The 115,343-nt window shown below is 44.2% G+C and carries 90 protein-coding genes, 3 tRNA genes and 2 pseudogenes (1 of these 95 running past the window's edge); 38 read left to right on the top strand and 57 right to left on the bottom strand.

The features are described from left to right. The 3 genes from QL919_RS04490 to QL919_RS04480 form a co-directional block, all read left to right on the top strand. Positions 1–1,108 carry the 3' portion of a thiolase family protein gene (locus QL919_RS04490; RefSeq protein WP_290188381.1) on the top strand. It extends 74 nt beyond the left edge of the window, so only the last 1,108 of its 1,182 coding nucleotides appear in the window; its start codon lies beyond the left edge, outside the window; the stop codon is at positions 1,106–1,108. Positions 1,109–1,601: 493 nt separating this feature from the next. Continuing rightward, positions 1,602–2,450, top strand: a complete 849-nt coding sequence (locus QL919_RS04485; protein ID WP_290188380.1) for a PRC and DUF2382 domain-containing protein — start codon at positions 1,602–1,604, stop codon at positions 2,448–2,450. A gap of 367 nt (positions 2,451–2,817) precedes the next feature. Then, positions 2,818–3,426 carry a DUF2382 domain-containing protein gene (locus tag QL919_RS04480; protein ID WP_290188379.1) on the top strand — a complete coding sequence of 203 codons (609 nt, stop codon included), beginning with the start codon at positions 2,818–2,820 and terminating at the stop codon, positions 3,424–3,426. Positions 3,427–3,716: 290 nt separating this feature from the next. Here the strand turns inward: QL919_RS04480 and QL919_RS04475 are convergent, their stop codons facing one another. Together QL919_RS04475 and secA are read right to left on the bottom strand one after the other, a co-directional pair. Continuing rightward, the gene (locus QL919_RS04475) at positions 3,717–4,250 is read right to left on the bottom strand and encodes a hypothetical protein (protein ID WP_290188378.1); all 534 of its coding nucleotides are present in this window, start codon (positions 4,248–4,250) and stop codon (positions 3,717–3,719) included. A 226-nt stretch (positions 4,251–4,476) separates the two neighbouring features. Beyond that, positions 4,477–7,284 (bottom strand): preprotein translocase subunit SecA, encoded by a 2,808-nt coding sequence (gene secA, locus QL919_RS04470; protein WP_290188377.1) that lies wholly within the window; start codon positions 7,282–7,284, stop codon positions 4,477–4,479. Between the two features lie 390 nt (positions 7,285–7,674). Here secA and mutS point away from each other — a divergent pair, with 390 nt between their 5' ends. Both mutS and fdxA read left to right on the top strand, forming a co-directional pair. Beyond that, positions 7,675–10,803 (top strand): DNA mismatch repair protein MutS, encoded by a 3,129-nt coding sequence (gene mutS, locus QL919_RS04465; protein WP_290188376.1) that lies wholly within the window; start codon positions 7,675–7,677, stop codon positions 10,801–10,803. 113 nt (positions 10,804–10,916) lie between these two features. Beyond that, on the top strand, positions 10,917–11,240 hold the full coding sequence (gene fdxA / locus QL919_RS04460; RefSeq protein ID WP_290188375.1) for a ferredoxin FdxA: 324 nt from the start codon (positions 10,917–10,919) through the stop codon (positions 11,238–11,240). Between the two features lie 122 nt (positions 11,241–11,362). Here fdxA and QL919_RS04455 read toward each other — a convergent pair whose 3' ends face one another. The 24 genes from QL919_RS04455 to QL919_RS04340 all read right to left on the bottom strand — a co-directional run bounded on the left by QL919_RS04455 (position 11,363) and on the right by QL919_RS04340 (position 37,443). Then, on the bottom strand, positions 11,363–11,875 hold the full coding sequence (locus QL919_RS04455; protein ID WP_290188374.1) for a pilin: 513 nt from the start codon (positions 11,873–11,875) through the stop codon (positions 11,363–11,365). Between the two features lie 140 nt (positions 11,876–12,015). Then, complete coding sequence (locus QL919_RS04450) at positions 12,016–12,189, bottom strand: hypothetical protein (protein ID WP_290188373.1); 174 nt, start codon at positions 12,187–12,189, stop codon at positions 12,016–12,018. Positions 12,190–12,242: 53 nt separating this feature from the next. Further along, complete coding sequence (gene tfpZ, locus QL919_RS04445; protein WP_290188372.1) at positions 12,243–12,983, bottom strand: TfpX/TfpZ family type IV pilin accessory protein; 741 nt, start codon at positions 12,981–12,983, stop codon at positions 12,243–12,245. Between the two features lie 148 nt (positions 12,984–13,131). Further along, entirely contained in the window at positions 13,132–13,698 is a 567-nt protein-coding gene (locus QL919_RS04440) for a prepilin-type N-terminal cleavage/methylation domain-containing protein (RefSeq protein ID WP_290188371.1), read from the bottom strand. 309 nt (positions 13,699–14,007) lie between these two features. Further along, positions 14,008–14,460 (bottom strand): type IV pilin protein, encoded by a 453-nt coding sequence (locus QL919_RS04435; RefSeq protein ID WP_290188370.1) that lies wholly within the window; start codon positions 14,458–14,460, stop codon positions 14,008–14,010. After that, positions 14,460–15,005, bottom strand: coding sequence for a prepilin-type N-terminal cleavage/methylation domain-containing protein (locus QL919_RS04430; RefSeq protein ID WP_290188369.1), 546 nt, complete (start codon positions 15,003–15,005; stop codon positions 14,460–14,462). Before QL919_RS04430 ends, QL919_RS04435 begins: the two co-directional genes overlap by 1 nt. A gap of 12 nt (positions 15,006–15,017) precedes the next feature. Further along, positions 15,018–18,920, bottom strand: a complete 3,903-nt coding sequence (locus QL919_RS04425; RefSeq protein WP_290188368.1) for a pilus assembly protein PilY — start codon at positions 18,918–18,920, stop codon at positions 15,018–15,020. A gap of 42 nt (positions 18,921–18,962) precedes the next feature. Continuing rightward, the gene (locus tag QL919_RS04420) at positions 18,963–19,766 is read right to left on the bottom strand and encodes a PilX N-terminal domain-containing pilus assembly protein (protein WP_290188367.1); all 804 of its coding nucleotides are present in this window, start codon (positions 19,764–19,766) and stop codon (positions 18,963–18,965) included. 70 nt (positions 19,767–19,836) lie between these two features. Continuing rightward, positions 19,837–20,835 (bottom strand): PilW family protein, encoded by a 999-nt coding sequence (locus tag QL919_RS04415; protein WP_290188366.1) that lies wholly within the window; start codon positions 20,833–20,835, stop codon positions 19,837–19,839. Next, positions 20,835–21,401 carry a type IV pilus modification protein PilV gene (gene pilV / locus QL919_RS04410; RefSeq protein ID WP_290188365.1) on the bottom strand — a complete coding sequence of 189 codons (567 nt, stop codon included), beginning with the start codon at positions 21,399–21,401 and terminating at the stop codon, positions 20,835–20,837. Before pilV ends, QL919_RS04415 begins: the two co-directional genes overlap by 1 nt. Beyond that, complete coding sequence (locus QL919_RS04405; protein ID WP_290188364.1) at positions 21,401–21,931, bottom strand: GspH/FimT family pseudopilin; 531 nt, start codon at positions 21,929–21,931, stop codon at positions 21,401–21,403. Before QL919_RS04405 ends, pilV begins: the two co-directional genes overlap by 1 nt. Before the next feature lie 411 nt (positions 21,932–22,342). Next, positions 22,343–23,131, bottom strand: a complete 789-nt coding sequence (locus QL919_RS04400) for a ComF family protein (protein WP_290188363.1) — start codon at positions 23,129–23,131, stop codon at positions 22,343–22,345. A 41-nt stretch (positions 23,132–23,172) separates the two neighbouring features. Beyond that, positions 23,173–24,645 (bottom strand): phospholipase A, encoded by a 1,473-nt coding sequence (locus tag QL919_RS04395; RefSeq protein ID WP_290188362.1) that lies wholly within the window; start codon positions 24,643–24,645, stop codon positions 23,173–23,175. A 516-nt stretch (positions 24,646–25,161) separates the two neighbouring features. Continuing rightward, positions 25,162–27,384: a protein-disulfide reductase DsbD domain-containing protein gene (locus QL919_RS04390; protein WP_290188361.1), complete on the bottom strand. Its 2,223-nt coding sequence runs from the start codon at positions 27,382–27,384 to the stop codon at positions 25,162–25,164. Between the two features lie 120 nt (positions 27,385–27,504). Further along, entirely contained in the window at positions 27,505–28,062 is a 558-nt protein-coding gene (locus QL919_RS04385) for a protein-disulfide reductase DsbD N-terminal domain-containing protein (RefSeq protein WP_290188360.1), read from the bottom strand. 418 nt (positions 28,063–28,480) lie between these two features. Continuing rightward, positions 28,481–29,014, bottom strand: a complete 534-nt coding sequence (gspG, locus tag QL919_RS04380; protein ID WP_290188359.1) for a type II secretion system major pseudopilin GspG — start codon at positions 29,012–29,014, stop codon at positions 28,481–28,483. Positions 29,015–29,651: 637 nt separating this feature from the next. Continuing rightward, positions 29,652–30,854 (bottom strand): type II secretion system inner membrane protein GspF, encoded by a 1,203-nt coding sequence (gene gspF / locus QL919_RS04375; RefSeq protein WP_290188358.1) that lies wholly within the window; start codon positions 30,852–30,854, stop codon positions 29,652–29,654. A gap of 81 nt (positions 30,855–30,935) precedes the next feature. Further along, positions 30,936–32,048 (bottom strand): hypothetical protein, encoded by a 1,113-nt coding sequence (locus QL919_RS04370; RefSeq protein ID WP_290188357.1) that lies wholly within the window; start codon positions 32,046–32,048, stop codon positions 30,936–30,938. 346 nt (positions 32,049–32,394) lie between these two features. Beyond that, positions 32,395–33,330: an AraC family transcriptional regulator gene (locus QL919_RS04365; RefSeq protein WP_290188356.1), complete on the bottom strand. Its 936-nt coding sequence runs from the start codon at positions 33,328–33,330 to the stop codon at positions 32,395–32,397. Positions 33,331–33,756: 426 nt separating this feature from the next. After that, a tRNA-His gene (locus QL919_RS04360) sits at positions 33,757–33,832 on the bottom strand. Positions 33,833–33,873: 41 nt separating this feature from the next. Beyond that, positions 33,874–33,950: transfer RNA gene (locus QL919_RS04355), tRNA-Arg, on the bottom strand. A gap of 95 nt (positions 33,951–34,045) precedes the next feature. Further along, positions 34,046–34,122 (bottom strand) — tRNA-Pro (locus tag QL919_RS04350). 237 nt (positions 34,123–34,359) lie between these two features. Beyond that, positions 34,360–35,955: a hypothetical protein gene (locus QL919_RS04345; protein WP_290188355.1), complete on the bottom strand. Its 1,596-nt coding sequence runs from the start codon at positions 35,953–35,955 to the stop codon at positions 34,360–34,362. Between the two features lie 18 nt (positions 35,956–35,973). Next, on the bottom strand, positions 35,974–37,443 hold the full coding sequence (locus tag QL919_RS04340; RefSeq protein ID WP_290188354.1) for an AAA family ATPase: 1,470 nt from the start codon (positions 37,441–37,443) through the stop codon (positions 35,974–35,976). A gap of 369 nt (positions 37,444–37,812) precedes the next feature. On the opposite strand from QL919_RS04340, the gene QL919_RS04335 reads away from it, so the two are divergent. Both QL919_RS04335 and QL919_RS04330 read left to right on the top strand, forming a co-directional pair. Beyond that, entirely contained in the window at positions 37,813–38,511 is a 699-nt protein-coding gene (locus QL919_RS04335) for a DUF4442 domain-containing protein (RefSeq protein WP_290188353.1), read from the top strand. Positions 38,512–38,659: 148 nt separating this feature from the next. Continuing rightward, positions 38,660–39,154 (top strand): RidA family protein, encoded by a 495-nt coding sequence (locus QL919_RS04330; protein WP_290188352.1) that lies wholly within the window; start codon positions 38,660–38,662, stop codon positions 39,152–39,154. A gap of 154 nt (positions 39,155–39,308) precedes the next feature. On the opposite strand, the gene gspE is transcribed toward QL919_RS04330, so the two are convergent. Continuing rightward, positions 39,309–40,868 (bottom strand): type II secretion system ATPase GspE, encoded by a 1,560-nt coding sequence (gspE, locus tag QL919_RS04325; RefSeq protein WP_290188351.1) that lies wholly within the window; start codon positions 40,866–40,868, stop codon positions 39,309–39,311. Between the two features lie 543 nt (positions 40,869–41,411). Here gspE and QL919_RS04320 point away from each other — a divergent pair. Together QL919_RS04320 and QL919_RS04315 are read left to right on the top strand one after the other, a co-directional pair. Further along, positions 41,412–42,236 (top strand): thiazole synthase, encoded by an 825-nt coding sequence (locus tag QL919_RS04320; protein WP_290188350.1) that lies wholly within the window; start codon positions 41,412–41,414, stop codon positions 42,234–42,236. A 305-nt stretch (positions 42,237–42,541) separates the two neighbouring features. Continuing rightward, positions 42,542–44,017: a wax ester/triacylglycerol synthase family O-acyltransferase gene (locus QL919_RS04315; RefSeq protein WP_290188349.1), complete on the top strand. Its 1,476-nt coding sequence runs from the start codon at positions 42,542–42,544 to the stop codon at positions 44,015–44,017. A 55-nt stretch (positions 44,018–44,072) separates the two neighbouring features. On the opposite strand, the gene QL919_RS04310 is transcribed toward QL919_RS04315, so the two are convergent. Further along, positions 44,073–44,900 carry an inositol monophosphatase family protein gene (locus tag QL919_RS04310; protein WP_290188348.1) on the bottom strand — a complete coding sequence of 276 codons (828 nt, stop codon included), beginning with the start codon at positions 44,898–44,900 and terminating at the stop codon, positions 44,073–44,075. Between the two features lie 362 nt (positions 44,901–45,262). After that, positions 45,263–47,326: a 1-deoxy-D-xylulose-5-phosphate synthase gene (gene dxs, locus QL919_RS04305; RefSeq protein WP_290188347.1), complete on the bottom strand. Its 2,064-nt coding sequence runs from the start codon at positions 47,324–47,326 to the stop codon at positions 45,263–45,265. 642 nt (positions 47,327–47,968) lie between these two features. Here dxs and ribA point away from each other — a divergent pair. From ribA to QL919_RS04290, 3 genes are all read left to right on the top strand, one after another. After that, positions 47,969–48,661 (top strand): GTP cyclohydrolase II, encoded by a 693-nt coding sequence (gene ribA / locus QL919_RS04300; protein ID WP_290188346.1) that lies wholly within the window; start codon positions 47,969–47,971, stop codon positions 48,659–48,661. Positions 48,662–48,668: 7 nt separating this feature from the next. Next, complete coding sequence (gene hemF / locus QL919_RS04295; protein WP_290188345.1) at positions 48,669–49,676, top strand: oxygen-dependent coproporphyrinogen oxidase; 1,008 nt, start codon at positions 48,669–48,671, stop codon at positions 49,674–49,676. 566 nt (positions 49,677–50,242) lie between these two features. Then, positions 50,243–50,713: a cytochrome c gene (locus QL919_RS04290; RefSeq protein ID WP_290188344.1), complete on the top strand. Its 471-nt coding sequence runs from the start codon at positions 50,243–50,245 to the stop codon at positions 50,711–50,713. A gap of 135 nt (positions 50,714–50,848) precedes the next feature. Here the strand turns inward: QL919_RS04290 and QL919_RS04285 are convergent, their stop codons facing one another. The 3 genes from QL919_RS04285 to QL919_RS04275 all read right to left on the bottom strand — a co-directional run bounded on the left by QL919_RS04285 (position 50,849) and on the right by QL919_RS04275 (position 53,290). Continuing rightward, complete coding sequence (locus QL919_RS04285) at positions 50,849–51,823, bottom strand: mechanosensitive ion channel domain-containing protein (protein WP_290188343.1); 975 nt, start codon at positions 51,821–51,823, stop codon at positions 50,849–50,851. 77 nt (positions 51,824–51,900) lie between these two features. Continuing rightward, positions 51,901–52,467 (bottom strand): lactoylglutathione lyase, encoded by a 567-nt coding sequence (gloA, locus tag QL919_RS04280; RefSeq protein ID WP_290188342.1) that lies wholly within the window; start codon positions 52,465–52,467, stop codon positions 51,901–51,903. Between the two features lie 184 nt (positions 52,468–52,651). After that, positions 52,652–53,290 carry a carbonic anhydrase gene (locus QL919_RS04275; RefSeq protein ID WP_201575908.1) on the bottom strand — a complete coding sequence of 213 codons (639 nt, stop codon included), beginning with the start codon at positions 53,288–53,290 and terminating at the stop codon, positions 52,652–52,654. A gap of 513 nt (positions 53,291–53,803) precedes the next feature. On the opposite strand from QL919_RS04275, the gene potA reads away from it, so the two are divergent. The 5 genes and pseudogenes from potA to QL919_RS04250 all read left to right on the top strand — a co-directional run bounded on the left by potA (position 53,804) and on the right by QL919_RS04250 (position 59,449). After that, positions 53,804–55,060: a spermidine/putrescine ABC transporter ATP-binding protein PotA gene (potA, locus tag QL919_RS04270; protein ID WP_290188341.1), complete on the top strand. Its 1,257-nt coding sequence runs from the start codon at positions 53,804–53,806 to the stop codon at positions 55,058–55,060. After that, complete coding sequence (potB, locus tag QL919_RS04265; protein ID WP_290188340.1) at positions 55,060–55,947, top strand: spermidine/putrescine ABC transporter permease PotB; 888 nt, start codon at positions 55,060–55,062, stop codon at positions 55,945–55,947. The genes potA and potB overlap by 1 nt, the downstream gene beginning before the upstream one ends. Next, on the top strand, positions 55,947–56,774 hold the full coding sequence (gene potC / locus QL919_RS04260) for a spermidine/putrescine ABC transporter permease PotC (RefSeq protein ID WP_290188339.1): 828 nt from the start codon (positions 55,947–55,949) through the stop codon (positions 56,772–56,774). Before potB ends, potC begins: the two co-directional genes overlap by 1 nt. 107 nt (positions 56,775–56,881) lie before the next feature. After that, positions 56,882–57,772 (top strand): LysR family transcriptional regulator, encoded by an 891-nt coding sequence (locus tag QL919_RS04255; RefSeq protein ID WP_290188338.1) that lies wholly within the window; start codon positions 56,882–56,884, stop codon positions 57,770–57,772. Positions 57,773–58,177: 405 nt separating this feature from the next. Continuing rightward, positions 58,178–59,449, top strand: a pseudogene (locus tag QL919_RS04250) (IS256 family transposase). Between the two features lie 589 nt (positions 59,450–60,038). On the opposite strand, the gene QL919_RS04245 reads toward QL919_RS04250, so the two are convergent. The 4 genes from QL919_RS04245 to QL919_RS04230 all read right to left on the bottom strand — a co-directional run bounded on the left by QL919_RS04245 (position 60,039) and on the right by QL919_RS04230 (position 62,622). After that, a complete protein-coding gene (locus QL919_RS04245) occupies positions 60,039–60,410 on the bottom strand; it encodes a CrcB family protein (protein ID WP_290188337.1) in 372 nt (123 codons plus the stop codon). 32 nt (positions 60,411–60,442) lie between these two features. After that, positions 60,443–61,492 (bottom strand): tRNA (adenosine(37)-N6)-threonylcarbamoyltransferase complex transferase subunit TsaD, encoded by a 1,050-nt coding sequence (gene tsaD, locus QL919_RS04240; RefSeq protein WP_290188336.1) that lies wholly within the window; start codon positions 61,490–61,492, stop codon positions 60,443–60,445. A gap of 158 nt (positions 61,493–61,650) precedes the next feature. Next, complete coding sequence (locus QL919_RS04235; RefSeq protein WP_290188335.1) at positions 61,651–62,154, bottom strand: c-type cytochrome; 504 nt, start codon at positions 62,152–62,154, stop codon at positions 61,651–61,653. Positions 62,155–62,265: 111 nt separating this feature from the next. After that, on the bottom strand, positions 62,266–62,622 hold the full coding sequence (locus QL919_RS04230) for a hypothetical protein (RefSeq protein WP_290188334.1): 357 nt from the start codon (positions 62,620–62,622) through the stop codon (positions 62,266–62,268). Between the two features lie 420 nt (positions 62,623–63,042). On the opposite strand from QL919_RS04230, the gene rpsU reads away from it, so the two are divergent. Next, positions 63,043–63,258 carry a 30S ribosomal protein S21 gene (gene rpsU, locus QL919_RS04225; RefSeq protein ID WP_010195908.1) on the top strand — a complete coding sequence of 72 codons (216 nt, stop codon included), beginning with the start codon at positions 63,043–63,045 and terminating at the stop codon, positions 63,256–63,258. 205 nt (positions 63,259–63,463) lie between these two features. After that, a complete protein-coding gene (locus tag QL919_RS04220; RefSeq protein WP_290188333.1) occupies positions 63,464–63,913 on the top strand; it encodes a GatB/YqeY domain-containing protein in 450 nt (149 codons plus the stop codon). A gap of 112 nt (positions 63,914–64,025) precedes the next feature. Here QL919_RS04220 and QL919_RS04215 read toward each other — a convergent pair whose 3' ends face one another. After that, on the bottom strand, positions 64,026–65,678 hold the full coding sequence (locus QL919_RS04215; protein WP_290188332.1) for a M48 family metalloprotease: 1,653 nt from the start codon (positions 65,676–65,678) through the stop codon (positions 64,026–64,028). A gap of 366 nt (positions 65,679–66,044) precedes the next feature. On the opposite strand from QL919_RS04215, the gene QL919_RS04210 reads away from it, so the two are divergent. The 4 genes from QL919_RS04210 to thiS all read left to right on the top strand — a co-directional run bounded on the left by QL919_RS04210 (position 66,045) and on the right by thiS (position 68,438). Then, positions 66,045–66,500: a sulfurtransferase TusA family protein gene (locus tag QL919_RS04210; protein WP_290188331.1), complete on the top strand. Its 456-nt coding sequence runs from the start codon at positions 66,045–66,047 to the stop codon at positions 66,498–66,500. Between the two features lie 378 nt (positions 66,501–66,878). Continuing rightward, a complete protein-coding gene (rpoH, locus tag QL919_RS04205) occupies positions 66,879–67,742 on the top strand; it encodes an RNA polymerase sigma factor RpoH (protein WP_198335748.1) in 864 nt (287 codons plus the stop codon). Between the two features lie 30 nt (positions 67,743–67,772). Beyond that, entirely contained in the window at positions 67,773–68,150 is a 378-nt protein-coding gene (locus QL919_RS04200; protein ID WP_290188330.1) for a DUF423 domain-containing protein, read from the top strand. 87 nt (positions 68,151–68,237) lie between these two features. Further along, entirely contained in the window at positions 68,238–68,438 is a 201-nt protein-coding gene (thiS, locus tag QL919_RS04195) for a sulfur carrier protein ThiS (protein ID WP_290188329.1), read from the top strand. Between the two features lie 229 nt (positions 68,439–68,667). Here thiS and raiA read toward each other — a convergent pair whose 3' ends face one another. Both raiA and rpoN read right to left on the bottom strand, forming a co-directional pair. Continuing rightward, entirely contained in the window at positions 68,668–69,036 is a 369-nt protein-coding gene (gene raiA / locus QL919_RS04190; protein WP_290188328.1) for a ribosome-associated translation inhibitor RaiA, read from the bottom strand. Between the two features lie 473 nt (positions 69,037–69,509). Continuing rightward, positions 69,510–71,243 carry an RNA polymerase factor sigma-54 gene (gene rpoN / locus QL919_RS04185; protein ID WP_290188411.1) on the bottom strand — a complete coding sequence of 578 codons (1,734 nt, stop codon included), beginning with the start codon at positions 71,241–71,243 and terminating at the stop codon, positions 69,510–69,512. A 323-nt stretch (positions 71,244–71,566) separates the two neighbouring features. On the opposite strand from rpoN, the gene QL919_RS04180 reads away from it, so the two are divergent. Beyond that, the gene (locus tag QL919_RS04180; protein ID WP_290188327.1) at positions 71,567–72,478 is read left to right on the top strand and encodes a nitrilase-related carbon-nitrogen hydrolase; all 912 of its coding nucleotides are present in this window, start codon (positions 71,567–71,569) and stop codon (positions 72,476–72,478) included. Positions 72,479–72,554: 76 nt separating this feature from the next. On the opposite strand, the gene QL919_RS04175 is transcribed toward QL919_RS04180, so the two are convergent. The 4 genes from QL919_RS04175 to QL919_RS04160 all read right to left on the bottom strand — a co-directional run bounded on the left by QL919_RS04175 (position 72,555) and on the right by QL919_RS04160 (position 76,648). Then, positions 72,555–73,640, bottom strand: a complete 1,086-nt coding sequence (locus QL919_RS04175) for a tyrosine recombinase XerC (protein WP_290188326.1) — start codon at positions 73,638–73,640, stop codon at positions 72,555–72,557. 82 nt (positions 73,641–73,722) lie between these two features. Beyond that, positions 73,723–74,610 carry a diaminopimelate epimerase gene (gene dapF / locus QL919_RS04170; protein ID WP_290188325.1) on the bottom strand — a complete coding sequence of 296 codons (888 nt, stop codon included), beginning with the start codon at positions 74,608–74,610 and terminating at the stop codon, positions 73,723–73,725. Between the two features lie 225 nt (positions 74,611–74,835). Further along, positions 74,836–76,191: a diaminopimelate decarboxylase gene (gene lysA, locus QL919_RS04165; RefSeq protein WP_290188324.1), complete on the bottom strand. Its 1,356-nt coding sequence runs from the start codon at positions 76,189–76,191 to the stop codon at positions 74,836–74,838. 142 nt (positions 76,192–76,333) lie between these two features. Beyond that, a complete protein-coding gene (locus tag QL919_RS04160) occupies positions 76,334–76,648 on the bottom strand; it encodes a lipoprotein (protein ID WP_290188323.1) in 315 nt (104 codons plus the stop codon). Between the two features lie 718 nt (positions 76,649–77,366). Here QL919_RS04160 and QL919_RS04155 point away from each other — a divergent pair. The 9 genes from QL919_RS04155 to QL919_RS04115 all read left to right on the top strand — a co-directional run bounded on the left by QL919_RS04155 (position 77,367) and on the right by QL919_RS04115 (position 88,167). Beyond that, complete coding sequence (locus QL919_RS04155) at positions 77,367–78,599, top strand: acetate kinase (RefSeq protein ID WP_290188322.1); 1,233 nt, start codon at positions 77,367–77,369, stop codon at positions 78,597–78,599. Positions 78,600–78,817: 218 nt separating this feature from the next. Further along, the gene (gene pta, locus QL919_RS04150; protein WP_290188321.1) at positions 78,818–80,965 is read left to right on the top strand and encodes a phosphate acetyltransferase; all 2,148 of its coding nucleotides are present in this window, start codon (positions 78,818–78,820) and stop codon (positions 80,963–80,965) included. A 240-nt stretch (positions 80,966–81,205) separates the two neighbouring features. Further along, positions 81,206–82,111, top strand: a complete 906-nt coding sequence (locus QL919_RS04145) for a nicotinate-nicotinamide nucleotide adenylyltransferase (protein ID WP_290188320.1) — start codon at positions 81,206–81,208, stop codon at positions 82,109–82,111. Between the two features lie 143 nt (positions 82,112–82,254). Further along, positions 82,255–82,671, top strand: a complete 417-nt coding sequence (gene rsfS, locus QL919_RS04140) for a ribosome silencing factor (protein WP_290188319.1) — start codon at positions 82,255–82,257, stop codon at positions 82,669–82,671. Between the two features lie 265 nt (positions 82,672–82,936). Further along, positions 82,937–83,719 (top strand): MOSC domain-containing protein, encoded by a 783-nt coding sequence (locus QL919_RS04135; RefSeq protein WP_290188318.1) that lies wholly within the window; start codon positions 82,937–82,939, stop codon positions 83,717–83,719. A 48-nt stretch (positions 83,720–83,767) separates the two neighbouring features. Continuing rightward, positions 83,768–84,655, top strand: a complete 888-nt coding sequence (locus QL919_RS04130; RefSeq protein WP_290188317.1) for an N-acetylmuramoyl-L-alanine amidase — start codon at positions 83,768–83,770, stop codon at positions 84,653–84,655. Between the two features lie 54 nt (positions 84,656–84,709). Beyond that, the gene (locus QL919_RS04125; protein ID WP_290188316.1) at positions 84,710–85,465 is read left to right on the top strand and encodes a type 1 glutamine amidotransferase; all 756 of its coding nucleotides are present in this window, start codon (positions 84,710–84,712) and stop codon (positions 85,463–85,465) included. Between the two features lie 79 nt (positions 85,466–85,544). Continuing rightward, a complete protein-coding gene (locus QL919_RS04120) occupies positions 85,545–85,730 on the top strand; it encodes a hypothetical protein (RefSeq protein ID WP_290188315.1) in 186 nt (61 codons plus the stop codon). Positions 85,731–85,839: 109 nt separating this feature from the next. Then, entirely contained in the window at positions 85,840–88,167 is a 2,328-nt protein-coding gene (locus tag QL919_RS04115; RefSeq protein ID WP_290188314.1) for an SEC-C metal-binding domain-containing protein, read from the top strand. Positions 88,168–88,777: 610 nt separating this feature from the next. Here QL919_RS04115 and purL read toward each other — a convergent pair. Beyond that, positions 88,778–92,803: a phosphoribosylformylglycinamidine synthase gene (gene purL, locus QL919_RS04110; protein ID WP_290188313.1), complete on the bottom strand. Its 4,026-nt coding sequence runs from the start codon at positions 92,801–92,803 to the stop codon at positions 88,778–88,780. Between the two features lie 551 nt (positions 92,804–93,354). On the opposite strand from purL, the gene QL919_RS04105 reads away from it, so the two are divergent. Next, positions 93,355–93,849, top strand: a complete 495-nt coding sequence (locus QL919_RS04105) for a pyridoxamine 5'-phosphate oxidase family protein (RefSeq protein ID WP_290188312.1) — start codon at positions 93,355–93,357, stop codon at positions 93,847–93,849. 114 nt (positions 93,850–93,963) lie between these two features. Here the strand turns inward: QL919_RS04105 and pgsA are convergent, their stop codons facing one another. The 5 genes from pgsA to acs all read right to left on the bottom strand — a co-directional run bounded on the left by pgsA (position 93,964) and on the right by acs (position 100,477). After that, positions 93,964–94,644, bottom strand: coding sequence for a CDP-diacylglycerol--glycerol-3-phosphate 3-phosphatidyltransferase (gene pgsA, locus QL919_RS04100; RefSeq protein ID WP_290188311.1), 681 nt, complete (start codon positions 94,642–94,644; stop codon positions 93,964–93,966). Between the two features lie 565 nt (positions 94,645–95,209). Then, on the bottom strand, positions 95,210–95,653 hold the full coding sequence (locus QL919_RS04095) for an MgtC/SapB family protein (protein ID WP_290188310.1): 444 nt from the start codon (positions 95,651–95,653) through the stop codon (positions 95,210–95,212). A 54-nt stretch (positions 95,654–95,707) separates the two neighbouring features. Beyond that, a complete protein-coding gene (locus QL919_RS04090) occupies positions 95,708–96,940 on the bottom strand; it encodes an FAD-dependent oxidoreductase (RefSeq protein WP_290188309.1) in 1,233 nt (410 codons plus the stop codon). A 176-nt stretch (positions 96,941–97,116) separates the two neighbouring features. Continuing rightward, positions 97,117–98,265: an IS200/IS605 family element RNA-guided endonuclease TnpB gene (tnpB, locus tag QL919_RS04085; RefSeq protein WP_290188308.1), complete on the bottom strand. Its 1,149-nt coding sequence runs from the start codon at positions 98,263–98,265 to the stop codon at positions 97,117–97,119. Positions 98,266–98,515: 250 nt separating this feature from the next. Next, the gene (gene acs, locus QL919_RS04080) at positions 98,516–100,477 is read right to left on the bottom strand and encodes an acetate--CoA ligase (protein WP_290188307.1); all 1,962 of its coding nucleotides are present in this window, start codon (positions 100,475–100,477) and stop codon (positions 98,516–98,518) included. Between the two features lie 693 nt (positions 100,478–101,170). On the opposite strand from acs, the gene QL919_RS04075 reads away from it, so the two are divergent. Together QL919_RS04075 and QL919_RS04070 are read left to right on the top strand one after the other, a co-directional pair. Next, positions 101,171–102,472, top strand: coding sequence for an NAD(P)/FAD-dependent oxidoreductase (locus tag QL919_RS04075; RefSeq protein ID WP_290188306.1), 1,302 nt, complete (start codon positions 101,171–101,173; stop codon positions 102,470–102,472). Between the two features lie 445 nt (positions 102,473–102,917). Continuing rightward, complete coding sequence (locus QL919_RS04070; RefSeq protein ID WP_290188305.1) at positions 102,918–104,522, top strand: carboxypeptidase regulatory-like domain-containing protein; 1,605 nt, start codon at positions 102,918–102,920, stop codon at positions 104,520–104,522. 120 nt (positions 104,523–104,642) lie between these two features. On the opposite strand, the gene QL919_RS04065 is transcribed toward QL919_RS04070, so the two are convergent. The 3 genes from QL919_RS04065 to trpB all read right to left on the bottom strand — a co-directional run bounded on the left by QL919_RS04065 (position 104,643) and on the right by trpB (position 108,249). Further along, positions 104,643–105,752 carry an alkene reductase gene (locus tag QL919_RS04065; RefSeq protein ID WP_290188304.1) on the bottom strand — a complete coding sequence of 370 codons (1,110 nt, stop codon included), beginning with the start codon at positions 105,750–105,752 and terminating at the stop codon, positions 104,643–104,645. A 241-nt stretch (positions 105,753–105,993) separates the two neighbouring features. Beyond that, the gene (locus QL919_RS04060) at positions 105,994–106,923 is read right to left on the bottom strand and encodes a DMT family transporter (protein WP_290188303.1); all 930 of its coding nucleotides are present in this window, start codon (positions 106,921–106,923) and stop codon (positions 105,994–105,996) included. A gap of 99 nt (positions 106,924–107,022) precedes the next feature. Next, on the bottom strand, positions 107,023–108,249 hold the full coding sequence (gene trpB, locus QL919_RS04055) for a tryptophan synthase subunit beta (RefSeq protein ID WP_290188302.1): 1,227 nt from the start codon (positions 108,247–108,249) through the stop codon (positions 107,023–107,025). A gap of 311 nt (positions 108,250–108,560) precedes the next feature. On the opposite strand from trpB, the gene QL919_RS04050 reads away from it, so the two are divergent. Next, positions 108,561–110,171: a GMC oxidoreductase gene (locus QL919_RS04050; protein ID WP_290188301.1), complete on the top strand. Its 1,611-nt coding sequence runs from the start codon at positions 108,561–108,563 to the stop codon at positions 110,169–110,171. Between the two features lie 415 nt (positions 110,172–110,586). On the opposite strand, the gene QL919_RS04045 is transcribed toward QL919_RS04050, so the two are convergent. The 3 genes from QL919_RS04045 to QL919_RS04035 form a co-directional block, all read right to left on the bottom strand. After that, a complete protein-coding gene (locus QL919_RS04045; RefSeq protein WP_290188300.1) occupies positions 110,587–111,159 on the bottom strand; it encodes a transposase in 573 nt (190 codons plus the stop codon). Next, positions 111,086–111,436, bottom strand: coding sequence for an IS630 transposase-related protein (locus QL919_RS04040; RefSeq protein WP_290188299.1), 351 nt, complete (start codon positions 111,434–111,436; stop codon positions 111,086–111,088). Before QL919_RS04040 ends, QL919_RS04045 begins: the two co-directional genes overlap by 74 nt. Before the next feature lie 242 nt (positions 111,437–111,678). Beyond that, positions 111,679–112,044 (bottom strand): hypothetical protein, encoded by a 366-nt coding sequence (locus QL919_RS04035; RefSeq protein ID WP_290188298.1) that lies wholly within the window; start codon positions 112,042–112,044, stop codon positions 111,679–111,681. 224 nt (positions 112,045–112,268) lie between these two features. Here QL919_RS04035 and QL919_RS04030 point away from each other — a divergent pair, with 224 nt between their 5' ends. Beyond that, a complete protein-coding gene (locus QL919_RS04030) occupies positions 112,269–113,288 on the top strand; it encodes a lipoate--protein ligase (RefSeq protein ID WP_290188297.1) in 1,020 nt (339 codons plus the stop codon). A gap of 47 nt (positions 113,289–113,335) precedes the next feature. On the opposite strand, the gene QL919_RS04025 is transcribed toward QL919_RS04030, so the two are convergent. Both QL919_RS04025 and QL919_RS04020 read right to left on the bottom strand, forming a co-directional pair. Beyond that, positions 113,336–114,535, bottom strand: coding sequence for a serine hydrolase (locus tag QL919_RS04025; protein ID WP_290188296.1), 1,200 nt, complete (start codon positions 114,533–114,535; stop codon positions 113,336–113,338). Between the two features lie 596 nt (positions 114,536–115,131). After that, positions 115,132–115,343, bottom strand: a pseudogene (locus tag QL919_RS04020) (IS982 family transposase); the annotation flags it as partial.

Raw genomic sequence — 115,343 nt, 5'->3', positions numbered from 1 at the left:
CATGAGCGCCACTGAACTTGGTGGCGCTGCTATTAAAGCCGCTGTCGAACGCTCAGGCGTCAATGTCGATAGCATTGATGAAGTCATTATGGGTTGTATTTTGACCGCAGGCTTGGGTCAAGGTCCTGCACGTCAGGCTATGCGTAATGCAGGATTGAACGACGCAACTGACGCTGTCACTATTAACAAGCTTTGCGGCTCAGGTCTAAAAGCAGTGATGCAGGCTCATGACGGTATCAAAGCCGGTAGCTTCAACGTTGCAGTCGCAGGCGGCATGGAATCAATGACCAATGCACCTTATATCATGCCAGGCTCACGTGGCGGCTATCGTATGGGGCATAAAGAAGTCAAAGACCATATGTTCCTAGACGGTCTAGAAGATGCTGAAACTGGTAAGCTGATGGGCATGTTTGCACAAGAGATGGCTGATGAAAAAGGCTATACCCGTGAGCAAATGGATGATTTTGCTATCGAGTCATTGAACCGTGCGCTCACTGCTATCAAAGATGATCACTTCAAAGATGAGATTGAGCCAGTCACGTTTAAGACCCGTAAAGGCGAGCAAACTGTTGATACCGATGAGCAGCCAGCACTTGCAAATGCTGAGCGCATCCCTACTCTGCGTCCTGCCTTTGCAAAAGAAGGTACCATTACCGCGGCAAACGCCAGCTCAATCTCAGACGGCGCTGCTGCGGTTGTGATGATGAAAGAGTCACAAGCCAAAGCTGAGGGCTTAGGTTATCAAGCGCGCATCGTAGCGTCTGCCTCTAATTCACGTCATCCAAGCGAATTCACCATCGCGCCAATCGGTGCAATTGAAAAAGTATTGGACAATGCTGGTTGGTCGATTGCTGATGTTGACCTATGGGAAATCAACGAAGCCTTTGCGATGGTAACGATGGCTGCGATGGATGAGCTGAACATTGATCATGCTAAAGTAAACGTCGAAGGCGGCGCTTGTGCTCTCGGTCACCCAGTTGGTTGTTCAGGTGCCCGTATTTTAGTCACCCTAATCAACTCGCTAAAACGTACTGGCGGCAAAAAAGGCGTTGCAACCTTATGTATTGGTGGTGGCGAAGCCGTTGCTGTTGCCATTGAGCTTGCTTAATACTTAATTAAGGCATGCCCTCAATTAATTGTTGAACTTTGATATTAACCATTATGGTTCTAAGTTATTTGCTACTTTCTTGATATTAAAAGACCGCATCGCTCATCGTCATGCGGTCTTTTTGTGTCCACCACTTCTCAATTAGTTCACAATATTGCACTCTGTAAACTCGCGTTAACTTATACCCCCCACTATGTTATGCCACTTACAGCCTATTACACGCAATTACTTCAAGCGCACACTTTGCTACCTTGCTCATATATCTCATCGAAAATCATGATGCTACGATAATTACAAGTTGAGGTAGAGGCTACTCACATGGCTTGCTACTTATTTTTAAATTCAGGTTACTTTTTTAATTAGCTTTAAATAAAAGTTTCTTTGAACTAAGTTTCGAAAAATTCTAAAAAAACTCTTCGGGTCACTGAAGATTTTATTACATTAAAATCGTTAAAAAAAATTAATAATTAACTCATAAAAAAGGAAGATAATAATGAGCCAACTAATTCGTTTAAAAGATATCCAAGCCACTCACCGTGACCTAATTGGTGATGACTATTATGACCCAACAGGTAAAACTGCTTATGGTGTCAATGAAGAAAAAATCGGTAAAATCGATGGTGCTTTAGTGGAAGACACCACTGGTCGCATTCGTTATTTAATCGTCGACGCAGGCGGTTGGTTCAGCTCAAAAGAAGTATTGGTACCAGCAGGTTTGGCACGTATTGTCGGTGATGACGTATTCTTTGATAGCTTAACACAAGCACAAGTCGAAGCGATGGAAGTATACGACCATGACTATCAGTACAGCTATAAAGAGCAGTATGAGAAAGATCGTCAAGCATTTACTGCTGATACTATCCCTGCTGAAGAGCGCATGGAAGTTGCAGACCACGCTTATGATGCACCAAATACGTTAGAGCTATTAGAAGAGCGTCTGACCGTTAATAAAGACCGTATCGTAGCAGGTCTGGTAAAAGTCGGTAAGCATGTCGTTACAGAAGAGCGTAATGTCGATGTAGAGCTAGAAGAAGAGCACGCTAATATTCAGCGTACCAATGTAGATCGCCCAACAGATCGTCGCATCGGTGATGTAACAGGTAACGAAACTGTTGAGGTTGAGCTAGAAGCAGAACGTGCTCGCGTTGGTAAAGAAACCTATGTCACAGAAGAAGTAAACGTAGGTAAGACGACTGAGCGTCATACGGAGACCATCGTTGAGACTATTCAGCGTGAAGAGCTAGACATTGACCGTGATGGTAACGTTGTAGACCGTGAAGGCAATATCGTTGACCGTGATGGCATTACTGCAGAAGACGTACGCCGCGCTCGTGGTATGTAATACGCTGAACCATCATATCGTCTGACTGTTATTGGAACTAAATAATAATGTCATACATAATGTGATAGTGATAAGCAGCTAAGTGGTTTTACTTAGCGAATTAAGGCCAGAGCATGTCTCTGGTCTTTTTTTGCTTATTAAAGTTAGACACATTAACTGAGTACATTCGTTGATAATTGATATCTGGTTTTGTTCACATTTAATACTATTAGCAGCTAACATGATTAGCCTAGTAACTAACACTTGCAAAGATAGCTTTTAATCATTTTATAAATGATTTTTTTTATAAACCATACGTTTTAATAAGTCTTTTACGATATAGCAGTATTTTACATAATCAGCACTTTACAACTATAAGGACATAATAATGAATACCGATAATGACAACCTTCATAAAGATGGCATTCAGCAAAATAACTTAAACAACCAGCAAGCCACAGCAAACGACCAAAATACCCTACTCAACCAAAATGACGATATCGCAAATAAAAATCATAACGTTGGACACTTAGAGTTATTAGAAGAGCGTCCTGTCGTTAATAAGGAACGTCTAGATGTTGGCAAGGTAACGGTCACTAAGCATTCTCGTACCAAAATCATTGAAGTGCCTATTGAGTTGGTAGAAGAATATATTACCGTTCGCACCGAATATCATGATGCCGAGAGTCAAGACCTGCTGTCTGGCAACTATGATGAAAAGGATATCTTGCGCCACGTAGAGCCATCATTAGACAGTAAAGCAGTGGTCACCGTCAATGGTAAGCAAATTGCGGTTGGCGATGCTCCTATCGAAATCGTGTTATCTCGCCAAGTCGCTACTATCACCAAAGAAACCTATGCTATTCAAGAAATAGAAGTCAATAAAACCACGCATACGCATACCGATACTATCCAAGTAGAGCTCAAGCATGAAGAACTGGATGTCAACGAGGAAGGGTTTTTGGCGCACGAAGACCGTACTGCCCATGAAAAATAACTATGAGCAAGACTGGTAAGAGACAGTATCTAAGAAGAAAAGTACTTGGCTGATGTCGTAAACTATAGTCAAAATATCCTAAAAACGCTACGGTATTGCTGATACCAATTTTTTGTAACCTATGTCTGCGCAGGCACAGCAAGCAAGAAAAGTTGATATCAGTAGGACGTGATGTATCGATATTACTTTTCACTGACTATAAGTGAACTAATTCCTTGGACCTAGATGTAAAAAAGCAACGCTGAGATAGCGTTGCTTTTTTATAGTGCAAGATAGTTATTTCATACTGCTTATGAAGCCTTATTACATTCAAAGGTATTTACATCATTTTCATCGGTACCCGCTGTACGCATAACACCAGTATCACGCTCTTCATTAGCCACGCGCCACTGAGTAAAGCCTTCACCACCATCGATAGCTGTCGCGACTTCAAACACTTCAGGATTGCTACCCTCATTGGTTTGATTCAAGGTCACGGTACCCGTATCCGTAGCGATAACCACTTGATTGGCGTCTTCTTTATAAGTTGCTTCGATTTTTAGGGCGGGCGAGCATAGATAAGAGATTTGATTGACACCGCTGTTGACGGCAGCAACCGTGTCGTCCTCTACTTCACTTAATGATGCGTCTTCAGTATCGACGACCACATCATTAGGCTCAGCAGGTTCAGCTGACATTGGTACTGACTCTTCCGTATGAACACCGTCCTCCATCGCCGCCTCAGTGTCAGATTGTTGCTGACAGCCGCTAATCGTAAGGATGCCAGCCAATAAACTGGTCAATGCTACGGAAGTACGTAGCTGTTTTAATGATGCTAAACTCATAACACTCTCCCAAATAAATATGCTAAACACTATAGCGTGTCCATAAATTCACGCCTATGTGGAATTTGTAAGCAATCAATACAAAGGCGCCTGTCTTTAGGCTATTCCCTCTACTCAATCGACCGTAATCTACATGGGTCAAAACGCTATGACAAAAAAAGCCCCTATCTAAATAAGATAAGGGCTTTCATGTACAGCGGCTACAGCTACATCATTAGATTAATAGTTAAATCTTGCCATGACATTGTTTGTATTTGAGGCCTGAACCACAAGGACACGGTGCGTTACGGCTGATGGTCATACCAGCATACGGATTTGGTTCATCACCGATGGCTTTATTGCTACCGCTAGCCGCGCCTGCAGCCATACCAGCTACTGCAGCACCGCCAGCAAGGTTGCGGCTCTGTGCTTGCGACTGGGCAGCAGGTCTATTGACATTACTGTCTAAATTATCAACATCATCATGCTCGAACTGCATTTGCATATGAGCCGCATTTTCGCGCTGCTGAGCTTCTAGTGCTTCTAGCTCTTCTTTGGTCGGAATATGCACACGTGATAAGTCTTGTACTGTCTCAGACTTAATCGCGCCCAACATCATTTGGAACAATTCAAATGATTCACGCTTATATTCTTGCTCAGGGTTCTTTTGCGCATAACCACGTAAATGAATGCCTTTGCGTAGCTGATCCATCTGCGTCAAATGCTCTTTCCAGTGCTTATCTAGACTTTGTAGCATAAAGTGACGCTCAAGCTGAGCCGCATCTTTTTCACCCATCTGCTCACGACGAGCATGATAACGATCTAAAGCCGTTTGGATAATTTTTTCACGCAAGCCTTCTTCATCTAAGCGGCGATCTTCATCTAGCCAGTCGTTGATTGGCATCGAGATTCTAAATTCTTCCTCTAGCTCATCCTCTAGACCATCGATATTCCATTGGTCATCGATAGAGCCTGGCGGAATGAACTGGCTAATCATGGCGTTATAAACTTCATGATGCATGACTTCGAGCGCTTCTAGCAAGTCCATCTCTGCCAGCAAGTCATCGCGCTGACCATAGATAACTTTACGCTGCTCATTGGCGACGTCATCGTATTTCAATAGGTTTTTACGGGCATCAAAATCGCGGCTTTCAACTTTACCCTGCGCGTTTTCAATCGATTTGGACACCATCTTATGCTCAATGGCTTCGTCTTCTTTTAGACCCATGGCGCGCATCATATTGACCACGCGATCGCCTGCGAAGATACGCATCAAGTCATCTTCGAGCGATAAGAAGAAACGCGACATACCAGGGTCACCTTGACGACCCGCACGACCACGTAACTGGTTATCGATACGGCGTGACTCGTGACGCTCAGAACCAATAATATGTAGACCGCCTGCGGCAACCACTTGGTCATGCTTGACTTGCCATTGGTCTTTTAGATGCTGCATCTCCTCTGGACTGACGGCATCAATATCTTCGATAAACGACTGCCAGTTACCACCAAGGATAATATCGGTACCACGACCCGCCATGTTGGTGGCAATCGTGACAGATTTTGGACTACCCGCCTGAGCGATAATTTCTGCTTCTCGCTCATGCTGCTTGGCGTTTAGGACGTTATGCTTAACGCCTTCTTGGTCAAGCAAATAAGACAATTCTTCACTGGCTTCAATCGTTGCCGTACCAACCAGTACTGGCGCGCCCTTGGCTTGAATTTCTTTAATCTCGCGGATGATGCCTTTGTATTTGCCCAACTTGGTTAAGAAAATCTGGTCATCCATATCGATACGAGCAATCGGCTCATGCGTTGGAATCACGATGACATCTAAGTCATACGTTGATTTAAATTCTGCTGCTTCGGTATCTGCCGTACCGGTCATGCCAGATAGCTTGTCATACAGACGGAAGTAGTTCTGGAATGTGGTGGTTGCCAGCGTTTGGTTCTCTGCTTGAATCTCGACATTTTCTTTGGCTTCTACCGCTTGATGCAGACCTTCTGACCAGCGGCGACCCGGCATGGTACGACCCGTGTTTTCATCAACGATGACCACTTCGCCTTCATCGACAATGTAATGCACGTTTTTGACAAACACATGGTGAGCACGAATAGCAGCTTGTACGTGCGCCAATAATGGCAAACGGCTTGGGCTATATAAGCTTTCATTTTCACCCAGCTCGCCCACTTCGATTAAGAAGCGCTCGATTTTTTCATAGCCTTTTTCGCTAATCTCGATTTGACGGTTTTTCTCATCAATCCAAAAATCTTCTTCTTCGTTGTTCTTATTGGCTTCTTCGTCTTTCGAACGAATTAGCACCGGAATAATGGTATTAATCAGCGCATACATACGCGAGGAGTCTTCGGCCTGACCCGAGATAATCAACGGCGTACGAGCCTCGTCAATCAAGATAGAGTCAATTTCATCGATGATACAGAAGTTCAGCGGGCGTTGTTTTTTCTCAGCGAGGCTAAAGACCATATTATCGCGCAGATAATCAAAGCCGTATTCGTTGTTGGTACCGTAAGTGATATCTGCTTGATAAGCGTCGATTTTTTCTTGTGGTGGCTGCTGCGAGTAAATTACGCCAACCGTCATGCCCAAAAAACCAAACAATGGACGGTTCAATTCAGCATCACGCGCCGCCAAATAATCGTTGACCGTCACCAAATGGACGCCTTTGCCACTGATCGCATTGAGATACATCGCCAAGGTACCCATTAGGGTTTTACCTTCACCGGTTTTCATCTCAGCGATTTTGCCTTCGTGCAAGGTGATACCACCGATCAGCTGCACATCGTAGTGACGCATGCCATTGACACGCAGTGATGCCTCGCGGCAGACCGCAAACGCCTCTGGCAATAGCGCATCTAAGCTTTCGCCGTTTTGATGCCGTGCTTTAAACTCTTCAGTTTTTTGTTGTAATTGCTCATCAGACAGGGCTTGTATTTCAGCCTCTTGTGCGTTGATTTTGCTGACCACTTTACGCATGCGTTTTAATTCGCGGTCATTTTTGGTGCCAACCACACTGCCTATAATCTTTGATAACATAATTTTTTGACCTATGGAAATATTCGATAATTAGCGTGCATTAGCCAATGCTTAGCGTGACGCCTTATTTGACGCATTGTCATCATCCGACTCAGCACTCACCTGACTAAGTATTTAGCTAACACTAAGTACTTAACTAAGTATCGCCCAATTAAGTGTGCCGTCATTATATATGGTTATGACGCTGATGGATACAAGGGCAGCGAGCAGATATTTGCCGACGTAAAAACCGAGCAGGACGTGCTAAAATAGCGCTTATAGTCTTAATCTTTCAAGCTTTTTATCTGTAAAACTCAAAAGACAATCTACCAACGCTCATCTATTATTTATTCTTCTAAAAACAAGCGACTACCTCAAGTAAACCCATTTAAGCATTATAAGAGACTCTGCATGACCGTTAAGCCGTCCGCTCAAAACCCTCATTCAACTGAACCATTAACCATAGGCGATGCTATTTATCACTTGGCAGACCATACGCCGATGATGGTGCAATATCTAACCATGAAAGCCAACTATCCACAAGCGCTGCTGCTATACCGGATGGGTGATTTTTATGAGCTGTTCTTTGACGATGCCAAACGTGCCGCGCAAATATTGGACATCACGCTCACCCGCCGTGGTACGGATAAAGCAGGTAACACCATTGCGATGGCAGGTGTGCCGTTTCATGCAGCGGATAGTTATATGGCACGGCTCATTGCCGCAGGTCAGACCGTGGTCGTCTGTGAACAAATTGATGAGTCAGCAACCACTAACGCCAATAATACATCCAACGCGCCGACGATGGGCGATAAACAAAAAAAAGACAAAAGCAAATCGGCTGCTGGCAGCATCATGCGTCGTGAAGTAGTCAAAACCCTTACCGCCGGTACGATTACTGATGATGCGCTCATCGCGCCCAATCATACGCCGACTGTGGTCGCCATTGATATCGAGATACCTAAATCAAATAGCAAACAAGCTGTGCAAGCTGCCATCAGTCAAATGGACTTAGCTGCTGGAACATTAACGACGCAAACGCTCAGTGCCAGCTCTAATAACAGCCATAATGACATCGAAAACCTACAAGCCCAGATGCTCACCGTATTGGCACGCTTTGCCCCTAGCGAATGTATCATTAGCGAAGCGCTTGGTAACAATGTTGACGGTACTGATACCAACTGGCTGCTGTGGCTACGGCAAAACCTCGATTGCCCTATCATCGAAGTCGCCGCCAATGACTTCCACCGCGAGCACGCCAGCGCCACCCTTTGCCAACAGTTTGAGGTGCAACGACTCGATGGACTCGGTATCAGTGATGCACCACTGGCTCAGTCCAGCTGCGCGGCGCTCATCCACTATGCACGGCAAACCCAACAGCGCCATGTGCCACAAGTTAACCAGCTTATCGTCGAGTACAGCGATGACTATCTAATCATTGATGCCAACAGCCAACAGAACCTTGAGCTATTTACCCCAGTCAGCAGCAATGGCACGTCACTAATATCAGTATTGAATCACTGCCAAACGCCAATGGGTCGCCGCCTACTTGTGCAACAAATGAAACGCCCCCTGCGTCAGCATGCACGTATCAATATGCGCTTAGATGCGATAGCCAGTCTTTTGCAGATAGACAATCAATCTGGCGAAAATAAACAGATTGAGCAGCATGTAGAAAGTCATTCACTGGTCAATAGTTTGCGTGAAACCTTAAATGCCATCGGTGATATCGAACGTATCAGTAGCCGTATCGGTCTCATGAGTGCCAAACCGCGTGACTTGCGTAAATTGGCTGATGGTATCGCCAGTAGCGCGCAACTGACCGACTTACTCATGTCTGCAAGTATCAGCCATGAGCAGGCAGGACTGTTGCCGATGTTACTGCAGCAGTTACCAGCCCAGCTACCTGCAGTGCAGTGCGTCGCTGAGCTGATTGAGCGTGCCATTATCGCCGAGCCGCCTGCCCATATTCGTGATGGCGGTATGCTTGCCGCTGGCTACGATGCAGAGTTTGATCGCTTGACCCATCTACATGACAATATCCAAGTCACTTTAGATGATATGGTAGAGCGCGCGCGTCAGGACAATCAACTACCCAGCTTAAAAGTCGGCTTTAACAAGGTCAGCGGCTTTTATTTTGAACTGCCCAAAATGCAGGCGAAGAATGCACCAGTGCATTTTATCCGGCGGCAAACGCTCAAAAGCAGCGAGCGCTTTATCACGGATGAACTAAAAGAAGTCGAGACCGAATACCTAAGCGCGCAAACACTAGCATTAACTCGTGAAAAACAGCTGTATCATGAACTATTGACTATATTAGGTAGCCACTTGGCTGAGCTACAGCAACTGAGCGCTGCTATCGCGCAAATAGATGTGCTTAGTAACTGGGCGCAGCTTGCGAAAACTTATCACTGGCAACGTCCTGTTATGAGTAATGACTCAAAACAGGACGGCTATGAAAAAAATGATAGCCAAACCAGTATTGATATCAAAGCAGGTCGTCATGTCGTCGTTGAAGCCGCTCTAAATCCAGTCAATGCTGATAAAGCCTTTACTATCTCTAATAAAGGCCCCACTGCGAAATATACCAGCCATTTCGTTGCCAATGACTGTGCCTTAGGTAGCCATGCAAATCCTGAGCGCCTGTTAATGATTACTGGTCCTAATATGGGTGGTAAATCGACCTATATGCGTCAGACTGCGCTGATTGTCCTACTGGCGCATTGCGGTAGCTTTGTCCCATCAGCGCGCGCTCATATTGGCGATATTGACCGTATCTTTACCCGTATTGGCTCGGCTGACGACTTAGCCGGTGGTAAATCAACCTTTATGGTGGAGATGATTGAGACCGCTAACATCCTCAATCAAGCAACGAATAAGTCGCTCGTGCTGATGGATGAAGTTGGACGCGGTACGGCAACCACCGATGGATTGGCAATCGCCCATGCTTGTGTCAATCGATTGGTAGAGATTGGCTGCCTGACATTATTTGCTACTCATTATTTTGAGCTGACGCAATTGGCACACGACTCGCAGAGCAGCGCACCGAACAATATACCAAACAATGTACAGCGTGACGAAAATAATTCATCGAGCATTCGCAACGTCCATGTCGCTGCCAGTGAAGTCGATGGACAGCTACTGCTACTACATCAAATACGTGAAGGCGCTGCCAGCTCTAGCTTTGGACTACACGTGGCAAAAATGGCAGGCATTCCCACTCAAGTGCTGAATGATGCCAAACGCTACTTAGTAGATAACCTAACATTAGAGAATTTAAAAGCAAATAAAGCACCATCTACTGATGACAAAAATGAATTAGCTAAGTCGCTAACGGATAAACAGCAGCCGGTTCCTGACAATGAAGTACAAGTAGCGAGTGTCGACTATAATAAAGACAGTCAAAAAACAACTGATATTCCACAACAAAATCAGCTGTTTAGCTTGCAAGATGAGTTAAACGCCATCAATCCTGATACCCTAACACCCAAACAAGCGCACGACTTGCTCTATCATCTTAAGGAAATCATTGGTCATTAAAGGGAATTGTTAAATGCACGTAAAAGCGCTAAAATGTGGCTTATTTTTAAAATACTCTATGTAGATTTTAAAATACTCTATTTAGTTCAAACCAATCACAGGTAGACATCACTATGACCTTCGTCGTTGCAGATAATTGTATCCTTTGTAAACACACGGACTGTGTAGAAGTCTGCCCGGTGGACTGCTTTTATGAAGGGCCAAACTTTTTAGTTATCGATCCTGATGAGTGCATCGATTGTGCGCTTTGTGAGCCTGAATGTCCTGCCAATGCGATCTTCTCAGAAGATGAAGTGCCGAAAGGGCAAGAAATATTCATTGAGCTCAATGCTGATCTGGCACAAAAGTGGCCAAACATCACAGAAATGAAGCCGCCAATGCCAGAAGCTGAAAAGTGGGATGGTGTGGAAGGTAAGATTCAGTATTTAGAGAAGTAGCTCGATAGCTACAGAAATTATTTAGAATAAAAAAAGGCTGATGCAAATGTATCAGCCTTTTTTGTTGCTTTCTGTCATCTATCAAAATAATTCGTCAAACACATACTTTTATTTATTAGCTATTAATAAGTCCCTCTGCAAGAGTTAGGTAAATACCTATCAGGGATAGTAGTGCCATCTATAGATGAACCACAACGCCAACTCCCAATATTCTTACTATTACTCGTAATACCAACTATCGGATTAGCATTACTCCCCATCTGAATCGGTGCAAGCGTTAGAGTATTCGTACTAGTAGTTAACGAAGATAATTGAATTTCGTTAACTTGCACGTTAATAATACCATTGGTACTAACTACAATATTTTTCACATATTTAGCATGAGTGGAGTCACAAGCATTTGGTAAGGCTGTAGCCAAATTTGATGACGGAGAATCTATAACCTCTATTACTGAGATACGACATGCCGTAGCAGCTAAAATCACCTCTGAGAGCTTGGCTTGCATAGTGTAGTTTTGATAAGCTGGGAATGCGACTGCGGAGAGGATCCCCACAATAGCAATGACTATCATTAGCTCTATCAAGGTAAAGCCTGACTGTGGTCTATAAGTTTGATTCAGGGGAAATAATAGCATCACAGCAAACCATATTAATATTGAATACTATGCTGTTGCATGCGACATGCCACTTTTATTTACTGCATACATTTTTTAAAAGTCGCATAAGTGATTATAAAAATGATTTTTTTGTCGGTTTATAGAGTGGATTGCTCTGCTTAAGCCACAATATTTTTAGCTAAAGGATAGCTTAAGGCAGTTAATATGCCCCATACTAGCCAACCAAACGGTAATATGTTTTGAGCAGGTTTAAATCCAGTTGCACTGATAAGTAAAGCAACTATAAAAAAGATAAGAGAGCTAATCAGTATGGCACCGACGATATATTTCATGGTAACCCCTAAATCTATCTATAAAAAACATCTGGACAAGACATACATCTCGCTTACCAAGGACGTAAATCTACAATTTCTCTCACGTTCTCTTTGTCTTTTTTATTTATAAGCACCGTCATATCGACAGCATTAGCTTTTAGCGGTAGATACCCGTCTGCCTCGGGATAGGCTAATAACACCTTATCTACGTCTACTTTATCGTTGTAATCGTATAACTCATCAATAGGCTTTGACTTAGTAATTAACAACGCATCTAGTGTATCAAGGGGCTGATAAAGCTCTGGGCGCTGCGACGGCGCTATCCCATAGCTCACTTCGTCAAATAAAATCTCATTGCTTATATTGCTATCGTCTGTAGGAATCACAGCAGCAACATATCTCGCCCCTGACTGACTCACCTTTTGGTACTTTGGCAGTGCTTCTGTCAGCTTGCGAGTATCAATCTCATTATTTTTAACCAAGTCAAAGCGGTCGACATTGTATGCTATCCAAGCAGGGCGTCCATCATAGACATGATAAAACCCATAAGCAAATGCGGCCAGTTGTAGTAAGACAATGACGGTTAGATCAAATTTAAGTGTCTTCTTCTTAGGCTTATAAACAATGAAAGTCAGTAGCGGTCCTAAGATAATATCTATTCCAAGCATAATCAAAAATATCTTAATGACCCCAGTCGCCTGATATAAAGGTTGTGGATACCAGACAAAAAATACAACCCCTAAACTAACCGCCGCAATCAATAAACTGGCTACTAAATGCCAGCCAAACGCTTTGAGTTTATATATAAACATGTAGTCAACACTCTAAAATAGGTCAATCATTATTCAAGCTATGGTAGCTTTTTCTATGCGTCTAATAAATGGCTTTGTCCAATCTCTAGCCCATAAAAAAGCAGCCGATTGGCTGCTTTTTTAGTATAACTATGATGCTAGTTTAGAATTAACGGCACTGTGCAGGAGCAAAACGCGCTAATAATGAACCATCTGTACCTGCTGCACCCATCTGTGCAATAGCAGTTTCCTGAGTAGCTGATTGGCAAGTCCAATCTACAGTACCAGCAGTACCAGCAGCTCTCGCTACACCTAAATTTGTAGCATCGGCAGCTGTATTACCAGCAGCTGTTTTAATCCAAGGAGTAAGAACTAAAGTGTTTTCACCAGCCGCCACACCAGTCGATGCTGGATTATAAGTAATTGTTATTTCACCATCAGTTGCTGTAGTTCCATCTACAACAGTTATCAATACAGAGTCTACATACTTAGACACTGCACCCGCATCACCAGCTTGAGCATTCCAAGTATTAGCTACCGATACAAGATCTCCTACTGTAGTAGCATCCGTTGCGATACTAGTTTTAGCAGAGTTAGCTAAGTTCAGACCTTCTGTGACACGAGACTTAGTCGTGTAATCTTGATACGCAGGTAATGCAACCGCAGCCAAGATACCGATAATGGCGATTACGATCATTAGTTCGATTAGGGTAAAACCTTTTTGAGCAGTGTTCATAAGAACTCCTTTTGGGGTATATAAAGATAGCTGATTATTAGCAATTTCTATCTTTAGGGATATAATAAATTTCTTTCTTACTTTAATTGCTGCAGATAGCGTGCCAGAATGTTAATAGATTTATATTTGTACTTAGAATAAGTCTCTGGCCCTTAAGAAGAACAGAGTTTAGACAATTATTGTCTTATCTGACTTAAACATTGTTATTAATGTTGCTATTAACTTACTAAAAATTGTCAGTTTACCTACACATTAGCACTAAAAAGTAAGTAGAGATGACAAATTTTGTCAACACCGGCAAAATGATTATTACGGATTCCATTCATTACCTGTACCACATGTACTGCCTTTACATTTTATACCCTGATAATTAAGACTAAGAATGCCATCATTAGCTACTTGAGACCCTGTTATAGGTGTTGCAGTGATGCCCCATTTAGCAGTAAGAGGTATAGGCGTAAATGCTATGGTATAAAGGGCATTACCATTTACCAAGTAATCACCAGCGAAATTTGCAATGACACCATCACTAATCGCGTTATAACTGCCCTGTGCCAACTTACGGCTCTCAATCTCTGACGCAATGTTTTGCATCTCAGTCATCATATCGACACGTTTGGTCTTGATGACATAGTTTTGATAGCTTGGATAAGCGATAGCAGCAAGCACCCCAATGATAGCGACGACTATCATCATCTCTATTAACGTAAAGCCACTCTCAGTTCCAATCATTTCTTTCTGATTATAGTACCCTGCTGTCATTACCAATCCTCCTGACCTATACCGCAATCAGTCGAAGCAGCGGTGATAGTTCTATCTTTGCTTTTACACCGTACGCCAGCACTACTGAGCATAAAAATGTGCGCATCTGAGTTTTCAAAGGAAGTATTTGGCTCTGCCAACATGCGCCATGAGCTACCCGCAGTAGAGTAACCTGTGCCTGCAGGTGCTAGAGTATTCCCTGTACTTTCATCTATCAGCGTTATTAGATAACTGTAATTGGTATTATCGCTTCCTCTAGGAACATAGATAACCTTACTATCAGCATCATAACCATAGCTAAAGGTGCCGTCGCTTGCTTGCTTTTTTGGTATAAAGCCTTTATAAGTCAAAGCACTAGCACGCCAGCGGTTTAGCTCTATATCCAACTGTTGCATACTCGCTTGCGCTTGCGATTCGGCATTGCGCACAACGTACTGACGATAAGATGGAATCGCAATCGCCGCTAAGATAGCCACTATCATAATGACCACCATCAGCTCTATAAGCGTAAATCCTAACTGCTTTTTTAACGCTTTCGTATTCATGCGGATACCTTATCAGTCTACTTCATACCATACTTTTGGCTGTAAGGAAAAACGCTCATTAAATATCAACTCAGGGGCGCTACCGCTTCCGAGAATCTGATCTGCTGAGCCTAAGCCCTGTGCTTCATTGATCGGAGTATAGGCGTCTTTGCCTGTATCCGTTCCGAAATCCACCCTATCTGTCGCACGCTCTGCCAGTGTACGGGTACCGATGAGCAAACGCTGATTTGACAATGTCGAGCTACGTGGTCCGAGTGTTAGCTCTTGAATACCCTTACCTGCTCTGACAAAGCCGCCGGTACCATTTTTGGACTTGGAATCGGTACAGATACCGTATGGTAAACAGTACAGCTGACGCTCTGAGCCGCCGACAATTTTGGCTGAGCAAGAGTTCGTTGAACCATAGCTCATGTCTGGATTGTATGTGGTGGTATATAAGAAGTTATCGATGACTTGTGATTTTCCTATACCTTTGGTATAGAGTACATTGCCATAGCCGTCGAATCGAGTCAGTGGATAGTACCACCCTTGTTTAGTACCTGCTCTCATCTGATCACTGACGACATTCTTCTGTGCCAATGTATATCCGCCTGCAGTGAGAGTACCTATGGCACCCGGCAGCTCGACCAGGTTGCTGGTAGGGGTATTATTGGCTGTTAAGTCTAATATCGTCTGACCGCCATCTGCAGCCGCTGTCGTGGTAAAGTTGCTGGCATAGAGAAGATTATCTGGCTTGCTGACATCGATATCCATAATACCGTATAGTCTATCGGACTTACTCAAATCACGTATCTTGGAGAGTGGTGAGCTGCGATCGCCTGAGATGACGTTTACGAGCGCAAATAGGCTGTTAGTCTGAGAGTTACGATGGAAGCTCACCACTGGACGCTCATAGAAGCGATGATTGAATTTGGTATCGGTACCGCTATAAGCGCCACTGAGTATGCGCGTCACTCGCGTATTGGCAAAGGCGGTGGTCGTCGTTGGTGTACCAGTCGGTGTCGAGCCAATGGCTGGCTGCGTTTGAAATCCAGCGTTGGTAAAGTCAGCACGGAACAGCTGACCGCCTAAATCGGCAAAGTAGATATGATCCATAAAGCCGTCATTGTCACGATCAAGCGTGGTAATGCCTGCGACGACACTGTTTGTCATCGTACTAACTGTCGTTGACGGAGAGCCATTACTAGATGCTGACCATATCAGGTCACCTGTGATAGCATTGACGATATATACTGCATTACCTTTTACATTAGTCTTACCTGAGCAAGTACCTAAGCTGGTATCGGTCACGCCAACTTGGAATTTTTCATACTCATAACACATGTCATAGCCACCGCCGAACACCAGGACATCAGTGCCTGTGTCCGTACTCGATCTTTTAATCTTCGCTTTGGTAGGCTTGGACCATATCTGACCCATACGGCTAAATCCTGTACTTGTTGGCGTGATCGTGAACATCATGCTTGGGCTGGTTCTGTTCGTCAGGTTCAGACCATAAAAAGCCTCGCCACCCATACGCAGACCACCATAAGCATAAAGGCCTTTATTACCATCCGTCGCGATATTCACGGTGTTATTGGTTAAATCGTATTTATAGTTGGCACTGACTAGCCAAGGCGCATCGATACCGAAGTTCGGTGAGCCTATCTCTGCTTTGTTTGAATCATCCACTAACGCGAGAGATTTGCTCTTATCTCTGAGCATCTCTCTGGGGATGACAACGAAGTCTTCTTTCCCACCATCTCCGCCAGCACTATAATTATCAGCATCTACCAGATGCAGACCGCCTTCACTCGAGCCAAATAAGACGTAGTCATCACGTACTGCAGTGACCTTACCATCATCATCCAGCGTTGCGGAGTAAGATACCGCAGCTGGCGTTGAGTGAATGGTCGCCCCAACCACCCTAATTTCTTCAGTAGCATTGGCAACTGTGAGCTCCATATCTTTGACCGCTGTAGCGGTGCTCGGTAGATTATTGAACCCTAAGAAACTTAGTAGTCTTCTTAGAGTTTCTTCATCAAAGGTAGCTGTATCGCTAAATGAGGTAGTGGTCAATGCTGCATTATCTACTACGACTTTGCCCAAGGCATTCACCCCAAACCTTCGTAGTACTGGTGTCGTACCGTCCAAATCTTCGACATATAGGGTTCTGGTCGATGTCACACCAGTTTTAGGCGTGTTTAATAGCGCATAAAAGCCACCAGACTTCACTTCATTATTGGCACCGCCATAGTCCTTGTCAGACCACAGGTCAGGTGTCGTTGGCTCTAACTCGCCTGCTACATTTTTGAATAGCTTGTTATTATTACTACCATAGAGCGTGCCTTCATTGAGCAGGTATTTTTTCATATTACCATCCCAAATCACAGCGTTGCCTTTTACATCGGCTTGTAGGGTCGGATAGTAAGCAACTGCCAACTGGCTGTCCGCACGATACGGATCATCAGGGATAATGATGGTGCCTGAAGGCGTAGAAGGGATATTCTGATTCAAGCCACTAACAAAGCTAGTAATACTCTTGACAATATCCTCTGTGGACTGCGCTGAGTAGAAGCCGCCCTCTCCATAGCCGCCAACTCCTGGCAGATCAGGGTGTGCTTTTTCACCCCAGTTACAGGCATTTCTCGCATCTAGGTCTGTGATGCTTGCACAATTATAAAAGTCACGGTTGGCAGTGATACCGGTCTTGGGGTTGGTATAAGGTAAGTTGACGATATCTGATGCATTGACATTAAACACTGAACCAAAGCCCACGACTGCGGTATATATCTCTCTATCTGTGCCTAGCGGATTGATCGCCGGATTACGTAAGGCTTTGGCAAATGCGCCGACTTGTGGCATGGCATTATTATTTTCACTACCACTAGGAAGCGTAACTGATGGTATGCTAAATGAATTGGCACCTAACGCTAATTGCATTACATAGTTAGGATTAGGAGAACTGTTAGGGTTACCATCAGTTAAGAAGTAGATACCGCGTCCATCACAAGATGAGGGTGATGACAGAGGACTATTATAACGACCACCGCTTTTTGAGTCGGCAACTGATTTGTCGTAACCACTATAAGAAGAGGCAGAGGGATTAGTACCTAACATATAAGCACCTACTTCTGCATAGGCATTGGCGGTTGGCGTACCATTACCGCCTCTAGCATCGGCTACAGCTTTTTTAATCTTCGCAATTTGGGTAGCGTCTACCAAAGCTGCAGACACCACTATCTTGCCGGTACTTCCGTCAGCGTCTCTGGCAGTACCATCTGATGAGGTTCTCACTACATTATCGCTACCGCTCTGTGACGAGTACTGTCCAATGCCAATAGACACCTTATTTTTATCTAGCAGACTACTGTCCAACAAAGTAAAAATAGCATCTTTTAGACGAGTAAGGCGGTCATAGTACTTAGTAGAGGTGTAAAAGTACCTGTTGTCACTACCAGAGGTTACATAGTTATACTCACTACCTAATGAAGGATTAGTAATCTTAGTATCACAGATTGAAAAGTTGTAACTACTATTACCGGAACCATCTCTAGGGCCGCATCGATACCATTGACCCTCAGGAGATAGTCGATAATAATATCTTGCACCAACTGCGCAGAAGTCTTTGGTATAAACAGGTGTAGTATTTGAGTCCTCAGACCCTTTAGTGTAGCTGGTACCAGACGGCAGATCACAGGTAACTGCACTATTTACCTGATTCAAGGTCATACTACCCGAAGTATCGAGCATCATGGTGATCGTGGTCTTACCGCCTTCAGCCGCTTTATAGATCTCTAAATCGCCGATTTTTTTGCCCGCGACATCTGCATGCGCAACAGGCAACACAATAGTTGATGCCATGACCACGACCAGATACTTGAGTGGTAATACCTTACTATCGCGAGCTGGCGATACATTATTTAGTCGTTTCATGACATCTATCCTTTTATGTAAATAATCAAATGAGTAGCGAGACTAAGGTGAGGATGCTAATACACATCCTGCTTGTCCCCCTCTACCGAATGGGATACATTCTGTAGAAGAAGATAGATTTGCAACATCTGCTTGCTCATATAACATTTTACTTGGTGTGCTAGCCGCTAACAGACATTCATTTAATGATTTTTTGCCAGTTGCTACGTTATATTTAATACTGGTTTGCTCATAACACTTATCAGTACCTGCCTTGGGCTCATTATAAGCTGGTAATGAAGAAGTTGGTCTAATATCGAACTTGAACTTTTTGCTGGTTCTATCTTCGATTTCTTTTCCGAGTACCACATGACCGAATCTTTCGGCGTTGGGATCAGGCGGAGTAATGGTAATACTCATCTGTGTCATCACTGCTTGACGAGCACTTGTATAATCAGCTGCATCTGTATAATCACAGACACCTTCGTTCAGTCCATCTACATAACCACCGGCAGGCGCTCTAACTGTCGCACTTTTTGTGAGATATCTTTGTGTACGCGGATTAAAGCAATAAATAAACTCATTTGTTTTATTATCTTCAAATAACAAAAAATGACCAAGTGCACCTGTTGCACTCGTTACATCTTTATATCCATCGGATGTTGCACTACCGTTTACCATCGTTTCTAGCTTTTGGTTGGCACTGTCTGCGGATTGTAGTAGAACCGTGTTGATTTGATCACTAGTCGCAACTTTAAGGTCTGTCGTACTTTGCCTAACTGCTATTGCACCTGCCAATACAATAAGTACTAAGAATAATAAGACCACTATCAGCGTTGCACCTTGCTCGGTACTCCGATAGGTCATATTGATATCTTTTTGTGTCGAACTTGATAAATTACGGTATCGAATCACTTTCAGTCTCCTTATCAATATGCTATGGGCTAGTTCGTAGATTTACGACACGAGCATTACGTAATAATGTTGTGGTTTCATAAGTGGTTCGAACCTTCTTGCTATTACTAGTATCTGTTTTTAATTTATTATCTGCAGGCAGCTGCCCTAATAAAGCAAATTGTGTTTGTTCCGCACTACCTATGATAGGCGTACTACCATGCACGATTAAACCAACCTTAACAGCGGTGACTGCTGGTATATCAGTTGTTATATCAAGATAAGCGCTACTAGGCAGATAGATCGTTTGCCCTGCATTAGCCCCATTGGTGTACTGTACACCTAACAGCACTTTAAACTGATCAACATTGATGATGAACTCTTGTCCTGCTTGACCAAAGTTACGTGAATCACTTGTTGGGCTCACAACGACTATTCCACCAGCACTATCGACCCTTCCTGCATCACATGCTAGTACTAAGTTTTTGATAGCACCAGTACTGGTATCCCCTACTGCTTGACGTAAAAAATAACGTTCAATAACGATATCATTGACAGCAGCTTCTGCACCTTCGCAGTCCCTCATTGCAGCGCCTGTTATATTGATATATTGAATAGTCAACTGATCGCTATTGGTATTGGTATTGGAGATACCTGACCAACCATTATCACCAACACCAACATCTCCTGCACGCTTAGTCAAATAACCTGTATTGGGATAAGGGTCCGGTAAGTCCGGAACACCAATATTGGGACCCGTTAAGACAATACCACCGTTGGGTGTGGTTCCATCGATCTTAGTGGTTGGATTACCTAGATTGGCTAAGCGAATGTTTTTTTCTAATTGCTGTAAGCCAAAAATACTAGCATCCTGTAGTTCGCTAGCGCTGGCTTGAATACTGCTAGTCTTTGCATTAATTAGATATACTTGAATCACAGCTGCTGAGACGATTAAGCCAAGTACTAAAGAGATCATAAGCTCTATTAGTGTAAAACCTGACTGGTTGGCAGTACTATAATTGACTCTGTCGTTATATGACATCAGTAAGCCTCCACGATAAAGCATTCTGCCCCGTTCTTATAACTACCATTGGCGTTAGCACAAGCATCTGATGCAGAATCACTCAACTCAACTGTCGTATCTCCCCAACTGGCAACAAAGCACTGTATCTCTTGACTGCCTGAAGTTCCTGGGCAGCCATTAGGAACCATACCAATATTGACATCATTAGCGACTGCATATGATTTCATCAACAATCCATCACGTGTTGCTAGTTGATTTATAGTACAAAAGTCCGCTAATACAGGTGCAGTATTGGTGTTATTCATACAGCTATTCTTTGTTATAGCGGAACCATCAACACTGATAGAATCCGAAGTGCCGTTTACCGCAGCTTTAAAAGCAGCTATACCACTTGGATTGGTACGCATAGTTTCTGCTCCACCTCTAATAATAGTCAAAGCTCGAGTACGCATTAAGCTCTCGTCTGTTGCCTTTACAGCTGACATCTGCATAGCACTAAACCCTAAAACAGCGACTGCTAATAACAATAACGACACCATTACTTCTATTAATCCCACGCCTGCTTGGTTAGATTGGATGGTCATCAGCAGCTCCCAGCATTGATGATATTGACATTAGCAATACCAGTAAGACTTACTTGTTTAGGTGTCTCACTATCAGATCCGCTGTCACAAATGGTATACACCACTGTTGCGTTATCAGCTATTTTTTTATTTGGTTGAAAAACGATTTCAGTCACCGTAGATGGAGTAATAGTCTGGGTAACGGTGCTTTTGTCGCTAATAGTATAACTTGCAATAGTAGATACACTAGAAGGATTCGTAGTCAAATCGGGAATAGTCATCATAATTACTTTAGGAGTACTGCTACTGTTATAGCTCAAAGTAACGTCTTGACGACGAATGATGCTTTCTACCTTCGCCTCTTTTAAGGCATTAGCCAGCGTAGCCGTGGTTGATTTGACTCGTTGATTGGCCAGCTGCGTACTAATACTAGGGGCTGCTATACTTACGATAATGGCAAGCACGGCAATCGTTACCATCAGCTCTATCAGGGTAAATCCTGAGCTGCTCATTTGTAGTTTAGATGGTAGATTTTTTTTAGATGCGTTCACATCAAATCCCTATTGATAGCTGTTATTTTATGGCTGCCATTGTCTGCTGAGTCATTACACTAATTTAAAGCAGTTGCTAATTAGATAGCGGTTATTGTTATATAAGTTACTTAATATCAGTCAATCAATATGACCAACTACCCTTAAGTTAATATAAATCCTGCAATTTTTGTTCCATAGGGAATCATTAGTCTGTTCCATCTTACATAGTAGATTGCTGATATACAGATATACAAAATCTGCCTTCATACCGCCAGCTGTCTATATTTCAGAAGTCTATGAATTATCCAATCAAACAATCAGCTAGGCGAACCAATAAAAAACCAACAAATTTATATATATAGTTTTAATAATATAGCGTTTAGGCAACATATTAGCAACATAATAGTGATTATAGAGATAGTCATTATTTTATGACTGGCTACCATGTGCTAATGCATAAGCAAAAATCTGATAAAGGTTAGGTGTTGGTGATGGGTTTACACCTGCAACAGCAGTGGAGTCAAGAAACGCACGGCCTAATGCTTGCAAGCTTGCCCCTGTGGTCGCCACATCATCAAACAACAACAGGCGTTTGACGGGTGGAGTTTGGGTGACAGCAAAGGCATTATCTAAATTACTCAGGCGCTCAGCACGTGTGAGACCTTGCTGACTGAGGGTGTCATCGATACGCTCAACACCGCTCCACAATGGGATTTGCCAATGTTTGGATAATTGCGCTGATAGGATACTGACAGGGTCAAAGCCACGTTTGAGCAGTCGTTGATTGGTGGTCGGCATGGCAACAATCACACTGTTTTCAGAGTGACAACCGTGAGGGCGTGGTAGTTGGCGTATCGCATGCATCAGTAACGGCAATTTGATCATGTCTTCGTGGTGCTTAAAGGCACGAATGGCCTGACGAATAGGATAGTCGTAGTAGGTAGCTGCTTGGATAGTGAGTGCTGTGCCAGCAGCAATATCCACATCAAAGGGTTTAGGCAACCACGCAATACTATGATGGCAATCTGCGCAGAGCAGACCACTGTTTAGACGTTGATTAATATTACGGCGAAGTTTGGCAAAGACAGTATTGTTTATTACAGAGTGAGAGGCGGTGTGTAAAGAAGATGTACTGCGGTAAACACGGCATAACTGGCAGCGTATATCTAGATACTCTGCCAGCCATAGTCCAGTCTGATAAGGAGCCAATCTTCGCATTACATATTACTCATGATAAGTAATAATGAGCTGTGCCTGTTCTAAAAGCCTTTCCAATCGTTCAGGACGATACCGAAGCCGATAGAGGTGTTTTCGTGGTTATAATCGATGATAGACTCGCCATAACCTTGGAACAGCTGCACGAAACCATTGACGTTTTCGGTTAATGGATAAGTATAATCTATTTGCGCCGCGCCTTTATTGGTGCCTGGATTGTAACGCAATGTGCCGCTTAGGCTTTGCTGATTCGGCAAATCATATAAGAATTTGACATCACCGTAACCCATATAATCTTCGATATCAGGGTTGTCTTCACTACTGCTGCTTTCATTATTTACGCGAGCCCACAGACGCGGTATCACTGATAGCTTGCCCCACTCTGCACCTGCCATCAGATAAGCACGGTTCCATGAGCGTGATAACGGATCGTCTTGACCGTTAGAATGGTGAATGGCACCGGCACCTAGCATGCGTAGACGACCACCAAATGGCAAATCAGCAGTCACTGGTTGTGTCAAAAATATCTCAGGCTGATAGTCAGTGGCACGGAATGGACGCGAGTTGTCTTCGTTATAGACCTGCCAATGCGACTCTTGCGTGTAACCAAACCATAAATCAGCACTGGTATCGAATAAGTCTTCTGCCACTTTAGTCTTTAGAGACAATTGAAACTTGAGCTCAGTCTCACGAACATCATTAGAAGTAAAAGACTCTGTCTCTTGTGACGGCGTACTTGGAGCCAAGTTAGGATCAAAGGTATAAAACAGTGGCAATAGATAAGTTGGTCGATATGGTCTGACCGTCCAAGTACCTCGCTCACTGTTTTTATCCAAATCATAAGCCAAACTGAGTGGCGTATATTTTTCGATATCTGTCTGGGTGACACCGATATCTTCTAATACTTTGGCTTCACGTTGCGTCAATCCAACCGTGTCCAACCTTTTACCATCGTTGGTTGCATCTGTATCAGTAGATCCGCTCTCTGCTTGTAAAGAGGCTGCCTCGCTGGCATCGGTTACGATAGAGGATTTTTCCTCTACGAAAACCACTTGCGGGTTACCTGAAAGGGTACTTTGAAAGGTTTTTGCCAAATCAACAGGTTGCTTGGTCGTGGTATAACTTGGCGTTTTGCCTTGCTCAGCGACTTTATCAAAACATGCCAGGCGCGCAGCACTGGTTTGTACTCGGGTACACTCCGTAAACAGCTTCGCCTGTTGCGCGATAAACTCTTTACTGACTACTTTTTTATTCTCAACATTAACGCCTTCTGTCGCGTCGTAATCTTGATATTCAACAGCAGCATCTGCGACTGGTATCTCATTGTACGTTTGACCGTTGCTCACGGCATTGGCCTGTAGCGCCGTGCCGCCCAAAACGATGGCAACTGCAATACGCAGGTGTTTATTTGTGCTTTGAGGCTTGTTTTGACTGAAGTTTGGCTGCGAGCTATCAGATGACTGGCTCATTGCATTGGTGCGCTGTGATTGACGTAGGGTAGTAATATGGGCAAACATAGGTGTCCTTTATCTAACCGGCAATAAGGCCAGCAGAGCATGTGAGATAGTTATTATAGCCGTTAGCGTCTGCGCTAAATCAAAATAAAATAAAATAGAATAGAATAAAAAATCAATAAATCTTGGACATCGAGGGCAGCAAGATCAATTTGTAGCGCCCTTTCAGCATTGTTGCTTTATTGTAATGAAAATACGAGCACTATACTAGCGTTATCATTCAATAAAATCCATATAAATCAGCATAATTGACACAAAACCAAATGCTTAGAGAATGCTTAGCGCTCATTTTATACTGATGTTATTGAGTGCTATTATAACCAAACTCTAAACCTCTAAGATATTTAGTTTAAATTAAAATACTTAGTGGAGATATCAAGTTAAGCAAATCTTATCATTATGATTGATTGGCGCTCAATAAAAAGCCAGCACACTGCTGTCTAACAGTGGCTGGCTTTTTTCATTACTGAACACTCAGTGTACTCATATACCTTTTTGAAAGATATCAAACATTCACAATCAGTTGTTTAGCGTCGTTAAGGTTTTTTCAAACTCCGAGCGACCAATCTCCCCTACTTGCTGAGTAACCAGTTGACCATCTTGATAATAGAGCAATGCTGGCGGACCAAACAATTTATAGCGCGCTAAAATCGCTTTAGAGTCAGCCGTTGTCTCTGTGATATCCAGTCTGACCAATTGCCAATCCTGCATCTGTGCTGGGCGACTATGGAATAGGTTTTTATCCATAATACGGCACTCAACACACCAGTCAGCGGTCAAATCGACGATTACTTTTGGATTAGCAGCCAAGATACTATCTAGCTCTGCAAGCGTGGTGATGTGCTCATCGGTAGCACTGCTATTACCTGCAGGAGCGCCGTCTGCTGACTGCATCATCACAGGGCCAGCGCTCAATGATGCTAGCGGATGTAAGCTATCGTCATTGCCCAATGCCGCACCCACCATCAGACATGCCGCCCAAGTACCAGCGATGAGACCAAACGCTTGGGTTAGCATGCGACCTTTGCCCAACCAGCTCCATGCCCACATCGCTACGACCATAAACCATAGTGCCCATACCATCAGCATCACAGGCGAGATAAAGACGCGCTCAATCAATAGCAGCGCCACGGCAAATAACAATAGAGCAAAGCCTTGTTTGACCCAGTTCATCCACTCGCCAGCTTTTGGCATGATTTTGCCTTGGGTCGCACCGATTAGGATAAGCGGCGCTGACAAACCAAAACCCAGCATAAATAAAGCCGCAAAACCAAGTAACGGACTACCAATGGTAGAGACTGCTAGCAGTGCCCCAAATAATGGTGCGGAAACACAAGGCGATACCACTAACGCCGATAAAAACCCTGCAATCAAACTGCCACCTGTACTGCCAAGTTTACTATCACCAGCTTGGCTGAGGCCTTGCATCTTACTACTGATTGCATGGGGCAGCCGAATGCTAAAGACGCCAAGCATATATAACGCCAGTAGTACAAAGACAATGGCAAAGCTGATAAGAATAATGGGATTCTGTAGCCAACCAATAATGCCTAGTGACTCGCCAAATACTGCAATGACAGCACCCAAAATACCATAAGCCGTTGCGACACCGATAGCGTAGCTGGTCGTTAGAATGACGCCACGTTTGACGGTTGGATTGTCCTCACGAGCCACGATATTGGCAACGATAGGTAGCATCGGCAACACACATGGCGTTAACGCTAAGCCTAACCCTGCTAAAAACAACAACAACAATGCCAACCAAGGATGAGACGCTAAGCCAAATGGGTCGCTATCGATGCCACTGCTGACAGCACCAGTGTTATCACTAGCTGCAGAGCTACTTGCGAGCTGTGTATCTGCTCCAGATATGGTATTGGTCGCAGCAAGCTCATCTGCTAATGCATCATCTTCTATTAAGTCGTAATCAATAACACCATCACTAACATCGTCATCGCTCAGCGCTTGCTCAGCTGTAGAAACCTCGCCCTCTACATTATCTGTTGTTGCCGCATTTGTCGCCAGCTGAGCATTATCTGTCAGAGTGTCATTAGTTGCTGATGTCTGCTCTGTTGACGCTTTAATTACTGAGGTACTACTTGCAGCACTGCTAACTGCAGAGGATTGAGCGGCTTGACTTGTGCTGCCTGCTGTAGATGACTGCGGTGCTGCAGCAATATTGACAGTGGTTTTAATCTTTTCAGGTGGATAACACAATCCTGCTTTAGCACAGCCTTGCCAGCCAATCGTCACTGCAGCATCGTCGATACTTTTACCGTTACTAGTGGTCAATGTGGTGGTGGCGACCATGTTTGCTTGGTCAAACACGGGCACTCGCCCAAAGGTCGGGTCATCGATAGAGACAGACTTTTGACTAAAGCTAAAAGGTGCGGCGCTGACGCCCGCAGGCAAGGTCAGCTTGATTTGGTCTTTATAAACATAATGCTCAGGCGTGATATCAAAGTTAATCGATAGGCGGGTACCAGATTTGGTCAGATTACTGCTACTACTAATCTGAAACGCTTGATCGACTGGCAAAAACTTTGGTTGTGCCGCACTTTTATTATTAAATAAATCGCCCAGTCCTGCCGCTTGTGTCGCCACGGGCGCGACCGTCAGTCCAGTAGCAACCACCCCTGTCAACAATGAGCCAGTGGTTAGAGCCATTGCCAATAGATAAGATTTTTTTGACGGTTTACCTTCGGCGGAGGATGGGGGCTGTGCTGCTGTCTTAATGGACATGAAACGCTACCTATTTATTTCTAATGCTTGAGTCGAATGCTGAGGGCAAATCCTCAATCGGAACAAAAATATATGCAATGCGGATAAAGATGAAAAAGAAGATGAGAACTCACCTAATATCTATCTGCGTGTCACTGTAATATCAACTTTGGTTTTGATTTTTTCTGGTGGATAACAGAGTCCAGCTTCTGCGCAGCCTTGCCAGCCTATAACCACAGGCACATTTTTCGCACCTTTACCATTCTTGGTGGACAATGTGGTGGTCGCTACAACGCTTTTTTGAGTAAATACAGGCACTTTGCCAAAGGTTGGATCATCAATAGTGACAGGCGTTTGACTAAAGCTAAAAGGGGTGGCACTGATACCTTTAGGGAAACTCAGCGTCAGCTTGTCTTTATAGACATAATGTCCCGGCGTGATATCAAAAGCGATCGATAAGCGTGTACCCTTGGCAGTCGCTGTGCTGCTACTACTTACCTGAAAAGCTTTATCCACTGGTAAAAACTTAGCTGAGTTATTGTTATTCCCAAACAAATCATTAAGACCAGCAGCTTGGGCGCTCATAGACAGCCCCGCCATTAGCGAGGTAGTCGCAACGGTAATGGCCAATAGATAAGATTGTTTAAAAGTTGCGTTTTTTATGACAGCTGACTTTAATAGTGACGTGTTCATTGACATAAATATGACCTCTGCTGAATTGCTTTAAGAGCTAGCATTGAAAACTTAATGATTCTAGAAATTATTTTTATAGTATTAGAACACAATAAATTAAAATAAAAAATATTATAATATAAATTAATATATTAAAACAACTTATGTAAAAACGCTGGTGGTGTTCTAAAAAGTATGCTGGCGCTAAAAGTCAATAAGAAGTCTATGCTAAGTTCTCTGATTATATATGACTTTTAAAGCTTCAAAAATTGTTCAAATTTTGATCAGCATACTTTTTGACACACCACCAAAACGCTTAACTGCGATACTGATAAAAAATATCAACCAATAAACGCTTATTGGTTGATATCTAATAGAGGATGCGCGAGCTGAGTAATGTACGTTTTACCACTCATAGCCAGTATGGATTTATTAGCCAATACACTTACAACTGAGCGTAAATATCAGCATCTTGCCCTTCACCGCCCTGCTGACCATCAGCACCTAATGAAAATAAATCATAAGGGCGACCTTCGCTACCTGGAGCGACATATTGCATCTCGTTTTCCCAACCATCCGTTGGATAGCCGCCTTTGATATAGCCACCCTCTGGATAGTTTTTGGCATCAGCCGGTGGCGTGGTCAGTGCTTCTAGACCTTGCGCAGTGGTTGGATAGCGTGAGTTGTCAACTTTATACATATCAAGCGCGTTTGAGACAGTTGCCAGTGCAGTTTCTGTCGTTTTCACGCGAGCTTTATCGCTTTGTCCCACAACTTTTGGCACCACCAAGCCTGCCAAAATAGCCAAAATAACAATAACCACCATAATCTCAATCAGGGTAAAACCAGACTGTTTGTTTCTTATTGGCTGACGGTCTTGTCCAGTCGCCTTGCTATTATTGGGGACTATAGCAGCCTGTGTTTGAGTATTATTGATGTCAGTCTGCGGCATCATATTTACTTGGTTTTTTTCAGTCATAATCATCGCTTTTATCGTCACAGTTATATAAGTGGTCAGGAGCGCTCGGGCAATATTTTACAAATCCAAAATTATGGTTAGTAGTATCAGAGTAATTAAACCTACAGCCTATTAGCAGTACTATTCTAATTCTTGGAGATGGTAGTAGCATGGTCATAATTAATATTGAAGCGATTATCACTATAGACCATGATTTTATTTTTATCCAGCGCTGCGATTAGATTATCATCACAATGACGTCTGATTGGTTATACAGGTTTCATCTAGACAGTAAACCTAAAATTACTCAATAGGCTGCTCCTGAATGGATAACGAATGCGTTGAAAACTTAAAAAAGTGCGACACAAAGTGCAATACAAAAGCGGATAAACGCTAGCTACTATAACCCAATGCCTGAGCTGACTGAAGTAGATACAGTGCCCGTTCAACAATGTACAACAGTGAGCAAAGCTTAAGAAAGCTAGCGCAGGGTTCGGTAAGGTAGTTAAAAGGCAAATAGCCAAAAGGAAGATTTGATTTGGCTGAGGTTGGATGTAAATAAGAAGAGAAAAGTCGAGATGCAACGACCTAGGCAATTGACAAAGATTGAGACATTTTTAGCCCATTCAGAATCTATCGTTCAGAATGGGTACATGCCCTAGCCTGCCAAATCGTTCATATTGACAATCGGTAGCATCACAGCCATCACGATTATCATCACCACCACGCCCATCAATACCAACATCAACGGCTCAAGCAACGACAATAAAGTGCTGATAAAGTTAGTGGCCTCAGCTTCTTGCATATTGGCCGCTCGGCTGAGCATATTTTCAAGCTCACCTGAGTTTTCACCGCTCTTAATCATCTGCACCATCATCGGCGGGAAGTAGGTGGATTTTTCTAATTGACTGGATAAGCTAGAGCCTTCTGTGACTCTATCAGCGGCGGTAATGATGGTTTGTTTAATATGCAAATTGGTCGTGACCGCAGCGCCAATATGCAACGCTTCAATCAATGGCACGCCCGAGCGCACCAATATCGCCAAAGTACTGGCAAAACGGGCAGCATTTAGCCCTTTGGATAAGCGTGCCAATATCGGCAGCTTTAGGACAATACTGTCTATTGCCAATTTACCCGCTTGCGTTTGCGCAAAGCGATAAAGCAGAAACGCAGTCCCCGCCAATACTAACAGCATCAGCCACCACCATTGGGTGATGATATTGGATAAAGTCAGAACGATTTGAGTGATGAGCGGTAGCGCTTGTTCAGACTGCTCAAAGACCTTGACAATTTTTGGCACCACAAAGCTCATTAGCCCCATAATGACCCCAACTGCCATGACCATCAGCACAATCGGATAGACCATCGCCCCTTGGATTTTCTTTTGTAGAGCAAAGCGGTTTTCGGTGTAATCTGCCAACTGATTGAGAATCAAATCCAAATGACCAGACTTCTCTCCTGCCGCAATAGTCGCAATATATAGCGGCGGAAAACTGGCGGCTTGCTGTAAAGAGCGTGCCAAGCTTAACCCTTCTAGCACGTGCGAGCGCACTGCGAGCATCAAGGATTTTATATGGGTCTTTGGCGACTGTTTGGCGACGGCTGCTAGCGTTTCTTCGAGCGGAATGCCGGCAGCGAGCAATACAGATAATTGACGCGTGAGCAGTGCCAGCTCATAAGCGGATGGCTTTTTATAACGGCTTTTATGTTGGCTTTGTCTATCATTGACAGGATGGACTTCGACTGGCGTCCATTGCTTATCGCGCAGCTGCTGACGAACCTGCCGCGCTGAATCGCCTTCGAGCAAGCCTTTTTGTACACCGCCGCGATCGTCGAGCGCTTTAAAATGATAAGCGGGCATAGCAGCAGATATCCTAAGAGTGTCAACGATAAAGGGTGATAAAGCAGCACGTAAAAGCAAACTATATAGAGAATGAACTGCTTAAAAAAGCGGCGTGGAGTCATTACTATCAGGCATTAATCCTTGCAGTAGCAAAACATCCAAATGCTGTTGTTGTAGCTTTTTATCAAAGTCATTGACCTCAGCTATCAGCATTCTCTCGATACGCTTGTCACTGGCAAAAACACTGAGCCGCGCACAGATAACTGCCAACTGATAAATGCGTTTTTTACAATAACCATCGAGACCTTGTAGCAGTCGCACCATATGCGGGGTCTCAAGAGTCGCATAATCATAATCAGCAACAGCCTGCTGCCCGAGGGAGGTAACGCCATAGCTAATAGACAGATGGGCGCAAAAGTAGCAGCTGAATAAATAACCAACCACATGGCCGATGTAATAACCGCGATCATAGGTAAAGCTACTCACCCCAAAATGCCCTAGCACATAGCTGTTAAGGCTACCTTGATCAAGAATGGGCTTGCCATGCTTGAGCTTACCAACGGTGGCAAAACGCAATGGATTGCGCCCATCTTGAGTGGTTAGCTGCCAACCCGCTGGCTGCTGTGCTGGCATATGACGGACGATATCGGCGATGATATCATCAACCACATGTAGCTGCTGCCACAAACGTTCAAGTCCATCAGTATCCATCAGACCGCGTTTATCAAGCTGCTGCGCGAGCAGATATTGCTGATGTTCTGCGAACTGTGATTTGAGCGCCTGTACCAAATAAGTAGGTCGCGTGTCAGCAGAAGCCATATACAATAATTTGGTGCGCTCATGCTGAGCACGATAAAGCGCCAAACGTTGCTCGGCCACACTTATCTCACTAACGACAGGTGTTTGAGACGCAATGCTACTATCAGATAAAACAGCTCCAGCTTGGTCAGTATTGGTTTTTGCACTGACCGATTCGGCTGCTGTCAGCTCAGTATCTGGCAAAGTAAATAATGCCAGTAGTGCAGCCTTATCAGGTGCTGTGGCTATTGTATCTTCTTGCACGCTATCAGTCAGACCTTGGTTCGTTTCAACCTTGTCCTTTGCATTTTTTTTAACAGTGCCTTTATGCTTGTTGCTTTGATTTTCAGCAGTCACCATAGCAGATTGGTTGCTATCGGCTTGTGCACTTGGCTTTGCGGTCGGTTCAGTCATAACATACCATCAGCAGCAAAAATAAATACCATCTAGGCCTGACTATAAGTCTGCTTCACAGTGAAATATAGTGCGCTAAAATCAACGCGCGTGCCCAGACGACTCATTATTCCATAGTACCTGAACACAAGCAGATTGTCAGCTGTGCATCGTCAAAATACCGTCCATTGACGTCAGCTGTCATGTCTCTATCTAGACTTAAAAATGTAGGATTAAAAACTAAGTATCAAGTATAAAAAAAGCATCGACGCAATATAAGGTTTAATAGCCCTTATATTGCGTCGATGCTTTTAGCTCAATGCTTTTAAGTGGTAGTGAAAGTTTTGGTTGTCCGTTAATGAATCAACTAAGCAATAGTCTCTTGTTGATATTGTTGACGATAGGCTTTTGGAGAGACGCCATAAACACGCTTAAATGCCTGACTAAAGGTTGAATATGAAGCATAACCAACTAAATCACTGATACGACTGATGCTGTTTTGCTGCAAGCGTAAATATCGAGCCGCTAAACGCAGACGGTAATCAATCAAATAAGTCAGTGGTGGCATGCCAACAGTATCTTTAAAGCGCTGCGCAAAACTTGAGCGTGACATCCCCGCGACCTCAGCGAGTTTATGAATCGTCCAATTTTGACTTGGCGCTTCATGCATCGCGATAAGTGCTTTGGTCAAAAACGGATCTTTCATCGCCTTTAGCCAGTTTTCTGTGGCTTCAGGCAAGCTCTCAATATAAACACGTAGACACTCAATCATCATGATGCTCGCCCAGTGGTTGATGACCGCGGTCTTACCCATGCGCTCACGCTCTGCTTCTAACGTCAGCAGCTTAATCTCGACATCGATGACCTCAAACCGACCATCATCGTTATCATTGAGCTCAGGTAGTATCGATGGCAACACAGACAATAAAGGACGTACCATCTCTTTATCATACTTACATTCAATCAATATCAGCGACGAGTTCGCATCGCCATGACCATCGATATCAAGCGTATGCTTTTCACAGCTATTGAGCAGCTCATCTAACGGCTGGGCATCGTCACCATTATGATTGAGCGCATAACTGACATGCTTCTGCGCGTTAGGAATCATAATCATGTCGCCCGCATGTGCCTGTCGCAGACCATTGCCCACATCAATACAAAAGCTACCTGACATGACCAAATAAAATAAGATGGTGTCTTTTCTAGTGATTGAATAAGACCAGTTGCCAGTACCATTCAACCGATAATACTTAGTTTCAAACAAATGCACGTTTTGTAGCAATACGCTCAGTGCGTCCATCAATCACTTCCTCAATCATATGGGAGGGGCTTGGTTATTTTTAGACAATAAAATATATGCCCACAATAGCTATGTCCACGATAGCCTTGGCATTATTTACTGTACGCTTCCTCTTAGAATCAAAATGAATTTAATAGTATCAACTCTGATTACTGTTGAGAAAGTACCATGATATTCGTTGTTAAATATTATATTTATTGACTGGTAAGGCGTTCTATACAATCTAGACAAAAATAGCAATACAGCGCGAGCACCGTTGTAAGACGCTTTAAGAAAGGACTGTGGAATATTTTATAATATGCGGTAATAAGTTAGAAACTAATCAGACAGGCACGAAAAAATGCCAACAGTGGCAGACAGTATTATTTTAAGATAAGTATTGGTGCTATTAGCGATATAGATAGGAAGGTAATACAGAATAAAATATGGGGCGACTGATGGGACTCGAACCCACGACAACCGAGATCACAACCCGGGGCTCTACCAACTGAGCTACAACCGCCATAACTATTGCCAAAGAATAGGCAAGATTTGCAGGCTAAATGGTGCGCCTGGCAGGATTCGAACCTGCGGCCACCTCCTTAGAAGGGAGATGCTCTATCCAGCTGAGCTACAGGCGCTCTTAGAGGACTTTTATATATTTTGGTGAGTTAACATAATATCAGAAACTAAACCATTATACATAAAAAAAAGCCTGTAAGGCTCTTAAAATAGATGGTCGGAGTGATAGGATTCGAACCTACGACCCTCTGGTCCCAAACCAGATGCGCTACCAAACTGCGCCACACTCCGAAATTTCTATTATCACGATAGTTTTGTTGATTAACTCGTTACTGGCAATGCCGCTAACTGGTTAATGTTCCTCGCTATCGAGGTGCACATATTAAGGGGTAAAGCCGATTGTGTCAACACCTATTTTTGATTAATTTAAAAGAATTGCTAAATTACTTCAAAAACATGCTTTTCTTATGAAAAAAGCGATGACCATACTTACTAACCCACGATGATGCTGAACCACCGATAGGGGCATTATACTACATTCAATTCTGGAAGCAAGCCACTGTTGATAGTGCCGGTGTTGACATTAAAAGGTATCAGCCATAATTGTGCAGGCCCTTTACCATCAATACTGGTGTCACGATAAGTTTGTTGGCTCAGTACCACTGGTTGCCTGTCATCGTCTTGTACAGGATAAACCAACCATACCTGCCCCGCTTGGTACGCTTGCGCATAACTGGTCAGTTGATAAGCATCGCTGGCACTGATAGCAGCGGCATGGGTGAGATGCTTCCACTTAATATCGATGACATGACTGTAGCTGCCTGCATAGCTACCCGATGCTTCAGTGTTGCTAGCACCTTCAGTGTCTTGGACTTGAGACATCTCACTGGCACTGGCTGCTTTGTATATTAATAAATCGGGACGGATAGACAAACATGCCTGCCCTTGCGCATCATTTAACCAGACACTCTGTGCTTGAAACGCTGGCTTATAGTTTAAACTGCTCTGCTGAAACATCGATGCTATGCGCAGGCTCGCCCACTGCTCAAAAGCCTGATTCATATCAACCAATAGGCATAGACGCGGCTGAGAAGACCTGTGGTTAAATGAGGATGGGGACTCAAGACCATTTCCTGTCCCAGTATTTGACTGCTGTAACAGCCAATAAGCCAAATCCGTCAACTGCTCGGCGGCTTGTTTCTGCTGCCTTTGCAGCGGCTGCATCGCTAGTTGGCGCTTTGCTTGCGTATATATTGACTCAAGCCGTTGCATCTCAGAGTGGCTGAGCGCGGATATTGGCTGCCAAAACCGAAAAGATAGTATAGGCTGAGGCAGATTTAATGTCGTCAATAAAGGCGTGAGCAAAACCAGCGCGCTCTTAATCAACCGATTCACCAGCATATCTTGACTCAGCACACTGCTTTCACAGACAAACTTATGCGGCTGCATACTGTTATGGCGCAGCTGTTCCTTAATAAGCAGCCTCCCCTGTAGCGATGCTTGATTGTCAATCTGTGTCTGATAATACTTGGTTGGCTGATACTTTACCAAACCCTGCAAGAACTGCTCAATAAGCCAGTCGGATAATGGCAGAGCTGCTAGTGGTAGCGCAGTCAGCTGATTGCTAAGCTGACCGAGATTTTTAGTATTGGGAAATTTGCTGTGACTGTGCTCGTGGCTATTAATCAAATCAGACAACATACCTTGCACCCAGTGACGGGTTTGCTTTATATCTTCAGATGGTTGGTCTGACTTGTAAGGATGGTGCTGGTGCTGAGCGTGATGGGCAATGTCCTTTGCCATCAGCTTCGGTAATATCTCAAGCGTCATACCGCTCGGCAGTAAAATAACTCCGATATAATGACCGACCTTGAGCTGCCACTGCCCTTGCTTTCGTTTAATACTAAAGACCGAGAACTCTTGCGCCATTAGCCACTGAAAGTCAGATATTTGCACAAAATCATGAGCCGTTAGTCGTTGATACTCAAACACAGTGACAGTATGAGTATCAAGCGCATTTGTATTGACCGCATTAACACTAGCTGTATTGGCAGTACTGGCATGATTCACGCCTGTCACGTTAGCCCCTATTACATTAACATCAGACTGTAATACTCTACTCATCACTGGCTGGCAATCCTCTTAATACAAACGCTGATAGACGATGGTCTTACTAAATTCACCTGCTTTTGCCATCAAATCAGCATTAATCCGATAGCCACTTGCACCCATTGACTGACTGAGAAATGAGCCTTGCCTTGAGTACATTTGATTATCTGAGCCGTTCGCTAATAACGCTTGGCTGTCTTGAATAAACTGTGCCGCTATCGGCTGCTGCTCATCTTGAAAAACATACTGCAAAACAGCCACCTGCCCGCCTGCTGCTTGTGCCAATTGCGGAATGATTTGTTCAACCAGTGCAGTTTGTAATTGCTCAAGACTGCTCACTGACAATAAAAAAGCATGGCCCAGTTGCGACTCTGCTCCAAGCGTTTGAGTGATGCGATTATTTAAACCTGTTAAAAGCTTCGCCAAATCTATTGTTTCTGCTGAACGTTTTTTTTCAATTGAACTGCCTGTTTCTAAGTTAAGCACTTCTGCATTGTCATTAACATAGATAATCGGCAATAGCTCAGGCTGCGGCGGGCAATCAATGAAACGAAAGCGACGACGTAACGCCATATCGAGTGGCGCTAAAGAATGGTCTTGGGTATTCATCGTGGCATAAATATCGACATTGGCAGGAACGCCAAATGTCCGCCCCGAATACGCCAACTGTACGGTCATCGCATTTGCCCTACCAGCACGTTTATCTGGCTCTATCAAGCTGAGTAGCTCACCAAACACCCGTGAAACGTTGGCACGATTAATCTCATCAATGAGCATGGCATAGCGCTGGTTTGGGTCATTGGCCGCGCGTTGGCATAACTTTAAAAATGCGCCATCTTGAATGGCATAACTCATTTGCGATGGGCTATTGCTTTGAGAAGGGCTACTAGCGGATTGATTAGAAGCTGCCATGACAGGACGAATACCTTCAACAAATTCTTCATAACCATAGGCTTGATGAAAGCTGACCATGGTAAAACGCTGCCGGCTAAAACCTTGTTGTTGGTTTTGAGTACTATCACGCTTCGCCTGCTGAAACTCTGTCAACTGCTGCGATAAATCTGTTAATAACGTCAAGCTCTCTGGCAGCAAATACCAAGCACCACTGTTGTCTTTATCAAAATAGGCTTGGCTGGCACGATTGTCACAGCTGACCGTCTTTGAATCAGCAGGGCTGTGTCTGCGCAGCTCTAACCACGCCGTACTGTTTAAATTTTTCTCTCGCGCATTGTTAGCAGCCTTAGCAATAAAAAACGGATGCTCAACGATTTCTGGCACCTTAACCAAGTCTTGCTGCTCAGCATGCATGTCTAAAAATATCAGACACAACACTTCACGCCAGCTAAGATCATGTAGCAGCTGTCCGAGCAAATCCTGCTCATTGGTTGTTGGCAGATAATCGGTATATTGCTGAGCGATTTGTAGCAGTCGATACGTTTTACCAGTACCAGCAACGCCTGTATAAATAATATTGGTCGGTTCGTGATGGGAGGTATCAGGCATGGCTTTATCCAGCATATAAAGGGTGCATAAGTAGTGCATGAGAAAAATACAATATCAGTCGCGCTAGGAGACTGCCATTATAGCGTGGCTATCGATTGGACATCCAGTCAGACTGTTTACAATGACCTGTCTACCATCTCATATTTTTAACGTCTGAATTTTAACGTTTGAATTTTTAGGGTGCAGGGTATCGTTACGTTCGTACTATTTTATAAGCGCAGCAGTTCATGCTAATAATAGTAGGAAGGCGGTGGTTAATGTACCATAGTGATGATAGTGGCTTTAATCAGATTGATTTTAATTGTCACTATCATAGAGATTTATTACACCCAAAATATCATTAAACCCATCTACATTAAGGAATTTTGTATGTCAGGATTATTAAAAAAACTCCCTACCAAGCTGACCAAAAAATTACCAGCCAAAGTAGCTGACAGCACAAAATCGCCAGCCGAACAGCCAAACAGCACGCTCAAACCCATCAGTAACCAATTTACCAAGCTGCTATCCGTCACCAAGTACTTGCCTGCCGGTGCACGCTCCAGTATTTTATCCAAAGCCTTTGGTAAAGTGGTGCCCTATGTCGGCACAACAGGCGTTTATTACGAAACCGTTGAGCCGAATCAAGTGGTGGTCAGCTTAAACAACAGCAAGGCAGTACAAAATCATATCGGCTCTATTCATGCTGTCGCCATTACTTTGCTGGCTGAAACTGCAACAGGTTTCATTCTAGGATTGAACCTACCCTCAGATCGCGTCCTGTTAATTAAATCCTACTCGGTGAATTTTTATCGTCCTATTAAAAAAGGTCAGATTGCTGCAATCGCCACCTTATCTGATGAGCAGCGCCTGGATATCTTAAACACGCCAAAGGGTGAGATGATTATTCCTTGTGTCATCCATGACCGTGAATCTGATAGCGAACGTAACCCTATCGTGGTTGAGATGACCTGGGCGTGGATACCCAAGTCTGAGCTAGAAGCACGCCGTCAAGGCAAAGCCAGTGAAAAACCTGCAGACACTAATACTGCTGATGATGCAACTGATGACAAACTCGCTGACGCTTGAGAATAAGAAAAAAGCCATGGGCTTTTTATTTTGTTAAACTTTAATTTTGCTAAAACTTGATAGCGCATTGAGCCTATTGGTGAGCAACCGACAGACAACTCAGTGCAATGATAATCAGGATAAACAAACCAATAACAAGGAGACAGCGATGTCCAAACTTATGAATACCTTTACTGCAAGCTTATCAAAGGCTTTACTCGTGGGCGCTTGCTCGTTAGGACTTGCCGTAACTGCCACGGCTGCACCGACTACGACCAGCAAAACGGCGACCATTAGCAAATCGAGCCCTGTGTTCCTAGGGGATGGCGGTAACTATCCTTTTTCAGAAGCAGTGCGGGTCGGAGATACGTTATATATGTCTGGTCAAATTGGTTTTAAAGACGGCAAACTGGTCAAAGGCGGCGTCAAAGCGGAAACCAAACAAGCGCTCGATAACATCCATGCCACGCTATTGAAGTACGGCTACCAAAAGTCAGATGTCGTCAAATGCATGGCAATGCTGACAGATATGGACGACTTTGATGACTTTAACAAAGTTTATAAAGCAGAGCTTGCAAAGCCTTACCCTGTACGCTCAGCCTTTGGGGTGTCGGAGCTGGCAGCTGGCGCGAGCGTTGAAGTGGAATGCATGGCGGCGAAGTAGCATTATTACCAAATAGCTAGACTATAGATTGGTTTCGCTACAAAATAATAATGCCTTGCAACCTTAAGAATCTATAATCAAATAACTGGCTTTTAGAGCCAGTTATTTTTTTGATGCGATAAAGATGCGATAAAAATAGATTAGTCGAATATCTTTATACCAATATGCTGTCATCAGTCATGGCGCTTTCCTTGGTCACTCGCAGCACCTCTTCTAATGTCGTACGCCCTTCTATCACTTTGCGTAGACCATCTGCTCGAATCGAAGGCGTTTGCTGGCGTGCATACTCTTCTAGCTCGTATTCAGCAGTGTTACTATGAACCATGCGGCGCAAGGTATCGTCAATCGGCACCACCTCATATATCGCCGTCCGGCCTTTAAATCCTGATTGATTGCATTTATCGCAGCCGACGGGCTTAGGCAGCTTAATAGACTTATCTATTGAAGATTCCATACCCAACTCTGCACCCGACCCTACCCCAATACCAATCTCGCTAAACAGCTTGGCTTGTTCGCTATCTGCCGTCTGCCAGTCATGACAATGTGTGCATAGAGTACGCACCAAGCGCTGCGCGACCACACCAATCAACGATGATGATAATAGAAAGGGCTCTACACCCATATCCTGCAAACGTGTGACAGCGCCAATGGCAGTATTGGTATGCAGCGTTGATAACACTAAATGCCCTGTTAATGACGCCTGCACGGCAATCTCTGCCGTCTCTAAATCACGAATCTCACCAACCATCACCACATCCGGATCTTGACGTAACATCGCACGCAAGCTCTTAGCAAAGGTCATATCAACCTTATTATTCACCTGCGTTTGTCCAATGCCATCTAGCTGAAATTCAATGGGGTCTTCAGCGGTTAAGATATTACGGGTCTGGTCATTTAAATCGGTCAATGCCGAATACAAGGTGGTGGTTTTACCCGAACCTGTCGGTCCTGTGACTAAAATAATGCCATGTGGACGATGGATTAAGCGCTTAAGCTCGCTATAGTCATTGTCAGAGAGTCCAAGGTAGGTCATATTTAGACGACCCGCCTGCTTATCCAATAGGCGCATCACCACGCGCTCACCGAAGCTAGATGGCAATGTCGATACCCGCACATCGACCTCTCGTCCCGCTAAGCGTAAACTAATACGACCATCTTGTGGCACACGTTTTTCAGCGATGTCTAATTTAGCCATAACCTTGATGCGTGACACTAGTAACGGGGCCAATTGGCGTTTTGGCGTGATGATTTCTTTGAGCTCGCCATCGACACGAAAACGCACCACCAAACGCTTTTCAAACGTTTCGATATGAATATCTGATGCGTTCAGACGTATGGCCTCAGACAACAGCGCATTAATCAGACGAATAATAGGCGCATCGTCCTGCTGATCCATCAAATCTTCCGTTTCAGGGACGCTATCTGCCAAACTATCGAGGTCAGGATGGTCTTCAAGACCTGCGGCAATATGCTGCGATTCGCCAGTGTTTCCAGCATAAGCAGCATTCATGCGCTTGTCAAAGTCATCTGCATTGACGCTCTCATAAGTTGGTACACCGCGGACGCCTTGCTGCTGTAAAAACCGTACTGCTTCGTTAATCGCTGATAATGGCGTGGCTTTGGTCAGCACCAACGTCGGTGGCAGCTCAGGATCAATCGCTAGTATGGCTAAAATCTGATGGCGTTTTGCAAAACTGTACGGCAGTTGCATCATAAAGACGACCTGATAAATAAAGGTAAATTCAACATAAAACTCATATATTTTATCCACTATATTACAAATAGCAGATGCATAGCGCTAAGCTGACCAACTTAAAAAGACTGGCAGTAAAGTGGCATGAGTTTGTTATAATAGCATTTTGTTTTAGACGAGTATTATTTTATGTCGGTGGCACTTTTTCACTATTACTCCGCCTACATATTTACTGCCTAAATAAGTCATTCAAGCAGATTTCACAACTAGCCCCACTGCCATGTGATTTCGCATTTTGTGGGCTGTGAGTTACTATTAAGGCGTGTCCTCATTTTAAAAATGATGATAAAAATGAAATAAATTGCCGTTGAACAAGAGAAATAGCGCAGATAATACCCAGCTATTTGCCGCTGTTTAGCAAAATTTAGCCATTTTTAACCCATTTAGATGAATATCGATTAAATTAAGGACACGCCGCAGTTAATTTACTCGTTTTTATTATACTTAGACGGTATATTATCTTTTATCTGTCCACTTGCCCGCCCGCTATTAGGATTTTCAGTTATGTCAGAGAACGCTAGCACTGTTACTAACCCGACGCCACTTTTGCAAGATACTTTTACTGTTGGTAGTCGAACATTTTCTTCTCGGCTGTTGGTCGGTACCGGCAAATATAAAGACATGACAGAAACTGGAGAGGCGATTGGTGCTTCAGAAGCAGAGATTGTCACCGTTGCTATTCGTCGTACCAATATTGGTCAAAATAGCAATGAGCCCAATCTGCTCGATGTCATCTCTCCTGACAAATACACTATTTTGCCCAATACCGCAGGCTGTTTTGATGCAGAAACAGCGGTTCGTACTTGCAAGCTTGCTCGCGAGCTATTAGGGGGGCATAATCTGGTTAAGCTTGAAGTACTGGGCGATGAAAAAACCCTTTACCCCAATGTGATGGAAACCTTAAAAGCCGCTAAAGTATTAATCGATGATGGTTTTGAAGTCATGGTCTATACCTCAGACGACCCAATTGTTGCTCAAGAATTAGAAAGTATGGGCTGCGTGGCGATTATGCCGCTTGGTAGCTTAATTGGCTCCGGACTCGGTTTGCTCAATCGTCACACCCTTAGCCTCATTATCGAAAATGCCAAAGTGCCGGTGTTGGTCGATGCAGGCGTCGGTACTGCCTCTGATGCAGCGATTGCGATGGAGCTTGGCTGTGATGGGGTGCTGATGAACTCCGCGATTGCCAGTGCACAAAACCCAGTGATGATGGCTCATGCCATGAAACATGCCATTTGGGCAGGACGTCAAGCTTTCTTAGCGGGTCGTATGCCAATGCGCAAAATGGCGGCGGCTAGCTCACCGCAGACTGGCTACTTTTTTCAGTAATCTATAGTCAGTGAAAAGTAATATCAATACATCGCGCGCTGCTGATATCAATTTTTCTTGCTTGCTGTGCCTGCGCAGACAGAGGCTACAAAAAATTAATATCAGCAATATCGTAGCGTTTTTAGGATATTTTGACTATATCTCGTCAATAGATTGATTGATTGAAAACAGCTTAAAGAAATTTGACCAAAAATCATTTATAAAAATAAACGCTCGGCAGCAAAACGCTAGTAGATAGTGTTTTTGATACAACGCTTTCGTGTTTGCTGTCAACCACTCAACTTTTCGTCATAAAAGGATTTATTATGCGACTTCTCACAGCAGTCGACCAGTTGTTTTTACTTCTTGAGTCGCGTAAACAGCCCATGCACGTTGGTGGCCTATTCTTGTTTGAATTGCCAGATGATGCAGGGAGCGATTTTGTCTATCAACTGGTCAAGCAGATGCAAGACTCTGATGTGCCGCCAAGCTTTCCATTCAACCAAGTGCTTGAACATTTGATGTTTTGGAAAAAAGACAAAAACTTCGATGTCGAACATCATTTCCATCATGTCGCCTTGCCAAAACCTGCACGTGCTCGTGAGCTACTGATGTACGTTTCACGAGAGCATGGACGTCTGTTGGACCGTGCCATGCCGCTGTGGGAATGTCATGTGGTTGAGGGTATTGAGCCCGAAACTGAAGGCAGCCCTGAGCGTTTTGCGTTGTACTTTAAGATTCACCACTCTCTAGTAGATGGCATCGCTGCGATGCGCTTGGTACAAAAGTCACTATCGCAATCAGCGACAGAACCCGTAACCTTGCCAGTGTGGTCGTTGATGGCGCGCCATCGCAACCATGTCAACGCTATCTTGCCAGCTGAAAGATCGGTCAAACGCATCATTAAAGAACAAATCTCTACCATCAAACCTGTATTCACAGAGCTGCTAGACAACCTTAAAAACTATAGCGATGAAGGCTATGTCGGCACTTTTGATGCACCTATGAGCATTTTGAATAAGCGCATTTCAGCATCTCGTCGTATAGCAGCACAGTCCTATGACATCAAACGCTTTAACGATATCGCAGAGAGATTGAATATCAGCAAAAATGATGTGGTACTCGCCGTCTGTTCTGGTGCCCTTCGTCGCTATTTAATCTCGATGGACGCCCTGCCGAGCAAACCATTGATTGCCTTTGTGCCGATGTCGCTACGTACAGATAAGAGCGTCTCGGGCAATCAGCTGTCATTTGTATTGGCAAATTTGGGTACCCACTTAGACAATCCTTTACGTAGAATAGAATTGATTCATCGCAGTATGAATAACGGCAAACGTCGCTTTCGCCGCATGAATCAAGCGCAGGTTATCAACTATAGTGTGATTGCCTATGCGTGGGAGGGTATCAATCTAGCGACAGGGTTATTCCCCAAAAAGCAGGCCTTTAACTTAATTATCTCCAACGTTCCTGGCTCTGAAAAGCCACTGTACTGGAACGGCGCGCGCTTGCAATCGCTATACCCCGCTTCTATCGTGTTCAATGGTCAAGCCATGAACATTACCCTAGCCAGTTATTTGGACAAGATTGAGTTTGGTATTACCGCGTGCAGTAAAGCCCTGCCACATGTACAAGACATGCTGATGCTCATCGAAGAAGAGTTAACGCTTTTAGAGACGACCAGCAAAGAGCTTAAGTTTATGGGCATCACCGTCGCAGACAAAAGCGACGAAAAAGATGATGACAAAGCCAGCGATAACCCTAGCAATAAAAATGATGAAGAAACAAAAAAGCTGGCTCCATAACGGAACCAGCTTTTTAGCGCTTTAACATCAAGCTGTCTTCATAATGATGCGATGCTTAAAATGCATCGCCCCACGTTGGGACAACCACTTGCATCAATGGTTTTAACAACTTGACGTTACAGGCAAAAATAGAGCCTGAAGTCATTGAGTTGTGCGCGCCTGTATGATCAACCACCACGCCACGTGCTTCAGTGACGATAAGCTCACCGGCGGCAATATCCCACGGCTTGATAGACATCTCAAAGTAACCGTCAAAACGACCAGCTGCCACATAACATAAATCAAGCGCAGCTGATCCTAAACGACGAACTTGACCGCCTTCTTCAGAGATTTTTTGTAAACTTTCAAAGTGCTGCTTGGCATAAGAGATGACTTCACCATTGCGTTTACGCTCAAGCGGATGCCCTGTGGTAAATAAACCACCGTCAATTGTTTTACGCTCACTGACATTGATACGGCGTTGGTTTAGACGCGCACCTTTACCACGGCTAGCAGAGAACATCTCATCACGGACAGGGTCATAGATAACACCGTGTTGGGTCACGCCTTTATGCTGTACAGCGATAGACACACAAAACTGCGGTACACCATGCACAAAGTTTTTAGTGCCATCTAACGGATCAATAATCCAGCACCAGTCAGCATCTTCGCCGCGACCTTCTTGCATACCAAACTCTTCACCCAAAAATGAGTGGTTCGGATAGCTTGCCTTTAGCGTCTCAATCGTCAATTCTTCACTGAAACGATCAATACGGGTGACCAGACCATCAAGTCCTTTTGACTCGATATCTAGCTCGATTTTGTGGCGGTTTTGATGCGCATATAAAATCTCTTTACCGACTTTTTCAGCAGCACGCGCTGCGATGACGACCATGGGTTCCATAAATAACCTATTTGCTTGATGAATGAATATAAAATAATAAGACTAAATTTGTGCCCACAACATGCCAATCAGCCGCCGCATCACACTACTGCTATGCGATTAAAAACCTGCCTTATAAAAACGACAATCGCATTATACTAAAAATGTTCGATAAAAATAAAAAAAAACCATGACGTTCGCCAAACCAACTCCTGTTTTGGTGGTCATCACAAACTGCGCAAGTTGTAAAAAAGTCAGCGCCCACGGCTAAGCAAGCGTTCTATCTGTTGGTCAAGCTGCTATTTTTCTTTATTTTTAAAACAGTACTCTTAACGCTTTCTTGTAAAAGTATTTTTGTAATATGCAATTATGATAGTAACTTTTTAAGATAATAACTTTCGCAGTTGACCAACCACACCAGCGACATCTAAACCGCAGTCAGCCAGTTGCTCTGCTTGTGAGCCATGCGCGATAAAGCGATCAGGGATACCGATATTACAGATAGCTGGCCGAGTACGTTTAAAGGCGATAGAGTCATTGAGTAAATACTCATTCACTGCACTGCCCGCGCCGCCCATAATCATATGCTCTTCTAACGTGGCGATATGAGTGACACCTTGCTCGATGAGCCTCTCCAGCCGTTCAGTATCCAAAGGTTTTACCCAGCGCATATTGACCACTTGTACCTGACAGGCCGACTCTGAATATGCTTGAACGATACTCTCTGCTGCCTGCTGAGCAGTGGCCACCATGGTACCAAATGCTAATAAGGCAAGCTTTTTAGGTGCATTGTCTTGACCGAGAATAGACTCCACTACCGCCTTACCAATGGGGTAGTTTTGCACTGGCTGATCAATCACTGCACCTGTACCTGTACCACGTGGATAACGTACTGCTGTACATCCTTGGTATTCATAACAGGTATTAAGGAGATGGTAGCACTCGTTCTCATCTTTGGGTGCTGCTATCAGCATATTCGGTACACAGCGTAAAAATCCAAAATCAAACACACCCGCATGGGTTGCCCCATCTTCGCCAACCAAACCGGCACGATCAATAGCAAACATCACATCTAGATTCTGCAAAGCCACATCATGAATCAATTGATCATAACCACGCTGCAAAAACGTTGAATATATTGCCACAATGGGTTTGACGCCTTGGGTTGCCATACCTGCAGCTAACGTGACCGCGTGTTGCTCAGCAATAGCAACGTCGAAGAAGCGCTCTGGAAAGTGACGGGCAAAATCAATCATGCCCGAGCCTTCTTCCATGGCAGGGGTGATCGCCAACAGCTTGTCATCTTCAGCGGCTTTATCACATAGAAACTGACCGAATACTTGCGAGTATTTCAGCGCCGGTTTCACTGTTGAAACCTTAGCTTCCGAATGACTCGCTATTTTATCTTTTGCTTCATTATCTTCGGCAGGCAGCTTGCTAATTGCATGATAACCGACAGGATCTAATTCAGCAGGCGCAAAACCCTTACCCTTGGTGGTATAGATATGGACTAAAACCGGACCTTTTACCTGCTTAGCAAGTGACAGCACCCGCAATAGCTCAGGAATATTGTGCCCATCAAACGGACCAAAGTAGGTAAAGCCTATCGCTTTGAATAAGTTGTCTTCTAACTGCGGCACATCACGCATTTCTTTATGACGTTTGCGGCGATTAAATGCCTGCATATCAGGACGCTTACATATTATCGGCTCGCCGGTATCAGAGATATCAACCTGATAACCTGACTCCCATAGCATCGCTAAATGTCGTGAAAATCCGCCGATAGAGCAAGATATAGACATGTCGTTATCGTTTAAAATAACGAGCAAATCAGCGTCTTGCTGCACCGCATCGTTCATGGCTTCAAATGCCATGCCACCTGTCATCGCTCCATCACCGATGATACAAGCAACAGTTTGCGCGCGACCTTGATAGCGTAGCGATAGGCTCATGCCTAGACCCGCCGAAATAGAAGTCGATGAATGACCAACGCCAAAGGTATCGTAAACGGATTCTGCCCGTTCCGGAAAGGCTGTCAAACCCTCTTTTGAGCGAATGCTTTCAAGCTGATCACGGCGCCCTGTCAAAACTTTATGAGCATAAGCCTGATGGCCAACATCCCATACTATCTGGTCCTGCGGCGCATCTAACAAATAATGCAGTGCAATGGTCAATTCAACCACGCCTAAATTGGCACCAAAATGTCCGCCACTTTGACCTGCTGAATACAACAGAAAAAGCCGCAATTCATCAGCCAAGCCAATAAGTTCATCGGTGGTAAATGCGTTTAAATCAGAAGGCGTATCGATGCTATCAAGTAACGGCGTATGAGGACGCACACGCGGAATCACAGCATAAGTCTGCTGTAAATTCGACAGCTGGGCAGCAGATTCGAAGGCTGACGCAGATACGGACTGAGACTGTGGGGAATGAGGTGATTGCTGCATAAACCGTACGATACCTACCAATCTGCTGATAAGACGTGCTTTCGCATATAGAGATAACTACTGCTAAGCCCCGTCAATAATATCTACATCATTATTGATGTAATTGACCATATAATTGTTATGACTTTTACAACGAATTGTTGTGACTATCTATTGTTGATAACTGCGCTTATCACTCTTGTGACATCTACTACTTTTCGACAATTACTATAGTAAGTCGTTAAGTGATACAAGCAGTTACGCCCCACCTAACAACAAACACGCCGTCATAATAGACAGCGCTTTGATACTAGCAATAGATATTATGCCCTATTATCATGCATCAATATCGAATGTTCGTGACGACATAGTAATGTAAGGGTAAAGACTTGTCACTGTATCCGTTAAAATAGTATGGCATAATAGCATTTTTTTTTAATTGTCGCTTTAATCATCGTGCGACGTTTGTGAACTTTGTGTGTTTTTATCATTTCGTACTTTTGATAGTAACGACAGAATAACGACAATAGGCACGCTTTCTTCATGAACAGGTTATACTAGTATCACCCTAACTATAATAATATGGCTAGGATGATATAGCTACTTTATTACAGCTATCACAGACCCTCTACTGCCACGATTACCGGCTTATGCAGGACATTAATGTCATACCAATTTATTACTAGCGCCAAACTACCGACTCGTCATGGCGAGTTTGATATTCATATCTTTGAAAACGATGACGGTCAAGAGCATGTGATGTTGACTGTTGGTCTGCCTGTGGTTGATCAAAAAACAGCTGACGGTTTATCAAACGACTCTGACGGCCAGTCAAACCAAAATTCAGCGGCATCAGCAGAGCGACCGACGCCATTGGTGCGTATTCATTCCGAATGCCTCACTGGCGATGCCTTTAGCTCATTGAAATGTGACTGTGGCCCGCAGCTTAATACAGCGATGCAAGCCATACAAGAGACTGGCTGCGGGGCTATCTTATATCTGCGCCAAGAAGGTCGCGGTATTGGTTTGACCAACAAGATTCGCGCTTACGCCCTCCAAGATCAAGGCCATGATACCTTAGACGCCAATCTCATGTTGGGCTTGCCAGCGGATGCCCGTATTTATGATATGTGCGGACCGATGCTCGCCCATATCGGCGTCGATGCTGTAAAACTTATTACCAATAATCCAGACAAAGTCGCTTATTTAACTGAGCATGGTATTGATGTCGTGGAGCGCGTGCCTTTACTGGTTGGGGTTAACGATATGAATGCTGAATATCTGGCCACCAAGCGCGACCGTATGGGACATTTACTGGACAAAGACCTCAATACCGCAATACACCTTAATAAATAGATATTTTATGAGTATTCCAAATATAGACAATCACACCACTCTGTCAGCGACAGACTCAGCGTCAAACTCGACGACGCCTTCTACTAACGATATCACGCGCGTGCGTGAGTTTTTGGTCGATTTGCAGGCGCGTATCTGCCAAGCATTAGAAACACAAGAGCGTGATGGCGGCGGTGATGCGACCTTTGTCCCTGATGATTGGGAGCGCCCTGAAGGCGGCGGCGGGCGCTCGTGCGTCCTAGCAGATGGCAAAGTGATTGAAAAGGCTGGCGTGATGTTTAGCCATATTCATGTCCACAACCTGCCAGCTTCAGCGACTGCCCGTCATCCTAATATTGCTGGTCGTAAGGCCCAAGCAATGGGCGTGTCACTGGTCGTCCATCCCAAAAACCCCAACGTCCCTACTAGCCACGCTAACGTGCGTTTGTTTGTCGCCGAAGCCGAGGGCGAAGACCCTATTTGGTGGTTTGGTGGCGGTTTTGATTTGACGCCGTTTTATCCTGTCCTTGCTGACTGCGTACACTGGCATCAAGTCTGTCATGATTTATGCGCGCCTTTTGGCGAGAGCGTCTATCCTGACTTTAAGCAGTGGTGCGATGAGTACTTCCATCTGCGTCACCGTGATGAACAACGCGGCATCGGTGGCTTATTCTATGATGATGTCAATACAGAGAGTCGCGGCTGGGACTTTGACACCTGCTTTGACTTTATGAAAGCGGTAGGCAATGGTTATCTTGACGGTATTATGCCTATTTTTGAGCAGCGTAAAGGAACACCTTACACCGATGAGCAACGCCAGTTCCAGCTGTATCGCCGTGGACGCTATGTCGAGTATAATCTGGTCTACGATCGCGGTACGCTGTTCGGTCTACAAAGTAACGGACGCATTGAGTCTATCTTAGTAAGTATGCCACCGCTTGTCAGCTGGCATTATCGCTTTGAGCCGGAGCCAGGTTCAGCTGAGTTTGAATTGACAGATTTTTATCTCAAGCCACGTGATTGGCTGTCGCTATAACTATATAGTCAAGGAATTTTAAAATCGCTACAAGGCGACCGACCGCAGATAGTACACTAAGTACATCTAGGGCGGGTAACACCGTAGCGGTTTAAAAGTGCTCCGACTATAGTTGTGCTACGAGCGTCGTTTGCACTGAAGCTCAATGATAATAAATCTTAGTCATAATAAACCTCAGTTATAAAACCACTGTGGTAGCTAGTTGTACAATATATAGTCAAAATATCCTGAAAACGCTACGGTATTGCTGATATCAATTTTTTGTAGCCTCTGTCTGCGCAGGCACAGCAAGCAAGAAAAATTGATATCAGCAGCACGTGATGTATCGATATTACTTTTCGCTGACTATACAATCTATGTTGTGTAGTCAAATTTTACGATGTGATAACAACTATTGTAACGGTCATTACTTAGATAACCGTTACAATAGAATGTATTTTTCGCAAAAAACCTTTAGAAGCGACTGCGTTTCTAAATGGCGAGAGTCAGTTTTATAATAATATTTTTATTTAGGGCTAGCATTTGCAATCGCGCCTACTATTAGCCAGATTAAAGGAGTAACTTTCATGGCACAGGTTCATAATAACAAATCATTAAAATCAATTTTTGGCATCACATTAATGGCAGCAGCTTTAGGTATAACCGCTTGTAGCACGCCAGCTGACCCCGATGTTAAAGCGCGCCAAGACAGCATGAAAAGTTGGGGTGATGCGATGGGTGTCATGGGTGATATGGCTGAAGCACCTGATACATTCGATGCAGAAGTATTTAAAGAACAGGCGGCGTTTTTGGCAGAAGATGCTGCCACGCCTTGGAGTCATTTTGAAAACCAAGAAGCGGCTGGCAATGCCACCGAAGCAGTATGGTCTAATGTCGACGGCTTCAAAGCTGAAGCAGATAGCTTTCAACAAGCGACGGCTGAGCTAAACGCGGCAGCACAAAATGCTACCAGTATGGATGACGTTATGCCTGCCTTTGGCCAAGTCGGTCAAAGCTGTAAATCATGTCACACAGATTTTAAAGTTAAAGCTGACTAGAAATTAAGCTTTCCAAGCTTACGTTTGAATGCATAAAAAAACCGCCGTATCAAAAGATACGGCGGTTTTTTTGCAGTCTAAAAATATGACCTATTCAAACAGTTGCATGACACATTTATCAGTGTATCAACCCAACTACTCTGTGGCAGCTTTATTCACATCTAGCGCTTGCTGCTCGTTCATTTTATTAACAATAGAGGTGACAGAAGGGTCGCTCAAATCTATGGTACGTATTGGGAAAGGTATGTTCACCCCTGCCGCATCAAGAGCTAACTTAATCTCTACGATAACTTGATGGATTGAGGCAACTTTATTAGCTTGGGTACCATCTTCGATGAACCAACGCACCATTAAATCGATTGAGGAGCCACCAAAACCTGTCGCAATCACGCTTGGATTGGCTTTAGTAGAGACGCTATCCACTTTATCCAGCGCCCGTAAAATCTCAGCCTTTGCTGCTTCGATATCATCTTCGTAACCGATACCAACAGCGACTTGTAGACGGCGCTGCTTATAGGCGGTATTAACAGTCAATGCTGAAGTATACAAATCCGAGTTTGGAATGACCACTTGTCGACCATCATAGGTCTTGATGGTCGTCGCACGGATTTTGATATCTTCAACCGTCCCTTCATACTCCCCTGAGACAATCTGATCGCCAATACGAAATGGCTCTGAGATAAGGAGCAAAATACCTGACAATAAGTTTTGAAAAATATCCTTAAAAGCAAAACCAATGGCGACCGAACCAATACCGAGCGCACCAATAAGCTTGGCAGGTGTAAATCCTGGAACAGCAATGACCATGGCAATCATAAAACCAATAAAGATAATCAGTGCACCGCCTACCCGCTGAAACACTTTCACCAAATTCTGATGGCGACTGCGGCTACCCAATAGTTTATGTACGATTTTTTTGAAGACAATCGATAAAAACCAAAAAATCAGGATAACGATGAGCGAAGCCACAAAATGCGGTATACGCTCAACAAAGCCAATCAGTATTCCATTCGCCGAATCGATGATGCTTTGATACGTCAACGCATCTGTCGTTGTCGATCCAGCAACTGTCTCACTACTTACTGCGGTTTCTGCCTCAGAAGTAGGCATTCAGGGGTCACTCCTTTGATATGTGAACTTTTCAAGTCAATGATACGCCATCGTTGTTGTTTGTCAGGTTCTAAAAACTAGCCCATCAAATCGGCTTGTACGATCTCAATCCAATAGCCGTCAACGTCTTTGATAAAGGCGATGTTTTTCATACTGCCATCTTCGGGACGTTTTTTGAATTCGACATTATTTTTATCAAACCAAGCCACCGCTTCATCAAGATTCGGCACACTAAAGCAGATATGTCCAAAACCTTGTGGCTCACTATTACCATCGTGATAGCTAAAATCAGATTTAGTCTCGGTACCATAATTATGGGTCAACTCTAAAATACCGCGCTGACGGAAGGCAAAGATTTCTAAATCCTCACCAGCGGGTAAATTCTCACGCTCGCTATCGGTCAGTTTGGCTAAGAAATATAAATCAAATTCCATATCAGGGAACTTTTTTACCGCCAGCAAAGTCATGCCAAGCACGCCAGTATAAAACTCCAATGATTTAACAGGGTCTTTTACCCGTAGCATAGTGTGGTTAAAGGTAAAGCCTGAAGTCTGTGCAGAGATGGGCTGAATGCCAGCGGTATTTACACTGCTAGCTGGTTGAACGATGGTTGATGCATTATTATCAGTTGCTGAAGTAGACATAGTTATAATTATCCTAATACATAAAAAGTAAACTTAGAAATTAGCCAATCGCCTTTATAGAGACTGTAGCGATTCGCTTGAGCCTCTCATGATACTAAATAATACTGAGGTGCGTGATAGGGTTTTGTAATAACCTGACTTAACTCATCAGTATATTCAGCCTATCACCACTCTATAACAGCAACTAGCTTTCTAAGAACAGCACTTTACCTGTTTCTAAGTCATACTCTGCACCCACAACGAGCAGCTGACCACTGTTAGTTAAGTCCTCTAACGCCCGTGAACCATGCTTAAGTTGACTGACTGACATGCGCACATTGGCGCTAATAGAACGATCAAGCAGCTCATCTGCATCGACATCTTGACCGTTGGCAGTTGCAAGTTCATGCAAGTTATAAACGCTTGGACGAATACGGTCGACGATGGACTGCAAGTTTGGAGAATAATTCTGCTCAGGATTGATAAGCGCTTCTACGCAGGCTGTAACCGCGCCGCAATGCGAATGCCCGAGTACCACAACCAACTTGGTTCCGAACTTTTCGGCGGCGAATTCGACTGAGCCAATCTGTGAAGGCGCAACCACGTTACCCGCCACCCGAATGACAAACAAATCACCCAAGCCTTGATCAAATACGATCTCAACCGGTACACGGGCATCCGAGCAGCCCAAGATAATAGCCAAAGGATCTTGGTTACTAATCAGCTCTGGACGTCTTTGCATACAGGGATCGGGGTTGGTTAGGCTATCGACGTAGCGGGCATTACCTTCTTTTAAAAGTTCGAGCGCTTCTTGACCTGTTTGTGGACGTGTATCAGTAGGCATGGGAGATCCTTGATTAACAAAGTATTTGGGTGATGTATGATTCTAAATGTTTTATTGAATATGTATTGGCTGACTGCTGGTCAATCACGATTGAGTAATTAGACCTAATATATTGGTCAGCCATGCAATGATTGTATAGGAATAAAACGAAAAAAATGATAAAAAATTTTGTTTTAATGTCGTTAAACCAGATTGGTTTTTAATAGTACAGTCGTATTTACAACAATGAAACCAGTATAAATTCAATCATGTGTCTATTTAAAATCCTGAGGATATTAGAATGTAGGCGCTTCAGAAAAGCCCTAGAGAAATGCTAATGCTATGTTTAGAGTCATACTGATGGCTATGGCGGTATGACTCGCGTAACTGATTACGAACTTGCACTTATTTATGTGAACGGTTTGTTATAATACGCAGCAACCAGACCACGCTTACGCTCAGGCCAATTACCTACATTGCAGCGATTTTATGTAGTTGCTGTACCAGTCTATTGAGCGCTTAGGAAACAATATTATGAATGACTCACCTACGAACACGCATAGAACCTCTGCGACGACTAGCACTGATAAGGTACTGCTGCAACTGACTGGTCTAAAGAAAGTCTATGATCAAACGGAAGTATTAAAAGACATCAACCTTGATATCAAGCATGGTGAGTTTTTGACCTTGCTTGGCCCATCGGGCTGCGGCAAGACGACTCTACTGCGCTTAATTGCTGGGTTTGAGCAGCCCAATGCTGGGGCGATATATTTGGATGGCGTACAGATGGCAGGCTTGCCAGCCGATAAGCGTCCGGTCAATACCGTGTTTCAGCAGTATGCATTATTTCCACATATGACCGTCGCACAAAATGTCGCTTATGGGCTTAAGCTTAAAAAAGTCCCAAAAGATGAGATTCAAACACGTGTGCGTGAGATGCTGGCCATGGTACAGCTCGAGCATTTGGCCAACCGTAAACCGCAAGATTTATCCGGTGGTCAGCAGCAGCGCGTTGCTATTGCACGCGCGGTGATTAACCGTCCTAAACTACTATTACTTGATGAACCGCTATCCGCGCTCGACCATAAGCTGCGCTTGCAGATGCAATCTGAGCTTAAGCGTCTGCAACGAGAGCTTGGTATTACCTTTGTGTTTGTCACTCATGACCAAGAAGAAGCGTTATCAATGTCAGACCGTATTGCGGTGATGAAAGACGGTACATTCCAGCAAATTGGCACGCCGATTGAGATTTATGAAACCCCTGCCAATTTATTTACCGCCAAATTTATCGGTGAAACTAATTTATTTAAAGCAGAGGTAAAGGGCGTCTATCCGGACCAACCAGATCGTGATGGTCGTGTAACCAATGGACGTATCGAAGTTGAGGTCTGTGAGGCGCAAGCACAAGATGGGCCAACAACATTACGTAATTTGCGCCGTCCTGATTTTGCTAATGACGTGCAAGTGGGTGATATCGTTAATTTGCTACTGCGCCCTGAGGATTTACGGATTTATGATCCCAATGATAAAGAACATGGCGGCTTACTCGGCCGCGTCATTGAAAGTAACTACAAAGGTAGCACCTTAGACTCAATTATTGAGTTAGCAAACGGTCATATTATTAAAGCCTCTGAATTCTTTGATGAAGATGACCCCAGCTTTGATTATAAATTGAATGAAGCGGTCAAAGTCTCATGGGTGGATGGTTGGGAATGGGTATTACCCGAAGAGCATCTAGCAGAACAAAATGAAGCTGAGCAAAACGTATTTGCACAAAAGGATGGCAGCTGATGGCAGGTAATAGCCGTTTCAATTTGGGCAGCAAAACCCCTTTCCGCACCGCAACGCTATGGCTAATTTGGGGTTGGCTACTGATATTTGCGTTACTGCCAAATATATTGGTCATCGCTGTCAGTTTTTTGACCCGCGATAGCAGCGCTTTTATTAGATTGCCTGTCAGTATCGACAGCTATGTACGCATGATTGACCCGTTGTATTTTGAGGTCTTCGTCCATTCGTTATGGATGGCAGGCATTACAACGGTCATCTGCTTATTGCTTGGTTACCCTTTTGCATGGCTGATATCCAAAGCGAAAGTACGCTGGCAGCCGCTGCTCATGATGTTATTGATACTGCCGTTTTGGACCAACTCTTTAGTACGGACTTATGCGCTCAAATTGCTATTTGCAAATAACGGTTTGATTAATAAAACCCTACTAGCGATAGGCGCTATCGATGCCCCTATTGATATTTTATACACTCAAGGCGCGGTGATAGCCGGTCTGACTTATTTGTTATTCCCGTTTATGGTATTGCCGTTATATGCGGTATTTACTGATTTACGCAATGACATGCTACTCGCTTCGCAGGATTTGGGCGCTTCCAAGACACAGACCTTTTGGCACGTGGTGCTACCATTGACCACGCCTGGGATTATCTCAGGGGTGCTGTTAGTGTTATTGCCAGCGATGGGTATGTTCTATGTGGCAGATATTTTGGGTGGATCGCGCAATTTATTGGTTGGTAATATTATTAAAAACCAATTTTTGGATGCGCGTGATTGGCCATTTGGCGCAGCAGCCAGCGTATTATTGACCCTTGCGATGGCCGTACTATTACTCGCCTATCGTGCCAGTAGCCGCCGCATTGGCAAGACCGACTTTAATGAGGTGGCTTAATGTCTGATCGCTCATTAAACAACTCACCCGTTAAGAACAAACGTCACATCAAGCAACCTAGCATCGGCAGCATAGCGGCTAAGGGCTATCTTGGCCTGATTTATACCCTACTGTATTTGCCCATCATCGTCTTGGTGGTGATGTCATTTAATAAGTCCAAGATTGGCTATAACTGGGGTGGATTTAGCTTAAAGTGGTATGAGTCGCTATTCAATAACCAAGCCATGCTCGATGCTTTTTGGCATTCTATCGTTTTAGGTTTGGTCGCTGCGACCGTCTCAACGTTGATAGGCACTTTGACTGCGCTTGCCCTACACCGCTATAACTTTCGCGGCAAAGGCTTACTAAATGGGCTGTTGTTTGTACTGATGATGTCGCCTGAGATTGTATTGGCTATCTCATTACTCGCATTATTTCTATTAATTGGTCTGCAATTAGGCTTTGTGTCATTACTCTTGGCGCACATTACTTTCTGTTTGCCCTTCGTGGTCATCACTGTGTTTGCACGCTTAAGCAGCTTGGATGAGCGCCTAATGGAAGCCGCGCGCGACTTGGGTGCTAACGAATCAACGATGGTACGTACGGTACTGATTCCCGTGATTCTGCCCGCAGTAATGGCAGGTTGGTTGCTCGCCTTTACTTTATCATTAGACGATGTGGTGGTTTCTACCTTTGTCACCGGTCCTAGCTATGAGATTTTACCGCTACGAATTTATTCGATGGTGCGCGTAGGACTTAAACCGGAAGTCAACGCCATTGGTACATTGCTATTGACTGCCTCGCTTATCTTAGTCATTATCTCGCAGCTGCTGTTACGTCGGCGCTAGTTATCAACTATCCCTGGGTAAGAAAAATTTAATAATAGTATTTGAGTGGAATTCACTGCTACATTAGTTATAATGAATTTTTCTCACCTCAGCGATCAGGTTGCCTTATGTTAGAACTCCGCCATCTCAATACTTTAACGGCACTGCGTGCGCATGGCTCATTGGCTGCGGCTGCCGATGAGCTGCACGTCACCGCCTCTGCGGTTTCGCATCAGCTAAAAGAGCTAGAGAATTACTACGATGTCAGTTTGGTCAATCGTCGCACTCGCCCGCTCACCTTTACCCCTGCGGGCAAAGCAGTACTGGCATTGGCAGACAGCATCATGCCGCAGGTCACCCGCACTAAATCCAATCTTAAACGCTTAGCACATGGCCAAGCTGGTAGATTACGCCTAGCCTCTGAGTGTCATAGTTGCTTTGATTGGCTGATGCCGATACTCAATCATTACCGCCGTGAATGGTCGGATGTGGAGCTAGATTTTGCGACTGGCTTTGAGCCTGAACCGCATCATTTACTAATGGAAGGTGATATTGATCTGCTCATTACCACCAGTGATTTACCGATAGAAGGTATCAGCTATCAGCCCCTATTCGAGTATGAGAGTCGCTTGGTACTTTCACCAACGCATGATTTGGCCGCGCAAGAGTTTATTGAACCCAGTGATTTGACTGACGAGACTTTGATTGCTTACCCCGTGGAAGCCAAGCGTCTCGACATTATTGCCAACTTTATGACGCCTGCAGAGGTGAGCTTTGCGAGCATTCGTACCACAGAGCTGACGGCAATGCTGATTCAATTGGTCGCCAGTGAGCGCGGAGTAGCTGCTCTGCCTGATTGGGTGGTCGCTGAATATGAGAAAAAGGGCTGGGTGGTCTCGCGTCCGTTAGGCAGTGGCGTACATTGTCAGTTGTATGCAGCGACGCGTACCTCAAGTCAAGATACCGCGTATATGCAAGGGTTTGCGAGTTTGTTGGAAGGGATAGTAAAACCGTTGTAAGTTTTATTTACCATAATCACCGTTATGGGAATAAGCATGGCCTCCTAGTGAGGACTTGAATATTAGGCTATAGGCTATTGATATCAAGTTTTTAATACACTGTAATAGTCGCAGTGTACTTCATGGCGTACCTACCATACGTATTCTATTCGTGATCCATGGGCTATACAGGCATCGAACGTATTTCAATAACAGATATTATAGTGAAAGATTATTCAAGTAGATCAGTATGAAAAAATGGTCAACTTATAATCTTACGTTAGGTCATAAAGGTTAATAAATATAATGAGAGACAACCTAGAAAATAGTGAGTCAACACAGGAAAATTCAATTTATAACAAAATTGGTTGGGAGTTTCCCAAACTTTGTGTAACTGCTTATAATCTATTAACCGGAGAATAAGCAATGACTACTCAATCTGACATTAAAAAACTGGCCGAGCAAATGGCTGGTAGCATGAAAAGCTTTGATGACATCAAAGACTTTCAGAAGCAGCTCATGCAATCGTTTATCGACACTGCCTTAGAGGCTGAGATGGAAGAGCATCTCGGCTACCCCAAGCATGAGAAATCAGACAAGCCAAACAAACGCAACGGGCACACTAAAAAAGACCGTCCGCAGTGACACAGGCGATCTTGAGATATCCACCCCAAGAGACCGTGATGGTGACTTTGAACCTGAGCGAGGAAATAGCGAAGCACTGCTTCGCCCGAGCGCAAGACAAGAGCTGTGCTCGCGTGGGTGCGCAAGCATCAAACCCGTATCTCAGGGCTTGATGATAAAATCATATTTCTTTACGCCAAGGGCCAAACCACCACCGAGATTGTAGAGAGCATTAAAGAGCTCTACGATGTCGATATCTCAAGTAGCTTGGTTTCAAGAGTCACTGACAACATCTTAGAGGACATCACTGCATGGCAGAACCGGCCGCTGAGCAGTGTTTATCCTATCGTCTATTTAGACTGCATTGTCGTTAAAGTACGTCAAGACAAGCAGATCATCAACAAGGCTATATATCTGGCGCTAGGCGTTAACCTTAACGGTAAAAAAGAGCTGCTTGGTATGTGGCTCTCAGAGAATGAAGGCGCTAAGTTCTGGCTAGGTGTTCTTACCGAGCTTCAAAACCGTGGCGTACAAGACATCTTAATCGCTTGTGTTGACGGTCTAAAGGGCTTCCCTGATGCCATTAACACCGTCTATCCAAAGGCACAGGTTCAGCTGTGTATCGTACACATGGTGCGCTATTCAATGAAGTTTGTACCCTGGACAGACAAAAAGGCCGTAGCGGCTGATTTAAAGGCCATCTACGGCGCTGATACCCTTGAGATAGCAGAGGCCAATCTTGAACACTTTGATGAGGTGTGGGGTGATAAATACCCGCACGTGGTCAAGTCTTGGCGTAATAACTGGGAGGGCTTAACGGTGTTCTTTAATTACCCTAAAGACATCAGAAAAGCCATCTATACCACCAATGCTATTGAGTCATTGAACAGCGTGATTCGGACAGCAGTGAATAAGCGTAAGGTGTTCCCCTCTGATCAGGCAGCATTTAAGGTGGTGTACTTAGCCACCCAGCAGGCATCCAAAAAGTGGTCGATGCCAATCCGTAACTGGACGTCTGCTCTGAATCGTTTTATGATTATGTTTGATGACCGTATCAGTAAGCATTTAATCTAAATGGCAGTTACACAGAATCTGGGATGGGCTCAATTGGTTTAGGCATTTATATTATATTTGCTTTGATTTATTATTTTTTTATGAAAGATATGTTTCTTGATGGAACTTTTTTCCTTGTAGTAGGTATAACGCTTCTTCTAATTATTATGTTCAATTTCTTTAAAAAACATAAATATAATTTAGGGGTTATAGCGTTTTGTATATATGTTCTTATATTCGGTTCAGTTGACTTTTTCCAGTTGAACCAATCAATTTCAGCTGTGGCTGCCATTGTACTATTGATAATTACGATATTTTTACACTACAAGTCAGTTAAAAAGGTTTAGGACTTGTTACTGCAAGGCTAATTAAGCTTGGAATTTATTTTATTCTGGAACGATAGCAAGTTAACCTTTACTATCAGATCCGTAGATACCAACTTGAGTGATTGTCATTTTAAAAATTCTGACTTAGTGTTCATTTTCACTGGGGTATACCCCACCGGAGCCACCCAAACAGACTTCTTAAACTATTAATAGACCACTTAAAATAGACTGCAACCAAGGAACTACTTATATCAGGCCATTAAACGAGTAATATCTAGCAAAAGTCACAAAACTAACTTAAAAAAGTAAAATCCCAGCGCGGTTGCCAATAAAGTCAGTCCGACGTGCAACCCTATCAGTGCCAAACCTGCCAGCAGCCGCCCATCATGAATAAAGCTAAACACCTCAGCGCTAAAAGTGCTAAAGGTCGTCAGCCCGCCCAAAAATCCAGTCATGACAAACACGCGGACATTATCTGACAGTCCGCTACCCATCCGCTCAAACCATACCAATGCCAGACCAATCAACAATCCACCCAACACATTTGCGCCCAATGTACCCAAAGGTATCCAGCTATGTAGCAGATTAAAACGTGTTAACCACGCCCGCAAGCAAGCTCCAAATGCTGCTCCTAAACCAATGGCGAGCCACTGCATAGATTATCCTTAATTTATATGGATTTGAAACTTCATACCGCAGGCAGCTCGGTCATCGGCCAACGTGGCACACAACTGACAGCTAAATCATCAGCCTGCCCAGCTTGCAAACGCTCGTAACCCGCATAAGCAATCATCGCTCCATTATCCGTACATAAAGCAGGCGGCGCATAATGGACGGTCGCATTTATTTTAGCCAACTCAGCTTCTAAGGTTTCACGCAGATGAGTGTTGGCGCTGACACCGCCCGCGATTACTAAGCGACTCATGCCTGCTTGCTTGAGTGCTTTAACGCATTTCTTCACCAGCGTATCAACCATGGCATGTTGGAAGCTTGCGGCAATATCAGCGCGAACTTGTGGATCACCGTCAGGGCCACTTTCCGAATAAGGGGTGTCTTTAATAAGGTTATGCACCGCTGTTTTCATACCGCTAAAAGAAAAATCTAAACCACGATGTAACATTGGACGAGGAAGGTCATAGGCGTTTTGATCGCCTGTTTCCGCCAATTTGGCAATATTTGGACCACCAGGATAAGGCAAGCCTAGCATTTTGGCGGCTTTATCAAAGCACTCACCCGCTGCATCATCTATCGACTCACCCAATATCTCATACTGCCCAATACCATGTGCGGCAATCAATAAAGTATGACCACCGGATACCAGTAGCGAGACAAAAGGAAACGCGGGCGGATTCGCACCCATCAGCGGGGCTAATAAATGCCCTTCCATATGATGAATACCAATCGCTGGAATATCTAGGCCGTACGCCAAACTGCGCCCAAATAATGCACCGGTCATCAAAGCACCAATCAGTCCTGGACCTTTGGTATAGGCAATAGCATCAATCTCGCTTTTCTTAACATCGCACTGCTCTAAAAGCTCATTAAGCAGAGGTACCAGCTTGCGAATATGATCGCGACTGGCAAGCTCTGGCACCACGCCACCATAGAGTGCATGCAATTCTATCTGTGAATACAGCACTTGTCCGACCAGACCTTGATTGTCACTATCCATCTGCTCACTATCAAAAATCGCCAGACCCGTCTCATCACAAGAGGTCTCTAAACCCAATACTTTCATATGTTTGCCTTTATCATACTTTGATCTGCGAGTTATCTCTTGCAACGTTTATATATTTTAATCTCTAACATAAACATGCATAAAAAAACCGCCATTGTCAGTCACAATGACGGTCAGTTTAGCAAATTTCAATAGCGAATATATTCTAATAGCCAATATCAGCTTACTGCTGCAATCATATAATCAACCGCTGCATAGACTTGGGCTTCACTTACTTTGTCGGTAGCTTGCGCTGGCATCTTGTTAAAGCCTTTGGCTGAATGCATGTGTAGCGTCTCTATGCCTTTAGTAAGGCGAGGAGCCCACGCCGCCTTATCACCATATTTGGGCGCATCAAGCAAACCACTGTCATGGCAGACTTTGCAGTTTGTCTCATATAGCTTAGCACCGGCATCAGAAGCCAATACGGCAGCACCCTCTTGCACGACTGCGTCTTCCATCGTCTCAGTAGGCTCCGCCTCGACCACAGGTTCAGGCGTAACGACTTCCGGCTCTGCTACAGGCGCTTCCTCTACCACGGCAGTGGTCTCGGTAGGCTCATTGACAGCAGGCGGCTCTTCGGCAGTGTTGTTGTCACCACTGCAAGCACTAAGTGACAGTAATGCACTTAAACTGATTGCAGATAAGGCTAATGTATTCATACGCTGTTGTTTGTTCATCATGATCACACCTCTGTTCGATATTTCATGTTGGCGACTGTTTACGACAGCGCATAAATTTAAAACCTAAAACTCATAAAGAGACTTATAAAAGACGCTGACAAAAAATTGCTATTAGTTCGTCGCTGTCTCAGCTTCTGCACCTGTGGCATCAGCACTTTCAGCGACAGCCACCTCTGTATCGGCAGCGCTATCAGTGGCAGCGGTTTCTGTCATATCAACGTCAGCTGCTTCTGCACCATCTACTACCGTAGCATCAGCATCAGTTGCTGGCATCGGTGCTGTTTCTGGAAAATCCATCTCTTCAGCGGCAGGAGCATTGCTACGAGCAAGCTCAGAAGCTTCATCAACGCGATCTTTTGCCAATACTTCGTGCGACTCGCCTTTATCACCGCTACAAGCGCTAACACCAAAGCCAAGAGCGACGATAAATGCGGTGCTTAGTGCCGTGTTTAATACTGATTTTTTCATTCCAACATCCTCAATAAAATGCATATAAAACGATTAAAATGCTCACTAATACATGCAAATTATCATAGCATAAACTCCATCTAAACCGTTATAGACAGTAGGGTTTTTATTTATGCTAATTTATCGCAATTGACCTATAGGTATACAAATTTAATCACTGAATATTAAATAAAGGCGTGAAACCATAATATTCTGTTAATGAAGACTTTAGAGTGCGTCTCACAACTTAATGATAAATATGGATTAATGCACTAAAACCATTGACTTTGCTGGCATTTTCTATTAAAATATCTGCCCTTGTGCTAATGCGCAAGATTATCCTAGTTTGAGCTGATGCCTGTAATCGTGAGATATTACGGCTAAATACTAATACACAGCCAAACTAATGCCCTTATATCTCATCCTAATCAAGGAGTCTTCATGCCTGCAGTTAAGGTTAAAGAAAACGAACCAGTTGACATCGCTATCCGTCGTTTCAAACGTGCTTGTGAAAAAGCCGGCGTATTATCAGACGTACGTAAGCGTGAGTTTTATGAAAAACCAACGCAAGTACGCAAGCGCAAAAAAGCTGCTGCTGTAAAGCGTTATAAGAAAAAGTTACAACGCGAAACTATTCGTACCACTCGTATGTACTAATCACTAATACGATTAGTTAAATACCAGCGCTACACTAACGCCACTGTTATCGATGAATAACAGTGGCGTTTTTTATGCTACAATTTTTGTTATTCATGCTTGTCATTTATCAGCAGATTTTTATTTATTACCTTACTCCCAATTATTTTACCAACCGTTATTTTACTAAAAACTATTTCATCCATACTCATAAGGAATAATAACAATGAGCCAACTTAAACAGACTTTATCAGATAACATCAAAACGTCTATGAAAGCGCGTGAGCTTGAGCGCGTCAAAGTTTTGCGTAACGTGCAAGCGGTCGTCAAGCAAATCGAGATTGATCGTCAAACTGAGCTAGACGACGCTGGCGTTTTAGAGATATTGCAAAAACAACTAAAGCAGCGCCAAGAATCGCTTGGTATCTTTACTGAAAATGGTCGTGACGACTTGGCTGCCAAAGAGCAGTTTGAGATTGAAATCATCAATGAGTTCATGCCAAAGCAGATGGATAATGATGAACTTGCAGCCTTGGTAAATGCTGAAATCGCTGAACAAGGTGCGACATCGATGCGTGATATGGGTAGTGTGATGGGGGTATTAAAGAATAAAACCGCCGGTCGTGCTGACCCTGCGCTAATCTCAAAGCTGGTCAAAAAAGCGCTACAAGGTTAATTGCCCGTTAAAATATTGCAATGAGAGCATTGCAGCTATAGGATCGCAACCAAAACATCCTTGCAGATTTAATATTAAAAACGATGACGTTCAAAGTGTATAAATATACCGCCTAAGGCTCGAAGTCTTTGGCGGTTTTTACTGCTTTGAGTTCTGCATTAATATTGGCCAAAAGTGGACGTGCGCTATTGGCCTGCGCCGTGTTTTTTAGTCTCTCTGCGAGCTGTTTGGCTTGCGTCAGCGACGTGAGTGCACTTTCGTAGCGACCACTCCACAGCTGGTCATGACTGCGATAACGCAGCGCATTAATGGTGGCGATATTGGCCAGTTGCGGTGATGTGGTGGTTTTAGCCAGCTTTTCATTGGCCAGTTGCAGGCTTTGCCACGCATAGCGATCGCTTGGCTGCTGCTCAGTCAATGGTTTGAGTAATGCTTGCGCTTTGACGGGTTGGTTGCTATTGGTTAACGCCTCTGCCAAATAGAGTCGCAAATCACGGCGCTCAGGATAAAGTCGCTGTTGGCTGGCCAAAATATCAGCAGCTTTTGACCAGTTACCTTGTTCAGTTAACAGCTGACTATGGGTTATTGATAATAATGGCTCAAGCCCTTGACGCTGGTTGGCTGACAATTTATTAATCTCAGCAAGTATCTCATTGGCATCATCAAAGCGCTGCTGTTCACCATACCACTGCATCAATGCTAGTTTAGCACCGACGCTATTTTTAGCGGCAGTGGTCAGCACGGTTTGTGACGCGTGCTTACCCGTGCTCTGTACGCGCCAATAGAGCAAATCAAACAGCGCTTGGTGGCGCTGCTGCTGAGTCAATGATAAAGGTGGATAATGTTGAGCACGGCTTTGCGACTCACTCAAACGCTCGTTACTGAGTGGGTGCGAGCGCACAAAGCTTGGTAAAAATCGATTTTCAACTTGATTCAGTTGACTTTTTTGATTCATCGTCGCAAAAAACCGCGGCATTGCTCGGGGATCATAGCCCGCTTGGGTCATGATTTGCATACCCACGCGATCCGCCTCGCGCTCGTTGTTACGACTAAAAGCCATGCTGCTATTCATCGTCGCCGTTTGACTGCCCATCATTACCGCTGCTGCAGCATCACCATCAACGGCTGATGCGGCAATCGCTGCTAACATGCCCCCTATCTGCATCAGTAAGGCTTTTTTACGCTCATCTGCCCCGCTCTCATAATGGCGTTGGCTGATATGAGCGACCTCATGAGCAACGACGCTTGCCAGCTCATCCATGCTACTGGCGGCGAGTATCGTCCCTGTATTGATACCGATGACCCCACCTGGTGCGGCAAAAGCATTGATACTTGGGTTGTCAATAACCACCAGACCCATGGGCGCTTGTTGCCGCGCCTGCGCATTAAGACGCCACGTCATGTCTTTGACGGTCTCATGTATCCAAGGGTCATGCTCCATCTTGATACGGCCATTGACATTACGTAGCGACCATTCTCCAAGCAGCTTATTTTGATGTTGTTCTGCAAAACTGAGACCTTGTCCACGCAAACTGGGTAGGTTTAGCTCTTCTGAGTCGGTAGAAGGTTGCCATGAGTTATAGGTGAATGGCGCAGCTTGGCTATTCGCCATGACCGCCAAAAAGACAGCTGACAAACCCAGCCTAATTGCACGCGATACACAGATAGATAAATAGCTGCTTTTTTGTTTGAGTACATTCGGTACTGTCTCTGATAATGGCTTGGCGACCGCGTCTATAGTTGACTGCTGCTGAAAGTGATACAAATGCGCATCCTATACAAGTAATAATAACGACTTTTTGACTATACGAGCTTGTTTATCCAAGGTCAATTCTAGTCTGCCTCTGACTACCAATAACTAAGCAGGCCGTCACTATTGTGCAACATGGGTGTGTGATTCTAATGAACCGAACGTGACGTTGATTATATTCAACTGCAATTACATACTGGCTATTTGGTATAATGGCTGTCTATAACAATGGGCTTTAGACGTTTTCAATTGAGATAAAATCAATAGCAACGCATTAACGCTCATCGTTGACAACACAGTCAATAGTGCTAAGTAAAAACTCTAGGCAAAATCTTCATCTTAAATATTGATACTAAATTTTGATACTTATAAGGTTTATTTATGTCTGCTGACAGTCAGTCAATCACCCGCAATGCTTCTCACTCTGTCAACTTATCAGCGACATTATCTGTGGCTGAGCAGCAAAGTATCAGTGAGTTGTTAAGCTTACTATCCGCTATCGATATAGAAGCAAAGCATCCTACTGTGGCTAATAAAGGGATTACTATCAAAGGGCTTGTTGATGGTCGCGGACTTGCCTGCCCGATGCCATTGCTAAAAACCAAAGTAGCACTACGCAACGTGGCGGCTGGCGAGTCATTATATGTAGTCGCCACCGACCCCAATTCGCAGGCAGATATCACTGCGTTTTGTCGACAGAGTCAGCAGGGCGATGCGGCAAATGCATTGCTATTAGCCCTTAGTGAGATTACTCAGCAACAAGCAACTGATGGCAAACCAGCACCGCGTTTCGATACAATATATCACTTCATCATTACCAAAACTGATAGCAACTAAGCGTCGCTATCCTTTACAATTACAACTATAAAGATTTTGGTGGTGTTCTAAAAAGTATGCTGGCGCTAAAAGTCAATAGGAAGTCTATGCTAAGTTCTCTGATTCTATATGGCTTTCAAAGCTTCAAGAATTGTTCAAATTTTAATCAGCATACTTTTTGACACACCACCAAGATTTTTATCTGACTATTTGCTTAACTATTTAACCAAGGTCAAGAATATGGCTAATACTTCTACAGATGCTGCAAAAACGAGTAAAAAAGACAACGCAGCACCAAAAAACGAAGCACGTGATGCGGCGCTAAAAGCAGCAGCGGCGCGTCCACCTTATGATGCAAGCGCGCTTGGGGATACCAGTACCCGCGACTTGGTGCCAGCGATGCCGACACATTTGTCAGCACCGGGGGTGAATTTGGGTGCTTATATTAATACTGTCCATCAAATTCCTATTTTGACACCGACGCAAGAGCAGGAGCTCGCTCACCGTTATTATGACGAAGGTGATGTGGAAGCGGCGCGTTTACTGGTGATGTCACATCTGCGTTTTGTGATTCATATTGCCCGCAGTTACTCAGGCTATGGCTTACCACAAGCCGACTTAATCCAAGAAGGTAACTTGGGGCTAATGAAAGCCGTCAAGCGTTTCGATCCTAATAAAGGCGTGCGTTTGGTATCCTTTGCTGTGCATTGGATTAAAGCGGAGATTCACGAGTTCGTTATTCGTAACTGGCGTATCGTCAAAGTTGCAACGACCAAAGCCCACCGTAAACTGTTCTTTAATTTGCGCAGTCTGAAAAAGACCAATAACCAACTGACGTTGGAAGAGGCAGATGCCATTGCCAAAGACTTAAATGTTACACGCAAGCAAGTGCTAGAGATGGAATCTCGCCTAACCTCTTATGATGCCTCATTTGAAGCGCAATCTAGCGATGATGACGATGGTCGTTATGCACCGCAGTTGTTTTTGGAGGACGGCATCGATCCTGCCGAGCAGCTAGAAGAAGAAGACTGGGAAGAAAACAACTCCTCAGCACTCCTAGCCGCTATGGGTACGTTGGATGACCGCTCACGTGATATCGTTGAGCAGCGCTGGCTCTCTGAGCAAAAATCAACCTTGCATGAGTTGGCAGCGGTCTACTCCATCTCGGCAGAGCGTGTACGCCAAATCGAAAAAAATGCCATGGATAAGATTCGTGATGCCATGACCATCGATAGCGTGATTTTGCCTGATGATATCCAATAACCATCGCTTAGCCATAATACGAATCCTGTTATGTTAAATTGGATAGCTATCGGTGCACTCAATATGGCCATTGCGGTTGCGCTAGGAGCGTTTGGGGCACATGGCTTGAAAACTCTGGTAAGCGAGGAGCAACTTGAATGGTGGCAGACTGCAACGCTATACTTGTTCGTGCATGCGCTTGGGTTACTCATCGTTGGCTTATTGATTCGCCTCAGGTATGCGACCCAGACCACCGCATGGTTACTACAAATTGGTATTATTATTTTTGCTGGTAGTCTATATGCCATGACACTGGGTGCACCGCGTTGGTTTGGCGCGATTACTCCTATCGGCGGTTTGTTGATGATTACTGGTTGGCTATGGCTGTCAGTTTCAGCATTTAAAACAAATAAATTGCCAACAAACTAGGCAGTCGTAAATATAATACAATTAGATATATTCTGAACGATATTGTTATTTACAAAAGGAATGTTAAATCATTAGGGAGCATGTATTATGAGCATGATTAGCGTTAACGGTAAAAAGCTGCAGACGACTCATCAAACGGTACAATTGGTCGTCAATGAGTTGGGACTCAGTCAAGGACGCTATGCAGTAGAAGTCGACGGTGAGCTGATTCCAAAAAGTGAGCTTACTCAACTGCGTATCGTCGAAGGTATGAGTATCGAAGTGGTACAAGCAGTGGGTGGTGGCTAGAACTTTTACTAGCATGGATTTTTAACACTCTTATCCTTCATTTTTAACCGTAGTGGTTGATAGGCATTGATAATGAAAAAGACCTCGCACGTATTATACGTTCGAGGTCTTTTTTCTTTTGTGCCTTTTGAAATGACACATTTTAGTTTTGATAAATTAAGGTCTAATGAAGCGATCGATTTGTACTTATTGTTGTTTTACAATCAAACTTCATCAAACCTTAATAAGTCTACACTGCTGGCGCTGCTTCAGCAGGGGTAAGATCTTGATAACGTCCATCACGTCCAGCACCTTGCGTCTTTTTACGTTCTTGACGGGTTTTATATTTGCGCACTTGTCTATCAAGTTTGTCTGCCATGTCATTAATGGCTTTATACATATCATCTTCAGACGCTTGGACAAACATTTCTTGACCTGATACTCGCATAATGGCTTCAGCTTTGTGGCTCTTCTTGGCGCCGCTGTTGTCGAGCGATAATATCACTTGAATACTCTGTATCTGATCGAAGTGTCGCTCTACCTTTTCAAGCTTTTCGCGAACTGCCGTGTCCATGGCTTCGGTAACACTGATATGGTGACCACTGATAGAAACATTCATATTATTGTCCTTTTATTTATGACTTACAATCAACAGATGAAACAGCATTCCTGCCCTTGTCATCCTGCCTTACCAACAACTCATTTAGTCAAACCTAAGACCCTTGTTAGCTAATGTCTTTGATAAATAGACCACTAGCAACCAGTATCTTTAGCAAACAATCAACGTATCCTTATATCGTCTCTTTGGTTGCTAATGAAGATAAATACCGTAAAAGTAAATACCTTCTATAAACCAGTACTGAGGTTAAACACTTAGATTTTGTACTTGGATTTCATTGTTGGTATGACTCTAATTTGTCATGAAAACTGAATAGTAGCAAGCCATTTAATTGTAATTAAATGTAATAAAAACTGTTGTTTCTCTCAGGTTTCTATATAATCAAAAAATTTTATTTTTTATATCTGCTATAGACAATAATGATGATTGCTGAATGCTTAGGGTTAACAGCCGCATAAGGTCTAATATGCGTCCTAGTATTTTTGCTTACGCTGAGTAGATGAGCCAATATTCATTGCTTCACGATATTTAGCCACTGTTCGTCTGGCGATATCGATGCCATCTGCTAGCAGCGCGTCTTTGATACGACTGTCTGATAATGGTTTTTTTGGGTCCTCATCAGCTATTAGCTGCTTTATCATGGCACTAATCGCCGTCGATGAGACATCGCCATCAGTGCTGCTAACGTGTGAAGAAAAAAAGTGTTTGAGCGAAAACAACCCTTGTGGGGTCAAGATGGTTTTGCTGGTGGTTAAGCGTGAAACTGTAGATTCATGCAGACCAACCTCCTCTGCAATGACTTTTAAAATAAGCGGTTGCATGGCTGTCGCACCATACTGCAAAAACTCCTGCTGATAACGTACGATGCTGGTCGCCACTTTTAGTAGGTTTTGATTACGCTCTTCGATACTGCGGATAAACAGTTTGGCATCGGTGAGGTTTTCACGCAGATACTGATTGTCAGGACTGTCATCACCGCGCTTCACCAAATTGGCGTACTCTTGATTGACCCGTAGCTTTGGCAGGGTCTCAGGATTGAGGCGCACATGCCAGCCGTCCTCTTGCACCTCTCGTGTATCATCCGACTTAGTAGGACGCTGCCGAATAGGGGTGACCAACACATCTGGAATATCATAGCTGGCTGAGGGCTGCGCATAATCAGGCTGGTTGCTTTGAAACAGTAAGCCTGGCGAAGGATTTAGAGTGCGCAGTAGCGTAAGTGCTGGTGTGATGTCTGCGGGCGACAGTCCTGTACGTTCAGTCAATGTCTTAATATTATTGCTGACCAAATGCTCACTGGCTGAGAGCAGCGCTTGGGCTTCTTTGAGATACTCTGTGTTTGCATCAAGCTTGGATAATTGCAGCGCTAAGCACTCGTTAAGATTGCGTGCACCAACGCCCAGTGGATCACAAGATTGGATAATGCGTAGCACCGCCACTATTTCGTCGTGCTCTACTCGCTCTTCCCACTGATAAAAGCTCGCCATGGTATCGAGACTCTGCAACAACTCATCAATATCGAGGCGTACAAAACCCATATCATCCATCGAGTCCATCAGATATTCTGCTATCAAAGTGTCTACTTCTGACAGGCGCTTAAAATTTAGCTGCCAACGCACATGGTCTTGAATAGTGGCAGACGTACCGCCTTGATAGCTGTCGAAATCTTCATGGCTGCTATTATGAACTGCACTGCCTGAACCAGTAGAGGCTGAAGCAGTATTACCTGTCTCAAAGCTATTACCATCAAAACTACTGCTATCAAAACTGCCATAGTCATAGTCATAGTCATCGCTATCCATAGCATGATTGTCTATCGCGCCATCATCGATAGCTGCTTGCTGCAACTTATCGTAGCTGTCACTGATACTATCATTGAAGCCATCATCGACATTATCGTTGAAATCACTTCCATCATTAGTAGATGCCACATGCGATGAGTCATTATCAGTACTTTGGTTCCAACTATCGAGTGTCAACGTCTCACCTGATTCATCCGTGCTATCGTTACTACTCCCCTCATACTCGCCATCGTATTCATCGTCGTCCTCAATACGTTCGAGCAGCGGATTACTATCCAATTTCGCCTGAACTTCCTGCGCGAGCTCAAGACTAGAGAGCTGCAGCAATTTAATGGCTTGCTGCATTTGCGGGGTCAGTTTTTGTGAGGTGCTCAGCGTGGTTGCCAATCCGAACGACATACTCATGGGTGGCTTATTACACTCCGATAGTGGTGATTTTCTAGACAGATTACCCGTTAAAGTCATGATTTAACGTTATTAGGACATGACGATAGCATTTTTTGCCGCAATTTTGCTATGATAATTTATACGCAGCACAGCCACCCTTACTTTATTACTCTTATAAACCCTTATAAATTCAATGACTTTGATAAATTTGATGTTTTTAATATTAAGCACTGACCAGTATGCTTGATTGATAATCATATATTTTGCATTCAGATAATGAGACAAACCGCTGCCATATAATAAATTCAATTGAACAACCATGACAAAAAACTGAGAATAATATGAGTAACAATACAACCAATAGCCAACCCTTTACCGCTGCTGCCATTCAAATGAATAGCCAGCAAGATATCGAGCAAAATTTAGCGGATATAAAAGCAGCCATCAGTGCGGCTAATAACCAAGGCGCTCAACTGGCCGTCTTGCCCGAAAACTGCTGTAGCATGGGCGAACAGTCCGCCACAGCTGAACGATTTGATGAACTATCAGCAACCATTGCAGGCTATGCCAAGTCTCACGGTATCTACGTATTGGCAGGCTCGTTACCCTGCCCTTATCGCCCAGATGGCGTCATCGTGCCTGATGGCAGACTACGTCAAGTCAGTCAATTGTTTGCACCCGATGGTACTCTCACTGCGCGCTATGACAAAATCCACCTGTTTACCGCGACTGTTGCTGATAAAAAAGGCAGTTATAATGAAGCGGCGACTTTTGAGCCTGGTACTCAAACAGTAATTGCGCCAATAGAGATTGATGACGCGGTCTATCAATTGGGGATGATGGTTTGTTTTGATTTGCGTTTTCCAGCATTGGCACAGCGCTTACGGCAAGCAGGCGCGGATATTCTGAGCGCCCCATCCGCCTTTACCTATCTGACAGGGCAGGCACATTGGTCGCTGTTGCTACGGGCGCGCGCTTTGGACAGCCAATGTATGGTGATTGGCGCAGCACAAGGCGGCGACCACGCTTACAAGGACGGTAGCACGCGGCAGACGTGGGGACATGCGGCCATCACCGCCTTTGATGGCACGGTTATCAGTAGCCATGACGATAGCGAGCTGCATAAAGGTAATAATAATGAGATAAATACAGACGATAAAAACCACGCCATGGTCTTAGCGGCTTTGGATAAGCAGGCACAAGAGCAAGGTCGGCAGAAGATGCCTATATTTGACTGTCATCGTTTGGCATAAATTTAAGATTAAACCACTAAAATGACCTTGTTACTTAACTATTGGCACTTAAGTATTGTCACTTAAATATTGGCGCTTAAGTAACGTCACTGTCATTCTGCGCATGAGTCGCACGTGGATGAGCGCGGTCATAGACTTGGGTCAACTTAGCAAAGTCAACATGGGTATAGATTTGCGTCGTGCTGATGTCACTATGACCGAGCATTTCTTGCACGGCACGCAAATCGCCACTGCCTGATAGCATGTGCGATGCAAAACAATGACGCAGCAAATGCGGATACATGTTCTGTGCGATACCAGCACGCGTAGCCGCAACCTTGAGCCGTTGCTGTACGGCGCGTGTGGATAAGCGCGTGCCCAGTTTTTCACTGATGAATAATGCATTATCCATCTGCTCTACCCATAAATCACGGTGCGGCAGATAACGATTGATAGCGGCAGCGGCTTTGGCTCCTATAGGCACTAAGCGTGTCTTATTGCCTTTACCCGTGACCCGTACACGCAAGTCAGACAAATCTATATCTGCCATATCGAGCGCGACCAGTTCGCCCACCCGCAGCCCGCTACTATAGAGCAATTCAAACATCGCCTTATCACGCAACCACAAACGTGCCTGCTCTGGGGTATCGGGCACCTCTTGATCGAGCAATTGAGTCAGTAAATCGACATCAGCGATAGACGGTAACGGTCTGGGACTGCGCTTGAGCTGATAGCCTGTGGTTGGGTTGATACGTGCCAGCCCCTCTTCTATCATCCAACCATAAAAATGGCGAATAGCCGATAGCTCTTGTTGGACACTGGCAAGGGCGAGCTTGTCTTCATCGAGGCGTTGGCTGATATGCTGGGCTAACTGACGCTTGTCACAGCGTGTCCATGTCAAGCGCTTACCACGTAAAAATAGGGCTAACTGATTCAATCCTGAAAAATAAGCCGTTAACGTATGCTCAGAATGATTGCGCACAGACAATGTGTTTAACCATCGATGCACAGGCGCCAATAGCTCACGCAGGGCAGCGTCTGATTCTATGGTGGCGGCCAATTCCGCTGAAAGCCATGACTCAGCATCAGATACTGATTCTGTCTCTGATGACTTTAACCCTAACTTCGAGCCTAACGTTGCGCTTGATACTGGCTCTGTAGCTTTACGGTTTTTATTGAACATAGCTGACCCTATTAAAGACAACGATAGCATTTACCTAGCAACAAGGCACACCGCTTGTCATTGCTCATTAACCTGTTGTCAATCAACCTTCTGGTTTTGGCTTGATACCGGCTTGCGCCATCAGACCATCTGGGCTAAACACGCCTTCATAGACAAAGGCGGTCGGCCCTGTCATCATCACAGAATAGCCCGGCTGCCACTTGATAATCATACTGCCACCATAGAGCTGCGCGCGTACGTCTTCGCCCTCATCGAGCCATCCCTCACGCACACCAACAGCCACAGCTGCACAAGCACCTGTGCCACACGCTTGAGTCTCACCAACGCCGCGTTCATAAACACGCAGGCGAATATGACGCTGGTTCATCACTTGCATAAAGCCGACGTTGACGCGATCTGGAAAGGCGGGATGCGATTCAATGGCTTTACCTAACGTTTCGACGTCGGCATCGAGCACATCATCGACTTTGATAACCGCGTGCGGATTGCCCATGTTGGCGACGTAAAGCTGCACAGGTGTGCCATTGACGTCGAGATGATAAGCGTTTTGAATTTTAGTGGTGGCTTTCGGGGTAAAAGGAATCTCGCTTGGTTCAAACGTCGGCTTGCCCATATCGACTTCTACCCAACCGTAGCGGTCAGTGGTTAGGGAGATGATGCCGCTCGCTGTTTCGACACGCAGGCGCTGCTTGAATGACAGCTTGCGCGCTTGCACAAAACGAGCAAAACAGCGCGCGCCATTACCACACTGCTCAACCTCTGTACCATCAGTGTTAAAAATGCGATAACTAAAATCAACATCAGGACGCATCGGCGGCTCAACGACGAGCAGTTGATCAAACCCTATGCCCAAGTGACGATCACCCAATAACTGCACCAACTCTTTCGTCAAATCCAAACGCTGGGTCACGAGGTCAATGACCATAAAGTCATTGCCCAGACCGTGCATCTTTGTAAATTCTATTAGCATATCTTTGATATCCTATCCTATTTTTATGTATGCCTTATATTAGCACGCTGTCAGACACAATCATAATTATCACCATCATCAAACGCCAAGTTCTGCCTATCTGTCAGCGCTATTATTTTTAATCCTATCCTGACATAAAAAAACCCATTGTCATTATCACAATGGGTCATTTTCAATCATAAAATTCAGACGGTTAGTAATCCGGGATAGCGACGTTGCTAGCGACTATTTATCTTGCCACAACATTTCATCTGCATATAACCCTTCAAAGGTTTCACGTTTGCGAATCAGTTGATGACGATCATCAGCCACCATCACTTCACTAGCACGCGGGCGTGAATTATAGTTGCTACTCATGGTAAAGCCATACGCCCCAGCTCCCGTAATCGCCAATGTATCACCCGTCGCTAGTGACAACAAACGGTCTTTTGCCAAAAAATCCCCCGTCTCACAGATAGCGCCGACGATATCCCACGCCTGAGTGTCATCGGTATTAAGACCATTCTCAGGCAGCACACTTGGAATCACCGCCATTTCAGCTTGATACAACGCAGGACGAATCAAGTCATTCATTGCTGCATCCACAATGGCAAAGTTTTTGTGCTCGGTAGGCTTTAGTACGTCCACTCGGGTCAAGAGCACGCCAGCATTGGCCACGATACTGCGACCTGGCTCAAAGAATATTGTCAAACCAAGCTCAGTCAGCTTGGGCAATAGTGCTTGGGCGAACTCATCAATAGACACTGGCGTCTCGTCAATATAACGCACACCCAGACCTCCGCCCAAATCGATATGGCGTAGCTCGATGCCCTTATCACGCAAGCTATGTACCAACTCAACCACTTTATCTAATGCTGCGACGAACGGCTCTACTTCCGTTAACTGAGAGCCAATATGACAATCGATACCGACGATATCGATATGTGATAAATTCGCGGCTTGCTGATAAACCGCCAGCGCATCTTCGTGAGCGATACCGAACTTGTTGTCTTTTAGACCTGTGGAGATATAGGGATGGGTCTTGGCATCGACGTCTGGATTGACGCGCAATGATATCGGCGCTGATTTATCAAGTGCCTTTGCCACGTCATTGATTAAGGTCAGCTCACTGATTGACTCGACGTTAAAACAGCCAATACCTTGCGTGAGAGCATACTCAATCTCGCTATAAGTTTTGCCAACGCCTGAGAACACCACGCGTGATGCCTCGCCACCCGCTGCCAATACTCGCATCAGCTCGCCACGTGAGACGATATCAAACCCAGCACCCGCCTGCGCCAGTATGCCAAGTACCGCCAGATTTGAGTTGGCTTTTACCGCATAACAAATCTGATGCGGCAAACTGGCAAAACTCTCAGTATAGGCTTGATAAACCGCCAAAATCGCTTGCTTTGAATACACATAGCATGGCGTGTCGTAGTGTTTAACCAGCTCATCAACATTGACCTGCTCCATATGCAATGCGCCGTCGCGATAGTGCAATGCTGGTAAATGGGCAGTTAGCGCCTGAGGATTCACATACAATCCTTGCTCAGTTTGGGTGGTGACGGATTCAGCAGTATTTTGCTCAGAATGACTCATATAAACATCTCTAAATTAATCAAAGTATCAAGAATATCTCAAGTAAGGATAGTTCATGCAAAGGTATTTTAAGTAAGGATAGCTCAAGAAAGCTATTTAATAACAGCTATCAAGCTTGGCAAGTCTCAGCTATCTAACACCACTAATAATCGTTGGGATCATCACTAGGTTCTGGTAACACGTACTGCTGCTCTAAGTAGCGCGTTTTTTGATAGCCGTCATCGTCAATACCTGCAAAGGCAGCATCTTGTGGATGGCTAGTGCTCTCTAGTACGCCGGCACTCCTACTCTGAGCGGTTTGGCTGCTAGGCTCTGCTAAATATAGCGCCCCTTTTTGCCCACAGCCTGACAACGTCATGACGATAGTACTACTGATAATAACAGTGGCAAAAATGCGATGGCTGAGACTGACCGCATTGGCGTGCTCAGTGTTTGAAAAGCGGCGTGTATTAAACATAGGGTAGATAACCTGTAGACGTGCGATGGTCTGAGTATGATAGAAAACCTTAACTCATTAAAGCATTAAATAAAAAAAGATAAGTAACCGTAGTAACTGACAGCATTAAATAGCGATGCTAAGCAGCCATTCTAAGTAACCCAACACTGTCATTAAAACGGCTAAAACACCTGCTTTGAATAATAGCATTATTACATAATGCTGTGCGCATACTGAGTATGACTGGCGATTTAATCAACAAAACGGCTAGTGACTGTCTTAATAAGTCTGCTGAAATATAGCAACTTGGCGCGATAATCAGCTATGGATACTGATGCCAGACTCTCCTTTTAAGGACAAATACGCGCATTATATTCATTTAGAAAAACTTTCTTACAATTTTTATTCACTCAGATTTTTCGCGGCAGAGCCTGATAAACACTGGCTACACTCGGTGTACAGTTGTATCCAATAAGCAACGCATTATCGCTTTAACCCTTAGAGTTATCGTGGTGTAGCGGTAAAAATATGGTACATTATGCTCAGACCTTGCGGCTGTGATGAGGCGCTAGCATGCGACTTAACGAACACTTATCACTAGTGTCAGCCCAAGGATGACCGAAATCAGCAATATACTTGCTTGACCCATGTCAGCAGGGATGTGGCTGGTTTTTGTTTATTCCATCGGTGTGCTTCTAAAATGATGCACCCTTTACAAAATATAATCTAAGGATAGAGTATGAGCGCCAGCCTAACCACCACTTTTGATGACAAAAATTCAGAAACATCAACCCTGACCAATCCTACCCTTGTTCTCAACTGCGGTTCTTCTTCTATCAAATACGCGCTGATTAGCGAAGACAATACCACTCGTATCACCGGTTTAGCCGAAAACCTCGGTCTCGATACTGCCCGCATCAAACACACCACTTTGAACGGTGATAAGCTTGAAATCTCTATTCCTGGTGGTCGTCATAAGCTTGCGCTACAAAAAATTCTTGAGCTATTAGAGCAGTATCATTTCATCGCTGTTGGTCATCGCGTGGTTCATGGTGGCCGTGAATACTCGGAAGCCGTCCGTGTCGATGAGCATGTACTGGATGAAGTGAAACGCTTAAAAATCCTCGCACCCCTACACAACCCTGCCAATGCCTTGGGTGTCGAAGCGGTTCAAGCCATTTATCCTGATATTCCGCAAGTGGTGGTCTTTGATACCGCCTTTCACCAAACCATGCCACCGGTTGCCTTTCGCTATCCACTGCCAAGAGCGCTATATGACGAACATAAAATTCGCCGTTATGGCTTCCATGGTACCTCGCATGCTTACGTTTCAGAGCGCGCCAGCGAAATCACCGAAGCTAAAGGCCCGCATGGCTGGCTGACTGCTCATTTGGGCAATGGTTGCTCGGCGACAGCCGTCTATGATGGCAAAAGTCTCGATACCAGTATGGGTCTGACTCCACTGGAAGGTCTGATGATGGGCACGCGTAGTGGTGATGTCGATCCAAGCCTACACATGCATCTAAAACGCCAACTCGGTATGAGCCTGGAAGATATCGATACCATGTTAAATAATGAAAGTGGTCTATTGGGTATCTCGGGTCTGTCTAATGATTTACGGACGGTCGAACAAGCTGCCAATGAAGGTCACAAAGATGCCAAACTGGCCATCGAGATGTTCTGTTACCGTGTCGGTAAATACCTCGCCAGCTTAAGCTGTGCGCTGCCAGAATTTACTGGTATCGTCTTTACCGGTGGTATTGGTGAAAACTCAGTGACCACGCGTAATAGTATCTTAGAGGTGATGCGTCATTTCGGTATCAAAGTAGATAGCAATAAAAACGCCAGTTTGTTCGGTGGTAGCGAAGGCAGCTTCCACGCAGACGATAGCAGCATTGAGCTATGGGTTGTGCCGACCGATGAAGAGTGCCGCATCGCTCAAGAAACGCGCGAGGCGTTGGGCTTAATCTAAGCTTGATACTGATAAGCTTGTCATTCCAGCGCCTCTTATCAGTCATTTATCAGTGATGGCGATAATTAAAAATCACTAAAACTGAAAAAAATTAGAGCTGAAAATCACTAGCATTGAAAGTGACGATAATTATAAATGACGATAGGAAGCGCGACGTTTTACTCATTCTAACAAGGATGAATTGAGATTTAAAAATATAACAAACCGTAGGATACGTTATGCAAACCATTTTACTTGTTCCCATTAGCCGCGGCATTGGTGTGACGTCAGCAGCGCTTGGACTGATTCGCGCTTTTGATTACAACGGTATAAAAGCGGGCTTTATGAAGCCGTTTTTGCAAGATGATACGCTGGATAAGCAGCACAGCTTAGACAGCTCAAGTGCTTTAACCATGCACGCCTTTGGTTTAAATCCACCAAAATCTATCAGCCGTCAGCGTGTTGAGCGTATGATTGGTGATGACAATCTTGATGACCTGATGGAAGAAGTGGTCGTCAACTACCACACCATCGGCGATGGTCATGACGTGGTGATCTGTGAAGGTCTGGTACCGACCACAGAGACCTCTTATGCCTCGCAAATCAACCGCGCTATTGCTCATGCGTTAGATGCCAAGATTATATTTGTCAGTACCGCTGACACCGCAAACCCTGCCCATTTAGCAGATAAAATCGATGTCCACGCGCGTGAGTTTGGTGGTATCGTCAATGCTCGTACGCTCGGTGTGATTTTGATGCGTGTGCAAGATGTGCCGAACACCTTTGAGACACAGCCTGTTGCCCCTGGTGAAGCCATCGTCAGCCTAGACGATACTTTTATGCAGGAAGTTCAGCGCCTGTCTCCTACTTTCAATACTGACGAGTTTCGCTTAATCGGCGTGGTGCCATTCAGCGATTCATTATCCGTGCCTCGTACATGGGATATTGCGGCTGAATTAGATGCCAAATGGCTCAATGTCGGCGAAGCCAAATCACGTCGTATCAATCGCATCAGCCTAACCGCGCGCTCGGTTGCCCGTGTCGATGAAGTGTTTAAACGTGGCACGCTAATCGTCGTGCCTGGCGATCGTGATGATTTATTGTTGGCAGTAGGCTTGGCCTGTATCAACGGTATCCCGCTGGCAGGTTTGGTATTAACTGGCGGTGTCGAGCCAAGCGCGACGGTCGCTGAGCTATGGCAATCAGCACTCAAAACAGGCATCCCTGTCATGAGTGTCGAAAGCGACAGTTATGAGACGGTACAAAGCCTCACACATATGAGCTCGGAGATTCCAAGCGATGACACCGAACGTGCCGAAGAAGTTGCACGTTATGTGGCGGCGCATCTGGATTTGAGCTGGATTAAAGACTACTTTAGTCGCAACCATGAGCCGCGCCTCTCACCGTCAGCATTCCGTCACCAAGTGGTCAAAAAAGCACAAAATGCCAAAAAACGTATCGTGCTGCCAGAAGGCTCTGAGCCACGTACCGTTGAAGCGGCCTGTATCTGTCAAAGCCGTGGTATCGCTAACTGCGTACTCCTCGCTAAACGTAGCGATGTCGAGCAAGTGGCCAAAAACCGCGACTTAATCATCCCAGAGGGTCTAGAAATCATCGACCCTGATAGCCTCGATATGAGCACATATATCGCTGCCGTGGTAGAGCGCCGTAAAGGTAAAACCAGCGCAGAAGTGGCTGCTGAATACCTAAAAGATACCGTATATCTTGGTACGATCATGCTACAGATGGACGAAGTCGATGGCTTGGTCTCTGGGGCAATTCACACCACGGCTAACACTGTGCGCCCAGCGTTCCAATTGATTAAAACGGCACCGCAGTACTCATTGGTATCGTCAGTATTCTTTATGTTGCTGCCTGAGCAAGTGGTCGTCTATGGTGACTGTGCCATCAACCCTGACCCGAATGCAGAAGAGCTGGCTGAGATTGCTATCCAATCTGCACAATCAGCTGCTGCCTTCGGTATCGATCCAAAAGTCGCCATGATTAGTTACTCTACCGGCTCATCAGGTACCGGCGCTGATGTGGAAAAAGTCACCCGTGCGACCGAAATCGTACGCGAGCGTGCGCCTGAGCTAAAGGTCGATGGACCGCTACAGTATGACGCAGCCTCTGTCATGAGCGTCGGCAAGCAAAAAGCGCCTGACTCGCCTGTCGCGGGGCAAGCCAACGTCTTTATCTTCCCAGACCTAAACACAGGTAATACCACGTATAAAGCAGTACAACGTAGCGCCAATGTGGTCAGTGTTGGACCCATGCTACAAGGTCTAAACAAACCCGTTAATGACCTATCACGTGGTGCATTGGTCGATGATATTATCTATACCATTGCGCTGACTGCCATCCAAGCTTACAGCGACCTGATTTAATTATTTATCCACTCGCTTAAAAGACGTGTTTTATTTAACCGACTGTCATGATGATGGTCGGTTTTTTATTGACTAGGTTTCCTCAGTTTTGGTTGGGCTTCATAAAATTTGGTTAGGTTTGATTAAATATAGGGTGCTGTTAATGACATCTGCTGCCGCGCTCCCTACAATGATGCTATAGTTCCTCTCAAGCAACTGAACGACACTCTCTTTTTTATCAGCTTTTTTACTCGCTCATCTATGCCAAATACTGACAGCCGCCTTCATAAGCAAAATCCGCAGCCAGCCATTCGCGCCTATCTTGGCGGCTCATTTGACCCTGTGCATAACGGTCATTTGCAGATGGCTCTGTCTGTTTATCAGACTTTATTACCGATAGCGAATCGGCAACAGCGCGAGTTACAAGTATCGTTGTTGCCCAATGCGCGCTCGCCTTTTAAGGACAAAAGCACCAATCCTAAGCATCGTTTGGCCATGTTAAAGCTGGCTACGCAAGACACGCCATTACAAATTAACGAGATGGAGCTGTGGCAAGCGCCGCCTGTCTATACCATTGATAGCGTACAGACTTTACGCACACGCTATCCCAATGACAGTCTGATATTTATTATGGGTATGGACAGCGCACGTGGTTTGGATAAATGGAAAGAGGGTCTACAGCTGACCGATTACGTCAATCTATGGGTGTTCAATCGTGAGGAAAACGCTGATTTTAACAAAAACTCCTTCGAGGGTGATATGCACGCTCAATTAACCTCTCAACTTCCTGTGCCGCTGCAACCTTTCATCACCGATTCACTTAACGAGCTTGTCGCGCCAGCTTCTAGACATTTAACAGACAATGCTATCTTGAAAAATAAGACTCAAGGTCGCATCTATATAGACCCGCGACCTGTCCGAGCGGTATCAAGTACACAGGTACGTCAATTGCTCCATCAACAATGTCGACAGCGTTTGCAATCTCCACAGCAAATGCCTCAATCGCTAAATATAAAGCAGATTGCTAAAACGCAAATCGCATCTTTACAACCAATAAATGCTATCATTAGCAGTACTGCGCCCAATCCATTCGCTAAATGGCTAAATCCTGCTGTTTATCAATATATTATTGCCCATCAGCTATATTCTGCTGCCCAATTCCGTTAAAATCGTTTTATCTTTGTCACATTAGTCATTTGTCTTAAAAGACGTTTGCCCAGTTGTCTATCTGCTATGTGGCTCGTTAGAGAATGCACTGTGACGATTTACCAATTTATTTTTAATATTTACGATTCAAGAGATTACAATTTATGACTAACACCATGACTGACGAACGCTTACAAGAGTGCTTAACCCTTGTAAAAAGCGCTCTAGATGATATGAAAGCGAAAAACATTACCGTAATGAATGTAGAGGATTTAACCGACGTGATGGAACGCATCGTCATCGCTGACGGTACCTCTAAGCGCCACGTACGTGCAATGGCTGACAGTGTTGGCGCTGAAGCCAAGCTAGCGGGTTTTATGCCACTTGGTCGCGAAGGTGGTATCGATTCTGACTGGACGTTGATTGATTTGGGTGCTGTGGTCGTACATATGATGACTCCGCAAGCCCGTGAGTTCTACGACCTAGAAGGTCTATGGTCATCACCTGATCAATTGGCTGAGCTGGTTGCTACGCCACGTGAAAAGAAAACTGCTGGTCGCCGTAATAAAAACAAATCATAGTGTTTATTACCTAATCCACAGAACCGGCAAAACCAAAAAGACCAGAGACTTATTCTGGTCTTTTTTTGTTTACATTTTGAGTGGATAGGTTTTAAGCAGAAAGCTTTTAGCGAAACAGTTTTGAGCAAATTGGTTTTAAAATAGTGCCACCGTATAATCAGGCGCAGGATTAGGCTAAGATAATACTCATTAGGAATCCTAGCAATAACATAACCCCTCGCCTAATAATATTCGCCTAATAAATCCTTATAAATTAGGAAAGCCCATGAACATACAATCCTTTAGCCAAAAACACATTGCTGACTTTAACCAAGAGCTGCCGCTACATATCGCCAACCTAACCTGTGTACGTACTGGCAAAGCCATGCCATTTGCCCGTGAAGCAATGAGTGCCATTGATAAAGCGCCAATCAAAGCGCCTGTCACCGTCAACTTTATGGGATTAGCCACTGATGAACAAGCCGACCGACGCCATCATGGCGGCCCACTAAAAGCGGTACATCAGATGCCAACGGCGACTTATGGAAAGATTAACGCTGAGTTTGGTTTAAAGGTACGTATTGGGACGTTGGGTGAAAACTTGACAACTGAAGCGGTCAATGGCTTACCAGAGATGGACGAGTCGGCGGTTTGTATTGGTGACGTCTTTGAATATGGTGGGCAGTATGGCGATATTGACGAGAGCAATTATGATAAGAGCAATAGCGTGCAATTACGCATCGTGCAACCACGCCGTCCTTGCTACAAGATCAATGACCAAATCGGGCAATTTACCAAAGTGCCAAACATAGCCGCATGGGTGAGTAAGCAAGGTATCGCGGGTTGGTATTTCGAAGTGGTGCGTGATGGCATGATTGGTGCCGACTTGCCCGTGTATTTAATCGAGCGTCCCTATCCGTTCGCCACACTTGAGAGATTATGGCAACTATCCAACTCAAAAGAGAAATTTGATGCCGAAGTCATTGAGCCATGGCTCGCGATTGAGTGTTTGGAGGACAGTTGGAAGGCGGTGCTGAAAAAGAAAATAAAGAAAGATTCAGTGCAATAATCCTAGCGTCTAGCAATCACACCTCAACTGTTTCATATAGAGTATTTCATGGCAACAAACATCACCACTTTCGCAGTAGCTTCTCTATTAACCTTATCTTTAATAGGCTGCGTCACGACTCCCAAACCTCAAGTAGCTACTACTGAAAGCTACATCGTAGATAGCGACTCGTACCCGTCAACTGGCAAGAGCCAACGTATCAAGTCTATCGTGCTGCATTATACTGTCAGTGATAATGCACGCTCCATTCAGCTATTGACCAACGGTAACGTCAGCTCGCATTATCTGATTTTGGATCATGACGATAATAAAATTTATAGTCTGGTGCCCGAAAGCGAACGTGCTTGGCATGCGGGCGCGGGTGGGTTTGCTGGTAGAACGATACTAAACGACACCTCTATCGGCATTGAGATTGTCAATAAAGGTATCAAACCGCAATATTTGAGAGCGCTTAAAGATAGCGAGCTCGACTATCACCCTTACGAGCATTTCGTCGCATTCGATGAGTGGCAAATTAAGAAGGTCGCACAACTCGTGCAAGACATCGCCAAACGCTATGACATTTCACCAAAGAATATTATCGGTCATTCTGACCTTGCCCCATCGCGTAAAATCGATCCTGGCGCCAAGTTCCCTTGGGAGCGGCTGTATAAGGAATATGGTATTGGCGCGTGGTATGACGAAGCCGACAAGCAACTTTTTATCAATCAAGTTCCGCTAGCGACACCAACGATACCCGAGATTAAACAAGCCTTTCGTGATTACGGTTATCAAATCAATGATAGCGATGAATGGGATAAAGCCAGTCGCGATGTGGTTTATGCGTTTCAATTACATTTCAGACCACAGCATCCAACCAGCGAGCTGGATTTAGAAACTTATGCTATTTTAAAGGCACTCAATAAGAAGTATGCTGGTCGTGATGACTTTTATTGAGATTAAAGTTTAGGCTCTAAAATAAAGATAATACCATCTTTAATAAGGTATCCAATGACGCTACGCATTCACACCCTATTTCATACGGACTACGCTGACCTGAGTTTTATCAAGCAGTGGGCAAACGCTCATAACCATCCGATTACGGTCAGTCGTTCTTACGATGATGATGTATTGCCCGAGCCCGACAGCCTTGATTGGCTGATTGTGATGGGTGGACCGATGAGCGTCCATGATGAGGAAAAACACCCGTGGCTCATCGCTGAAAAACGCCTGATTAATCAAAGTATCGATGCTGGAAAAACAGTAATCGGTGTTTGCTTAGGGGCGCAGCTGATTGCCCATTGTTTAGGAGCTAGCGTGCAGCCGTCTGGGGTAAAAGAAATCGGTTGGTTGCCCATGCGATTGACGCCCGCAGGTCAGGCGCATCCTCTATTACAAGATTTACCCAAGCAGCCCTTTACGGTATTTCACTTTCATGGTGATGGTTTTGACTGTCCTAAAGGCGCGAGCATTATTGCCTCAACGGAGGCTTGGGCGAATCAAGGCTTTGTCTATCAAACGCCAAAACACAAAAAGTGTGGCAGTTGGGTATTAGCTTGGCAATGTCATTTTGAAGTGACCAAAGAGAGCCTACCTAAAATGGTATCCAATGGTAATGCGACTATTGAAAGTGGACTGAAAGAATATCCAAACACTGTGCAATCACCTGCTGAGATAATCGCGCTAGGTGATAACTATATCGAAGAGAATAACGCAAGGCTATCCGCTATGCTAAATCGGATAGCAGTGTCAGATAATAGAAAATAGAGTTTGTTGGAATTAAACGGTTATAGATATAAGCGCGCTACTTCACTATTAAGAGTATCGACTATATAAGGAGTCAATGATGAGTGATTCACAACAAGATGAACAACAAGCGCTTGAGAAGTATTTAGAAGAAAAAGCTAAAGAGGAGCAGGAAAGTCAGCAGCAACAGGAGACTGAGTCGCTTTCTGAATATGAGGCTTGTGTGCTTAGAGAGAGTGCTAGGGTGAAGGAGTTGATTGATGAGGCTTGGGAGGGTTTGGATTAGTAGTTGGGTAGTAATATTTTAAATAAAAACTTCATCATTATCACGTAAGCTTGGATTTACTTCTCCAATGTATCCAAACTTATTAAACAAAATACTATGGGAGAATATAGTGATTATCAAGTTTCCTGAAAAAGAAGATGAGCTAAAAAAAATTATTGAAAACATGGCTCAAGAACTAAAAAAAAGTCATACCTCCCAGCATGAAGAAGGAAGAACTTATCAAAAGCTCAAAGAACATATTCCAATACTAGAAGATGAAATTAAAACGATTATTGATTCTTTAAAAATAGATATTATAAGTTGTAATGCTAGGCATATTTTAGAACATTTCGGCTTCATGTATAACCTTTCATCAGTCGATTCAATTGATCAAGACTTAGAAAAATCTAGAAGCTTTAAATTAGATTATCTACTTAGCCTCATAACTTCAATTGGCACGTCGAACGATCAAGAATGTAGCGATGATATTTTGGAGAAAATCACTACATCTCTTGAAGAACTGGAAATGAAGTGTATTGTGTATTTGATGCTAACAAGTGACTATGAAGGTGAGCCTAATCAAACTAAATTTATTCAATCTATGCATCATATGATTGTTAGAGGGGATTCTTTTTCCGAACATAAGGTTCAACTATGCAAGGAGTTATTCTCAAAATTCGATTCAATATTACTAGATGAGTATGGTCTCACTGCTAATAAATTAATCGACGGACTTGTTAACATTGCTAATAACCCCTTAACAATTTTAGAAACTCAAAAGCTTTATTTTGATGAAATGAAAACTGCACATCGGAATTTTATCGAAAATCTAAGCCATTTGAACGGTGAGGAGCTAGCTCAAGCCTTTGACACATACAGAGAATCTGCCTCAGTATCAGAAACAAATGAAAAGCTTCAGCAAATTTATGATAAAACTGGAATATCATTTAACGACTCACTGTTTGAAATTAAGAACACAGGTCTACCTGAGAATGTATTACAAATGCTCAGTATTGAATTAGGAGACAACACTAGTTTCAAGAAGGGTATAATAGAATATTTCCCTACTAATAACTCTCTTATCTACGATAATCCTTTTATTCGTATAAATGATAAATACTACTGTTTTAACTTAGCTTCAGTCTACAATTGCTTACATAAGTTAATTGAAAATATCTTATTAACTATTATCCCTCCTCAAAAACAGCAGAAAAGATACTATAAATTAAAGGGTGAGTATTTAGAAAGCAAATCTCTAAAATTATTCGAAGAGATAATGCCAGATTGTCAGGTGTATGAGAACTTGAAATATGGTATTGATGACGAGGTAGATGGAATTATCATTTACGATAGCAATCTCTTTATTATTGAATCAAAAAGTAATAAATTTACCTTAGAAGCACAGCAAGGTAATGTAGATAGAATTAAAAGAAATACTAAAGATATTGTTGAAAAAGCTTACCAACAAGCAATTAGAGCTAAACAGTATATTCTTTCAAATAAACTGGCTAATTTTAGAGACAAAAGCAAAAAAATAGTTTTAACTATAGATAACGCGAGTATAAATAATATTTATCTAATTAATACTACTTTAGAACCCTTGAATCACCTTTCAAGTGATCTAAGTTCTCTTCAAGAATTTGGATTTATTCAAAACAATGAATGGATTTGGTCGATATATCTGAACGATTTAAGGATTATTGCTGATATTATTGACTCGCCTAGTGAATTTTTACTGTATTTAGATAGAAGAATTAAATATAATGATTATCCTCAAATAAAGATGGCAGAGGAGCTAGATATCTTTGGATACTTCCTGAAAGAAGGTCTATATTTTGAAGATATTAATTTTCCTAGTGAAAACTTCATGCTTTCAATTGACAGTTCTTACTCAAGAAACATTGATTTATACTATTACTGGAAAGAGGGAACTTTAAAAGAAGAACAAGTCAAACCTGCTTTTTATGATGAATGTAAAGATAACATAAAATTTTTAGTAAAAGAAATTGAAAGTATCAACGAATCTGGTTTTACTGAGTTAACCAAGTTTCTACTAGGCTTAAACTGTGATACTCAAAGCTTTATAAAGAAACAGATAAGTTTGATCAGAAAAGCTCAAAGAACAGACTTTCATACTTATATCGAAGAAGAAAATATTGGTGTGATGTTCATCGCTAAGCGACTATATGATTATGATAAACTTAAGAAACAATGCCAGCTGTATGCTTATGAGAGAAACATCAATAACTGGTTTTTAGTTATTATAGATGATAACAATGTAGGCTTTAAAAGTTTCACTTATAGTAATACTCATAGTGAGTATTTAGCTGAAGAGGTTAAAAGCTTACAACAACTCAGGTTAGAACAGCATTCACAAATTAATAAGAAAATTGGTAGAAATGAGACTTGTCCCTGTGGCACTGGTAAAAAGTATAAAAAATGCTGTTTGAATAAGTAAAGGTAACTGAAACATGAATTTTTTAGCCGTTTAGATATTATTTTGCTCAATAATAACCCTGGATGTTTGAGACTGAAAACGCAAAATAGTATTTACAGATTTTTTAATCTGTAAATTTGAACCACAATAGATATCCATAAGAACACAATGTCAACGTCTTTCCCACACTGGCAGATACGAGCAGAAAGAGGGAAAGCCGTGTAGGGTGGGTTAGTTTTACAGAATTCTCGTAGAGAATGACGGTAAAACGTAACCCACCATTTATATTAGTTTGCCACACCGATGGCGGATTACGCTATCGTTAACCCACCCTACCGACCTTTTAATCTGTAAACTCTAGCCACGACGAATATTTGTAAGAACACGATGTCACCGCTAGCCCCGACTGTAGTGGTATCCTGCTGGTTTGGGCGAGTTGCGATGGCTAGGTTTTGGGGTGTCGACGCGGAGCAAGCGACGACCCAAACCGTAGCCAGCGCCTCGCCCAGACTGGCAGATACAAGCAGAAGGCGGGAAATAGCTCCCCTACTTCTTAAAAACCCAAATCCCAAACACAAAAAAGGTGAGCCGAAGCCCACCTTTTTTATTATCTAAAATTACTCAAACCAGCCTATCTTAACCAAGCCCGCGCATTACGGAACATACGCATCCACGCGCCGTCCTCATCCCACGCTTCTGGTTTCCAGCTATGGTTATAGGATTTTAAGTTACGCTCAGGATGCGGCATCATAAGCGTGACGCGACCGTCAGTGCTACACAGCCCCGTGACACCGCCGAGCGAACCGTTTGGATTGAGCGGATAAGTCTCAGTTGGATGACCTTGGCTATCGACATAACGCATGGCGAGCTGACCGTGTTTTGCCATACCGTCAATCTCGGTGGTATTTAGCGTGGCATAGCCTTCACCGTGCGCCACCGCAATCGGCAAGATGCTGTCTTGCATACCTTTAAACAGGATAGACTTGGTGCGCTCGACTTTGACGTTGACCGTACGCGCCTCAAATCGCGCGGACTTATTGGCGATAAAGCGTGGGAAGTTTTCCGCGCCTGGGATGAGGTCTTTTAACTGCGCCATCATCTGACAGCCGTTACAGACACCAAGTGAGAAGGTATCCGGACGGGCAAAGAAGCGCACGAACTGCATGCGCAACTCGTCATGGAACAAGATAGAGTTTGCCCAGCCCGAGCCTGCGCCGAGGACATCACCATAACTAAAGCCACCACAAGCGACCAGACCGTCGAAGTCACGTAGATTGATACGACCTTCTAGCAGGTCGCTCATATGTACGTCTACCGCTTCAAAGCCTGCTTGAGTAAAGCCTGCTGCCATTTCTGACTGACCGTTGACGCCTTGCTCACGTAGGATAGCAACTCTTGGTTTTTCTTCACGGCTAGTTAAATATGGTTCTTCGACTTTTTGGTTCAAATCAAAGTTTGGCGCAGCGATAAGACCTTGGTGGCTAGCATCAGCAATCAAGTCATATTCTTGCTGTACGCACGCTGGGTTGTCACGACGACGCGCGATTTGATAGCTGACCTGACTCCATTCTTGTTGTAATTCGCTACGGCTAAAGCGTAGCGTAGCATCACCAATATGCAGCGGCGTCTGGATAATGAGGCTGTCTTCTTCGCTACTTTGACCAACGAGGCTCATCATGTCGCTGACGTTAAACTCTTCTGCCAATTGCATTAACGCGGCGACGTTTTCTGGTAATACTTGAATAACTGCACCCAGCTCTTCACTGAATAATTGACCGAGCAAATTATCATCAGTTAATGACAGCTTGATACCTTGACGGCTGGTGAATTGCATCTCAGCGATAGTCGCGAGTAGTCCACCATCACCGATATCGTGATAGGCGCTGATGACGCCTTGCGCGTTACCCGCTTGGATAAAGTTAAAGAAGTCGATTAAGTCGCTTGGCTGCGCTAAATCTGGGCAGTCGTTACCTAACTGGCTGAGCGTTTGCGCGAGGATTGAGCCGCCTAGACGGAGTTGACCTTTGGATAAGTCGATACGGTAGAAGGCGCTATCGCCATTGATTAGCTCAGGAGTTAGGGTTTTTGCTACATCGACGACTGGCGCAAAAGCAGTAATGACTAGACTCATTGGTGAAACAACTGATTTGTCTGCGTTACCATTTTCATCGCTATCTGTCCAGTTGGCACGCATCGATAGCGAATCTTTACCGACTGGAATAGCAATACCTAATGCTGGGCATAATTCTTCGCCAACAGTATGCACCGCGTCAAATAATGCAGCGTCTTCTACATCTTCACCGCATGCTGCCATCCAGTTCGCTGACATAGTAATATCAGATATCTGAGTAATACGTGCACCTGCGATGTTAGTGATTGCCTCACCAACCGCGAGACGAGCCGAGGCTTTTGGATTAATCAAAGCAACTGGCGTACGTTCACCGACACTCATCGCCTCACCGCTCATTGGCTGACCATCTAACGCAATCAAACCTGACGCAGTAACTGCGCAATCTGACACTGGCACTTGATAGCGACCAACATACTGATCACGCACGACCATACCCGTAATCGAGCGGTCACCAATGCTAATCAAAAATGATTTACTCGCGACAGTTGGATGACGTAGCACGTCTTTGATTGATTCGGCTAGATTGACTTCACCTAACTCTAATGCTGGCAAGGTACTTTCCTGACGATCAAAGCTACGCTGCATCTGCGGCGTACCACCGAGCAATACTTGCATCGGCATATCAACTGGCTGCTCAGGCAGTAATTCATCATTAACGACAAGCTGACGTACTTCAGTAGCTTCGCCTAAGATGGCATACGGACAACGCTCACGCGCACAGATGGCATCGAACTGCTCTTTGCTCTCAGGACGAATCGCCAATACGTAACGCTCTTGCGCTTCGTTTGACCAGATAGCCATTGGCGACATGCCCGCTTCTAACGACGGGATTTTACGTAGATTTAGCACCGCGCCCATTTCATGGTCATTGACCAACTCTGGCATGGCATTCGATAGACCGCCTGCACCGACGTCATGTAATGAGACGATTGGGTTGCCGTCTTTACTGTTATTACTTGCATCGATATCGTTACCAGACTTTCCATTACCAGCGAGGGCCCAGCAGCGATCGAGGACTTCTTGACAGCGACGCTCCATCTCAGCATTGTCACGCTGTACAGAAGCAAAGTCTAAGCCTTCATCAAGTGAGCCACTATCAACAGAAGAAGCCGCACCGCCACCAAGGCCAATCTGCATCGCAGGGCCACCAAGGACGATTAATAGATCACCTTGCTGAATGGCATTTTTTTCAATCAAGTTACGTTTGATATTGCCGTAACCGCCTGCCAGCATGATTGGCTTATGATAGCCGCGCATTTGGCTACCGTCTTTTGCCGCTGAAGTATCCAATTGGAAACTGCGGAAATAACCGCATAGGTTTGGACGACCAAACTCGTTAGAGAAGTTAGCTGACCCTAATGGCGCTTCCGTCATAATCTCAAGGCTAGTGGCCATACGATCCGGCGTACCATAATCCTGCGTACTTAATTGACCTGACTGCTCCCACTTCTCAGCAAGCTCTGGAATATGTAAATGTGACACATGAAAACCTGTGAGACCTGCTTTGGGCTTACCGCCACGACCCGTTGCGCCTTCATCACGAATCTCACCGCCCGCACCTGTCGCCGCACCGGCATAAGGGGCAATCGCAGTTGGATGGTTATGAGTTTCGACTTTCATTAAGATATCGATTTCTTCTTGATGGAAATCGTAAGGATGGGCAGAATTAGGGTTTTGAGCGTCGGTAGGAATGGAGTAAAAACGCATCCCCTCTGCCCCAGCCATTACCGCAGCGTTGTCTTTATAAGCCGACAAGATACCTTGTGGGTTGGCTTTATAAGTATTCTTAATCATTTGGAACAGTGACTTTGGCTGTACTGCACCATCCACCGTCCACGCAGCGTTGAAAATCTTATGACGGCAATGCTCTGAGTTGGCCTGAGCAAACATCATTAGCTCAACGTCGGTTGGATTACGCTTGAGCTCATTGACGTACGCATTCATCAGATAATCAATGTCTTCGCTCGATAGCGCAAAACCAAATTCTGTATTGGCCGATTCTAATGCTGACTGACCTTGACCAATCACGTCGATATGATTGAGTGATGCTGGCTGCTCATCATCGAACAATTTATTCACATCGTTTAAATTATAAACCAAGCTTTGGGTCATGCGATCAAACAATAATTGCTCAGCGGCTTTAGGTAGCGTAGCACCTACTTTGCCGTCTGCTTTTTCATCAACAGTTAGGGTATAAACAATGACGCGCTCGACACGGTTAATCTTAATGTCACAGTTATTAAAAATATCGGTCGCTTTACTTGCCCACGGCGAAATCGTACCAAAACGCGGGCTCACTATCACTTGTAATTGGTTGTCTTGCGGGGCGGCAAGCTGGGTCTCTTCTTTAATACCAAATAAGTCCAGCGCTTTTTTATGCTCATCACCTTTTAGTTCTCGTGATAGCACATAAACTTGCTGAGTATGGATGTGGCTGACATTTAGCTCGGTTTTTTGCTGAAACTGACTGATGAGTTGCTGCGTCTGAAAATCGGTAAGAAACGGTTGTCCGGCGATGGTCATCATAAAGGCATAATCCGTAAGATCAAGGCATCTCTGCCATGCAAAGTAAATGGTCCGCGTATTATAACAAGAAGCCCCATAATAAGCAGGTCAAAACCAAATAAATTGCTGAAAAGTACAGTTAGTTACTTAGTTAATCAGTCAGTTATCAAGCTAACAATAGCTATAAATAGCAGTTACTAGATAACTGTTCTGAGTTATTTTAAGTCACGTTTTAAGCAGCGTTTTTAACTACCCTTACAATTGCCTTGCTAACAACCCTTTTAGTCCTGCTTATCAAATTGCAGACATTACACAATCGCTTTTTATAATAGAAAAACTTGGCACTTAGTGTCACAATTTTTACGCAACCCTTATAGTCCTTACAAACACTCACATCGCATTACGGGCAACCTATATAAATTGCCTACGGCTAATCGTTACTCTAGATATCAGTTGCCGGCGAGTTAAATGCTCACTCGTCTAAACTAGAGATTTAATGAAATAAAAACTGAGTCAATAACAATAATCAATGAGCATAAACTCAATCACTATAATGAAAAAGGACACTTATTATGAGTAGACAAGACCACATCGATAAAGTTCAAGAGTTGGTAAAAGACGTTAAATTCGCCATGATGACCACTCGTACCCATGAAGACCATTTGCATGCCTGCCCAATGACCACTAGCGAAACCAGTTTGGGTGCAAAAGAGATTTGGTTTATCGGTGATAAAACCACAGAAACTGTCAAAGATATCGAGAGAAATCCCCAAGTGAACTTGGCTTATGTCAGTCAAGATGCCAAAAACTATGTCTCAATCAACGGTAAAGCCGAGCTGGTTGAAGACAAAGAGAAGTTAGATGAGCTATGGTCGCCAGTTTATAATGCTTTTTATGAGCAAGGTAAAGAAGACCCAAATGTACAGCTAATCAAAGTCATGCCTCACGGGGCTGAATACTGGCTAAGTGGTAGCTCAGTCGTTAACATGTTTAAGATGACCACTGCCGCGGTAATGGATGGCAAAAAAGCGACCAACTTGGGCGAAAACAACTCAGTGACGCTATAAACTATCTGAATTATAAGTAGCAAAAACAAAAACACCAGTGGCTGATGCGACTGGCGTTTTTTTGTGTCTCAATTTGAGGCGACCTTTTATGTTTTGCATATAAAGGCTATCAATTTAACCGCTTTGCTTTAAGTATGGCCAAGCGGCTCTGAGATAAATCATCATCGACCATAAGGTCAAAATCACCGCTGCTACCATTAACACATAGCCAATGGTTTCAAGCGATTCCCAGTTCAATAATAATACCGTGATGGCAACCATCTGAAAGGTGGTTTTTAATTTGCCAACATAAGACACCGCCACACTGGTACTTTTGCCCAGCTCAGCCATCCATTCACGCAGTGCCGATACGGCAATCTCACGCGAGATAATCACAATTGCAGCAATTGCCATGATGATATTGGGATGCCATTGCACCAAAATAATCAGTGCTGCTGCGACCATGAGTTTATCAGCGACGGGATCTAAAAACCGCCCAAAAGCTGAGGTGACATTGAGCTTGCGGGCAAAATAACCATCAAGCCAATCGGTAATCGCCGCAACGATAAAAACACCCGTTAATAATAAGTGGCGCAATAGGCTATCGCTAAACTCACTCATTCCAACCTTGGCAATCACGTTGTCTGAGATAGCGGGCATGCCAATCCCCATCGCAGGTGGCCAATAGGCAATCGCGACGAACAGCGGAATCATCAAGATACGCGCAATCGTTAGGTTGTTGGGCAAGTTAAAAATACTTTTGGTATTTTGCGTACTCGACGGTTCCTGCGTATGCAAATGCGTACTCTCAGTCATGGCAAACCCAGTTTAATATAGACATAATAATGGCAGCTAGCTTAGCATTTTTCGAGCAAGTCGTCATGCCATCTATTTGGCTATTCAGTTATTGGTAATCTTTATGCCAATCAATAGCTTTTATATACTTACAAATACTGCAAAACCCTAAGCAAGGCCAGTCGTAAAACCGATAATAACGGCCTACTTATTGGCAATCTCATAAAGATAGAACCTTCTCCAATCCCGCTAAAGCTGAATAACGTAATGTCATGTAACCAAATTAGCCAAATAGCAATTAATTGCGTTATGATAGCGACTTTAATAAAGAAACACTTGTACACTTAAATATGTAAGCAAATATATATGTCTATTGAATTACCTACTATGACCCTAATCTTAGTAAGTAACATCAGAAATTAAGCAGCAGTACGCAAACTCATAATAATAACAAGTCACAACCACTGCCTCTGTAGCCCTAGTAATGCAGGCTACAAGATCAGTTTTCCTCAGCCCACGGCACCTCCTCTGTGGGCTTTTTTTTGCTCAGAATTAATCGATAGCGCTACTGTTCAATCCTTACGCTCTAGTTGTTATCCTTATCCTTGCCAACCTTTTTGAAGGGTTCTGAGAATTGTAGGATTAAAAAGCCGACCGCAGACAATATAATGGCAATCTCATAACGACCGTACGCCACCGAAATACCAATAGCGCCGGTGTTCCAAAGACTGGCTGCCGTCGCCGTGCCTTTTGAACCCATCTCATTTTTAAAAATTGCCCCACCGCCGATAAAACCCATGCCCGTGATAATGGCATACATGATTCTCGCTTCACCTGCAGACTCATAGATATCCCTACCGACCAACATAAAAGCACAAGAGGCAATCGTTACGAGCGGAAAGGTTCTAAGACCTGCGCCATTGTCCTTCATCTCGCGGTTCAGCGCGATAGGCAGAGAGAGAATAAAAGCAATGCCCAACTGAAAAAAGTGGTATTGCATGAGGTCTAAATCTATATCAAATCCAAACATCGCTTATCTCCCTGTTATTGCCATCAAGACTTTTAGATATCTACCGCTAAATAGTTAAGTGGCCTGACAGATTACGGCGACCGTCTGCTGTGCCATTTGGTAGCAGCTTTCGATATTGCCTTGTGCGCACCAATCACCGCTGACAATCCATTGCTGTTGGTTATCAACCAATATTCCAGTCTCTTTATTAGAACCTTCACTAGCGTCATGATTAGAATATGTGTTAGAAACCTTGTCGGTCGCGGCATAACGCCAGCGGTGGCAATCTATCTGACTCGGTCTGCTGCCTTCATTCCAATTTAGTGCTTGCTGTGCAGCCGTTAATAATTGTGATTTGACGGCTTCGATATCGTCATCGACATGCTGCTCTGACCAATCGTTGCGCGCATGAATGGTGACACTCGGCAGTAGATTATCGTGTTTAGGTTTTTGGTGTTCGATAAATATTCTATCGATAATGGAGCCGTTTACATAAGCCACATCCCATACTGGTTGAACCTCATGACTCAATATATCAGGTAACTGCGCCACACTATCCCAACCTAGCATCAAGGTATAGCACGCCAGCATCTTTGGCTCAGTGAATCTTGCTGGTTCAGGGAATTTACTATTTGCCAACAGCGCTATGGCTTGAGCATTTGGCACGGTACAGATGACCCAATCAAACAGACCAAGGCTACGCCCTGTATCGTCGAATAATTCAGTTTTTTGACTTTCCTCACTCATGCTTTGCTGAGTATAGTGAGCCAATGGCGCAACGCGGGTTTTAAAGTTGATGGTCGTATGCTTAAGCTCATCGGCCAATACTCTCCCCCAACTGGTCATTTTAGGGGTGCTGATATAACGTGCCTGCGTGCTGCTCCATTGTTCTTTTTGCTGAATATCGGGCGATTGACCACTAACGCTCGCTGAATGTAAATCGACCACTTTCGCGCACCACGGCTGTATCAAGCCCGACCCTAAATAAGGGGCTATAAACTGCTGAAAATTGGCGGTTTTTGCGGTAAAAAACTGTGCGCCAAATGCCCATTGCCAGTTTTTGCCAGTATGGTCATCGGTGCGATAGCGAGTGGCTAAGCGACCCACACTACGAGATTTTTCAAAAATAGTGATTTGCGGCACAGTCATTTGCGGTATTAGGGTGTTATCACTGGCTTGGCTAAAAGCGCGCTCTAACAAAGTTGCGGTAAACAATCCCGTCAGACCGCCACCGATGATAGCGATACTTGGTACTTCTACACTCGCTGCTTCTACATCAGTATGGTGCAAAATATGCTCAGTCGTCATGGCAGTAAACCTTATGGAGTAAGTCACAGTCTGTCAAAAAACAGAATCTATTAAGGATTGTGTGACTCTTAATGAGTCAGTGTGATATGAACTACCGACCACCTAAAGAGGTGGCGGTTTCTTAGGTAATACCCATACTTGATACGATGTTTTGTATCAGCGGTTAGGCAAATGGGCTAAGCTAACCCCGTCGTACCGACGGTTTTGAGTGTTACCAGCCTTAGTCCTTCGTTTAGGATATTGATACTGGCGTTTATGTCTCTATCATGCTTTTGCTGGCAGCTGGGGCAATTCCATGATCTCACCTGTAATGGTAGCTCAGCCTTAGTCAGTAAGTGACCACAGCCTGAGCAGGTCTTAGAAGATGGATACCATCTATCAACCTTGATTAGCGCTTTACCGTACCATTCAGCCTTGTAGTTCAGCATGGTGGTGAAGGTTGACCATGAGCTGTCTGATATGGCTTTAGATAACTTCCTATTCTTAACCATGCCTTTGACGTTTAAGTCCTCAATCGCAATCACATCGTGGTTTTTGATGAGAGTGAATGATAGCTTATGCAGAAAGTCTTTTCGGATATTGGTTATTTTTTCATAGACCTTAGCGACTTTGAGTTTTTGCTTTTGGTAGTTGCGGCTGTCACTGAGTTTGCGTTGATCTGCTTTAGCAACCTCTCTACGTTTGGTTAATATTTTTTGCTCTCGCGTCAACTTGTTTTGCAGCTTAGATAAAAAGGTAGGATTGGCGACTTTGCTGCCATCTGATAGGACGATAAAGTCAGTCAGTCCTAAATCAATGCCTATTCTTAAGTGAGTTTTTAGCAACGGCTCTACGATAGTTTCAACCAATAGGCTGACAAAATATTTTCCTGTAGGATCTTTACTGACCGTGGCGCTCTTAATCAAACCATTTATCTTGGCTGGAAACTTGGCTTTGATATGACCAATCTTAGGCAGTTTGACGGTGTTGTTTGTGACCGCTACTGTGCCCTTTTGATTATTGGTAGTGTAGCTGTCACGATGGCCTTTTTTCTTGAACCTAGGGAAGCCTGAGCCTTTGAAGAATTTGTTATAAGCCGCCCTAAGATTTTGCTGGACGTTAGCCAGTGCCAGGCTATCGACTTCTTTAAGCCATTCAAATTCTTTTTTATAGTGAGCAGGAGTATTTTTTAATTCGGTCTTGGTTTTTTTATAGTGCTCAATCTTATCATTAAGCATTTTATTCCAAATAAAGCGTGTGCAGCCAAATGATTTAGCAAAGAATATTTGCTGACCCTCATTAGGGTATAATCTTACTTTATGGGCTTTTAGGATTTGTTTTGGCATGAAGCTATTGTACCATATCAAAAGTCTGACCCATTCATCCCACTACTTTAGAAGTAGGGGAATTCTGCGCTGAAAATGTTAAATAATATTGAACCTTGAAACCTTATTGAGATCAATATCGTCTACGTAAAAAAGCCATGCTATCTGCTATAACATGGCTTTTTAAATGATTGGTTAGAGCCTATTAAACTTTTAAAGATTAAGGCTAAACCAAGTAACTGAACTGAGCAATTGAAGTTAATGACTGCGCCTAATCTCCACGCTCGGCTTTGACCACTTCGACCAATTGATTGATGACTGAGCTATCTGCCAAGGTAGACAAGTCGCCCAAACCCACATACTGCCCTGCCGCCAGATTGCGCAAAATACGGCGCATGATTTTGCCTGAGCGGGTTTTTGGTAGGGCATCAACGATGTGAATCGCATCCAAGTTAGCAATCGGGCCAATCTCAGAACGTACGTGGCGGTTCAGCTCAGCTTTTAGCGACTCTGTTTCTGTTTCGCCAGAGCGTAGGATAATAAAGGCGCAAACCCCCATACCACGAATATCATGCGGCATCCCGACAATAGCGGCTTCAGCCGTCGCTGGATGGGCAACCACTGCACTTTCAATCTCAGCCGTCCCTAAACGATGGCCTGAGACATTAAGGACGTCATCGACTCGCCCCGTAATCCAGTAGTGTCCATCTTCGTCACGCTGCGCGCCATCACCAGTGAAGTAATACCCTGGATACTCGCTAAAGTACGTCTTTAAAAAACGCTCATGGTCATTATAAATCGTGCGCATTTGTCCCGGCCAACTGCTATTGATGGCCAAGTTGCCTTCGGCAGCCCCTTCTAAAATCTCACCATCACCATCGACCACTTCTGGTCTGATACCATATAGCGGATTCATTGCCGCGCCTGGCTTGGGAGCGACCGTGCCTGGTATCGGTGCCATGAGAATACCACCCGTCTCGGTCTGCCACCAAGTATCAACGATTGGGCATTTGCCATCACCGACGACATGATAATACCAGTCCCACGCTTCTGGGTTAATTGGCTCACCAACGGTCCCAAGCAGACGTAGGCTAGAGCGATCCGATTCACGAACAAAGGTATCGCCCTCTTTCATCATCGCTCGAATAGCCGTCGGTGCGGTATATAAAATGGTCACGTCATGCTTATCAATGATATGACCGATACGCGCCCACGTTGGATATTCTGGTACACCTTCGAACATCACTGTCGTCGTGCCATTGGCAAGTGGGGCGTATGTCGAATAGGTATGACCGGTAATCCAGCCCACATCTGCGGTACACCAGTAAACATCATCGTCTTTGACATCAAAGACATCACGGAAAGTAGAGATGGCATAAGTGATATAGCCGCCCGTGGTATGCAGCACGCCTTTAGGCTTACCCGTTGAGCCAGACGTATATAGTAGAAATAATGGGTCTTCAGCATTCATGACTTCAGGCTCACAATGCTCTGACTCACCGTCAACCAAGTTGTGATACCAAATATCACGGCGACCACTCATCGGTACAGAGTTGCCAGTACGATGGACAACCACGACATTGGTCACGCTGTCGGTACCATCCATATCTAGCGCCCGATCGACATTGGCTTTGAGCGGCGTGTGTTTGTTGCCACGCAGACCTTCATCAGCGGTAATGACCACTTTTGAGCGGCTGTCTATCAGACGGTTGCCCAAACTCTCAGCAGAAAACCCGCCAAAGACCACCGAATGCACAGCGCCAATGCGGGTACAGGCCAACATCGCTATCATCGCCTCAGGTATCATCGGCATATATAGGGTCACGCGATCGCCTTTTTCGACGCCCAGTTTACGCAGTGCATTACCTAGGCGACAGACCGCTTCATGCAGCTCTTTAAATGAGATGATTTTATGCAAGGAGGGATGGTCGCCTTCCCAAATAATGGCGGGCTTATAAGGATTGTTTTTAAGGTGTCTATCAAGACAATTGACAGAGATATTCAGCTGACCGTCTTCAAACCACTTGATACGAAAGTCATCCAAATCATAATTCACATCACTGATTTTGGTGGGTTTTTTTATCCAATCAATCAGCTCGGCACGTTCTGCCCAAAAGGCATCTGTGGCCTCAGGCGATTCGATAGACTTTTCGTAGTCTTCGCGGTATTTTTCAGCGGTGGTATTGGCAGCTGCGAGGAATTCAGCGGGAACCGGAAATGATTTTTGCGTCATAATGTTCGTCCTTTTTTAATTATTATGACCTGCACCAACCATCAATGATGGCACCTGTACAGGCAATAAGAGTCATCTTCCATAATGTGTGACACTCAAGGTTAGTTTGACAAATAAGCAGAAAGGTTGCAAGGCATCAACTGCCATTCATAACAATTTCACTGCACAGCGATATATAGTCAAAATATCTTAAAAACGCTACGGTATTGCTGATATCAATTTTTTGTAGCCTCTGTCTGCGCAGGCACAGCAAGCAAGAAAAACTGATATCAGCAGCGCGTAATGTATCGATATTACTTTTCACTGACTATAGTTGGTGACTCTCGTGATAAAATTTATTTACGGAGCACTGTGTTGCCGCAATGCAATTGAGAGCATGGCTTAGTGATGGTTGGTTTGAAACAGGCTTTAGTTGCAGTACCCGTTTCGGCACTCAATGAAACGCATTCAATAAACAGCCTTTGATAAAAGGTACGGATATCAAACTGCTACTATTGAGATATGACAGGACAATATGATATTTATCGCTTGTAACGTTGTATGAAATATGGACAATAGCTACTCTCAATCAATCATTACCACCGCTAAGTCGACTTTGCTTTTTTAAACACGATTAACGATGTTTAAAGACACTTATACATCAGTCACTGGTGTTGCTTTCACCTTTTTAATCTATTATTTTATGAGACCGCAATGAGTAATCACCGTCCTGCACAACCAAATACCCACTATGATGTCATCATCATCGGCGCTGGTGCGTCAGGGTTATACTGTGCGCTCACTGCGGGTCGCCGTGGTCGTCGGGTACTGGTATTGGACCACGCCAATAAAGCAGGCAAAAAAATCCTAATGTCAGGTGGCGGGCGCTGTAACTTTACCAATTACTTCGTTGAGCCTGAGCACTTTATCGGCACCAACCCACATTTCTGTAAATCTGCACTCAGCCGCTACCCCAGTTGGGAGTTCATCGGCTTGGTAGAGGCGCACAAAATCCCCTACCACGAGCGTGAACATGGTCAGTTATTCTGCGATGATTCAGCACAAGACATCTTGCAGATGCTCCTCGATGAATGCACGGCAGCAGGTGTGCAAGTGAGACTAAGCACTCAAATTGAAAGTGTACGAACGCTCGACAATGACAAAAATGCGCGCTTTGAATTGGTCACGACCAAACAGCTGAGCAAAAAAGAAAAGCAAGCGAGAAAAGAGGCGAACAACCAGACCAAGCTGCCACAAACCAACTATTGCTGTGACTCGCTGGTGGTAGCGACTGGCGGACTGTCTATTCCAACAATGGGCGCTAGCGGCTTAGGGTATGAGCTGGCGCAGCAATTTGGTCATACGCTCATAGCGACCGATGCCAGTCTGGTGCCCTTTACCTTTACCGATAAAACCGGCGAGCTCATTCGCGCCTTGGCTGGTATTAGCTTACCTGTAATTGCTAGTAATGAGCGTATCTCATTCAAGTTGCCACTGCTGTTTACCCATCGTGGTCTGTCTGGTCCCTCCATGCTACAGCTGTCCAATTATTGGTACTCGGGTGAAGCCATTGAGATTAACTTATTGCCCGAAACCGACATTATTGAGCTATTACTGACCCACAAAAAGACACATCCAAAACAGCTGATTCGTACCGTTTTGAGCGAGAGCACCCATAACGCTTTACCTAAAAAGCTGCTGACTACCTTACAGACTATGCTGTGGGAGGATGTTAAAGACACGGAGCTGGCGAATATTAAAGACGAGCGATTAATAGAGATTGGCTCGACTATCAACAGCTGGCAGCTTAAACCCTCTGGTACTGAAGGTTACCGCACTGCTGAGGTCACGCGCGGCGGTATCAAAACCGATGACGTGTCGTCCAAAACGATGGAAAGCAAATGCCAAGACGGGCTGTACTTCATCGGTGAGGTACTCGATGTCACCGGCTGGCTTGGCGGTTATAACTTTCAATGGGCATGGGCGAGCGGTTTTGTCTGCGGGGAAGTGGTTTAGCTCTATAAAGGCCAATTAGAAAACTAGAAAACCGATAATTTAAAAAGACGTTATAAAAACATGATTTCAGTGACTTAAATTCAAACACTAAGTTCAAAAATTAATTTATGTACTATATTAAACCTATTTAAAGTGACAACATGCCTAGTCTTAATTGCTGTTAAAAGTCGCGCTACTATTCCAGTAGCGCGACTTTTTTTCTATCAAATTCAAATCGAAAGTATGCGATGGCCTACAAAAAAATTAGACGTTAGAAAATCGCATAAATTACAATTATTTGGTCAGAAAGCATAAAAATATGATAAAATTCTGCCAAACAACTGTTTGAACTAAATTTTAGTTCTGATGCTTTTATGGATTTTTTGGCTATTATATCTTTTGATACTGAACGCCCGTTTTTTTTTATCAGCTTTATAATTCATTATTTATTACTTGAGAATCAACCATGTCGCATAGAATAACTGTAAAAAGTAAGCAGCTTTTGACTGCTAGTCTGATCGCCACACTCATGTTAGCTGGGTGTAACAACGATTCAGATAATACGGTGATTACGCCTTCTAACCCTAGCATCACTGTTGGTAGTATCTTAGGTACTGTCGTTGATCAAGCCAGCTTAGTACCTATTGCAAATGCTACTGTCAGTGTCGCTGGACAAACGTACCAAACCGATGCGAATGGTCAGTTTGAACTGAACAATCTTCAAACGGGTCAATCGGTCAATATTACGATTACCGCTGAGGGTTATCCAGCACGTAATTTTAGTACGTCAATATCTGGGAATACGCCTTTAGAAGTAGAATACCAGCTCACCAACGATGCGACGGTTGTCTCAACCACTCAGCTCGCTTCAGAGGCTGTTAATCTGAGCATAGACGAGCTAGGTGCACAAGTGATTATTCCTCCTAATGCTCTACAGCGCGCTGATGGACAACCGATTGTCGGTAACGTCACTGTTGAGATGGACGTAGTGACTCCAAGCATTGACCCAGAAGAAATGCCCGGCGGGTACGGCATCGTTGGTGGCGGCTTTATGGAAAGTTGGGGTGCCTTAATTATCACTGCTACTGATAGTGATAATAACGAATTGGTGCTCAATGATAATAATGTGGCGTCACTAGCTATTCCTGTTTCTACACGCAGTTTAGAGCCATTACAACAACAAATGCCTTTATTCTTTTATGATGCTGTCCAAGCAGGTTGGGTACAAACTGGAAGTGCTAATTTACAGACTCTAGATAACAATATACAGGTATATACTGCTGAAGTTGAGCAAATTGGACCTTGGAACGTTGATGTCGCTATGGAAACTGTCGATGTCGTCGGCTGTGTAGCGGATACTGACGGCACTCGTATTAATAATGCGGTCGTTAAAGGCGATGGTATCAATTACTCTGCTATAACTACTGCCATTACCGATAGTAACGGTAACTTCAATTTACCAGTGCGTCGTGATAGTCAAATGCTAGTGGTCGCTCAAAATGGCAGTCGTACCTCTAATGCTAAGTCGATTCGTACCTTAAATACCAATTATGTAATCAATGACGGCTGCTTAACTGTGAGTACGGCAAATGACAGCCTGTCTATTCGTTTAACTTGGGGCGAACAACCTGAAGATGTCGATTCGCATTTATTGACTCCTTCAGGCGATCATATTTACTTTGGTAACGAAGGTAGATTGGGCATAGCACCTTTTGCTAATTTGGATGTCGATGATACCGATAGCTTTGGCCCTGAGTTTATAACCGTACGTAACCTAATGGTAGGACGCTATCGTTATGGCGTTGAGAACTATAGCGAAACTAAAAACCCTGGTCTTAAAAATTCTCCGATTACCGTGTTTTTGACTGGCCCAACTATCCGTAGTCGTACGCTCACTCCTTCACTCAACGATAATAATAATGCTAGTATTTTTTGGCATTCATTTGATCTAGTTGTTGATTCACGTTGTAATATTACCTATGAGTCTGTAGATCGTTGGTTGACTACTCAAGAGTCGTTAGATACCTTTGAAGTTTCTCCTTCGACTCCGACTTACTGCGTTACGCCTTAAGCTTGTTAATAGATATTCCAGCACTAGCATTACATAGACTTGAATATTAACAACGAAAAAGCCGCCTTACTTAGTAAGGCGGCTTTTTGATGGCTTTATAATTTAACACTAAGCGTCTGCCTAGGCCTGTTTCTGATCCAAATAAGGATAATCGGTGTAGCCCTCGCTACCGCCACCATAAAAGCTCTGCGGATGCTGCTCATTTAACGGTGCATCTTGACGAATACGCTCCGGCAAATCAGGGTTGGCAATATAATCACGACCGAATGCTACCGCATCGATATAGCCTGCTTTGATGTTCTTCTCAGCTTTGTCCGCATCATAGCCACCCGCCGCGATGATGGTCTGATCGAACGCATCACGGACACGCTGACGGAACTCATCGCTATACGGCGTACCACCTGCCCAATCTGGCTCTGACAGATGCAAATACATTAGACCACGCTTATTGATTTGTTCAATCAGCCAAATGTTATCGTCTTCTTCGTAGCCTCCCTCAACATTGTTGAATGTGCCCAGTGGCGAGATACGAATACCAATATGATCTGCATCCCAAGCATCCACACATGCATCAATCACGTCCAAGGTCAGACGCGCGCGGTTTTCGCGGCTGCCACCGTATTCATCGTCACGCTGATTGGTATGCTTGGCCCAAAACTGATGCAGCAAATAACCATGCGCGCCATGAATCTCAATACCATCAAACCCCGCTTCCTGCGCGCACTTGGTTGCATGCGCAAAGTCAGTAACCACTTGCTGAATCTCATCAAGACTGGCTGGGCGCGGCGGCGTGGCATCCGCGCGAATGGCTTGGTTGTCACTATCACGCAATGAGGTACGGATACCTACATCGACATCTGAGGCTGAAATTGGCGCACGGCGTTCAGGTTGTACGCTTTCATGTGAGACAAGTCCTGTGTGCCATAGCTGGACGACGATCTTGCCACCTTTGGCATGGACATTGTCAACGATGGCTTTCCATGCAGTGACTTGATCTTGAGTATGTAGCCCTGGTGCGCCTGCATAGCCTTTTGCTTGAAACGATACTTGCGTTGCCTCAGTGATGACAAGGCCCGCCCCTGCACGCTGCGAGTAGTACTCTGCTGCCCATGTGATAGGGACATCGCCTGGCTCAACGGCACGCAGACGTGTCAGTGGGGCCATCATAATGCGGTTTTTTAGCGTTTGTGTGCCCATTTTTACAGGCTCAAATAAAATATCGTGTGCCATAATCTGTCCTATTGGTTATTGCTGCTATCTATGATCTTTAGTTATAGCAACCATTAAGCATACTAATTATTATCGAATGCTGTTTAGAAAAACTTATAATATCATTAGTAAATCTACGTTTAGCGCCTACCTTTATAGGGAACAGATTTCATTATTCCAAGCAATATTTACAAACAGATACAACAATATTCACCTATACAAATCTTCGTACTCGTTTACTACGAAGACTGTTTACTAAGCCTTAAATACTGTTCATCTGAGTCTTGTCTTTTGGCTTTAGCATTTTCTTAATTGACAGCTCTAATGACAAATACGTGCCGATCAATATCACAATCGAACCAATGATGGCTTGTATATTTAGCGCCTCGCCAAGCAATAGATAGCCCAAAATAATCGCAAAGATTGGAATGACCAAGGTGATGCTCGTCGCCCGTGTTGGTCCAATATTTTTGATTAACTGATTCATAAAAATCAGCGCAATCGCTGTTGAAAACACCCCGATGCAGATAACAGAGACCCACGCTTTTAGACTGATGCTTTGACCATAAGGGAATTCATAAAATGCCACAGGCAGCATAAGAATACTCGCTATGATAAGCGAGCCTGCAGTGATTGGCACTGGTGAAACATTATACAAATAACTTCTGGTGATATTGGCGCCAACCGCATAACCAACGCAAGCCAATAGCGCATAGCCCATTGGCAATAGCCCGGCAACCAAACCCTCGCCTGACTCGCTGCCACCAAACAAGCTCTCGCTCATCAAAATGGTCACACCGACCACGCCAATCACCAGCCCCAGTAATTGCTTTTTGGACAGTCTGTCTTTAAAAAAGGTACTGGCGATAAAGCCACTCATCATCGGTACAGAAGCATTGAGCACTGCCAACACGCCAGCGTTCACTGACTGTGCTGAAAAAGAAAATAGCACAAAGGGCAATGCCGCAGAAAAGATACCGACGAGTGCCAATAGCTTCCAGTTTTCGCGGATACCCTCTCGGTTTTTCTTGCTGATTAATACAAAGACCAGCATGACCAAGCCTGCGAATATCACTCGTAGGCTGGCAAAAGCGAGCGAACCAAACTCAGGCACGCCTATGCGATAAAAAACAAAGGACAGCGACCACATAAAGGACAGGGTAATAAAAATGATGAGGTCGCGTTTGGTCATGAGCTAATCCTATTAAGCGCATTAAAAAATGCAATGATGATAACTTTTTAAGCACTAAATAGGGGCTGATTTACAAAATTTATCTGTACGATAAATAAACTATAGTTCTACTTTATCCAAAATAAAATCGATATCCTTATCCCCGCGCCCTGACAAATTCACCAAAATCGTCTCATCAGGCGACATATCCTTGGCTGCTCGCATCGCATAGGCAATGGCATGCGCGGTTTCTAAAGCAGGAATAATACCTTCTAAGCGTGATAGCGCCATAAACGCCTCTAGACACTCTGCGTCTGTCGCCGACTCATAAATCGCCAGCTGCATATCACGTAACAGTGAATGCTGCGGGCCAACGCCGGGATAGTCCAAACCAGAGGCGATTGAATGCACGGGCGCAGGCTCACCATCTTTATCTAGCAGTACATAACATTTAAAACCGTGAATCTCGCCCTTGACCCCAAGCGTCATCGTCGCTGCATGATTGGGGGTATCTAAACCCTCACCAGCAGGCTCCACCCCTACTTTTTCAACGTTCGCATCACCCAAAAACCCACTGAATATACCGATAGCATTAGAGCCGCCACCGACGCAGGCCACCACTTTACTAGGCAATTTACCAGTGGTCTCTAAAAACTGACCGCGCGCTTCACGACCAACGACCGATTGAAAATAGCTGACAATCTCAGGATAAGGCGCAGGGCCTAATGCTGAGCCAATGGCGAACATACTGCTATCAAGCTCGTTAAGATAGGTCTCAAAAGCGCTATCGACCGCTTCTTTTAGCGTTCCTGCGCCGCGTGATACAGGGACAATATTAGCGCCCAATATTTTCATACGGCTGACATTTGGGTGTTCCTTTTCGATATCGACCACGCCCATATGAATCTCACATTCCAAACCCATCAATGCCGCTGCGGTTGCTAATGCAACGCCATGTTGCCCTGCACCTGTCTCGGCAATGACTTTGGTTTTGCCGAGCTTCTTCGCTAATAACACTTCACCCAAACAGTGATTAATCTTGTGCGCGCCCGTATGATTTAAGTCTTCACGTTTAAAATAAATCTGCGCGCCGCCGCAATGTTTGCTTAAGCGTCTTGCATGGAATATCGGGCTTGGTCTGCCAACGTATGTCTCACGCAAACGCTTCATCTCCGCGATAAAGTCTTCATCTTTGATAATCTCACGAAATCCCACCTCGATTTCTTCCATGGCTTTTGCCAATTCGGGATGACCAATCTTGCCACCGAACTCACCATATAAGCCCTCACTACTTGGCAAAATAGAATGATGGAGGCCATAGCTGTTTGTGGTAGTTTCTGTTGTCATCGTTAACCCTTATGGTATTTATTAAAATATTACTCAGTAGTTTTTCTGATAGAACCAAGCAGCAATACCGCTGCTGTATTTGCGTTCTAGTACATTGAAACAAATTCTAAGCTAACTTCTTATTTAGGTCAAGTAACTCGTTCAATTTGACGAAGGTAAATGTTGGTAACCCGCATCATTACTATTATCGTTGTTCTCTTCATTTTATCTCTAACGTATTCAAAGCGCTTAAACAGCGTCAGCGTAATAATAAAGTAACGTTGCATTGCTAGACTCTCGTTCATTAAATCAGCTACAAAATCAGGAAACATATGCAACGTCGTGAACTTATCAAAGCCATGAGCTTAGGATTGGGTGCTATCAGTACATCTGCTGCAGTGAGCGGTTGCCAAACGCTTGCCAAGCAGCCAAAACTGCCTACGACCGTCACCCAAGCTGGACACTTTCCTAATATTATCGTCGGTAGTGGTTACGGCGGCGCGGTATCAGCACTGCGGTTGAGTGAAAAAGGTCATCAAGTGCTGATACTTGAGATGGGTATGCGATGGGATAGAACGCCCGAGCACGATACTTTTTGCAAAATGATTACTGCGGATAAACGCTCAAGCTGGTTTAGCAATATGCCAAACGCCCCCCCGATTCCAATTCCTATCAGAAAATACCCCGGCGTTTTGGATTTAATCGAATATGATGACATGAAAGTCTTCGCCGGACGCGCTTATGGTGGCGGCTCTATCGTCAATGGCGCGATTGCCATTCAGCCGAGGCGCGCGCACTTTGAAGCAGTGTTTCCTTGGATTGATTCTGATGAGATGTACGACATCTATTTTCCAAAGGCGATGGAGGAATTAAAAGTCAGTCAAATTCCTGAATCTTTTTTTAATCAATCCGAGCATTACGAATTTACTCGTTCGGCTGAACGCCAAGCAGAAAAAGCAGGCATGAAAACGGAGTTCTTTGGTAACAGCTATGACTTTGATTACATGCAACGTGAGGCCAAAGGCGAAGTCTATCAATCGGGACTCGGCGGTGAAGTCATATACGGCAATAATGCAGGCAAGTACTCACTCGGTTTAACCTACCTTAAAGGCGCGGAAGCCACTGGCAACGTCACCGTAAAAACTCTACGCAAAGTTAATAGTATTCAAGCGCTCGATAACGAGCAACTTAGATTAGAAGTTCATGTGTTAAATACTACAGGCGGCATCGATAACATTGCTAGTATCGAGCATTACACTTGCGATAAACTGTTTCTAAATGCGGGCAGTACGGGAACCTCAGAGCTATTGCTTAAAAGCCAAGCAGAAAGCAAACTGAACCATCTAAACGAGCATATCGGACAACATTGGGGACCCAACGGCAACATCATGACGGGTCGCAACTTTGTCCATGCCGCGGGCACTACCCAATCTACCATTCCGGTCAAAGGCATCAATATGTGGGACGGCGATAGAGGCGGTTCAAAGTACAAAATCTTTGCCGAACTCGCGCCATTGCCATTGGGACTTGAGACGTGGACAACGCTATATCTCGCCATCACTGACAACCCAGAACGTGGCAATTATTACTATGACAAAGCCACAAAAACCGTCAAACTAAACTGGAAACGCGAGCAAAACGAGTACTCAGTAAACGCTGCTAAAGAGCTGATCGAAAAACTCGCCAAAGTAAATGGTGGCTCTATTTCAAGCTTACTGTTCACCAAAGGCTTCGGCGATGACTTCTGCTATCACCCGCTTGGTGGCTGCGTATTAGGCTTGGCGACTGATGGCGTTGGCCGCGTCAAAGGGCATAAAAATATCTACGTGCAAGATGGCGCGTTAATCCCCGGTAGCGGTAGCGCTGGCGTCAATCCGTATGTGTTTATAACGGGACTTGCCGAGCGAAATGTGGCGACTATATTGAAGGAAGACTTTGGATAGGGTGTTGAGGGTTCATAACTTTAGGTTGGATGAAAAACGCTCTTTAGGGGTGTTTTTTGGTTTAGTAAATATATTCCTGCTTTACTATCGTCTATGATTGATCTCAAACAATTGGTGACACATTCGCTAACCTACCTACCTTATATATTGGCTGCAGATATACTGAGTATTAGTATGATTTGGCTGCCCAAAAAAAATACTAACAATGGTGCATACCATATCTTACTTTTTTCTGAAAATAGTGTTTTATAACACAAGAATACATCCAAACAGGTTAAAAGAAATAAGACAGAAGCGCCTGATTGGCAAATATCTGCTAAAAAAGGTATGGGTGTCATAGTACAACCCATGTATTTTTGAAGATAAAAATAGTTTAGATAGCCCAAAACGACAAACTCAAGACAGTAAGCTATAGTCAGTTCAAAATAAAATTGTTATGGTTAGGACAAACATCATAAAACAACTTGGATAAGTCATTTTCCAACCAGCCTTGGCGTAGAAACTTTACCTGAGCCCATTTTTTCTCGATAGGGTTCAGATCAGGGCTGTACGGCGGTAGCCAAAGAATACGATGACCATGCCTGTTCAGTAGCTTTTGAATGCGTTTATTCTTATGAAATCTGGCATTATCCATCACAATCACGCATTTGGTTTTAAGACTTGGGATTAGCTTGTGTTTGCACCAGTCATAGAATATGCTGCTGTTAATGTTGTGCTTAAAGTAATCTAGTGCAAACAGCATCTTTTCATATAGAGCACCGATAACGTTGGTTCGCTTTTTACCTTGCCAGTTGTAACTATCGATACAGGGTTTACCAATCGGTGCATAACCATGAGAGCGAATGGTCTCGTGCTCAAAGCCGCGCGCGTATATATAAACGATGGGATAGCCTTGCTGCGTAAAGCTATTAAGCTTACTGTGATATATCGCTCTTTTGATCGGACACGCTTTTGGATGCTCTAAGGTCTTTTTTTTGACTGATGCCAAGTCGCTTTAGGGCATGATAAATGCCTGTTTTACTACAGTTTAGACGACGAGCTCGCTCATACTGGTAATCATCAGGATGTTCTTTAACATCATTAAGTAGCACGTCATCTGGTATTTTATAGGGTTTGGTTTGCCTGGTTGTTTTACTATGAACACGTCTCTTCCAGTTCTGTATAGTGGTTGGGCTCAGATTGTAAAACTCAGCTGCCTCGGCAAAGGTCATACCCTCGTCTAAGCTTTTAAGAACTTGCATACGAAAATCTAGTGAGTAAGTCATGGTCTTTATAATAACAATTGGGTTTGATAATTAATTTATAACACTTTTAGGTGTGCTTAGCTATATAGCGCATATAATTTTTATACCGAGCTGTAGTGAATTTTTATTTTTCATAAGTATTTATTATTTGATAGGTAAAGGGAAAGCAACTTATTAATTGAACTTAAGTATTTCCTCAAACTTTAACTAATTGAATGCACAGACTACTTCTCCTATAAAGCGTGTGTTAGGTACTTAAGAATCTACTTGGTAAGCATAGGCTGTGCTTTTTGAATTTCAAAATCGGCAGCACTTTGACCATTCTCTGTAAAAGTAATGACGAATCGTTCTGAGTCCCCTTTGGGATTGACGACCCACATTTCGCGCCAAGCTCGTTGACCAACAATCCCTTTAGGTTGTTGCATTACAAACTTCACGATTTGGCTACTTGGTTGAGCATACCCTGCTTTAATAAGCGCTCCGGTAGCGTCATTAATCAACTTCACATTCGCAAGCGAGCCTTCTGATACCACCGATGGGGACATTTGTGATAGTGGCGGTAGCTGATTGGAAGCGGCACAACCAAACATCATCATGCTAGTCATCATCGATATGGCAAGTAGTTTCATAATTAATCCTCAGATATAAAAAAATAAATGACTGCGTAAATTAGGCTATTAATCAGTTATACCAAACTTAAGTTTATATTGTAGCAACTGTTGCCACTATAAACTACCTTCCTATTTAGACCACAGACTACTTAACCATTGAATTCCAAATGTGCATCAGCAACAATGACAGTATCTATTTATAACATTCAATATAGAAAAACCATTCGAGAAAAGGATAAATAATGAAACTGCGCATTCTAAAGTCTGCCGTGACCAACCCTTGGTTTAACCTTGCGACCGAGGATTGGATATTTAATACGCTCAATCCCGACTCGCACACGCTATTTTTATGGCGCAATAGCGAGACCGTAGTCATTGGGCGCTCGCAAAACCCATGGGTAGAATGCAAAATCGATAAGATGGAAGCCGACGAGGTATTTTTGGCGCGGCGTCAGAGTGGCGGCGGCGCGGTGTTTCATGATTTGGGCAATACCAACTTTACCTTTTTGTCGCCTAAAGACGACTACGACCAAGAAGCGAACTTTAACATTATCGTTAACGCGCTGAAAAAACTGGGCATCGACGCTGAACTATCTGGTCGTAACGACATGCAAGTCGGCGATAAGAAAATATCAGGCAGCGCCTTTAAACATGCGGCGGATCGCAGCTTTCATCACGGGACTCTATTAGTAAATGCCAATATGCAAAAGCTGGGCGATTATCTCAATCCGCATCCGCTTAAGCTGAAAGCTAAAGGCATTAAATCTGTCCGTGCGCGCGTCGCCAACTTAGTTGAGTTTAATGCAGACATCAATCACGAGACCTTATCTAATGCGATTATCGAGGCATTTTGTGAATACCATCGTGACACTGATTATGGCGACACCACGCCAGTAGAAGAGCTGGATGAAGCCAGTCTCGCCAAGCAACCTAACCTGAATAAATACTATCAGCAGATGGCAGATTGGGATTGGCGCTTTGGTAAGACGCCTGAATTTACTCATCACATTGAGACGCGCTTTGATTGGGGCATTATCGATTTGCATCTTGATGTGAAGCACGCAGTCATTAGCGAGGTGGTCATCTTCTCTGATGCGCTAAACGTTGAATTAATTGATCTGTTAAAAGAATCACTAGCAGATGTTAAGTACGACAAGCATGATATCAAAGCTAAGTTTGATGAGCTCAGCAGAGCGCATCCTGATTTGGCAGCGCAGATTGATGATGTGTCTGCGTGGTTGCTTGGTGAGATGGAAGGGTAACGATTTGCGGTTGTAAGCAAGATAGCTGCTTACAACCACTTTTACTTTTACTCTAAGCCGTCCAAAATCGTTTTCACTTCAGTCACATACTGACCCAAATCAGGCTCTAGATGAAATCCCTCTACTGGCGTCGGCAAGCCCTTTTGCTTACCTAACCTGACGATGATGGTGTTTTCTTCTGGAAGTACCAATACGCGCTGTCCTAAGTGACCGAGCATGGCATAAAACGGAATCGGGCTGTCCATATCTGTCCACACCGAATGACCATATATCTGCGCTTGTCCTGCTGCAAAGGCTGCGGCATTTGGCATAGTAATCAGCTCAACATGATCCTTGCTGAGCAACTGCTCACCTTGCCACTCGCCACCGTTTAAGAGCAGTTGGCCAAACTTGGCAAAATCAAGCGCACTGGCATTGAGGCAGCAATAGACCTTTTCGATATTCGCAGCCCCATCAAGTGACCAGTAGGCATCGCCCTGCATCCCAAGTGGTTGCCAAAACTTCTCTTCTAAATAGCTAGCGATAGTGTAGCCGTGCGGTTCTAACGCCCTTGATAATGCGATGCCCAGCATTTGCGTATCGCCTGAGGAGTATTCAAACTGACCACCACACTCTTCAACAAAGTCACGATTGACCATTTGCTTGACCAAGTCATGACCGTAATAAGATTCAGCCGTGGGATTAATGGGGAAGTAATAATCCTCCGTCCAGTCATAACCTGAGGTCATCGCTGAAAAATCTGCAAGGGTACAATTCTGTGCATATTGATTGTCCGCATATTCAGGCAACCATTTAGTAATCGGTTCATCGACACTACCGATATAACCATCTTCTACGGCTTTGAGATACAGCATGGTGGTGACAGTTTTTGCCATCGAAAAGCTATTGGTGTGCGAATCGCTACCGTAGCCTTGCCAGTAGTTTTCGTACACCAGCTTGCCGTCTTTGATAATCGCAAAGGCGACAGTTTCATCGGTATCTAAGGCATTCTGCAAAGTTGGGGTAAGTTTGACTTGCTCGAAGTTGGGATTTTTCTCCCATTCGATAGGGTCTTTAGCACGAATCGTACGATTATCAAAATCGACATAATCGTCAATATTGGCAGTGTTTTCACCTTTAAGATAAGTAAGCTGTAGCCCTCGAAAGATATAAGCGTTACCCGTCACTACTAAGCTCAAGCTGATAATAATAAGTAGCGCTAAAATAGGTAATACGATCCATTTAAACAGTGTTTTTAACACTACCATTATAAAATCCCTTTTTATGGCGTAGGTAATAATTACGATTGAGTATTGCTGATAGGGTTTAATTTAGCATGGATAGGCAGTTTTGGGAGGTGGTTTTTTAGGTAGTGAGCTTAGAATTTGGGCTGAGCTTTTATTTAAGCAAATCAACGAGACAAACCAACTAAAGCTATGTTGCTCTATGGTAGGCTGATATAGTTTGATGATTATAAGTTCGTTTGTATTCCATAAATAGAGCGGGGCTAAAAGCCCAACCTACGCTTGCTTTATCCATTTATAGTATCACTAATAAAGCTAAACTTTCATTTATTGAGTGTGTGCTCATTTTTACCAATGCACATACGTGTGAGGTTGCAGAGAGTAAAGCGGCATGGGTATAGAGCCATTGGGTCATAAGAAATGGTCTACAAGATGCAAGTACTGAGCTTCGTTTGTAGCCAAAGTCTCATAATGGCAATACGCTGCTATTATTAAGAGATATGAACAATCGATACAGAGGACTGCACTGTGATATGCGCGGGTACTTTGACGGTGTAGTTTTGGGCTGTAAGATATATTAGTGCGTAGATAGAATATAAAAACATTGCTTTACCCCACTCTCAACTTGAAATAAGCAATTCAAACTGAAGAGGCGGGTTACCAAGTTTTTTGTTGAGTACAAAGCACAGATTGTGTGAAAGAATCTTACGAATCAATCGATGAGACAAATGCCATAAATCTCTTGCTCGTACCTTTTGTATATTAAATCGTTCTGATAACTGACCAATGACTGTTTCAACGATACGGCGGGCTTTCATTAGCCGCCTTACCA

Source organism: Psychrobacter sp. APC 3426, from assembly GCF_030408035.1.
Classification (GTDB): Bacteria; Pseudomonadota; Gammaproteobacteria; order Pseudomonadales; family Moraxellaceae; genus Psychrobacter.
This window is presented reverse-complemented; position numbering and strand designations above follow the sequence as displayed.

Excerpts from the sequence above, each read along its gene's own strand:
- QL919_RS04485 (WP_290188380.1), top strand. The coding sequence starts at position 1,602 with ATGAGCCAACTAATTCGTTTAAAAGATATCCAAGCCACTCACCGTGAC.
- QL919_RS04480 (WP_290188379.1), top strand. The coding sequence starts at position 2,818 with ATGAATACCGATAATGACAACCTTCATAAAGATGGCATTCAGCAAAAT.
- QL919_RS04475 (WP_290188378.1), bottom strand. The coding sequence starts at position 4,250 with ATGAGTTTAGCATCATTAAAACAGCTACGTACTTCCGTAGCATTGACC.
- secA (WP_290188377.1), bottom strand. The coding sequence starts at position 7,284 with ATGTTATCAAAGATTATAGGCAGTGTGGTTGGCACCAAAAATGACCGC.
- mutS (WP_290188376.1), top strand. The coding sequence starts at position 7,675 with ATGACCGTTAAGCCGTCCGCTCAAAACCCTCATTCAACTGAACCATTA.
- fdxA (WP_290188375.1), top strand. The coding sequence starts at position 10,917 with ATGACCTTCGTCGTTGCAGATAATTGTATCCTTTGTAAACACACGGAC.
- QL919_RS04455 (WP_290188374.1), bottom strand. The coding sequence starts at position 11,875 with ATGCTATTATTTCCCCTGAATCAAACTTATAGACCACAGTCAGGCTTT.
- QL919_RS04450 (WP_290188373.1), bottom strand. The coding sequence starts at position 12,189 with ATGAAATATATCGTCGGTGCCATACTGATTAGCTCTCTTATCTTTTTT.
- tfpZ (WP_290188372.1), bottom strand. The coding sequence starts at position 12,983 with ATGTTTATATATAAACTCAAAGCGTTTGGCTGGCATTTAGTAGCCAGT.
- QL919_RS04440 (WP_290188371.1), bottom strand. The coding sequence starts at position 13,698 with ATGAACACTGCTCAAAAAGGTTTTACCCTAATCGAACTAATGATCGTA.
- QL919_RS04435 (WP_290188370.1), bottom strand. The coding sequence starts at position 14,460 with ATGACAGCAGGGTACTATAATCAGAAAGAAATGATTGGAACTGAGAGT.
- QL919_RS04430 (WP_290188369.1), bottom strand. The coding sequence starts at position 15,005 with ATGAATACGAAAGCGTTAAAAAAGCAGTTAGGATTTACGCTTATAGAG.
- QL919_RS04425 (WP_290188368.1), bottom strand. The coding sequence starts at position 18,920 with ATGAAACGACTAAATAATGTATCGCCAGCTCGCGATAGTAAGGTATTA.
- QL919_RS04420 (WP_290188367.1), bottom strand. The coding sequence starts at position 19,766 with ATGACCTATCGGAGTACCGAGCAAGGTGCAACGCTGATAGTGGTCTTA.
- QL919_RS04415 (WP_290188366.1), bottom strand. The coding sequence starts at position 20,835 with ATGTCATATAACGACAGAGTCAATTATAGTACTGCCAACCAGTCAGGT.
- pilV (WP_290188365.1), bottom strand. The coding sequence starts at position 21,401 with ATGACCATCCAATCTAACCAAGCAGGCGTGGGATTAATAGAAGTAATG.
- QL919_RS04400 (WP_290188363.1), bottom strand. The coding sequence starts at position 23,131 with ATGCGAAGATTGGCTCCTTATCAGACTGGACTATGGCTGGCAGAGTAT.
- QL919_RS04395 (WP_290188362.1), bottom strand. The coding sequence starts at position 24,645 with ATGTTTGCCCATATTACTACCCTACGTCAATCACAGCGCACCAATGCA.
- QL919_RS04390 (WP_290188361.1), bottom strand. The coding sequence starts at position 27,384 with ATGTCCATTAAGACAGCAGCACAGCCCCCATCCTCCGCCGAAGGTAAA.
- QL919_RS04385 (WP_290188360.1), bottom strand. The coding sequence starts at position 28,062 with ATGTCAATGAACACGTCACTATTAAAGTCAGCTGTCATAAAAAACGCA.
- gspG (WP_290188359.1), bottom strand. The coding sequence starts at position 29,014 with ATGACTGAAAAAAACCAAGTAAATATGATGCCGCAGACTGACATCAAT.
- gspF (WP_290188358.1), bottom strand. The coding sequence starts at position 30,854 with ATGCCCGCTTATCATTTTAAAGCGCTCGACGATCGCGGCGGTGTACAA.
- QL919_RS04370 (WP_290188357.1), bottom strand. The coding sequence starts at position 32,048 with ATGACTGAACCGACCGCAAAGCCAAGTGCACAAGCCGATAGCAACCAA.
- QL919_RS04365 (WP_290188356.1), bottom strand. The coding sequence starts at position 33,330 with ATGGACGCACTGAGCGTATTGCTACAAAACGTGCATTTGTTTGAAACT.
- QL919_RS04345 (WP_290188355.1), bottom strand. The coding sequence starts at position 35,955 with ATGAGTAGAGTATTACAGTCTGATGTTAATGTAATAGGGGCTAACGTG.
- QL919_RS04340 (WP_290188354.1), bottom strand. The coding sequence starts at position 37,443 with ATGCCTGATACCTCCCATCACGAACCGACCAATATTATTTATACAGGC.
- QL919_RS04335 (WP_290188353.1), top strand. The coding sequence starts at position 37,813 with ATGTCAGGATTATTAAAAAAACTCCCTACCAAGCTGACCAAAAAATTA.
- QL919_RS04330 (WP_290188352.1), top strand. The coding sequence starts at position 38,660 with ATGTCCAAACTTATGAATACCTTTACTGCAAGCTTATCAAAGGCTTTA.
- gspE (WP_290188351.1), bottom strand. The coding sequence starts at position 40,868 with ATGATGCAACTGCCGTACAGTTTTGCAAAACGCCATCAGATTTTAGCC.
- QL919_RS04320 (WP_290188350.1), top strand. The coding sequence starts at position 41,412 with ATGTCAGAGAACGCTAGCACTGTTACTAACCCGACGCCACTTTTGCAA.
- QL919_RS04315 (WP_290188349.1), top strand. The coding sequence starts at position 42,542 with ATGCGACTTCTCACAGCAGTCGACCAGTTGTTTTTACTTCTTGAGTCG.
- QL919_RS04310 (WP_290188348.1), bottom strand. The coding sequence starts at position 44,900 with ATGGAACCCATGGTCGTCATCGCAGCGCGTGCTGCTGAAAAAGTCGGT.
- dxs (WP_290188347.1), bottom strand. The coding sequence starts at position 47,326 with ATGCAGCAATCACCTCATTCCCCACAGTCTCAGTCCGTATCTGCGTCA.
- ribA (WP_290188346.1), top strand. The coding sequence starts at position 47,969 with ATGTCATACCAATTTATTACTAGCGCCAAACTACCGACTCGTCATGGC.
- hemF (WP_290188345.1), top strand. The coding sequence starts at position 48,669 with ATGAGTATTCCAAATATAGACAATCACACCACTCTGTCAGCGACAGAC.
- QL919_RS04290 (WP_290188344.1), top strand. The coding sequence starts at position 50,243 with ATGGCACAGGTTCATAATAACAAATCATTAAAATCAATTTTTGGCATC.
- QL919_RS04285 (WP_290188343.1), bottom strand. The coding sequence starts at position 51,823 with ATGCCTACTTCTGAGGCAGAAACCGCAGTAAGTAGTGAGACAGTTGCT.
- gloA (WP_290188342.1), bottom strand. The coding sequence starts at position 52,467 with ATGTCTACTTCAGCAACTGATAATAATGCATCAACCATCGTTCAACCA.
- QL919_RS04275 (WP_201575908.1), bottom strand. The coding sequence starts at position 53,290 with ATGCCTACTGATACACGTCCACAAACAGGTCAAGAAGCGCTCGAACTT.
- potA (WP_290188341.1), top strand. The coding sequence starts at position 53,804 with ATGAATGACTCACCTACGAACACGCATAGAACCTCTGCGACGACTAGC.
- potB (WP_290188340.1), top strand. The coding sequence starts at position 55,060 with ATGGCAGGTAATAGCCGTTTCAATTTGGGCAGCAAAACCCCTTTCCGC.
- potC (WP_290188339.1), top strand. The coding sequence starts at position 55,947 with ATGTCTGATCGCTCATTAAACAACTCACCCGTTAAGAACAAACGTCAC.
- QL919_RS04255 (WP_290188338.1), top strand. The coding sequence starts at position 56,882 with ATGTTAGAACTCCGCCATCTCAATACTTTAACGGCACTGCGTGCGCAT.
- QL919_RS04245 (WP_290188337.1), bottom strand. The coding sequence starts at position 60,410 with ATGCAGTGGCTCGCCATTGGTTTAGGAGCAGCATTTGGAGCTTGCTTG.
- tsaD (WP_290188336.1), bottom strand. The coding sequence starts at position 61,492 with ATGAAAGTATTGGGTTTAGAGACCTCTTGTGATGAGACGGGTCTGGCG.
- QL919_RS04235 (WP_290188335.1), bottom strand. The coding sequence starts at position 62,154 with ATGATGAACAAACAACAGCGTATGAATACATTAGCCTTATCTGCAATC.
- QL919_RS04230 (WP_290188334.1), bottom strand. The coding sequence starts at position 62,622 with ATGAAAAAATCAGTATTAAACACGGCACTAAGCACCGCATTTATCGTC.
- rpsU (WP_010195908.1), top strand. The coding sequence starts at position 63,043 with ATGCCTGCAGTTAAGGTTAAAGAAAACGAACCAGTTGACATCGCTATC.
- QL919_RS04220 (WP_290188333.1), top strand. The coding sequence starts at position 63,464 with ATGAGCCAACTTAAACAGACTTTATCAGATAACATCAAAACGTCTATG.
- QL919_RS04210 (WP_290188331.1), top strand. The coding sequence starts at position 66,045 with ATGTCTGCTGACAGTCAGTCAATCACCCGCAATGCTTCTCACTCTGTC.
- rpoH (WP_198335748.1), top strand. The coding sequence starts at position 66,879 with ATGCCGACACATTTGTCAGCACCGGGGGTGAATTTGGGTGCTTATATT.
- QL919_RS04200 (WP_290188330.1), top strand. The coding sequence starts at position 67,773 with ATGTTAAATTGGATAGCTATCGGTGCACTCAATATGGCCATTGCGGTT.
- thiS (WP_290188329.1), top strand. The coding sequence starts at position 68,238 with ATGAGCATGATTAGCGTTAACGGTAAAAAGCTGCAGACGACTCATCAA.
- raiA (WP_290188328.1), bottom strand. The coding sequence starts at position 69,036 with ATGAATGTTTCTATCAGTGGTCACCATATCAGTGTTACCGAAGCCATG.
- rpoN (WP_290188411.1), bottom strand. The coding sequence starts at position 71,243 with ATGAGTATGTCGTTCGGATTGGCAACCACGCTGAGCACCTCACAAAAA.
- QL919_RS04180 (WP_290188327.1), top strand. The coding sequence starts at position 71,567 with ATGAGTAACAATACAACCAATAGCCAACCCTTTACCGCTGCTGCCATT.
- QL919_RS04175 (WP_290188326.1), bottom strand. The coding sequence starts at position 73,640 with ATGTTCAATAAAAACCGTAAAGCTACAGAGCCAGTATCAAGCGCAACG.
- dapF (WP_290188325.1), bottom strand. The coding sequence starts at position 74,610 with ATGCTAATAGAATTTACAAAGATGCACGGTCTGGGCAATGACTTTATG.
- lysA (WP_290188324.1), bottom strand. The coding sequence starts at position 76,191 with ATGAGTCATTCTGAGCAAAATACTGCTGAATCCGTCACCACCCAAACT.
- QL919_RS04160 (WP_290188323.1), bottom strand. The coding sequence starts at position 76,648 with ATGTTTAATACACGCCGCTTTTCAAACACTGAGCACGCCAATGCGGTC.
- QL919_RS04155 (WP_290188322.1), top strand. The coding sequence starts at position 77,367 with ATGAGCGCCAGCCTAACCACCACTTTTGATGACAAAAATTCAGAAACA.
- pta (WP_290188321.1), top strand. The coding sequence starts at position 78,818 with ATGCAAACCATTTTACTTGTTCCCATTAGCCGCGGCATTGGTGTGACG.
- QL919_RS04145 (WP_290188320.1), top strand. The coding sequence starts at position 81,206 with ATGCCAAATACTGACAGCCGCCTTCATAAGCAAAATCCGCAGCCAGCC.
- rsfS (WP_290188319.1), top strand. The coding sequence starts at position 82,255 with ATGACTAACACCATGACTGACGAACGCTTACAAGAGTGCTTAACCCTT.
- QL919_RS04135 (WP_290188318.1), top strand. The coding sequence starts at position 82,937 with ATGAACATACAATCCTTTAGCCAAAAACACATTGCTGACTTTAACCAA.
- QL919_RS04130 (WP_290188317.1), top strand. The coding sequence starts at position 83,768 with ATGGCAACAAACATCACCACTTTCGCAGTAGCTTCTCTATTAACCTTA.
- QL919_RS04125 (WP_290188316.1), top strand. The coding sequence starts at position 84,710 with ATGACGCTACGCATTCACACCCTATTTCATACGGACTACGCTGACCTG.
- QL919_RS04120 (WP_290188315.1), top strand. The coding sequence starts at position 85,545 with ATGAGTGATTCACAACAAGATGAACAACAAGCGCTTGAGAAGTATTTA.
- purL (WP_290188313.1), bottom strand. The coding sequence starts at position 92,803 with ATGATGACCATCGCCGGACAACCGTTTCTTACCGATTTTCAGACGCAG.
- QL919_RS04105 (WP_290188312.1), top strand. The coding sequence starts at position 93,355 with ATGAGTAGACAAGACCACATCGATAAAGTTCAAGAGTTGGTAAAAGAC.
- pgsA (WP_290188311.1), bottom strand. The coding sequence starts at position 94,644 with ATGACTGAGAGTACGCATTTGCATACGCAGGAACCGTCGAGTACGCAA.
- QL919_RS04095 (WP_290188310.1), bottom strand. The coding sequence starts at position 95,653 with ATGTTTGGATTTGATATAGATTTAGACCTCATGCAATACCACTTTTTT.
- QL919_RS04090 (WP_290188309.1), bottom strand. The coding sequence starts at position 96,940 with ATGACGACTGAGCATATTTTGCACCATACTGATGTAGAAGCAGCGAGT.
- tnpB (WP_290188308.1), bottom strand. The coding sequence starts at position 98,265 with ATGCCAAAACAAATCCTAAAAGCCCATAAAGTAAGATTATACCCTAAT.
- acs (WP_290188307.1), bottom strand. The coding sequence starts at position 100,477 with ATGACGCAAAAATCATTTCCGGTTCCCGCTGAATTCCTCGCAGCTGCC.
- QL919_RS04075 (WP_290188306.1), top strand. The coding sequence starts at position 101,171 with ATGAGTAATCACCGTCCTGCACAACCAAATACCCACTATGATGTCATC.
- QL919_RS04070 (WP_290188305.1), top strand. The coding sequence starts at position 102,918 with ATGTCGCATAGAATAACTGTAAAAAGTAAGCAGCTTTTGACTGCTAGT.
- QL919_RS04065 (WP_290188304.1), bottom strand. The coding sequence starts at position 105,752 with ATGGCACACGATATTTTATTTGAGCCTGTAAAAATGGGCACACAAACG.
- QL919_RS04060 (WP_290188303.1), bottom strand. The coding sequence starts at position 106,923 with ATGACCAAACGCGACCTCATCATTTTTATTACCCTGTCCTTTATGTGG.
- trpB (WP_290188302.1), bottom strand. The coding sequence starts at position 108,249 with ATGACAACAGAAACTACCACAAACAGCTATGGCCTCCATCATTCTATT.
- QL919_RS04050 (WP_290188301.1), top strand. The coding sequence starts at position 108,561 with ATGCAACGTCGTGAACTTATCAAAGCCATGAGCTTAGGATTGGGTGCT.
- QL919_RS04040 (WP_290188299.1), bottom strand. The coding sequence starts at position 111,436 with ATGACTTACTCACTAGATTTTCGTATGCAAGTTCTTAAAAGCTTAGAC.
- QL919_RS04035 (WP_290188298.1), bottom strand. The coding sequence starts at position 112,044 with ATGAAACTACTTGCCATATCGATGATGACTAGCATGATGATGTTTGGT.
- QL919_RS04030 (WP_290188297.1), top strand. The coding sequence starts at position 112,269 with ATGAAACTGCGCATTCTAAAGTCTGCCGTGACCAACCCTTGGTTTAAC.
- QL919_RS04025 (WP_290188296.1), bottom strand. The coding sequence starts at position 114,535 with ATGGTAGTGTTAAAAACACTGTTTAAATGGATCGTATTACCTATTTTA.